The 115,343-nt window shown below is 73.6% G+C and carries 99 protein-coding genes, 1 tRNA gene and 1 pseudogene (2 of these 101 cut by a window edge); 69 read left to right on the top strand and 32 right to left on the bottom strand.

The window, feature by feature from the left end:
* Positions 1-120: the 3' portion of an ABC transporter ATP-binding protein gene (locus tag QBL21_RS23805; protein WP_407564251.1), read on the top strand. The gene continues 597 nt to the left of window position 1, outside the view; 120 of the gene's 717 nt are visible here — the last part of the coding sequence; its start codon lies beyond the left edge, outside the window; its stop codon occupies positions 118-120.
* 111 nt (positions 121-231) lie between these two features.
* On the opposite strand, the gene QBL21_RS23800 is transcribed toward QBL21_RS23805, so the two are convergent.
* The gene (locus QBL21_RS23800; protein WP_407564250.1) at positions 232-906 is read right to left on the bottom strand and encodes an ANTAR domain-containing response regulator; all 675 of its coding nucleotides are present in this window, start codon (positions 904-906) and stop codon (positions 232-234) included.
* 90 nt (positions 907-996) lie between these two features.
* Between QBL21_RS23800 and QBL21_RS23795 the strand changes: the two genes are divergently transcribed.
* The 3 genes from QBL21_RS23795 to QBL21_RS23785 all read left to right on the top strand — a co-directional run bounded on the left by QBL21_RS23795 (position 997) and on the right by QBL21_RS23785 (position 3,708).
* Positions 997-1,069 (top strand) — tRNA-Leu (locus QBL21_RS23795).
* A gap of 75 nt (positions 1,070-1,144) precedes the next feature.
* Positions 1,145-1,927, top strand: coding sequence for a transcriptional regulator (locus QBL21_RS23790; protein ID WP_407564249.1), 783 nt, complete (start codon positions 1,145-1,147; stop codon positions 1,925-1,927).
* Between the two features lie 383 nt (positions 1,928-2,310).
* On the top strand, positions 2,311-3,708 hold the full coding sequence (locus QBL21_RS23785) for a lytic transglycosylase domain-containing protein (RefSeq protein WP_407566534.1): 1,398 nt from the start codon (positions 2,311-2,313) through the stop codon (positions 3,706-3,708).
* 82 nt (positions 3,709-3,790) lie between these two features.
* Here the strand turns inward: QBL21_RS23785 and QBL21_RS23780 are convergent, their stop codons facing one another.
* On the bottom strand, positions 3,791-6,505 hold the full coding sequence (locus tag QBL21_RS23780; RefSeq protein ID WP_407564248.1) for an ATP-dependent RNA helicase: 2,715 nt from the start codon (positions 6,503-6,505) through the stop codon (positions 3,791-3,793).
* A 64-nt stretch (positions 6,506-6,569) separates the two neighbouring features.
* Positions 6,570-7,511, bottom strand: coding sequence for a class I SAM-dependent methyltransferase (locus tag QBL21_RS23775; RefSeq protein WP_407564247.1), 942 nt, complete (start codon positions 7,509-7,511; stop codon positions 6,570-6,572).
* A 339-nt stretch (positions 7,512-7,850) separates the two neighbouring features.
* On the opposite strand from QBL21_RS23775, the gene rpsA reads away from it, so the two are divergent.
* From rpsA to QBL21_RS23755, 4 genes are all read left to right on the top strand, one after another.
* Positions 7,851-9,344: a 30S ribosomal protein S1 gene (gene rpsA / locus QBL21_RS23770; protein WP_407564246.1), complete on the top strand. Its 1,494-nt coding sequence runs from the start codon at positions 7,851-7,853 to the stop codon at positions 9,342-9,344.
* A 174-nt stretch (positions 9,345-9,518) separates the two neighbouring features.
* Entirely contained in the window at positions 9,519-10,727 is a 1,209-nt protein-coding gene (locus QBL21_RS23765; protein WP_407564245.1) for a sensor histidine kinase, read from the top strand.
* On the top strand, positions 10,724-11,392 hold the full coding sequence (locus tag QBL21_RS23760) for a response regulator (RefSeq protein WP_407564244.1): 669 nt from the start codon (positions 10,724-10,726) through the stop codon (positions 11,390-11,392). The genes QBL21_RS23765 and QBL21_RS23760 overlap by 4 nt, the downstream gene beginning before the upstream one ends.
* Positions 11,393-11,710: 318 nt before the next feature.
* The gene (locus QBL21_RS23755) at positions 11,711-13,948 is read left to right on the top strand and encodes an MMPL family transporter (RefSeq protein ID WP_407564243.1); all 2,238 of its coding nucleotides are present in this window, start codon (positions 11,711-11,713) and stop codon (positions 13,946-13,948) included.
* A 76-nt stretch (positions 13,949-14,024) separates the two neighbouring features.
* Here QBL21_RS23755 and QBL21_RS23750 read toward each other — a convergent pair whose 3' ends face one another.
* A complete protein-coding gene (locus tag QBL21_RS23750) occupies positions 14,025-15,263 on the bottom strand; it encodes an ABC transporter substrate-binding protein (protein ID WP_407564242.1) in 1,239 nt (412 codons plus the stop codon).
* Positions 15,264-15,560: 297 nt separating this feature from the next.
* On the opposite strand from QBL21_RS23750, the gene QBL21_RS23745 reads away from it, so the two are divergent.
* The 5 genes from QBL21_RS23745 to QBL21_RS23725 all read left to right on the top strand — a co-directional run bounded on the left by QBL21_RS23745 (position 15,561) and on the right by QBL21_RS23725 (position 19,663).
* Positions 15,561-16,487 (top strand): PAC2 family protein, encoded by a 927-nt coding sequence (locus tag QBL21_RS23745; protein ID WP_407564241.1) that lies wholly within the window; start codon positions 15,561-15,563, stop codon positions 16,485-16,487.
* A 40-nt stretch (positions 16,488-16,527) separates the two neighbouring features.
* Complete coding sequence (coaE, locus tag QBL21_RS23740) at positions 16,528-17,148, top strand: dephospho-CoA kinase (RefSeq protein ID WP_407564240.1); 621 nt, start codon at positions 16,528-16,530, stop codon at positions 17,146-17,148.
* A gap of 129 nt (positions 17,149-17,277) precedes the next feature.
* Positions 17,278-17,643 (top strand): tetratricopeptide repeat protein, encoded by a 366-nt coding sequence (locus tag QBL21_RS23735; RefSeq protein WP_027771297.1) that lies wholly within the window; start codon positions 17,278-17,280, stop codon positions 17,641-17,643.
* 195 nt (positions 17,644-17,838) lie between these two features.
* Positions 17,839-18,513, top strand: coding sequence for a nitroreductase family protein (locus tag QBL21_RS23730; protein WP_407564239.1), 675 nt, complete (start codon positions 17,839-17,841; stop codon positions 18,511-18,513).
* A gap of 265 nt (positions 18,514-18,778) precedes the next feature.
* A complete protein-coding gene (locus QBL21_RS23725) occupies positions 18,779-19,663 on the top strand; it encodes a sugar phosphate isomerase/epimerase family protein (protein WP_407566533.1) in 885 nt (294 codons plus the stop codon).
* A gap of 275 nt (positions 19,664-19,938) precedes the next feature.
* Here the strand turns inward: QBL21_RS23725 and QBL21_RS23720 are convergent, their stop codons facing one another.
* Positions 19,939-21,708, bottom strand: a complete 1,770-nt coding sequence (locus tag QBL21_RS23720; protein ID WP_407564238.1) for a hypothetical protein — start codon at positions 21,706-21,708, stop codon at positions 19,939-19,941.
* Between the two features lie 463 nt (positions 21,709-22,171).
* Here QBL21_RS23720 and QBL21_RS23715 point away from each other — a divergent pair, with 463 nt between their 5' ends.
* On the top strand, positions 22,172-22,813 hold the full coding sequence (locus tag QBL21_RS23715; protein ID WP_407564237.1) for a uridine kinase: 642 nt from the start codon (positions 22,172-22,174) through the stop codon (positions 22,811-22,813).
* A gap of 103 nt (positions 22,814-22,916) precedes the next feature.
* Here the strand turns inward: QBL21_RS23715 and QBL21_RS23710 are convergent, their stop codons facing one another.
* A complete protein-coding gene (locus QBL21_RS23710) occupies positions 22,917-23,216 on the bottom strand; it encodes a DUF6343 family protein (RefSeq protein ID WP_407564236.1) in 300 nt (99 codons plus the stop codon).
* A 76-nt stretch (positions 23,217-23,292) separates the two neighbouring features.
* Positions 23,293-23,595, bottom strand: a complete 303-nt coding sequence (locus QBL21_RS23705) for a hypothetical protein (RefSeq protein WP_407564235.1) — start codon at positions 23,593-23,595, stop codon at positions 23,293-23,295.
* Positions 23,596-23,790: 195 nt separating this feature from the next.
* Here QBL21_RS23705 and QBL21_RS23700 point away from each other — a divergent pair, with 195 nt between their 5' ends.
* Positions 23,791-24,249, top strand: coding sequence for a type II toxin-antitoxin system PemK/MazF family toxin (locus QBL21_RS23700; RefSeq protein WP_407564234.1), 459 nt, complete (start codon positions 23,791-23,793; stop codon positions 24,247-24,249).
* A gap of 145 nt (positions 24,250-24,394) precedes the next feature.
* On the opposite strand, the gene map is transcribed toward QBL21_RS23700, so the two are convergent.
* The gene (map, locus tag QBL21_RS23695; protein WP_407564233.1) at positions 24,395-25,162 is read right to left on the bottom strand and encodes a type I methionyl aminopeptidase; all 768 of its coding nucleotides are present in this window, start codon (positions 25,160-25,162) and stop codon (positions 24,395-24,397) included.
* A 54-nt stretch (positions 25,163-25,216) separates the two neighbouring features.
* Between map and QBL21_RS23690 the strand changes: the two genes are divergently transcribed.
* The 3 genes from QBL21_RS23690 to QBL21_RS23680 all read left to right on the top strand — a co-directional run bounded on the left by QBL21_RS23690 (position 25,217) and on the right by QBL21_RS23680 (position 26,648).
* A complete protein-coding gene (locus tag QBL21_RS23690) occupies positions 25,217-25,501 on the top strand; it encodes a helix-turn-helix domain-containing protein (protein ID WP_407564232.1) in 285 nt (94 codons plus the stop codon).
* A 99-nt stretch (positions 25,502-25,600) separates the two neighbouring features.
* Positions 25,601-26,434, top strand: a complete 834-nt coding sequence (locus tag QBL21_RS23685) for a hypothetical protein (RefSeq protein WP_407564231.1) — start codon at positions 25,601-25,603, stop codon at positions 26,432-26,434.
* Positions 26,435-26,438: 4 nt separating this feature from the next.
* Positions 26,439-26,648 carry a DivIVA domain-containing protein gene (locus QBL21_RS23680; protein WP_407564230.1) on the top strand — a complete coding sequence of 70 codons (210 nt, stop codon included), beginning with the start codon at positions 26,439-26,441 and terminating at the stop codon, positions 26,646-26,648.
* 165 nt (positions 26,649-26,813) lie between these two features.
* Here QBL21_RS23680 and QBL21_RS23675 read toward each other — a convergent pair whose 3' ends face one another.
* From QBL21_RS23675 to QBL21_RS23665, 3 genes are all read right to left on the bottom strand, one after another.
* On the bottom strand, positions 26,814-27,701 hold the full coding sequence (locus QBL21_RS23675; protein WP_407564229.1) for a carbohydrate kinase family protein: 888 nt from the start codon (positions 27,699-27,701) through the stop codon (positions 26,814-26,816).
* 193 nt (positions 27,702-27,894) lie between these two features.
* Positions 27,895-28,797: a pseudouridine-5'-phosphate glycosidase gene (locus QBL21_RS23670; RefSeq protein WP_407564228.1), complete on the bottom strand. Its 903-nt coding sequence runs from the start codon at positions 28,795-28,797 to the stop codon at positions 27,895-27,897.
* 41 nt (positions 28,798-28,838) lie between these two features.
* A complete protein-coding gene (locus QBL21_RS23665) occupies positions 28,839-29,321 on the bottom strand; it encodes a hypothetical protein (protein ID WP_407564227.1) in 483 nt (160 codons plus the stop codon).
* Positions 29,322-29,432: 111 nt separating this feature from the next.
* Between QBL21_RS23665 and QBL21_RS23660 the strand changes: the two genes are divergently transcribed.
* Positions 29,433-30,011 carry a hypothetical protein gene (locus tag QBL21_RS23660; RefSeq protein ID WP_407564226.1) on the top strand — a complete coding sequence of 193 codons (579 nt, stop codon included), beginning with the start codon at positions 29,433-29,435 and terminating at the stop codon, positions 30,009-30,011.
* A 73-nt stretch (positions 30,012-30,084) separates the two neighbouring features.
* Here QBL21_RS23660 and QBL21_RS23655 read toward each other — a convergent pair whose 3' ends face one another.
* Both QBL21_RS23655 and QBL21_RS23650 read right to left on the bottom strand, forming a co-directional pair.
* On the bottom strand, positions 30,085-30,627 hold the full coding sequence (locus tag QBL21_RS23655; protein ID WP_407564225.1) for a DUF1697 domain-containing protein: 543 nt from the start codon (positions 30,625-30,627) through the stop codon (positions 30,085-30,087).
* 60 nt (positions 30,628-30,687) lie between these two features.
* Positions 30,688-31,245 (bottom strand): methylated-DNA--[protein]-cysteine S-methyltransferase, encoded by a 558-nt coding sequence (locus tag QBL21_RS23650; RefSeq protein WP_407564224.1) that lies wholly within the window; start codon positions 31,243-31,245, stop codon positions 30,688-30,690.
* Between the two features lie 239 nt (positions 31,246-31,484).
* Between QBL21_RS23650 and QBL21_RS23645 the strand changes: the two genes are divergently transcribed.
* Entirely contained in the window at positions 31,485-32,324 is an 840-nt protein-coding gene (locus QBL21_RS23645) for an MHYT domain-containing protein (protein ID WP_407566532.1), read from the top strand.
* Between the two features lie 51 nt (positions 32,325-32,375).
* Here the strand turns inward: QBL21_RS23645 and QBL21_RS23640 are convergent, their stop codons facing one another.
* The gene (locus QBL21_RS23640; RefSeq protein ID WP_407564223.1) at positions 32,376-33,296 is read right to left on the bottom strand and encodes a glycerophosphodiester phosphodiesterase; all 921 of its coding nucleotides are present in this window, start codon (positions 33,294-33,296) and stop codon (positions 32,376-32,378) included.
* A gap of 299 nt (positions 33,297-33,595) precedes the next feature.
* On the opposite strand from QBL21_RS23640, the gene uvrB reads away from it, so the two are divergent.
* The 4 genes from uvrB to QBL21_RS23620 all read left to right on the top strand — a co-directional run bounded on the left by uvrB (position 33,596) and on the right by QBL21_RS23620 (position 39,888).
* On the top strand, positions 33,596-35,731 hold the full coding sequence (gene uvrB, locus QBL21_RS23635) for an excinuclease ABC subunit UvrB (protein ID WP_407564222.1): 2,136 nt from the start codon (positions 33,596-33,598) through the stop codon (positions 35,729-35,731).
* A 163-nt stretch (positions 35,732-35,894) separates the two neighbouring features.
* Positions 35,895-36,506 (top strand): TerD family protein, encoded by a 612-nt coding sequence (locus QBL21_RS23630; protein ID WP_407564221.1) that lies wholly within the window; start codon positions 35,895-35,897, stop codon positions 36,504-36,506.
* A gap of 82 nt (positions 36,507-36,588) precedes the next feature.
* Complete coding sequence (locus tag QBL21_RS23625; protein WP_407564220.1) at positions 36,589-38,652, top strand: TerD family protein; 2,064 nt, start codon at positions 36,589-36,591, stop codon at positions 38,650-38,652.
* A 219-nt stretch (positions 38,653-38,871) separates the two neighbouring features.
* Complete coding sequence (locus QBL21_RS23620; protein WP_407564219.1) at positions 38,872-39,888, top strand: TerC family protein; 1,017 nt, start codon at positions 38,872-38,874, stop codon at positions 39,886-39,888.
* A 164-nt stretch (positions 39,889-40,052) separates the two neighbouring features.
* On the opposite strand, the pseudogene QBL21_RS23615 reads toward QBL21_RS23620, so the two are convergent.
* The 5 genes and pseudogenes from QBL21_RS23615 to QBL21_RS23595 form a co-directional block, all read right to left on the bottom strand.
* A pseudogene (locus QBL21_RS23615) lies at positions 40,053-40,175 on the bottom strand (hypothetical protein); the annotation flags it as partial.
* Between the two features lie 131 nt (positions 40,176-40,306).
* Positions 40,307-41,245 (bottom strand): alpha/beta hydrolase family esterase, encoded by a 939-nt coding sequence (locus tag QBL21_RS23610; RefSeq protein WP_407564218.1) that lies wholly within the window; start codon positions 41,243-41,245, stop codon positions 40,307-40,309.
* Positions 41,246-41,311: 66 nt separating this feature from the next.
* Positions 41,312-42,157 (bottom strand): PaaX family transcriptional regulator C-terminal domain-containing protein, encoded by an 846-nt coding sequence (locus QBL21_RS23605; protein ID WP_407564217.1) that lies wholly within the window; start codon positions 42,155-42,157, stop codon positions 41,312-41,314.
* A gap of 85 nt (positions 42,158-42,242) precedes the next feature.
* The gene (locus tag QBL21_RS23600; RefSeq protein WP_407564216.1) at positions 42,243-42,899 is read right to left on the bottom strand and encodes an MBL fold metallo-hydrolase; all 657 of its coding nucleotides are present in this window, start codon (positions 42,897-42,899) and stop codon (positions 42,243-42,245) included.
* Between the two features lie 12 nt (positions 42,900-42,911).
* A complete protein-coding gene (locus QBL21_RS23595) occupies positions 42,912-43,601 on the bottom strand; it encodes a maleylpyruvate isomerase family mycothiol-dependent enzyme (RefSeq protein WP_407566531.1) in 690 nt (229 codons plus the stop codon).
* Between the two features lie 224 nt (positions 43,602-43,825).
* Here QBL21_RS23595 and uvrA point away from each other — a divergent pair, with 224 nt between their 5' ends.
* Complete coding sequence (gene uvrA / locus QBL21_RS23590) at positions 43,826-46,813, top strand: excinuclease ABC subunit UvrA (RefSeq protein ID WP_407564215.1); 2,988 nt, start codon at positions 43,826-43,828, stop codon at positions 46,811-46,813.
* A 583-nt stretch (positions 46,814-47,396) separates the two neighbouring features.
* A complete protein-coding gene (locus tag QBL21_RS23585; RefSeq protein ID WP_407566530.1) occupies positions 47,397-50,663 on the top strand; it encodes a phosphodiester glycosidase family protein in 3,267 nt (1,088 codons plus the stop codon).
* A gap of 159 nt (positions 50,664-50,822) precedes the next feature.
* Here the strand turns inward: QBL21_RS23585 and QBL21_RS23580 are convergent, their stop codons facing one another.
* Positions 50,823-51,785: a carbohydrate kinase family protein gene (locus tag QBL21_RS23580; protein WP_407564214.1), complete on the bottom strand. Its 963-nt coding sequence runs from the start codon at positions 51,783-51,785 to the stop codon at positions 50,823-50,825.
* A gap of 153 nt (positions 51,786-51,938) precedes the next feature.
* Between QBL21_RS23580 and uvrC the strand changes: the two genes are divergently transcribed.
* The 13 genes from uvrC to QBL21_RS23515 all read left to right on the top strand — a co-directional run bounded on the left by uvrC (position 51,939) and on the right by QBL21_RS23515 (position 68,668).
* Entirely contained in the window at positions 51,939-53,993 is a 2,055-nt protein-coding gene (uvrC, locus tag QBL21_RS23575; protein WP_407564213.1) for an excinuclease ABC subunit UvrC, read from the top strand.
* 18 nt (positions 53,994-54,011) lie between these two features.
* Entirely contained in the window at positions 54,012-54,968 is a 957-nt protein-coding gene (rapZ, locus tag QBL21_RS23570; RefSeq protein ID WP_407564212.1) for an RNase adapter RapZ, read from the top strand.
* Positions 54,965-55,999: a uridine diphosphate-N-acetylglucosamine-binding protein YvcK gene (gene yvcK / locus QBL21_RS23565; RefSeq protein WP_407564211.1), complete on the top strand. Its 1,035-nt coding sequence runs from the start codon at positions 54,965-54,967 to the stop codon at positions 55,997-55,999. The genes rapZ and yvcK overlap by 4 nt, the downstream gene beginning before the upstream one ends.
* Entirely contained in the window at positions 55,990-56,967 is a 978-nt protein-coding gene (gene whiA / locus QBL21_RS23560; protein WP_407564210.1) for a DNA-binding protein WhiA, read from the top strand. Before yvcK ends, whiA begins: the two co-directional genes overlap by 10 nt.
* A 160-nt stretch (positions 56,968-57,127) precedes the next feature.
* Positions 57,128-60,112, top strand: a complete 2,985-nt coding sequence (locus tag QBL21_RS23555; protein WP_407564209.1) for a M14 family zinc carboxypeptidase — start codon at positions 57,128-57,130, stop codon at positions 60,110-60,112.
* A gap of 201 nt (positions 60,113-60,313) precedes the next feature.
* On the top strand, positions 60,314-61,318 hold the full coding sequence (gene gap / locus QBL21_RS23550; protein ID WP_407564208.1) for a type I glyceraldehyde-3-phosphate dehydrogenase: 1,005 nt from the start codon (positions 60,314-60,316) through the stop codon (positions 61,316-61,318).
* Between the two features lie 189 nt (positions 61,319-61,507).
* On the top strand, positions 61,508-62,728 hold the full coding sequence (locus QBL21_RS23545) for a phosphoglycerate kinase (RefSeq protein WP_407564207.1): 1,221 nt from the start codon (positions 61,508-61,510) through the stop codon (positions 62,726-62,728).
* Positions 62,729-62,737: 9 nt separating this feature from the next.
* Positions 62,738-63,523 (top strand): triose-phosphate isomerase, encoded by a 786-nt coding sequence (tpiA, locus tag QBL21_RS23540; RefSeq protein ID WP_407564206.1) that lies wholly within the window; start codon positions 62,738-62,740, stop codon positions 63,521-63,523.
* Positions 63,524-63,669: 146 nt separating this feature from the next.
* Positions 63,670-63,906, top strand: coding sequence for a preprotein translocase subunit SecG (gene secG, locus QBL21_RS23535; RefSeq protein ID WP_407564205.1), 237 nt, complete (start codon positions 63,670-63,672; stop codon positions 63,904-63,906).
* 92 nt (positions 63,907-63,998) lie between these two features.
* Positions 63,999-64,334 carry an RNA polymerase-binding protein RbpA gene (locus QBL21_RS23530; protein WP_078560063.1) on the top strand — a complete coding sequence of 112 codons (336 nt, stop codon included), beginning with the start codon at positions 63,999-64,001 and terminating at the stop codon, positions 64,332-64,334.
* A 295-nt stretch (positions 64,335-64,629) separates the two neighbouring features.
* Complete coding sequence (locus tag QBL21_RS23525) at positions 64,630-65,886, top strand: MFS transporter (protein ID WP_407564204.1); 1,257 nt, start codon at positions 64,630-64,632, stop codon at positions 65,884-65,886.
* Between the two features lie 10 nt (positions 65,887-65,896).
* Entirely contained in the window at positions 65,897-67,549 is a 1,653-nt protein-coding gene (gene pgi, locus QBL21_RS23520) for a glucose-6-phosphate isomerase (protein WP_407564203.1), read from the top strand.
* Between the two features lie 60 nt (positions 67,550-67,609).
* The gene (locus QBL21_RS23515) at positions 67,610-68,668 is read left to right on the top strand and encodes a PP2C family protein-serine/threonine phosphatase (RefSeq protein ID WP_407564202.1); all 1,059 of its coding nucleotides are present in this window, start codon (positions 67,610-67,612) and stop codon (positions 68,666-68,668) included.
* Here the strand turns inward: QBL21_RS23515 and QBL21_RS23510 are convergent.
* The gene (locus QBL21_RS23510) at positions 68,638-69,399 is read right to left on the bottom strand and encodes a sugar isomerase domain-containing protein (RefSeq protein ID WP_407564201.1); all 762 of its coding nucleotides are present in this window, start codon (positions 69,397-69,399) and stop codon (positions 68,638-68,640) included. The genes QBL21_RS23515 and QBL21_RS23510 overlap by 31 nt on opposite strands.
* Positions 69,400-69,515: 116 nt before the next feature.
* On the opposite strand from QBL21_RS23510, the gene QBL21_RS23505 reads away from it, so the two are divergent.
* Positions 69,516-70,637, top strand: coding sequence for an N-acetylglucosamine kinase (locus QBL21_RS23505; RefSeq protein ID WP_407564200.1), 1,122 nt, complete (start codon positions 69,516-69,518; stop codon positions 70,635-70,637).
* Positions 70,638-70,696: 59 nt separating this feature from the next.
* On the opposite strand, the gene pgl is transcribed toward QBL21_RS23505, so the two are convergent.
* From pgl to tkt, 5 genes are read right to left on the bottom strand one after another with little or no spacing between them, the layout of a single operon-like run.
* On the bottom strand, positions 70,697-71,479 hold the full coding sequence (gene pgl / locus QBL21_RS23500; protein ID WP_407564199.1) for a 6-phosphogluconolactonase: 783 nt from the start codon (positions 71,477-71,479) through the stop codon (positions 70,697-70,699).
* Positions 71,476-72,531 carry a glucose-6-phosphate dehydrogenase assembly protein OpcA gene (gene opcA / locus QBL21_RS23495; RefSeq protein ID WP_407564198.1) on the bottom strand — a complete coding sequence of 352 codons (1,056 nt, stop codon included), beginning with the start codon at positions 72,529-72,531 and terminating at the stop codon, positions 71,476-71,478. The genes pgl and opcA overlap by 4 nt, the downstream gene beginning before the upstream one ends.
* Positions 72,528-74,057: a glucose-6-phosphate dehydrogenase gene (gene zwf / locus QBL21_RS23490; RefSeq protein WP_407564197.1), complete on the bottom strand. Its 1,530-nt coding sequence runs from the start codon at positions 74,055-74,057 to the stop codon at positions 72,528-72,530. Before zwf ends, opcA begins: the two co-directional genes overlap by 4 nt.
* A 6-nt stretch (positions 74,058-74,063) precedes the next feature.
* A complete protein-coding gene (tal, locus tag QBL21_RS23485) occupies positions 74,064-75,182 on the bottom strand; it encodes a transaldolase (RefSeq protein ID WP_407564196.1) in 1,119 nt (372 codons plus the stop codon).
* A 47-nt stretch (positions 75,183-75,229) separates the two neighbouring features.
* Complete coding sequence (gene tkt, locus QBL21_RS23480; protein WP_407564195.1) at positions 75,230-77,320, bottom strand: transketolase; 2,091 nt, start codon at positions 77,318-77,320, stop codon at positions 75,230-75,232.
* A gap of 251 nt (positions 77,321-77,571) precedes the next feature.
* Between tkt and QBL21_RS23475 the strand changes: the two genes are divergently transcribed.
* On the top strand, positions 77,572-78,513 hold the full coding sequence (locus QBL21_RS23475) for a heme o synthase (protein WP_407564194.1): 942 nt from the start codon (positions 77,572-77,574) through the stop codon (positions 78,511-78,513).
* 25 nt (positions 78,514-78,538) lie between these two features.
* Positions 78,539-79,036 carry a hypothetical protein gene (locus QBL21_RS23470; RefSeq protein WP_407564193.1) on the top strand — a complete coding sequence of 166 codons (498 nt, stop codon included), beginning with the start codon at positions 78,539-78,541 and terminating at the stop codon, positions 79,034-79,036.
* Positions 79,037-79,081: 45 nt separating this feature from the next.
* Here the strand turns inward: QBL21_RS23470 and QBL21_RS23465 are convergent, their stop codons facing one another.
* The 3 genes from QBL21_RS23465 to QBL21_RS23455 all read right to left on the bottom strand — a co-directional run bounded on the left by QBL21_RS23465 (position 79,082) and on the right by QBL21_RS23455 (position 81,879).
* Entirely contained in the window at positions 79,082-80,065 is a 984-nt protein-coding gene (locus QBL21_RS23465; protein ID WP_407564192.1) for a COX15/CtaA family protein, read from the bottom strand.
* 90 nt (positions 80,066-80,155) lie between these two features.
* On the bottom strand, positions 80,156-80,947 hold the full coding sequence (locus tag QBL21_RS23460; RefSeq protein ID WP_407564191.1) for an ABC transporter permease: 792 nt from the start codon (positions 80,945-80,947) through the stop codon (positions 80,156-80,158).
* Positions 80,944-81,879 carry an ABC transporter ATP-binding protein gene (locus QBL21_RS23455; RefSeq protein WP_407564190.1) on the bottom strand — a complete coding sequence of 312 codons (936 nt, stop codon included), beginning with the start codon at positions 81,877-81,879 and terminating at the stop codon, positions 80,944-80,946. The genes QBL21_RS23460 and QBL21_RS23455 overlap by 4 nt, the downstream gene beginning before the upstream one ends.
* Positions 81,880-82,120: 241 nt before the next feature.
* Between QBL21_RS23455 and QBL21_RS23450 the strand changes: the two genes are divergently transcribed.
* The 14 genes from QBL21_RS23450 to QBL21_RS23385 all read left to right on the top strand — a co-directional run bounded on the left by QBL21_RS23450 (position 82,121) and on the right by QBL21_RS23385 (position 94,585).
* Positions 82,121-82,822: a helix-turn-helix transcriptional regulator gene (locus QBL21_RS23450; RefSeq protein ID WP_407566529.1), complete on the top strand. Its 702-nt coding sequence runs from the start codon at positions 82,121-82,123 to the stop codon at positions 82,820-82,822.
* The gene (gene sufB, locus QBL21_RS23445) at positions 82,819-84,249 is read left to right on the top strand and encodes a Fe-S cluster assembly protein SufB (protein ID WP_407564189.1); all 1,431 of its coding nucleotides are present in this window, start codon (positions 82,819-82,821) and stop codon (positions 84,247-84,249) included. The genes QBL21_RS23450 and sufB overlap by 4 nt, the downstream gene beginning before the upstream one ends.
* A gap of 63 nt (positions 84,250-84,312) precedes the next feature.
* Positions 84,313-85,494, top strand: coding sequence for a Fe-S cluster assembly protein SufD (gene sufD / locus QBL21_RS23440; RefSeq protein WP_407564188.1), 1,182 nt, complete (start codon positions 84,313-84,315; stop codon positions 85,492-85,494).
* 34 nt (positions 85,495-85,528) lie between these two features.
* Complete coding sequence (locus QBL21_RS23435) at positions 85,529-85,864, top strand: non-heme iron oxygenase ferredoxin subunit (protein ID WP_407564187.1); 336 nt, start codon at positions 85,529-85,531, stop codon at positions 85,862-85,864.
* A gap of 7 nt (positions 85,865-85,871) precedes the next feature.
* Positions 85,872-86,663 (top strand): Fe-S cluster assembly ATPase SufC, encoded by a 792-nt coding sequence (gene sufC, locus QBL21_RS23430; protein WP_407564186.1) that lies wholly within the window; start codon positions 85,872-85,874, stop codon positions 86,661-86,663.
* Positions 86,660-87,916, top strand: coding sequence for a cysteine desulfurase (locus tag QBL21_RS23425; RefSeq protein WP_407564185.1), 1,257 nt, complete (start codon positions 86,660-86,662; stop codon positions 87,914-87,916). Before sufC ends, QBL21_RS23425 begins: the two co-directional genes overlap by 4 nt.
* A 16-nt stretch (positions 87,917-87,932) precedes the next feature.
* Positions 87,933-88,385 (top strand): Fe-S cluster assembly sulfur transfer protein SufU, encoded by a 453-nt coding sequence (sufU, locus tag QBL21_RS23420; protein ID WP_407564184.1) that lies wholly within the window; start codon positions 87,933-87,935, stop codon positions 88,383-88,385.
* Positions 88,382-88,726: a metal-sulfur cluster assembly factor gene (locus tag QBL21_RS23415; protein WP_407564183.1), complete on the top strand. Its 345-nt coding sequence runs from the start codon at positions 88,382-88,384 to the stop codon at positions 88,724-88,726. The genes sufU and QBL21_RS23415 overlap by 4 nt, the downstream gene beginning before the upstream one ends.
* Before the next feature lie 219 nt (positions 88,727-88,945).
* Entirely contained in the window at positions 88,946-89,557 is a 612-nt protein-coding gene (locus QBL21_RS23410; RefSeq protein ID WP_407564182.1) for an RNA polymerase sigma factor, read from the top strand.
* A complete protein-coding gene (locus QBL21_RS23405) occupies positions 89,550-90,557 on the top strand; it encodes a CU044_5270 family protein (RefSeq protein WP_407564181.1) in 1,008 nt (335 codons plus the stop codon). The genes QBL21_RS23410 and QBL21_RS23405 overlap by 8 nt, the downstream gene beginning before the upstream one ends.
* A 176-nt stretch (positions 90,558-90,733) precedes the next feature.
* Positions 90,734-91,729, top strand: coding sequence for a 2,3,4,5-tetrahydropyridine-2,6-dicarboxylate N-succinyltransferase (gene dapD, locus QBL21_RS23400; RefSeq protein WP_407564180.1), 996 nt, complete (start codon positions 90,734-90,736; stop codon positions 91,727-91,729).
* 185 nt (positions 91,730-91,914) lie between these two features.
* On the top strand, positions 91,915-92,484 hold the full coding sequence (locus tag QBL21_RS23395) for a SigE family RNA polymerase sigma factor (protein ID WP_407564179.1): 570 nt from the start codon (positions 91,915-91,917) through the stop codon (positions 92,482-92,484).
* Positions 92,481-93,704, top strand: a complete 1,224-nt coding sequence (locus tag QBL21_RS23390; protein ID WP_407564178.1) for a hypothetical protein — start codon at positions 92,481-92,483, stop codon at positions 93,702-93,704. The genes QBL21_RS23395 and QBL21_RS23390 overlap by 4 nt, the downstream gene beginning before the upstream one ends.
* Before the next feature lie 89 nt (positions 93,705-93,793).
* A complete protein-coding gene (locus QBL21_RS23385) occupies positions 93,794-94,585 on the top strand; it encodes an EI24 domain-containing protein (RefSeq protein WP_407564177.1) in 792 nt (263 codons plus the stop codon).
* Here the strand turns inward: QBL21_RS23385 and QBL21_RS23380 are convergent.
* Positions 94,575-96,410, bottom strand: coding sequence for an endonuclease/exonuclease/phosphatase family protein (locus tag QBL21_RS23380; protein ID WP_407564176.1), 1,836 nt, complete (start codon positions 96,408-96,410; stop codon positions 94,575-94,577). The two genes, QBL21_RS23385 and QBL21_RS23380, sit on opposite strands and share 11 nt — an antisense overlap.
* Before the next feature lie 268 nt (positions 96,411-96,678).
* Here QBL21_RS23380 and QBL21_RS23375 point away from each other — a divergent pair, with 268 nt between their 5' ends.
* From QBL21_RS23375 to QBL21_RS23365, 3 genes are all read left to right on the top strand, one after another.
* On the top strand, positions 96,679-98,175 hold the full coding sequence (locus QBL21_RS23375; RefSeq protein WP_407564175.1) for a hypothetical protein: 1,497 nt from the start codon (positions 96,679-96,681) through the stop codon (positions 98,173-98,175).
* Positions 98,176-98,554: 379 nt separating this feature from the next.
* A complete protein-coding gene (locus QBL21_RS23370) occupies positions 98,555-100,924 on the top strand; it encodes a PQQ-dependent sugar dehydrogenase (RefSeq protein ID WP_407566528.1) in 2,370 nt (789 codons plus the stop codon).
* Between the two features lie 275 nt (positions 100,925-101,199).
* Complete coding sequence (locus tag QBL21_RS23365) at positions 101,200-102,243, top strand: DUF1080 domain-containing protein (protein ID WP_407564174.1); 1,044 nt, start codon at positions 101,200-101,202, stop codon at positions 102,241-102,243.
* A 68-nt stretch (positions 102,244-102,311) separates the two neighbouring features.
* Here the strand turns inward: QBL21_RS23365 and QBL21_RS23360 are convergent, their stop codons facing one another.
* Positions 102,312-103,712 (bottom strand): TerD family protein, encoded by a 1,401-nt coding sequence (locus QBL21_RS23360; RefSeq protein ID WP_407564173.1) that lies wholly within the window; start codon positions 103,710-103,712, stop codon positions 102,312-102,314.
* A gap of 16 nt (positions 103,713-103,728) precedes the next feature.
* Complete coding sequence (locus QBL21_RS23355; RefSeq protein ID WP_407564172.1) at positions 103,729-104,685, bottom strand: DMT family transporter; 957 nt, start codon at positions 104,683-104,685, stop codon at positions 103,729-103,731.
* An 88-nt stretch (positions 104,686-104,773) separates the two neighbouring features.
* Here QBL21_RS23355 and QBL21_RS23350 point away from each other — a divergent pair, with 88 nt between their 5' ends.
* The 10 genes from QBL21_RS23350 to QBL21_RS23305 form a co-directional block, all read left to right on the top strand.
* Complete coding sequence (locus QBL21_RS23350) at positions 104,774-105,376, top strand: TetR/AcrR family transcriptional regulator (RefSeq protein WP_407564171.1); 603 nt, start codon at positions 104,774-104,776, stop codon at positions 105,374-105,376.
* A 185-nt stretch (positions 105,377-105,561) separates the two neighbouring features.
* Positions 105,562-106,194, top strand: coding sequence for a GntR family transcriptional regulator (locus QBL21_RS23345; RefSeq protein WP_407564170.1), 633 nt, complete (start codon positions 105,562-105,564; stop codon positions 106,192-106,194).
* A gap of 131 nt (positions 106,195-106,325) precedes the next feature.
* Complete coding sequence (locus QBL21_RS23340) at positions 106,326-107,222, top strand: dihydrodipicolinate synthase family protein (RefSeq protein ID WP_407566527.1); 897 nt, start codon at positions 106,326-106,328, stop codon at positions 107,220-107,222.
* Positions 107,219-108,970, top strand: a complete 1,752-nt coding sequence (araD, locus tag QBL21_RS23335; RefSeq protein ID WP_407564169.1) for an L-arabinonate dehydratase — start codon at positions 107,219-107,221, stop codon at positions 108,968-108,970. Before QBL21_RS23340 ends, araD begins: the two co-directional genes overlap by 4 nt.
* Positions 108,971-109,071: 101 nt before the next feature.
* On the top strand, positions 109,072-110,022 hold the full coding sequence (locus QBL21_RS23330) for a carbohydrate ABC transporter permease (protein ID WP_407564168.1): 951 nt from the start codon (positions 109,072-109,074) through the stop codon (positions 110,020-110,022).
* The gene (locus QBL21_RS23325) at positions 110,019-110,927 is read left to right on the top strand and encodes a carbohydrate ABC transporter permease (protein ID WP_407564167.1); all 909 of its coding nucleotides are present in this window, start codon (positions 110,019-110,021) and stop codon (positions 110,925-110,927) included. The genes QBL21_RS23330 and QBL21_RS23325 overlap by 4 nt, the downstream gene beginning before the upstream one ends.
* Entirely contained in the window at positions 110,924-112,168 is a 1,245-nt protein-coding gene (locus QBL21_RS23320; protein WP_407564166.1) for a Gfo/Idh/MocA family protein, read from the top strand. Before QBL21_RS23325 ends, QBL21_RS23320 begins: the two co-directional genes overlap by 4 nt.
* Entirely contained in the window at positions 112,165-113,031 is an 867-nt protein-coding gene (locus QBL21_RS23315) for a PmoA family protein (RefSeq protein WP_407564165.1), read from the top strand. Before QBL21_RS23320 ends, QBL21_RS23315 begins: the two co-directional genes overlap by 4 nt.
* Positions 113,032-113,149: 118 nt before the next feature.
* Positions 113,150-114,475, top strand: coding sequence for an ABC transporter substrate-binding protein (locus QBL21_RS23310; protein ID WP_407564164.1), 1,326 nt, complete (start codon positions 113,150-113,152; stop codon positions 114,473-114,475).
* A 110-nt stretch (positions 114,476-114,585) separates the two neighbouring features.
* Positions 114,586-115,343, top strand: the 5' portion of a protein-coding gene (locus QBL21_RS23305) for a polysaccharide lyase family 1 protein (protein WP_407564163.1). The gene runs 556 nt beyond the window's last position; only the first 758 of its 1,314 coding nucleotides appear in the window; the start codon lies at positions 114,586-114,588; its stop codon lies off the right edge, out of view.

The raw sequence follows: 115,343 nt of genomic DNA, 5'->3' as shown, positions 1-115,343 counted from the left end.
GCGCTCTCCATCGCCGACCACGGGCACGTGATGGAGGTTGGCAAGATCGTCCTGTCGGGCACCGGAGAGGAACTGCTGCACGACGAGTCCGTGCGCAAGGCGTACCTCGGCGAGGACTGAGAGCGCACCCGCAGCACGCGCAAGACAAGCGGCCCGCGCCCCGGGGAGGGGGGCGCGGGCCGCTTCTGCCGTTCGCGGGTGCCGTACGCCATCACCGTACGGGCACCGCGGCTATCCCTGCTTCTTCTTGGCCTTCTTCTCCGCATCGTCCTCGATGACCGCCTCGGCCACCTGCTGCATCGACAGCCGGCGGTCCATCGACGTCTTCTGGATCCACCGGAACGCCGCCGGCTCCGACAGCCCGTACTCGGTCTGGAGGATGCTCTTCGCCCGGTCCACCAGCTTCCGCGTCTCCAGCCGCTGCGTGAGGTCGACGACCTCCTTCTCCAGCGTCTTCAGCTCCGTGTAGCGCGAGACGGCCATCTCGATGGCCGGCACCACGTCGCCCTTGCTGAACGGCTTCACCAGATACGCCATGGCCCCGGCGTCCCGCGCCCGCTCGACCAGCTCGCGCTGGGAGAACGCGGTGAGCATCAGCACCGGCGCGATGGAGTCGGCGGCGATCCGCTCGGCGGCGGAGATCCCGTCGAGCACCGGCATCTTCACGTCCAGGATCACCAGATCCGGCCGGTGCTCCCGCGCCAGCGCCACCGCGGTCTCCCCGTCCCCCGCCTCCCCGACGACGGTGTACCCCTCCTCCTCCAGCATCTCCTTCAGATCGAGCCGGATGAGGGCCTCGTCCTCGGCGATGACGACCCGCGTGGTCTGCGGCGGCACGTGCTCGTCGCCTTCGGCGCTGGCGGCGACGACGTCCTCCGGGGTTTCGGGGGTCTCGGGGGCGCTCACGGTGCTCCTCGGTGTATTGCCTGGCTGCGGTAGGGGCACCCACGAGGGTACCCACCTCTTGTAAGCTGAGCGTCGCCGCCTCAGGCGGAGGCCCCGGTAGTCCAGCGGCAGAGACACGGTGCTCAAACCACCGACAGCGTGGGTTCGAATCCCACCCGGGGCACTTGATCTTCATGCGATCCGGTGATCAGGTCACGATTTCCCCCGCCGCGCCCGCCTCTGAGGCAGGCTCGCTCGTGTGTACGACCTTGAGACGCGCAAACGCGCGCGAGCCCTGGTTGCCGAGGGGCGAAGCCTGAACTCGGTCAGCAAACAGCTGGGAGTGTCCCGGGCGGCGATCCGCAACTGGCTCGTGCGGCTCGAACCACTCCCTTACGCGCCGAGACGTGGGCAGTGCGTGCGCTGTCGGCCGCAGCCGGGTCAGCCGGCGGCACCTGAGTCGTACGCCTACTTGTTCGGCCTGTACCTCGGCGACGGGTGCGTCAGCCGCCAGCACCGTGACAATTACTCCCTGCGCATCATCTGTGCGGATGCGTGGCCTGGGCTCATCGAGGACTGCGCCGACGCCGTCCGGGCAGTCCTGCCCGAGGGCAGGGTCGGCCGCGTGCAGCGGCAGGGGTGTGTGGCGGTGACCTGTTGGAGCGCCCACTGGCCGTGCTTACTCCCGCAGCACGGCCCAGGTCCGAAACACGAGCGGCCGATGGCACTCGAGCCGTGGCAGCAGTCCGTTGTAGACGCGCACCCCTGGCCGTTTATCCGAGGGCTGATCCACTCCGACGGATGCCGGATCACCAACTGGACCGTTCGCACCATTGCAGGGGTGGCCAAGCGCTACGAGTACCCCCGCTACTTCTTCACCAACGCCTCCAGCGACATCATCCGGCTGTTCTGCGACACCCTCGACCGGGTCGGGGTCGAGTGGAAGCCGGGTGGTCAGCGGACTCGCCTGGCCAAGAACATCTCCATCGCCAGGCGCGCTTCCGTCGCGCTCATGGACGTACACGTCGGGCCGAAGTACTGACTTCCCGCGGCCGGTGTCCGGAGGGGGTGTGGACGCTGTCACCGTTCATCCACAGGTGGTAGTACGCGGCATCAACTTGACGTATGGTCGCGAGCATTGCCGTGCGGGGGAGCCTGCAACCTACGGGAGGGGACGGGTAGCCGATGTCTGCGCCGACGCGACGACGGATGCGCAAGGGTGCGATGACCGCGGCGGTGGCCGCCGCCGCGATGGCGGCGCTCACGGCCTCGCAGGCGCCGGGCCTCTCGGCGGGGCCGGACGCCCCCGGGAAGAGCGCCCCCGACCAGGCGCCGGGGGGCGGGGAGGACTCGATCACGGGTGGCTCCCCCTACTACACGGACCTGCCGCCGCTGGAGAGTGCCAACCCCTCGCCCGGTGACGAGTTGGAGGACGAAGCCGCGGAGTCCGGTATTCCGGCGACGGTCCTCGACGCCTACAAGCAGGCCGAGAGCCGGCTCGCCCGCAGCAACCCCGGGTGCAACCTGGAGTGGGAGCTGCTGGCGGCCATCGGCCGGGTGGAGTCCGGGCACGCCCGCGGCGGTGACGTGAAGGCGAACGGCACGACCAACAGCCCCATCCTCGGCCCCGTGCTGAACGGCAACGGCTTCGCCAACATCACGGACACCGACGGCGGCGAGTACGACGGGGACACCACCCACGACCGCGCCGTCGGTCCCATGCAGTTCATACCCTCGACGTGGGCCACCTGGGGCAGCGACGGCAACGACGACGGGGCGCGGGATCCGGACAACGTCTACGACGCGGCGCTGTCCGCCGGGCGGTATCTGTGCGCGGGCGGGCGCGACCTGTCCTCGCAGGCTGATCTGGAAGCCGCCATCCTCGGGTACAACCAGTCGCAGTCGTATCTTCGCACCGTCCTGACCTGGTACGACTTCTACAAGGAGGGCGGCGCCGACGCGGTGCCCGACGGCACCGGTGCCGACCCGGGCGACCGCAGCGACGGCATCAACACGCCCACCCCGTCGCCGGACCCGTCGGAGAGCGACAAGCCGGGCAAGGGCGGCGACGACGGCAAGGGCCCCGGCAGCGGCGACAACAGCCCCGACCCGGGCCCCTCCCCCAGCGACCCGCCCGGCGGCGACGACGACCCCGAGGAGCCGGCTCCGACCGTCGCGGATCTGCGCGTGGCGAGCCCGCAGTCCTCGACCGCGTACACCGGCGCGGACTTCGCCGAGCGCTCCAAGGTGCGGGCCGTGACCTCGCGCGGTGCCGGCGTCTCCGGCAAGACGGTCACGTTCAGCATCCGCGGCCAGACGGGCGCCGTCTTCGCCGGCGGCGGGAAGACCGCGTCGGTCACCACCAACGGCTCCGGCTATGCGACGGCGCCGGTGGTCAGGGCGGGCCAGCTCGCCGGGGACTTCACGATCCGCGCCAGCTCGGGCAGCGGTGTGAGTCCGGTGGACTTCGCCGCCGAGGTGGAGGCGTCGTACGGTCTGGCCCGTGTCGGTGACGCGGCGCTGACGGCGGCGGCGGGCGGCGAGTTCGGTGCCGTCGAGGCCAAGGTGACGTACCGGGGCGGTCCGGGCGCGGAGGCGCCGGTGACGGCGACGATGGTCACGGAGGCGGGCGAGCAGAACGACAAGGGCCCGTACTTCGCGGATGCGGAGGGCAACCCCGTCCGCAAGCTGAACCTGACGGCGGACGGCGACGGCATCGTGAAGCTGCCGACGATCCACGCGGGCGACGAGGCGGGGAAGTACCTGCTGCTGCTGACCACGAGCGAGGGTGTGACGCTGACGCTGGAGCTGACCGTCGAGTAGGGGTCTGTACCCGCCGCGGTCAGAGGCCAGAGGTCAGGGGCCAGGGGTCGGCGGTCGGCCGTCGGCGGCCGTCCGCCGGTCGTCAGCGGCCCGTGTTCGTGCGGCGCGTGGTGTGCCGGGTGGGCCTGGCGGCGGCCGGGTCCTCGGGCCAGGGGTGCTTCGGGTAGCGCCCGCGCAGTTCGGCGCGGACCGCGGGGTAGCCCTGCCGCCAGAAGGACTCCAGGTCCGCGGTGACGGCGGCGGGGCGGCCGGCGGGCGACAGCAGGTGCACCAGGAGCGGTACGCGGCCGTCGGCGATCCGTGGCGTGCGGTCGAGTCCGAAGAGTTCCTGGAGCTTGACGGCGAGCACGGGCTGCTGCGGGTCGTCGTAGTCGACGCGGATACGGGAGCCGCTGGGCACCTCGATGCGTTCCGGGGCGAGTTCGTCGAGCCGGGCGGCCTCGCCGCGGGCCCAGGGGAGGAGCCCCTGGAGTACGCGGCCGGCGTCGATGCGGCGCGGGTCGCCGTCCAGCCAGTCGTCGGCGCGGGCGAGGAGGGCGTCGTCGGAGACGTCGGGCCAGGGTTCGCCGAGTGCGCGGTGCAGGAACGCCAGCCGGCGCCGTAGCGCGCGGGCGTTGTCGGACCAGCGCAGCAGGGAGGTGCCCTCGCGGCGCAGCCCGTCGAGGCGGGCGGCGCGGAGCCGGGCGGGGTCGGGGCGGGGGAGCGGGCGCGCGCGGAGTTCGACGGCGCCGAGGCGGGTGACGCGGCGGGCGACGACCTCGCGGCGCTCGGCGGACCAGGTGACCTCGTCCTCGGTGCCGAGCAGCGTCTCGGCGGCGCGTAGCGCGGTGTCCTCGCCGATGGGGGCGCCGAGCCGCAGCCGGGCGCCGGCGGCGCCCACGGGGCGGTCGGCGACGGCGACGGCCAGCCAGGGCTGGCCGCGCAGCGCGGATTCCGCGCCGGTTTCGACGCGGGTTCCGGATGCCATGAGGTACGACCCTTCGCCACGTCCCCGCGCGACGCGCTCCGGGAAGGCGAGTGCGGCGACGAGCCCGGCGACGGCGTCGTCCCCGAGCGCGCCGCGTCCCGCCGCGCCGCTGCCCACCGCGCTGCCCTCCGCGCCGCCGACCTCCCGGGCCGGGGAGCGGGGCGCGCCGTCGCCTCCGGCCCCGCCGCCTCCTCCGCGCCCGGCCCCGTCGCGTCCCGCCGCGGTGCCGCCGGCCGCCTCGCCGCCCGGCGCCTCGCCGTCGCGCTGCCCGCCCCGCGGTTCCGGCCGCTCCGGTGCCGTACCGAGGGCGCGCCGCAGGCGCTGCGCCTCGCGGCGCCAGCGGGAGGCGTAGGCGTCGCCGCCGCGGCGGGCGCGGCGCCAGGCGGCGGCGAGGTCGTCGCCGTAGGCGCGCGGCGGCTCCTCGCTGAGCAGCGCCACCGCCTCCGCCGCCGCCCGCGGGCCCGCTTCGGCGGCGGCGTCGAGCAGGGCGCGGCCGAGGCGGGGGTGCAGGCCGAGGCCGGCGAGGCGGGTGCCGCGGGGTGTCGGCCGGCCGGCGGTGCCGACGGCACCGACCGCCCGCAGCACGTCGCGGGCCGCGGCCATCGCGCCCGGCGGCGGGGCGTCGAGCAGGGCGAGGCCGGTGGCGTCGGGGTCGCCCCAGCAGGCGGCCTGGAGGGCGAAGCCGGCCAGGTCGGCGACCGCGATCTCCGGTGAGGGGTAGCGCGGCAGCCGCCCGTCCTCGGCCTCCGGCCAGCAGCGCAGCGCCAGCCCGGGGCCTTCGCGCCCGGCGCGGCCCAGCCGCTGCGTGGCGGTGGCGGCGGAGACCCGTACGGTCGTGAGCGCCCCGAGGCCGCGGGCGTGGTCCATGCGCGGCTCGCGCGCGAGACCGCCGTCGACGACGATCCGTACGCCCGGCACCGTGAGGCTGGACTCCGCCACCGCGGTCGAGAGGATCACGCGCCGCTCGCCGGGGGCGCCGCCGCGCAGCACGGCGTTCTGCACCTCGGCCGGCGCCTGCCCGTGCAGTTGCAGCACCTCGGCGTCCACGCCGGCCAGCAGCCCGGCGACCCGGGCGATCTCGCCGACGCCCGGCAGGAAGCACAGCACGTCGCCGTCGGGCCTGCGCAGCCCTTCGCGTACGACGTCGGCGATGTGGGCCAGCAGCGCGGGGTCGACGCGGGTGCCGTGTGCGGGGCGTACGCCGGCGGGCGGGGGGCGGTAGCCGATGGCCACGGCGTGCATCGTGCCCTCGCCGCGTACGACGGGGGCGGGGGCGGTGTCGTCGGGCGCGGTGAGGAGGCGCGCCCAGGCGTCGGTGTCGGAGGTGGCGGAGGCGGCGACGAGCCGCAGGTCGGGGCGGAGGGTGGCGCGTACGTCGACGAGGAAGGCGAGTGCGGTGTCGGCGTCGAGGTGCCGTTCGTGGCACTCGTCGAGCAGTACGGCGTCCACACCGGTCAACTCGGGGTCGCGCTGGAGGCGTTGGAGGAGGACGCCGGTGGTGACGACCTCGACCCGGGTGCGCGGCCCGGCGCGGCGCTCGCCGCGGACGGTGAACCCGACCCGCTCGCCGGTCTCTTCGCCGAGCAGCCACGCCATGCGGCGTGCGGCGGCCCGCGCCGCCATGCGGCGGGGCTCGGCGACGAGCACCCGGCGGGCCGGGGCGCCGGTGCCGGGGACGAGCCCGGCGAGGGCCAGCGGCACGAGGGTGGTCTTGCCGGTGCCGGGCGGCGCCCCGAGCACGGCGGCGCCGGGGCCGTCGAGGGCCGCGCGCAGGGCGGGCAGCGCGTGGCGTACGGGCAGGGCGTCGAGTGCGTCGGAGCGGAGGGCCACGGACGCCAGTGTGCTACGGCCCGTACCCCCGCCGGCCGCAGGGCCCTCGGGCCGCCGCGCGGACTCAGGCCGCTTCGCAGACGAAGATCGCCGTGCCGGGGATCAGGTGCCCCCGCAGCGGCGACCAGCCGCCCCACTCCTGGTCGTGCCACTCCGGCCACTCCGGCTCGACCAGGTCCAGCAGCCGGAAGCCGCCCGCGACCACGTCGCGGACCCGGTCGCCCAGCGTCCGGTGGTGCTCGACGTACACCGCGCGCCCTTCGTCGTCCTGCTCGACGTAGGGCGTGCGGTCGAAGTACGACGCGGCGACCGACAGCCCCTCCGGCCCGGGTTCGTCCGGGAAGGCCCAGCGCACGGGGTGGGTGACGGAGAAGACCCAGCGCCCGCCGGGCCGCAGCACCCGCCTGACCTCGCGCATCACCGCGACCGGGCTCGCGACGAAGGGCACGGCGCCGTACGCGGAGCAGGCCAGGTCGAACGCCTCGTCGCGGAACGGCAGCGCGGCGGCGTCGGCCTGGAGCAGCGGAAACGGCGCGTCCCCCTCGGCTCCTTCGCTGCCCTCGCTCCCCTCGGCCCCCGAGTTCCCTTCGGCCCCCGAGTTCCCCTCGGTCGTCTCGGCCGCTTCGAGTGCCAGGCGGCGCGCGTGCTGCAACTGGCGGTGCGAGAGGTCCAGCGCTACGGGCCGCGCCCCCTGCTCCGCGAGCCAGCGCGAGCACTGCGCCGCGCCGGCGCCCACCTCCAGCACCGCGCGCCCCGTCAGCGAACCGGCCGGACCGAGCAGCCGCGCCTCGGCCTCGTCCAGCCCTTCCGGGCCCCAGACGAAGCGGGCGCCGTCGGCGCCGCCGAGGAAGCCGCCGTGCTCGCGCTGGTAGTCGTCGGCGTTGCGGTCCCACCAGCCGCGGCTTGCTTGCCGGGTTTCCCGCGCGGGGACCGGCCGTCGGGTAGCCTCTGCCGGAACATCCGCGTCAGCGGCACCGCCGGGCTCGTCTTCGTACGCGTGGACCATCGGCGGGACCGTCGCCGTCTCTTCCTGCCGTGCGCGAGAGTGACGGGGCGCCACTACTGCCGGGTATGGGGCGGCATGCCCCACGTGCACTCTTCGCGCATTGACCATGCCCGGCTGCCCCCGTATGCTACAAGTTGCGCTGCGGGCCTGCGTGCCTCGGACGGAGCAGGCCGCGCTCGCATCTGTTGTATGTCCCCTCGGTTCACGAGGCGCTGCCGGACTTCCAGCGTGGAGTCGGGAAAGCGCCTCTTAGGCTGTCCGGCTTCGGCGGTGCGATCACAGGGCTCTCGGCGTGGAGTGACGACGACTCAACTTGCCCGTACCGGAGCCCAATCCCACATGACGAGCAGCACCGAGAACACTGCGACCGCCACTGTGCAGGTCGCGGTCAACGACATCGGTTCCGAGGAAGCCTTCCTCGCCGCGATCGACGAGACGATCAAGTACTTCAACGACGGCGACATCGTCGACGGCGTCATCGTGAAGGTCGACCGGGACGAGGTCCTGCTCGACATCGGCTATAAGACCGAGGGTGTCATCCCATCGCGGGAACTCTCGATCAAGCACGACGTCGACCCGAACGAGGTCGTCGCCGTCGGCGACGAGATCGAGGCCCTTGTCCTTCAGAAGGAGGACAAGGAAGGCCGGCTGATCCTCTCGAAGAAGCGTGCGCAGTACGAGCGCGCGTGGGGCACCATCGAGAAGATCAAGGAAGAGGACGGCATCGTCACCGGTACCGTCATCGAGGTGGTCAAGGGCGGTCTCATCCTCGACATCGGCCTGCGGGGCTTCCTTCCCGCATCGCTGGTCGAGATGCGCCGCGTGCGTGACCTCCAGCCCTACGTCGGCAAGGAGCTCGAAGCCAAGATCATCGAGCTGGACAAGAACCGGAACAACGTGGTTCTGTCCCGCCGTGCCTGGCTCGAGCAGACCCAGTCGGAGGTCCGCCAGACCTTCCTCACCACCCTTCAGAAGGGCCAGGTGCGATCGGGTGTGGTCTCCTCGATCGTCAACTTCGGCGCCTTCGTGGACCTGGGCGGTGTGGACGGCCTGGTGCACGTGTCCGAGCTGTCCTGGAAGCACATCGACCACCCCTCCGAGGTGGTCGAGGTCGGCCAGGAGGTCACGGTCGAGGTCCTGGACGTCGACATGGACCGCGAGCGCGTCTCGCTGTCCCTGAAGGCGACCCAGGAAGACCCGTGGCAGCAGTTCGCGCGCACGCACCAGATCGGTCAGGTCGTGCCCGGCAAGGTCACGAAGCTGGTGCCGTTCGGTGCGTTCGTCCGGGTGGACGAGGGCATCGAGGGTCTGGTCCACATCTCCGAGCTGGCCGAGCGCCACGTGGAGATCCCGGAGCAGGTCGTCCAGGTCGGCGACGAGATCTTCGTCAAGGTCATCGACATCGACCTGGAGCGTCGTCGCATCAGCCTCTCGCTGAAGCAGGCGAACGAGACCTTCGGTCCGGACCCGATGGCCGTCGACTTCGACCCGACGCTCTACGGCATGGCCGCGTCGTACGACGACCAGGGCAACTACATCTACCCCGAGGGCTTCGACCCGGAGACCAACGAGTGGCTCGACGGGTACGAGAAGCAGCGCGAGGAGTGGGAGGGCCAGTACGCCGAGGCCCACACCCGCTTCGAGCAGCACCAGGCGCAGGTCGTCAAGTCCCGCGAGGCCGACGCCCAGGCGGCGGCCGAGTCGGGCGACTCGGCGCCGGCGCCGTCCGGCGGCGGTTCGTACTCCTCCGAGGGTGCCGACGACTCCGGCGCGCTGGCCTCGGACGAGGCGCTGGCGGCGCTGCGCGAGAAGCTGGCCGGTGGCCAGAGCTGACCGTGTAGCGGGCAGCAAGCAGTACGTCTGACGGAAGCCCGTCGTCCCCTCCGGGGGGCGGCGGGTTTCCGCTTTCCGCTTCCCGTACGGCCGCTGTGCTGCCGTACCGGCGGGGCTTGCGGGCCGCGGGCCGGCCGCTCCTGGGCGGGGCCTCCGGGCACGTACGCTGGGGCCATGCCCCTGCCCGTACGTCAGCTCCGTCTGCCCCAGGGCCGTGCGGCGGACACCGCCCTCGCGGCCGGGACGGGCGCGCTGGTGGCGCTGGGCACGTTGCAGGCGTTCGTCGGGCACCGCAGGGAGTCGTGGGCGACGACGGCGCTGGGCTGGGCGCTGATCGCGCTCGCGTGCGGGGCGCTGTACTTCGCCCGCCGCCATCCCGTCGCCGTGGGCGCGTTCATCATTCCGGTCGTCGGCGTCTACTACGTGAGCAGCGCGTACGACGGGCCGCTGTTCCTCGTACTGGTCATCGCGCTGTACGGGGTGGCCGCCGCGGGGCGGCTGCGTGCGGCGGCGGCGCTGGGCGCGCTCGTCGTCGTCGGCACCACCGCCGGGACGATGTCGGGCAACGACGACGTCAACGGCGTCGCGCTGTTCATGCTGACCGGCTGGATCGTCGGCGTGGTGGCGCTGGGCGCGATGTGGCACGGGCGGCGGGCGCACGTCGAGGGCGAGGCGCGGCGGCGGGCGACCGAGGAACGGCTGCGTATCGCACGCGAGTTGCACGACGTCATCGGGCACAACATCTCGCTCATCAACGTCCAGTCCGGCGCGGCCCTGCACCGGCTGAAGAAGAGCGGTGCCACCGACCCGGCCGCCGCCGACGCCCTGGCCACCATCAAGGAGACCAGCCGCGAGACGCTGCGCGAGCTGCGCACCACCCTGGGTGTGCTGCGGCAGGTCGACGAGGAGGTGCCCACGGCGCCCGCCCCCGGGCTGGCGCGCCTGGGCGAGCTGACCGAGCGGGCGGCGGACACGGCGGGGCTGCGGGTGGAGACGGTGGTGGCGGGCGCGGAGCGGGCGCTGCCGGCGGAGCTGGACCTGACCGCGTACCGCGTCGTACAGGAGTCGCTGACGAACGTCGCGCGGCATGCGCGGGGGGCCACGTCCGTGACCGTACGGCTGGACTACGGTGAGCGTGAGCTGCGGCTGGAGGTCGAGGACGACGGGACCGGCGCAGACGCCCGCGCGGTATCCGGGTCCGGGTCCGGGACCGGAACCGGGGCCGGGATCGGTGCGGTCGGCGGCAGCGGCAGCGGCATCGGCGGCATGCGGGAGCGGGCGCGGGCGGTCGGCGGGGAGCTGGCCGCGGGGCCGCGGCCGGGCGGCGCCGGTTTCGTCGTCACGGTCCGGCTGCCCTACGGAACGGAGCACGCCCAGGCATGATCAGGATTCTGCTCGCGGACGACCAGAAGCTGGTGCGGGCCGGCTTCCGTTCGATGCTGGAGGCCGAGGACGACCTCGACGTGGTCGGGGAGGCGAGCGACGGTGACGAGGCGGTGGCCGCGTGCCGCGAACTGCGCCCCGACGTCGTACTGATGGACATTCGGATGCCGGGCACCGACGGTCTGGAGGCTGCCCGGCGGATCGCCGCGGACGAGCGGCTGGCGGACGTCCGGGTCGTCATCCTGACGACCTTCGACCTCGACGACTACGTGTACGGGGCGCTGCGCGCCGGGGCCGCCGGCTTCCTGGTCAAGGACACCGAGCCGGAGGAGCTGATCCATGCGGTGCGGGTGGCGGCGCGCGGCGACGCGCTGATCAGCCCGTCGGTGACGCGGCGGCTGATCGCCGAGTTCGCCGGCCGGGTGAAGGCGCCGGAGCCGAGCCCGCGGCTGAACGCGCTGACGGAGCGGGAGGCCGAGGTGATGCAACTGGTGGCGGCGGGGCTGACGAACGACGAGATCGCGGCGCGGCTGGTGCTGAGCCCGGCGACGGCGAAGACGCACGTGAGCCGGATCATGACGAAGCTGGCGGTGCGGGACCGGGCGCAGTTGGTGGTGCTGGCGTACGAGTCGGGGATGGTCCGGCCGGGGTGGCTGGCGCCCTGACGGGGGGCGGGCGCGGGCCGGCGGTGTGCGGGCGCGCCCCGATGTCGGTGGGGCGACCTACCCTTGGGCGGGAGTGCGGGGGAGTGCGGGGGAGTGCCGGTGGATGGTGCGGTGTGGGCTTGGCGACGGGATCGAAGGGGTGGGGACGAGGGGGTTCCGTAGGGGATTGCCCGTGGGCCCCTAGGGGATCGGGCCCGGTTCCGGGTGCGGTCGCAACCCGGGTAGTACGGGGCGGGCCGAGGGCGCAACCAGCGGGGTACGGGCGGTGTCCGCGTCCGGCCGACGTGCCCGCCGCAGGCGGCCCGGCACGCTGGCGTCATGTCCGCACATCCGACGGCTCCGCCGCCCACCGCCCCCGACGTACGCCCCGGGCTCTTCGCCCGGCTCGCCGACTGGTCCCGCCGGCGTCGCAGAGTCGCGATCCTGCTCTGGATCGTCGTACTCCTCGGCGTCACCGCCGCCTCCCAGGCCGCCGGCGGCAACTGGCGCAACGACTTCTCCCTCCCCGGCACCGACTCCCAGGCCGCCACCGACCTGCTGGAGCGGCACGGCTCCGCACAGGCGGGCGACAGCGTGGAGATCGTCTTCAAGGACGAGCGGGGGATGCGCGCCGCGGGCACCGAGCAGGACGTCGAGCGCATGCTGGAGCAGGTGCGGGGGCTGCCGAGCGTCGTGGACGTGCGCAGCCCGTACGCCGACGGCGGGGCGGCGGTCTCCGAGAAGGGCGACGTCGCGTACGCCACCGTCACCCTGGACGACAAGGCGGAGCTGGTAGAGAAGGCGGACGTCGAGAAGATCATCGACACCGCGCAGGAGGCCGGGAGCGACGCGCTCCAGGTCGAGCTGGGCGGCGAGGCCGTGCGCGGCGCCGAGGAGGCGGGCGGCGGGGCCGCCGAGGGTGCGGGCATGCTCGCCGCGCTGGTGATCCTCGTGCTGCTCTTCGGCTCGCTGGTCGCCGCCGCCGTCCCGCTGGTCACCGCCCTGTTCGCGGTCGGCACCGCCGTCGGCCTGATCACCCTGGCCGGGCACGTCTTCACCGTCGCCGACTTCACCCCGCCGATCATGATGCTCGTCGGCCTGGGCGTGGGTGTCGACTACGCGCTGCTGATCTTCTACCGGTACCGCCACGAGCTGATCCGCGGCGCCGACCGGGACAGCGCCGCGCGTATCGCGCTCGACGCCGCCGGGCGCACGGTCTTCTTCGCCGGCTGCACCGTCATCATCGCCCTCCTCGGCCTGGTCGCCCTCGGCCTCGGCTCGCTCCAGGGCGTGGCGCTCGCGGTGGCGCTGACCGTCCTGGTCACCATGGCCGCCTCGCTGGTGCTGCTGCCCGCGCTGCTCGCCGTCCTCGGCCGGCGCATCCAGCGGCACGTACTCAAGCACGCCGAGAAGGCGGCGGCCAAGGGCAGGACCGAGGGCGGCCGCTGGCGCGCCCTCGCCACCGCCGTGCAGCGCCGCCCGCTGCCCGCGCTGGTCGCCGCCCTGGTCGCGCTGCTGGCCCTGTCGGCGCCCGCGCTCGGCATGCGCCTCGGCTTCGCCGACGCCGGGAACGACGCCCCCTCCACCACCAGCAGGCAGGCGTACGACCTGCTCGCGGAGGGCTTCGGGCCCGGCTTCAACGGCCCGCTCGTCGTCGTCGCGCAGGGCGGCGGCGCGGCCGGTGCCGCCGAGGCGGGGGAGCAGGCCCAGGCCCGGATCGCGCAGGCCGACGGCGTCGCCGCGACGACCCCGCCGATGCCGTCCGAGGACGGCGAGGTCGCCACCGTCATCGTCTTCCCCGAGTCGGCGCCGCAGGACGCCGCGACCGCGGACCTCGTGCACGACCTGCGCGACGACGTGCTGCCGCCGCTGACGGCGGAGACCGGCGCGGAGTACCTGGTCGGCGGCGCCACCGCGGGCACCCAGGACTTCTCCGACACCGTCGCGGACCGGATGCCGCTGTTCGTCGCCCTCGTCGTCGGCCTGTCGACCCTGCTGCTGATGGTGGTCTTCCGCTCGCTGTGGATCCCCCTGAAGGCGGCCGTGCTGAACCTGCTGTCCATCGGGGCCGCGCTCGGCGTCATCACGCTGGTGTTCCAGGAGGGCTGGTTCGGCGTGCAGCCCGGCCCCATCGAGGCGTTCATCCCCGTGATGATCTTCGCGATCGTCTTCGGGCTCTCCATGGACTACGAGGTCTTCCTCGTCTCCCGGATGCACGAGGAGTGGGAGCGTACGAAGAACGCCGCGCACGCGGTGCGCGAGGGCCTGGCCGTCACCGGGCAGGTGATCACGGCGGCGGCGCTGATCATGATCGTGGTGTTCGCGGCCTTCATCCTGAGCCCGAGCCGCATGCTCCAGCAGTTCGGCCTGGGCCTTGCGGTGGCGATCCTGCTGGACGCCCTGGTGATCCGCTGCCTGATCGTGCCCGCGGTGATGCAGTTGCTCGGCCGGCACGCCTGGTGGCTGCCCGGGCCGCTGGCCAGGAGGCTGCCGAAGGTGGCGCTGGAGCGCCCCGAAGGGGCCGAGGGGTACGAGGCCGGGGAGCGGTCCGAACAGCGGGGGGCCGGGGTCCGGTAGGAACCGGGGAGCGCCGCGTGTGCGGAGGGTCCGCCCGTACGGCCATGGCCACGGTCGCGGCGGTACGGGCGGGCCCTCAGCGGTGCTTCTCCGCCTCCTGCCGCCACCGGCCGCCCTCCCGGCGGTCGAGCCACACCACCGGGTGCGCCTCGGCCTCCGACAACTGCGTCCACCAGCCGCCCAGCGTCCCGCGCACCGGCACCGTCGGCAGCGCCTCGGCGAGCGCGGCGCGGGCCAGGTCCGGCTCGTTGCTGTTGCGGTCCTCCGCCGAGACGGTGTCCCAGGCGGAGAGCATGGCGCGGGCGGCGTCGTAGGTCTCGACGGCGTACGGGCGGGTGGCCAGGTCGTCGCCGAGGGCCCGGCGGACGGCGGCGCGGCGGTCGGCTTCGGGGTCGAGGCGGACGTCGTAGTGGCCGCGGACGGTCAGCCAGCCGTCCGGCACGGAGAGGTCCGCGTCGTCCGCGGCGTTGCGGCCGGTGCACGTCGGCGCGGTCGGGTCCCACATCGCCTTCACGCCGGCGAACCCGCTGTCCTCCACCTCCTCCAGCCACTCCGCCATGTTCCGCGCGCCGCCCTCCAGGAACACCGCGTCCGGCCGGAACCGGCCGATGCCGTCGGCGAGCGGCCCCCCGTCGTCGGCGCGCACCTCGACGCCGTCCGCGCGCAGCCGGTCGACCAGCGCCCGGGTGGGCTCGGCGGCGGTGTCGCCGCGGACGTAGACCTTGCGGACCCCGGGGGCGGCGGCGAGGTGGCGGGCCATGACGACGCCCATGTCGGCGGTGGAGGCGGAGGGACGCAGCTCGTTGGTGTCGGCGTAGCGCGGCTCGGGGCCGAGGCCGGCGCCGTCGTGGCGGCAGGCGCGTACGACCGGGAGGCGGAAGGACGTGAGGCCGCTCTCCGGCAGCCTGAGTGCGGGGTCGCCGCCGACGACGCCCGTCAGGCCCGGCTCCATCTCCAGCCAGCGCGCTATCAGCCGGCCGTTCGCGGGCTCGGTGGACTCCTTGTGGGCGGTGAGGTCCGAGACGCCCAGCGGCGGCGTCGCCACCCCGCCGTTGCCCCCGCCGGCGCCGCTGCCGTGGTCGGTGAGCGCCCGGGACACGCTGCGGGTCAGGACGGTGTCCCGCCCGCCGCCCGGATCGGCGTCCCCGAGCGCGCCGATGCGGTACACGCCGGTGAAGGCGGCGGCCGTGGTGGCGTCGGGCGACGGCGACCCGGGCGGTCTCAGCCCGGTGCCGCCGGGCCATGCGGAAACGACGATGCTCGCGATCACAATGATGCTGGCACCGATGGCGGCGAGCGTGAGAGAGCGCGACACACGTCGCCGCCCCTCTCGGCGGGGCCGTAGCGGCTCCCGCAACTCGCCGCGCCCGCCCGGGACTTCTGCTCCCGGCCCCTCCTCAGGCACGACGACCCCCTCCTTCCGCGGAGAAGGACGCAATCCTATGCGGCGAGGTTCCGTCGCCGCGCGGGATGATCCAGCCGGTGCCGCGGGGGCCGGGCAGCGGCCCTGACCTGCCGTACGGGCGGGGCGCGGCGGGCGCTCGGGCACCGGGCGCGTAATTCCGTCCGCGTGACCGGGAATCACCGCGGGCACGCGGGGTGTTACACACCCATGAGCATGTACGAATGGGACCCCAGCGGGCTCGCGGCCGTCGCCGCGGTGCTGGAGCACGACTCGGCGGGGCTGACCCTGCTCTACCACCTCGAGGGCTTCATCGACGCCGGCGAGACCGGCGCCCAGATCACCGAGCGGCTGCTCGACGACCTTCCGCACGAGATCGTCGCCCGCTTCGACCACGACCGGCTCGTGGACTACCGGGCGCGCCGGCCCCTCATGACGTTCCGCCGCGACCACTGGGCGGCGTACGAGGTCCCCAAGCTCGAACTCCACCTCGTGCGCGACGCGACCGCCAGCCCGTTCCTGCTGCTGTCGGGACCGGAGCCCGACGTGGAGTGGGAGCGCTTCGCGGATGCCGTCCGCGAGATCGTCGAGCGGCTGAACGTGCGCCTGGCCGTCAACTTCCACGGCGTCCCCATGGGCGTCCCGCACACCCGCCCGGTGGGCCTCACCCCGCACGGCAACCGCATCGACCTGGTGCCGGGCCACCGCAGCGTCTTCGACGAGGCCCAGGTTCCCGGCAGCGCCGACGCGCTGCTGGAGTACCGGCTCGGCGAGGCCGGGCACGACGTCCTCGGCGTCGCCGCCCACGTGCCGCACTACCTGGCCCGCACCCCGTACCCCGACGCGGCGCTGACCGTGCTGGAGTCGATCACCTCGGCGACGGGCCTGGTCCTGCCCGGCGTGGCCCACGCGCTGCGCTCCGAGGCGCTGAAGGTGCAGAACGAGATCGAGCGCCAGGTCGACGAGGGCGACGAGGAGCTGGTGGGCATGGTCCGCGGGCTTGAGCACCAGTACGACGCGCTGGCCGGCGGCGAGGACCGGGAGAACCTGATGGCCGAGCCCGCCGAGCTGCCCTCGGCGGACGAGCTGGGCAACGCCTTCGAGCAGTTCCTCGCGGAGCGCGAGGAGGGCGACTGACGCGGGCCCCGCGGCGCCGGCCGCGGCCTAGGCTGGGCTCATGCTGACGGTGGGACTGACCGGCGGGATCGGCGCCGGCAAGAGTGCGGTGTCGCGGCTGCTGGCCTCGTACGGAGCGGTGATCGTCGACTCCGACAAGATCGCCCGCGAGGAGGTGGAGCCCGGCACGCCGGGGCTGGCCGCCGTCGTCGCGGAGTTCGGCGCGGAGGTGCTGGCCGAGGACGGCAGCCTGGACCGGGCGAAGCTCGGCGGCATCGTCTTCGCCGACGCCGACCGGCGCCAGGCCCTGAACGCCATCGTCCACCCGCTGGTCCGCGACCGCTCCGCCGCGCTTCAGGAGGCGGCGGGCCCGGACGCGATCGTCGTGAACGACGTGCCGCTGCTGGCCGAGAACGGCCTCGCCGGGCTGTACGACGTGGTCGTGGTCGTCGACGCCGCGCCCGCCACCCAGCTCGACCGGCTGGTGCGGCTGCGCGGCATGGCGGAGGACGAGGCGCGTGCCCGGATGGCGGCGCAGGCCACGCGCGAGCAGCGGCTCGCGATCGCGGACATCGTCGTCGACAACGACGGGACGCAGGCGGAACTGGCGGAGCGGGTACGGAAGGTCTGGGAGGAACTGGTGGCACGCAAGGGGGTCACGGGGCGGGACAGCGGGGCATGATCCCCTCGTGGAACAGCGTTTGCTGATCCGGTGCCGGGAGGCGGTCGCCTCCTGACGGGGGAGCGCGGGAAGAACGAAAGACGGAAGAACGGAAAGCGAAAGACGCAGAAGACGAGGAAGGAGTCCCCCGTGGCCGAGCGCAGCCCGGAGACCGACGTCGTCGACTACCGGGCGGCCGAGCAGTTGCTCGCCGCCCGCGATCCGCGCGGCGCGGTCCAACTGCTCGACCCGCTGGTCGAGGCCCATCCCGAGAAGGTCTCGCCGCGGCTGCTGCGCGCCCGCGCCTACTTCATGAGCGCCCGCCTCCGCGCGGCCGAGGCCGACTTCCGCACGGTCATCGACCGGGAGCCCGACAACGCCTACGCGCATTTCGCGCTGGCCCGCACGCTGGAGCGGGCGGGGGGCGACCCGGACGAGGTGCGGCGGCACTTCCGGCTGGCTGCGGCGCTGGATCCGCGGCCGGACTTCGTGGACGCGGCGGGCTTCGAGGAGTAGTCGGCCACGCCGGGTGCCGGGTGCCGGGTGCCGGGTGCCGGGTGCCGGGCGGCCTGCGGCGGCTCTTGCGGGGCGCTGTCGCCGGGGTGGTGTGGCGCCGAGGACCGGGTGCGGCGCGGTGGGCGGCCGTCTGCGCGGGCGCTATCGCCGTGCAGGATCTGGGCCGGGCGCCCCGCACCGTGTTCTGCTGGCCCGATGACCACCTCGCAGCCGTATCCGGCCCCGTATCCCACCGTCCCGTACGAGCCGCTCGGCGTGCCGGCGGCGGACGCGGCGGAGCGCAGCCGCGCCTTCCACGACGCCATGACGCGCCGCCGTACCGTACGCGACTTCTCCCCGCGGCCGATCCCGGACGACGTCCTGGAGTGGGCGGTCCGCACCGCCGCCACCGCCCCCAGCGGCGCCAACGTGCAGCCCTGGCGCTTCGTCGTCGTCACGGACCCGGACCGCAAGCGGCTGCTGCGGGAGGCGGCGGAGCGGTCGGAGCGGGAGTTCTACGCGCACCGGGCCTCGCCGGAGTGGCTGGCGGCGCTGGCGCCGCTGGGCACGGACTGGCAGAAGCCGTTCCTGGAGGCGGCGCCCGCGGTGATCGTCGTCTTCGAGGTGCACAAGGGGCCGCGCAGCCCGCGCCCGTACTACACGAAGGAGTCGGTCGGCATCGCCGTCGGCTTCCTCCTCGCGTCCCTGCACCAGGCGGGGCTGGCGACGCTCACCCACACGCCGAGCCCGATGCGGTTCCTGGGCGAGGTGTGCGAGCGGCCGCCGGAGGAGCGGGCGGCGTACGTGATCCCGGTCGGCTACCCGGCGGACGGGGCGCGGGTTCCGGACATCCGGCGCAAGGACCTGGGCGACGTGCTCGTCCGGCTCTGACGCGCGGGCGCGCTGGTGCGCGGCGTGCGCCGGGCCGCGTACCGGTGCGCCCGGTTGGGGCGTGTGGGCCGCAGGGCTGCCGCGGCGCGCTGACCCGTTGACCGCGTGACGCGGGCCGCTTACTCTGATGCGCGCATGCCAGTAAGCGCTTTCTAAACGGGATTCGTCAGACGCGGGAGAGGCGGTTGTGCGCATGAACGGCAGGCACGAGACGGACCAGGGAGCCGACGGGACGGGCAGGTTCCGGCGGACGCCGAACGGCGGGCTGGGGCGGCGCGCGCTGCTCACCGCGGCGCTCGGCGCCGGTACCGCCGCCGCACTCGGCGGCGGGGCCGGACCCGCGGCGGCGGCCGACGCGGCGGCCCGCCGCCGGTGCGGCCCGAAGCCCGGCAAGCGGCGCATCCCGCCGGGCGGCATCGGCATGCACCTCTACACGATGCGCGGCCCCCTGGCCACGGACTTCGCCGGCACGCTCCAGCAGTTGTCCGACATCGGCTACGCCACCGTCGGCGTCAGCGGCCGGCACGGCCACAACGCGCAGCAGATCCGCGGCATGATCGACGACGCCGGGCTCAAGGCCGTGCTGGAGCACGTCGGGTACGACATCGTCTCCGGCAGCGGACTGCCGAAGGCGATCGAGGACGTGCACACCCTGGGCGGCCAGTGGGTCGTCGTCCCCAGCCTGCCCGGCTCCCTGCACTCGCCGGCCGGCTTCCGGGAGGCCGCGCGCGCCCTCAACGAGGCGGGTCAGGCATGCCGCGACGCCGGCCTTGAGCAGGTGCTCTTCCACAACCACGGCAGCGACCACGAAACGGTCGACGGCGAGGTGCTCTTCGACATCCTCGTCAACGAGACCGACCCCGAGCTGGTCGCCCTCGAGTTCGACGTGTACTGGGGGGTGCGCGGCGGCGCCGACCCGCTCACGTACTTCCGCCGGTACCCGGGCCGCTTCCCCGCCCTGCACGTCAAGGACATGGCGGAGAACGGCGACTTCGCCGACGTCGGCTCCGGCGTCCTGGACTTCGTGGAGATGTTCCAGGGGGCGGAGAGCGGCGGGGTCAGGCAGTGGCTCGTCGAGCACGACAACCCGTCCGACCCGTTCGCGACGGCGCGCAACAGCTACGAGTACCTCGCGGCGCTGCGCTACTGACACGCTGCCGGTGCTCCCGGTGCGTTCCCGGGCGGGGGACGCACCGGGGCGGACCCGCACCCGGGCGGGTGTCCGCGGGTCCGGGCGCGGCGGCAGCGGCCCTCGGCGGGCTCTCCTGGCTCCCGCCGGCGGCCGCTGCCGCCCGGGCCGTACGCGGTGCGCACCGCGGCCCGGCGCGACCGACTCGACCCGCCGGGGGTCGACGTACCGGGGTTCGACGTGCCGGGGTTCAGCCTGCTCGCGTTCGACCTGCCCCGGCGGCAAGGACCGCCCCGCTACGGCCGGTTCAGCGCCCGGGCGGCACCGGCGGCCACGGCGGTGGCGAGGATCCAGCCGGCCATGGCGAGCAGATACGCCACCCACTGGGAGCCGCCGCCGGGCGCGAACGCGTTGCCCTGGCCGAAGTCGACGACCGGCAGCAGCGTGTCGAGGGTGTAGACGAAGGGGTTGAACCCGATGTCCTTGTCGGGCTCCAACGGCCGCGGCTGGTCGGTCCAAAAGAGCAGGGAGCCCAGCGCCAGCAGCCCCGCCAGCCAGGCGACGGCGCGCTCGGGCCGGTAGCCGTAGCCGACGACGGCGTCCTGGACGCCGCCCCAGGCGCGGGCGTACCAGGGCAGTTGGCCGCGGCGGGCGCGCTGCTTCGCCAGCAGGACGCGGCGGGCGTCGTCCTCGTGGCCGAGGCGGCGGTACACGGCGGCAAGCTGCTCGTACGGCTGCGGGACGTACGCGCCGTCGCTCCGGCTCAGCCAGGGCAGCCGCTCGGCGGCCGGGAGCGGGCTGTCCAACTGCTCGTAGAGGGCGCCGTCGAGGTGGACGCGCGGGGGCCAGGAGCCGGCGTCGTCGTACAGCACGCCGAGGGTGGCGTAGCGCAGGTCGAGGGCGCCGCCGAGGCGGGTGCCGCGCAGGTCGGCCTCGCGGACGCCGGTGCGGCGCAGGGAGAGCGCGGTGGCGTCGGGGGCGTGCCGCGTGGCGCTGCTGCCGGCGAGGTCGAGGCGGCCGGTGATCTGCGCACCGGACAGGACGAGCCGGCCGGTGGCCGTCACCCGGTCCAGCTCGACGTCCCCGCCGACCTGGATCCCGTACGCGTTGAGGGCGGTGCCCTCCGCGTCCCCGTGCAGTTCGGAGCGGCTCATCACCAGTCGGCTGCCGATGGTCGCGCCGGCCACCCGTAGCTCGCCGTGGGAGCGGAAGCCGTTGTCGAGTACGGCGTCGGAGCCGAGGTGTGCGCCGGGGGCGTCCAGGGTGCGGCCGGCGGGGTTGTCGAGCGTGGCGGCCCGCAGGAAGGTCGCGCCGGCGACGGTGGCGTTCCGCATGCCGAGCCGGCCGGTGGCCGACAGCCGGTACGCGGAGAAGTCGCCCTCTATTTGCACCCGCGCGGCGTCGAGCGCTTGGTCGCCGGCGGCGGCGTCGAGCCGGGCGGTGCGGAGGTCGATGCTGCCGCCGATGCGGGCGCTGCGCAGCACGATCGTGCCGCTGGCGGTGAAGCCGTCGCCCATCAGGATGTCGTTGTCGACCTGGAGGCGCGTGGCGTTGAGCGCTTCGCCGTCGGGGCCGTGCAGCCGGGCACCGGCGAGGATGAGGGTGCCGGCGATGCGGGTGGCGACGAGCCGGATCTTGCCGGTCGTCGTGCAGCCGGTCATGCGGAGCGGGCCTTCGACCCAGAGGTGGGAGGCGAGCAGGCCCGGCAGGTGGGAGCCGTTGAAGGTGAGCTGGCGGGTGCGGGCGCCGTAGAGGTCGACGGAGTTTTCGAACGAGCAGTCCGTGATCCGCAGATGCTGGTGTATCTCGGCGTGGTCGAGCGACAGGTTGCCGACGATCCGGGCGCCGGTGAGCTGCACCCCGGCGGTGTACCCGGACTCGGCCTCGCGCGCGCCGAGCAGCAGCGCCGCGACCACCTCGGCGCGCACGACGCGCTCCGGGCCCCAGCCGGCGCCCCCGGCCGGGTCGTCGGCGGCGGGGTCGCCGACGCGGAGGTCGACGCGCTCGGCGGTGGGGAAGGCGTCCCACAGCCGCCGCTCGGGCGGGCTCAGATCGTCCGGTCCCACGTGTGCCGTCCCCCTCGCTCCCTGCACCGCACGCGGTACGCGCGCTCACATCCGCTGCCCGTACTCAACCACTCCCGCCGGCCACCCCGTTGGGCAGCCCACCGGTCCGCCGGACCGGTCCGGCGGTCGACACCCCGGAGCGTGCCCCGCGCCGGCTGCCGCCGCCGACGACGAGCAGCGGGGTCCGGGCGGCATCGGCCGCGCGCACGGCGTCGACGCTGACCGCGGGAGTCGCCCGCGGGCGCGACCCGTCCGCGCCACCGGGGCGCCCCCGCGCGCACCGAGGCGTACGGCCGCCGAGGCGTACGGGCAGCGGGCGCGTACGGGCGCCTGGCGGAGCAAGGGGCCCGGAGGCGCGCCGACGCCCCGGAGACGTACGAGCGCCGCCACGTCGCCCCGGGTCTTCGCGCGATCCCCCGCCCCGTGTCCGGCGCCCCTTCCGGCCGCGCGGCATCATGGAACCGTGCGGCTGGAAGCGATCTCCTGGGAGCGGCTCACCGAGGCGCTGGCCGAGCGCATCGGCGGGTCCAAGGCGGCCGACGGCAGCCCGTGGCTGCGCGTCGCGGTGGACGGCGCCCCCGCGGCGGAGCCCGGGGTGCTCGCCGCCCGGGTCGGCGACGCCCTGCGCCTGCGCGGGCGGGAGGCCCTTGTCCTCGACGCGGGCGGGTTTCTGCGACCGGCCTCCCTCCGCTACGAGTTCGGGCGCGAGGACCCCGACGCCTACTACGACACCTGGCTCGACACGGGCGCACTCTGGCGTGAGGTCTTCGGCCCGCTGGAGCCCGGCGGCGACGGGCGCGTCCTGCCCGACCTCTGGGACCCCGTCACGGACCGCGCCACGCGCAGCCCGTACACCCGACTCCCGCACGGCGCCGTCGTGCTGCTGCACGGGCCGCTGCTGCTCGGCCGCTGGTTCCCCTTCGACCTGGCCGTCCACCTCCGGCTCTCCGCCCCGGCCCGCGCCCGGCGCACACCGGAGCGGGACCGCTGGACACTGCCCGCCTTCGCCCGCTACGAGGAAGAAGCCGACCCCGCCGAGACCGCCGACGTGCTCGTCCGCGTCGATGACCCGCGCCGCCCGGCCTGGCGCCCGGAGCGGCCGTAAGCGGTCCGACCGGCCGGTCCCGGCAAGGTCCGCGGTCCGCGCACCGGCCCGCCGAGCCGGCGTCATGCCGCCGGTGTCCGCCCGCGCGTCAGGGCAGCGCGCGTCAGGGCAGCCGCTTCGGCTTGGGTGGTTCCGCGTCCTCACGTATCGGCTCGTACGGCGGGACGTCGCGGCCCGGCTGGAAATGCGGGCCCTGTCGGATGTGCCGGACCACCACCACCATGTCCACGGTGGTGATCGCGGCGAGCGCCGCGGTGACCGCGGCCCAGACCGGTTCGTCGACGATCACGAAGAACACCGTGCCCGCGATCATCCAGAGCGTTCCCCACAGCGCCAGCCAGAAGCGCATGCGGAGCGGTGAGCGGGCGTGCACGGGCTCGTCGCCGGCGCGGTTCAGCCTCATGCGTAGCACCTCCTACCTCCAGCATCCGACTGTCCGGGGGTCGAGGTCCAACGGGGCACGCTGCGCGTACGACCGCCTACGGCACGCAGCGTGCCAGGGATATGCCTCGGCTCTGCGGCCACACCGCTTCGGGCAGGCCCTCGGCCCGCTCGGCGTCCGCGAGCCCGTCGGCCCTGCGGGCTGCCCAGGCCGCCGCGTCCGCCCCGTCCCGCCCGTCCGCCGGTCTGCCCGTCCCCGTCGGTTCCGTACGTTCCGCCCACTGGGCGGCCAGCCCCGCCAGGTCCAGCCCGGCCCCCTCGGTCTCGTCCACGTCGCACGCGGCCAGACCGAGCTGTTGCTCCGCCGACTCGAGCTCGTCGACAACGTCGTGGTAGTCCATGCCCTGGAAGCTACAACCTCCCACTGACAACGCCCGCCCCGCCCGGCCTCTGCGCCCCTTTTCCCCCGGCATATGACGCCCTGCCGCAGACGCCCCGCTGCGCCACCCTCGCGCCCGTCCCCGCCGCACCCCCGCCGTACCCCGGGCGGCCACCGGGCCGGGGCCCGCGCGCCCCCGGTTGCTACGGTGCCTGGTGTGACCACGCCGACCGACCAGAACGGCCCCGCGAGCCAGCCCGGCCAGCACGGCCCCTCCGCCACCACCGAGATAGACCCGCGCGCCGCCGGCGTCGTACGCACCTCCTACGCGCCCGACCCCGACGGCGACCCGGACCCCGGCGAGATCGTCTGGACGTGGGTCCCGTACGAGGAGAACGACGGCCGCGGCAAGGACCGCCCCGTGCTCGTCGTCGCCCGCGAGCCCGCCGGCACGGTCCTCGCCGTCCAACTGTCGAGCAAGCGCCGCGACGACGACCACGACTGGGTACGCATCGGCGCCGGCCCCTGGGACCGCGAGGGCCGCGAGTCGTGGGTCGACCTGGACCGCGTGCTGCGCGTCCATGACGACGGCATGCGCCGCGAGGCGTGCTCGCTCGACCGCCAGCGGTTCCACCGCGTCGAGCACCGCCTGCGCCTGCGCTACGGCTGGCGCTGACCCCCGACCGCCGCTCGCGGCCCGGGACTTGCGGCACGGAGCCACGGCACTCCCGTCACCGCCGTGTCCGAACCGAAGCCCGAACCGAAGCCCGAACCGAAGCCCGCACCGGAGCCCGCGCCGATCCGGCCCCGCCGCACCGCCCTCACAGCGCCGTCAGCACCCGCGGCCCGTCCTCCGTCACCGCGATCGTGTGCTCGATGTGCGCCGCCCTGCTGCCGTCCGTCGTACGCAGCGTCCACCCGTCGCCGTCGACCCCGTAGTCGTCCGAGCCGCCCGCCAGCAGCATCGGCTCGATCGCCAGCGTCAGTCCGTGCCGCAGCGGGTGACCCCGTCCCGCGCGCCCGCGGTTGGGCACGTGCGGGTCCTCGTGCATCCGCCGCCCGATGCCGTGCCCGCCGAAGTCCGCGGGCATCCCGCAGCCCGCCTCCGCGGCCACGCGCCCCACGGCGGACGAGATGTCGCCCAGCCGCCCGCCCGCGAGCGCCGCCGCGATCCCGGCGTCGATCGCGCGCTGCGTGGCGGCGATCAGGGCGGTGTCCTCGGGCCGCGGCGTGCCCACGGTGAAGCTGACCGCCGCGTCGCCCGTCCAGCCGTCCAGCTCCGCGCCGCAGTCGAGGGACACCAGGTCGCCGTCGCGCAGCCGGTAGCCGGTGGGGATGCCGTGCACGATCGCGTCGTTGACGGAGGTGCAGAGGACCGCGGGGAAGGGCGTGGAGGCGAATGACGGCCGGTAGCCGAGGAACGGCGACCCCGCCCCCGCCTTGTCCAGCACCTCCCGCGCGACCTCGTCCAGCTCCAGCAGGCTGACGCCGATGCCGGCCGCGTCCCGCGCGGCGGCGAGGGCCTGGGCGACGACGCGGCCGGCCTCCCGCATGGCGTCCAGCGCGGCGTCGTTCTTGATCTCGACCATGACGTGGCTCTCCCTCGGCCTCCCAATTACTATACCGGTATTAGTATCACGGTCATGGTTCGTACTCCACTGACCCCCGAGGAGCGCCGCCGCGGCGAGCGCTTCGGCGCCCTGCTGCGCGCCGCGCGGGGCGAGCGCAGCATGACCGACGTCGCCGCGGCAGCCGGCATCTCCGCCGAGACCCTCCGCAAGATCGAGACCGGCCGCGCCCCCACCCCGGCCTTCTTCACGATCGCCGCCCTGGCCGGCACCCTGGGCGTCTCCCTCGACGCCCTGGCCGGCACCTGCACGGCACCCGAGCCGGAAGCCCCCGCGGACCGCGCCGCACACGCCGCGTAGCGCCTACGGGTCAACTCCCGTACCCAGGGTCGCCACCCGACCCGGTGAGTCCGCCGCCGGAACGCCGTAGCGGCACGCGGCGGTGGGCATGGCGCAGCCATGACGTACGCCGACGGCACCCGCGACACCCCGCACGGCGGCTGGGAGGCGCGCTACCGCGCCGCGCTCCAACGGGCCGGCGGGCGCGGCGGGGCGCTGCTGACGGGGGTCGCCGCGCTGGCGCTGTACGGGTTCCGCAGCGTGCCCGCCGCCGCGGACGTGCGCGTGGTCGACGTGCTCGTACCGACCGCCCGCCGCCTCACCGCCCCGCCCGGGGTACGCGTCCACCACGCGCTACGCCGCCTGCCCCCGCCCGTCCGCCTGCCGCCCGGGCTCCCCGCCGCCCCGCCGGTCCGCGCCGCCGCCGACGCCCTGCGCGACGTACCCGACCACGGCCGGACCGCCGCCCTGCTCCGCGAACTGCTCGACGCCCACGACACCCCGCCCGCCGCCGCGGCCGGCGAACTCCGCGCCGCCGGCCTGCACACCCGCCCCGACGTCGCCGCCGCACTCGGCGCCCTCGGCCCCGGCACCCGCCCGCCCGCCGAGACCCGCGCCCGCGCCCTGCTCCACACCGCCGGCCTGCCGCCCCCGCTCTGGCACACCCCCCTGCACCTCGACGGCTACTGGCTCACCACCCCGCACGCCCACTGGCCCCGCACCGGCGTCCTCCTCCACCTCACCGAGCCGCCCTACCGCACCGACGACGGCACCGTGGAGCACCACAACGCCCTCGAAGCCCTGGGCCTGCACCTCGTCCACACCACACCCCGCCAGCTCTTCCGCGAGCCCGACGCCTTCACCGCCGCGGTCCGCGAAGCCCTCGCCGCGGCCCCGCACGGCCCTGGCCGGGGCCGGCTGCGCGCACGGCCGCGGCGCCGGCGCGTACCTTGACCAAGTGGACGCAGAACAAGGGGAGTTGAGGCCCGGAAGCTTCCGTGTCGCGCGGACGGGCTACGACCGCGGGCAGGTGGACGCGTACCTGGGGCGGCTGGAGAGCGGGGACGAGTCGGCGGGGGAGCCGGTGTTCGCGCTGGTCCGGGACGGGTTTCATACCCGGGATGTCGATGCGTACATCGAGTGGGTCCGGCGGGGGACCGAGGGCTGATACGCGCGCGGGTACGCGCGGTGTCGGACGCCCGTAAGCGACACCAGCGCGCGCTGATACGCGACGGAAGCCGCCCGCACGCCCCCACCGCGCCCTCCGGACCGCCACCGCGCCCCCGACTTGCCGCCGCGCCCCCCGGGGGCCACCACACCTCCCGACTTGCGGCTACGCCCCCCGCCCCGGCCGTCCGCCCGGCGTGCGGACCGCCGTTGCGGCTGTCGCGCAGGCGGCAGCCGCGGCGTCGCGCGGGGTGCCGCCCGACTGTACGGCCGCCAGATAGGCGCCCGTGAAGGCGTCGCCCGCGCCCGTGGTGTCGAGCGGTGTGACCGGGGTCGCGGGGATGTGCACCGCGGGAGCGCCGGGGGCGGCGAGGTGGGCGCCGTCGGCGGCGGCGGTGACCACGGCGGTGGCGTCGAGGGTCGCGGCCAGTGCCTCGGCCGCGGCGGCGGGAGCGGGGCGGCCGGTGAGCAGCGCGGCCTCCGCGGAGTTGGGGAAGACGGCGTCGGCGCTCGCGATCGCCGCGAGGAAGGCGCGTACGCCCGACGAGGCGATGAAACCGGCCGAGGCCGGGTCCACGCTGACCGTCGCCTCGTCCGCGTGCGCCTCGGCGGCGGCGAGTGCGGCGAGGGCCCGGCCGGAGGCGGTGAAGAACAGGTAGCCGGAGAGGTGCACGTGCGTGACGCCCGCCAGCAGCCCCGGCTCCCAGTCGTCCGGGCCCAGCCGGAACGACGCCCCGCTGTCCGTCAGGAACGACCGCTCCCCGGCGCCGTCGACCAGGGCGACGACCTTGCCCGTGGGCGCCTCGGGGTCGACGCGGACGTGGGCGTCGACGCCGGCGCGCACCAGTTCGGCGCGATGCCAGTCCGCGGAGTCCCGGCCCGCGCGCGCCAGCAGGCGCACCCGCGCGCCACAACGCGCCGCCCACGCGGCGACGTTCGCGCCGGCGCCGCCGGGCAGGATCGCGATCTCGGCCGGGGTGTCGGTGCCGGGGGCGAGCGGCGCGGCATGGCGGGCGACGACGTCGGTGACGACGTCACCGACCACGAGCAGCACGGCCCCGTGAGCGCCGCCCCCGCCCGCCCCCGTACGAACCTCTCCACGCGGCCCCGTACGATCCTCCGCCCCGGGCCCCGTGCCACCGTCCCCACCCGGCCCCGTACGGCCGTCCGCGCTCGCACGGCCGTCCGCCCCCGGCCCCGTACCGTCGCCGCCCCGCGGTCCCGTACCCCCGCTCACACCCGACGCCTCACGCCCCGCCGCCCTGCACCGCGATCTCCGCCGCCAGCCGCACGTTCCCCCGCACCGCCGCGAGGTTCGCCTCCAGCGACGCCCCCTGCGTCTGTTCCGTGAGATACCCGAGCAAAAACGGCGTGATCGCCTGCCCGCTCACGCCCCGCCGTCCCGCCTCACGCAGGGCGTCCGACAGCACCGCGTCGTGCACCGCCGGGTCCAACTGCTCGGCGGCCGGCACCGGGTTGGCCACGATCACCGCCGACGGCGGCACGTCCAGCTCCCGCTGGGCGCGCAGCACCGCCGCGACCTCCGCGGGCGTACGCACCGTCCACTCCACCGGCTCCCCGGACGTGCGCAGGTAGAACCCCGGGAACTCCGCCGTGCCGTAGCCGAGCACCGTCACGCCCAGCGTCTCCAGGCGCTGGAGCGTCGCCGGCACGTCCAGGATCGACTTCACCCCCGCGCACACCACCGCGATCCGCGTCTCCGCCAGGACCCGCAGGTCCGCCGACTCGTCCTGCGACTGCGTCCACTCCCGGTGCACCCCGCCCAGACCTCCGGTGGCGAAGACGCCGATGCCCGCACGGGCCGCGAGGAACGCCGTGGCCGCGACGGTCGTCGCGCCGCTCGCGCCGAGCGCGGCGGCCGGCGCGAGGTCGCGTACGGTCAGCTTGCGCACCGTGTCGTCGGACGCGATCCGCTCCAACTGCCCCCCGCCGAGCCCGACATGCGGGGTGCCGTCGAGGACGGCGACGGTGGCGGGGACGGCGCCGGCGGCGCGGACGATGTCCTCCAGCTCCCCGGCCACCCGGAGGTTGCGGGGGCGGGGCAGGCCGTGGGCGATGATCGTCGACTCCAGGGCGACGACCGGCCGCCCGTCCGCGAGCGCGTCGCGGACCTCGTCAGTCAGGTGCATGCGCCCACGGTACGTGCTGTCCGTACCCCGGTGATCAGCCCTTACGTGTCGTACAGGCCGTCCCACGGCTCGTGGAACCCGAGCCGGTCGGGGTACAACTCCGCCCAGTCCGGCTCGCCTTCGCCGCCGTCCGAGCCGCCCTGCTCCGGCGCCGCGTGCCGCTCCGCGACGAGCCCGAAGCGGATCCCGTCCACCGAGACCTCGAACGGCCGGATCGCGATGTCGCCGAACTTCAGCCCCGGCAACTCGTCGAGCCAGCCCTCCATCTTCGCGTCCATCCGCCCGTCCGCGGGCAGGCCCGGGCCCGGGGTCCAGATGTCGGATCCGGTGTGGTGGCCCTCGGCGTCGAAGCGGTGCAGCACGGCGTACCAGCGGCGGTGCTCCAGCCAGTCGGGGCCCATGCGGTAGTCGGGCGGGTACGCGGCGGTGATCGAGGCGAGGAACTGCCCGTCGTCGTAACGGCCGATGTTCTCGGTGCGGTAGCCGGGCTCGTGACGTATCGGGATGACCTCAGGGATCGCCATGGCCCAGACCTTAAGGGGTGATCGTCGCGACCGGAATTCGGGCCCCACCCCGGGGGAGCCCGCGGACGCGCGGGGGGATACGCGGACGGCGTCAGCGCTTACCTTCGGAAGATGGACGACGTTGACCGCGCCCCCGACCCTGACGCCGCCCCACCCGCTGCGCCCGACGCCCCCGACGTCCCCGCCCGCCCGCTCCTCCTGCTCGACGTGGACGGCCCCCTCAACCCGTACGCCGCGCCCGCCCAGCCGCCCGGCTACGGCGAGTACGTGGTCACCGGCATGCCCGCGGGGCCCCTCCGGCTGTGGCTGCGGCCGCCGCACGGTCAGCGGCTGCTGTCCCTGCCGTACGAACTGGTGTGGGCCACGACGTGGATGCACGAGGCCAACACCGTCATCGGCGACCGGGTGCTGGGGCTGCCGCCGCTGCCGGTCATCGAGTGGCCTTCGATGTTCACCACCGACGACCCGGACGGGCTGTACTGGAAGACGCGGCACATCGCCGCCTGGGCCGCAGGCCGGACGTTCGCCTGGGTGGACGACGAGATCTCGGCGGCCGACACGGCGTGGATCGCCGAGCACCACGCGGGGGAGGCGCTGCTGCGGCGGATCGATCCCGCGCGGGGGCTGGTGGAGGAGGACTTCGAGGCGCTGGAGGCGTGGGCGGCCGAACGGGACCGGAGCCGGCCCTGACGCACCCGCCGGCCCGCGGCGCCGACCTCCTCGCCCCGTCGCGTACGGGCCCGGGGCCGCCCGGGGCCCGGCGTCAACCGTCCGCGAGCTCCAGCAGCTTGAGGACCGTGTTCCAGTTGCGCGCGGTCGCCGTCACCGCCAGCTTGCGGCCGGAGAAGTCGGCCGCCAGCTTCGACCGACCGAGGCCGCCGGGGCACCAGACGTAGACCACGCGGTCCCCGACCTCGTACCGGTCGGGCGCGTACGAGGCGGGGTCGACGGTACGGAACCAGGCGTCGGCCGGCGCCGGTTCGGACAGGAACACGGCCAGGAAGCGGGCCGGCTCCGCGGCGCCCTCCGGCAGCGGGTTGCCGGCGATGACGTCGGCGATCTCGTCCCGGGTGCGTACGACGATCGCTATGCGCAGGCCGAACTCCTCCTCCACGACCGCCCCGACGGCCGCGGCGGTCTCCTCCGGCGGCGTGCCGGGGTCGTCGAAGACGACGTTCCCGCTGGCCACGTACGTGACGACGCCGCCGAAGCCGCGGTCGGTCAGCGCGGCGCGCAGCGCGGCCATCGGGACCTTGTTCTTGCCGCCGACGTTGATGCCGCGCAGCAGGGCGATCTGCTTGCTCACGCCCGGCGCCTCCCTCGTACGTACGCCCTGGGCCATTGCCTCCGCACCATCGGAAACCCCCTAGAACAGCGGCTCCGGCAGCACGCCCTCCAGCGCCAGCAGGCTCCGCTTCGTGTCGAGACCGCCGCCGAAGCCGCCCAGGCCGCCGTCGCTCTCGACCACGCGGTGACAGGGCACCACGATCGGCAGCGGGTTCGACGCCATGGCCCGGCCGACCGCCTGCGCGGCGCCGGGCTCCCCGACGCGGTCGGCGAGGAACTGATAGCTGACCACCGAGCCGAACGGGACCTGCGCCGCCAGTTCCTCCAGCACCCGCCGGTTGAAGCCGGCGGACAGCGACCAGTCCAGCTCCAGCCGGAACTCCTTCAGCTCGCCCGCGAAATACGCCCGCAACTGCCGCTCGGCCACCGCTATGTGCGCCGCGGGACCCGTCGGCTCCTCCCGGTCCGCGGCACCCGTGCCGGCGGCGTCCGCAGCGTCCGCGCCCGCGGCGTCCGGCTTGGCGTGGAACCCGACCTTGACCAGCCCCCGGTCCGTGGCGGCGAGCAGCAGCGGGCCGATCGGCGAGTCGACGACCCGGCGGCCGGTCCGGGGTGCGAGGGCATCGGTGGCGTCCATGCCGCGAGCGTAGGACACGGCACCGACAACCGCCGCCTCCGCCGGCGCCGGGCCCGGTTCCGGCCCAACGTGACAAATCGTCCGCGTACCGATTGCGTATCGGCTGCGCCGGGGGCGGTGGAAACATTTCGGTCCCGACTCGCACAGACCTACGATTCCCCCTGGTTGCTCTGTACCTCTGTCGACACATCTGTAGACACATCAGTAGACCCGGGAGTCACTCCGTGCTTGCTGCCTCCGTGCCCGTCGACGGGTTCACGTACGGCCTGCTCACCCCCCTCACCGCCTTCATCATGGCCGCGGTCGGCAGTGCCCTGGGGCTGCGCTGCACCATGCGCGCGCTGACCGTCGAGCCCGCGCGGCGGGCTGGCTGGCTGGCGCTCGGCGCGGTCGCCATCGGCACGGGCATCTTCACCATGCACTTCATCGCGATGATGGGCTTCACCGCCGACTCCGTCCACATCAACTACAACGTACCGATCACGCTGGCGAGCCTCGGCGTCGCCGTCGTCGTCGTCGGCATCGGCGTCTTCATCGTCGGCTACCTCGGCCGCACCGCGTTCGCCCTCACCGCCGGCGGCATCGTCACGGGGCTTGGCGTCGCGGCCATGCACTACCTGGGCATGGCGGGCATGAAGATGGACCGGGGCCGGCTGGTCTACGACGGCGCGGTCGTGGCGCTGTCCGTGCTCATCGCCGTGGTCGCCGCCACCGCCGCGCTGTGGCTGTCGATGACCGTGAAGCGGTTCGGCGTCGCCGTGGGCGCCGCCCTGATCATGGGCGTGGCCGTCTCCGGCATGCACTACACGGGGATGGCGGCGCTGGAGGTGCAGGCGCACGCCGCCAACGCGGCGGCGGAGGGCAGGAGCCCGGCGGAGATCCTGGCGCCGATCCTGATCGGGCCCGTGCTGCTCCTGGTGTTCGTCGGGCTCTTCGTCGGCATGGACCCGCTGGAGAACGAGTGGCGGGTGTCCACGCCCGACGAGGGCGTCTCCGGCGGGGACGCCGCCGCCCCCGAGCCCGCGGGCTCGGGAGCGACGTCGTACTTCGAGCGGGGCGGCCGGCCCGGCGGTAGCTGACGCCGCGGCACCGCGGCCGGGCGGCGACTACTCCGCTGCTCCGCTGCTCCGCTACTCCGCGGCGACCCCGAACCCGGCGTCCTCCAGCGCCTCGGCGATCAGGTCCGGCTTGTTGGTGATGATCCCGTCCGCGCCCCACCCGGCCAGCTCGACGGCCCGCGCCGGGTCGTCGACGGTCCAGGTGTACGCCTCAAGCTGCTTGCCGTGCGGCCCCTTGAGGGCGTGCACGGCCGCGTAGTAGTCGGCGGACATGGTGCCGTGGTTGGAGTTGATCTGGTCGGAGAAGGCGGCGTACGCGGGCAGGTCCGCCACCGCGGGGGCGCCGAGGAAGCCGGTCTTCACGTCCGGCCGCAGCCCGTGCACGGTCTTGATGGAGTCCGCGCTGAAGCTCTGCACGACCAGCTTGTGCTTGACGGCCGGGCGGCTCAGCCAGCCCCGCTTGCGCAGCTCGGTGAGGATCTCCTTCTCGATCCCCGGGTACAGCTCCGGCTTCTTGATCTCCAGCACCAGCTTCTGGTGGTTGTGCGTGACCCGCTTCATGTACTGCTCCAGGGTCGGCACCCGCGCGCCGGCCCACTCCTCGCCCTTCCAGCTCCCGGCGTCGAGCGTGCGGATCTCCTTCCAGGTGAAGTCGGAGACCTTCCAGGGAGCGCGGTCGGGGTACAGCTCCTCCACGTTGGTGGTCCGGGCGAGCGTGTCGTCGTGCATGATGACCAGCTCGCCGTCCTTGCTGCGCTGCACGTCGTTCTCGACCCAGTCGATCCCCATCTCACGGGCGGTGTCGATGGCGGCGAGGGTGTTCTCCGGGGCGTCGGCGGAGGCGCCGCGGTGCGCGACGGTCACGATCGGGGCGGCGGAGTCGGCTGCGGGCTCGGCAGCGGTCGCGGTGGCGGTCGTGGCGGCCGTGGTGAGCACGATGCCGGCCAGGGCCGTCAGAGCGCCGGACGCGCGCGTAAGCGTGCGGGAGGGCATGCAGTCTCCTCGACTAGAGGTGATCACTTGTCGCCGCAGGGTCCCAGTGGCAGGCGACAGAGTACGAGGCCGGGGATGGCCAGAGATTGAACGCCGATATCGGCGCGGTGAACGCGGACCGGTTCCGGTCGGCGCAGGTGGAAGGCTTGGGGAAGCGCTTGCTACGCCGTTTGAGGCCTCTTCCATCTGGCTGGAAATGATCTGGCCGACTGCCCGGGGTCTTCGGTATTGGGCCAGGTCAGCGAGGGTGCCGAAGCGGCCCGGTCGGCGTTGTCGGTGGCGGGTCGTACGGTGGGGACATGCGGCCCGTCACAGACATCGAACGCACCATGGCGCCCTTCGAGGTAGTCAGCGAATACCAGCCGAACGGCGACCAGCCCGCCGCCATCGACGAGCTCGAACGGCGGATCAGGGCCGGCGAGCGGGACGTCGTGCTGCTCGGCGCGACCGGCACGGGCAAGTCGGCGACGACGGCCTGGATGGTCGAGCGCCTCCAGCGGCCCACGCTGGTCCTCGCGCCCAACAAGACGCTGGCCGCGCAACTGGCGAACGAGTTCCGCGAGCTGCTGCCGAACAACGCGGTGGAGTATTTCGTCTCGTACTACGACTACTACCAGCCCGAGGCGTACGTCCCCCAGACGGACACGTACATCGAGAAGGACTCCTCGATCAACGAGGAGGTGGAGCGCCTGCGCCACTCCGCGACGAACTCGCTGCTCACCCGGCGCGACGTCATCGTGGTCGCCTCCGTCTCCTGCATCTACGGCCTGGGCACGCCGCAGGAGTACGTCGACCGCATGGTGCCGCTGAAGGTCGGCGAGGAGATCGACCGGGACCAGTTGCTGCGCCGCTTCGTCGACATCCAGTACACCCGTAACGACCAGGCGTTCACGCGCGGCACGTTCCGGGTCCGCGGCGACACCGTCGAGATCTTCCCGGTGTACGAGGAGCTGGCCGTCCGCATCGAGATGTTCGGGGACGAGATCGAGGCCCTCTCCACGCTCCACCCGCTGACCGGCGAGGTGATGAGCGAGGACGACGGGCTGTACGTCTTCCCCGCCTCGCACTACATCGCCGGCCCCGAGCGCATGGCCAAGGCCGTCGCCGGCATCGAGACCGAGCTGGGCGGGCAGCTCGGCGCGCTGGAGAAGCAGGGCAAGCTGCTGGAGGCGCAGCGGCTGCGCATGCGCACGACGTACGACCTGGAGATGCTCCAGCAGATCGGCACCTGCTCCGGCGTGGAGAACTACTCGCTGCACATGGACGGCCGCGAGACCGGCTCCCCGCCGCACACCCTGCTCGACTACTTCCCGGAGGACTTCCTCCTCGTCATCGACGAGTCGCACGTCACCGTCCCGCAGGTCGGCGCGATGTACGAGGGCGACGCCTCCCGCAAGCGCACCCTGGTCGACCACGGCTTCCGGCTGCCGTCCGCGCTGGACAACCGCCCGCTGAAGTGGGAGGAGTTCCTGGAGCGCATCGACCAGACGGTCTACCTCTCCGCCACCCCCGGGCCGTACGAGCTGTCCCGCGGCGACGGCGTCGTGGAGCAGATCATCCGCCCCACCGGGCTCGTCGACCCCGAGGTCGTCGTCAAGCCGACCGAGGGCCAGATCGACGACCTGGTGCACGAGATCCGCACGCGCGCGGAGAAGGACGAGCGCGTCCTCGTCACCACGCTGACGAAGAAGATGGCCGAAGACCTCACGGACTACTTCCTGGAGCTGGGCATCCAGGTGCGCTACCTGCACAGCGACGTCGACACGCTGCGCCGCGTCGAGCTGCTGCGCGAACTGCGCGCCGGGGAGTACGACGTGCTGGTGGGCATCAACCTGCTGCGGGAGGGCCTGGACCTGCCCGAGGTCTCCCTCGTCGCCATCCTCGACGCCGACAAGGAGGGCTTCCTCCGGTCGGGCACGTCGCTCATCCAGACCATCGGCCGCGCCGCGCGCAACGTCTCCGGCCAGGTGCACATGTACGCGGACAAGATCACGCCGGGCATGGCGAAGGCGATCGACGAGACGAACCGGCGCCGCGCCAAGCAGATCGCGTACAACGAGGAACACGGCATCGACCCGCAGCCGCTGCGCAAGAAGATCAACGACATCGTCGCGCAGATCGCGCGCGAGGAGATCGACACCGAGGCGCTGCTCGGCTCGGGCTACCGGGCCACGAAGCCCGACTCCCCGGCGAAGGCGCCGGTGCCGGAGCTGCGGCAGAAGACGAAGCCCGCCGGCCGCGGCGGCCGGGCCGAGGCGCCGGCCGCGCCCACCGAGACGCCGGCTGCCGATCTCGCCGTGCAGATCGAGGACATGACCACCCGGATGCGGTCCGCCGCCGCGGAGCTCCAGTTCGAGGTGGCGGCCCGGCTGCGGGACGAGGTGGCGGAGATGAAGAAGGAGCTGCGGCAGATGAAGGAGGCAGGGCTGTCGTAGCGCCGGGGTGGTGCGGGGGCGCTGGAGTGCCCGCCGGGCGTGCGCTGAGCGTGGCCGTCCGGGAGCGCACAACCGGTGCTGTGTAGCAGGAGCGCCACAAATCCTCCTCCGGGGGGAGCACAGTGCCGCTGTCCTGCGTAATGTGCGTGGCAGCGCGCCGGTCATGGCGCGTTCGGAGCAGGAGGGGAACGTAAGCGTGTCGATCAACTTGTCCAAGGGTCAGGCCATCAGCCTCCAGAAGTCGGATGGCGGCACCCTCAGCTCGGTCCGGATGGGCCTGGGCTGGCAGGCCGCCGAGCGACGCGGTCTCTTCGGTAAGCGCACGCGCGAGATCGACCTCGACGCCTCCGCCGTGCTCTTCGCCGACAAGGAGCCCGTCGACGTGGTGTTCTTCCGCCACCTCGTCAGCGACGACGGCTCGGTGCGGCACACCGGCGACAATCTTGTCGGCGGTGCCGGCCAGGGCGGGGACGACGAGTCGATCCTCGTCGACCTCCAGCGCGTGCCGGTGCACATCGACCAGATCATCTTCACCGTGAACTCCTTCACCGGCCAGACCTTCGAAGAGGTGCAGAACGCCTTCTGCCGGCTCGTGGACGAGAGCAACGGCCAGGAGCTGGCGCGCTACACCCTCACCGGCGGCGGCACGTACACCGCCCAGATCATGGCGAAGGTGCACCGCACGGGGTCCGGCTGGGGCATGACCGCCCTCGGTTCGCCGGCGAACGGCCGTACCTTCCAGGACCTCATGCCGTCGATCCAGCCGCTCCTCTAGGGGCGGAAGGAACGACCGGTTTCCGAGGTTTCCGAGGCATGACGCGACGTCGACGGCCGCAGCGAGTGCAGGGGAGGGCCGCATGACGGCCGAGTTGGTCCGCGGGCAGAACCATCTGCTGCCGCAGACCCGGGTGGAGATCAGGATTTCGGCGGGGAGCCCGGTGACGCCGGGCGTCACGCTGGGGGGAGAGGACGGCAGGGTCAGCGACCCGGGCCGGATCGCGCACCCCGGTTCGCCGCAACTGCCGGGCCTTGAGGTGCCCGGCCAGGCGGCGGCGGAACACCGGCTGGCGGTGGACCTGGACGCGGTGCCCCCGGACGTGGAGCGCGTGCACGTGCTGCTGGCGCTGCCCGCGGGCGTGCCGGGACCGCGGAGCTTCGGCGCCATCGCGCCGCCGTCGGTGGCCGTCACCGGCCTCGACGGCACGCCGATCGCTCGCTTCGTCATCACCGGCCTGACCAGCGAGTCGGCGGTCACCGCCGTGGAGCTGTACCGGCGGGCCGACGCCTGGAAGATCCGGGCCGTCGGCCAGGGGTACGCGGGCGGGCTCGCCGCCATGCTCGCGGACCAGGGCCTCCCGGAGGCGCAGCAGCTCGCCGCGGACATCGAACGGGCCGTGGCCGAAGGGCTCGCGCGCGCCGTCGCCCCGGCGCCGCCGACCTCCGGCCAGCCGACGGGAGCGGGCGCCCGGCGCCCGCAGCCGGCGGCCGAGGAGCGTCAGACCCAGGCCGGGCCCGTCGACTACCGCCACCCGCGCCGCGCCGCGGCGGCGGGTGCCGCGGGCGCGTCGGGCGCCTCGGGCGGTGGACCGGCCGCGTCCGGTACGCCGCGCGCCCCCGCGTCCGCCGCGGCGCCCCCGCCCCCCGGGGTCGGGGCCGGCAGCGGCACCGGAACGGGAGCACGGCCGGGCGCCCCGGCGGGCGCGGGCAGCGCCCCCGCGGGCGGCGGCGTACCGCCGCAGTCCGACCGCTCGGCGTCGGGCCCTCCGGCACCGGTCGCCGGCGACGCCGCGGGCTGGAGCATGGAGGAGCGGCTGTACAACCAGGTCTGGGGCATGTTCGAGGACCTGGCCCGCACGGTCGCCGCGTACCGCAGCGCCGTCGACTTCGCCGACTCCCGCATGGACCGCGAACTCGACCAGCTCCTGGCCGACCCGCGCGCCCGCATGGGCTCCATCGCCGACTCGGCGCGCGCCGAGGTGCTCGCCCGCCACTCCACCCTGGTCGACCGGGCGCGCGAGGTGCTCGACCGCGATCTCGGCCAGCTCGTCGCCGAGGCCGGCGTCGTCGAGCCGGCGCTGCCGCCCGCGTACGCCTCCTGGGCCAGCCCGGTGTGGCACGAGTACGAGGTGCCCGAGGACGCCCCGATGGCCCTGCGCCTCGGCGACCTCCACCTCCCCGAGCACACGGAGCTGCGCATCCCGCTGCTCGTACGGCTGCCGCTGGAGCGCGGCCTGTGGGTCGACAGCGGCACGTCCTCGCTCGGTCCCGGCGCGCTCGAAGGCGACCCGGAGCGGGGCTTCCCGGACGCCGCGGAGCGGCGCGCGCTGGCGCTCGACACCGCCGTGGCGCACGCCTCGCGGCTGCTGTCGGTGCACCCGGCGGGCGAGTTCAACGTCCACTTCATCGACCCGGGCGGCACCGCCACCGCGGCGCTCACCCCGCTGCTCCACTCCGGCGTCCTCGCCGAGCCGCCGCCGAAGGGCGCGGCGGCCGTCACGGACACCCTCACCCGGTTGACCCAGCGCATCGACCTCGTGCAGATGGCGCTGCGCAGCGGCGCGGCCGACGCGCTGCCGCCGGACCTCGACCCGGCGCAGCAGCTCCTGGTGGTCAACGACTTCCCGCACGGCTTCGACGACCGCGCCATCAACCAACTGCGGTATCTCGCGGACGAGGGCCCGTCGGTCGGCGTGCACCTGCTGGTCGTCGCCGACCGCGAGGACGCGAAGGGCTACGGTCCGCTGCTCGACCCGTTCTGGCGCGGCATGCTGCGGCTCACCCCCACCCCGGACGACCACCTGGCCGACCCCTGGATCGGCCACGCCTGGACGTACGAACCCGCCCGCGCCCCGCTGGGCAGCCGGGTGCTGGAACAGGTACTGGCCCAGGTCGCGGCGGCCCGCCGGGCGCTACGCCGCTGACCGGTTGATCCCGCTTCACGTACGGCCCGCAGGCATCGCGCCTGCGGGCCGTTCGCGTGGTGCCGACAACTGCTCTGACCTCGGTATTTGATCGGAACTTTGCCTTGACTTGGCTCGTTCTATACAGTCGAGCGTTGGGGGTGAGCTTCCAGTTCTTCGAGTGGAAGGCACGCCCGGCAACCATGACGCTGAACATGCCGGACTTGCCGCGGAGGACGAGTGGACGTATCGCTGACCCTGTGGGTGCTCACGATCGTGGGCCTGTGTGCCCTGATCGGCACCGACTTCTTCGTCGGCCGGAAGCCCCACGAGGTGACGCTCAAGGAGGCCGGCACCTGGACGATCATCTGGATCGTCCTCGCCGGACTCTTCGGCGTCGGGCTGCTGATCTGGGGCGACGGCCAGGCGTCCGGTGAGTTCTTCGCCGGCTACGTCACCGAGAAGTCGCTGAGCGTCGACAACCTCTTCATCTTCGTCATCATCATGAGCAAGTTCGCGGTCCCCCCGCAGTACCAGGCCCGGGTGCTCATGGTCGGCGTCCTCATCGCGCTGGTGATGCGCGCGGCCTTCATCGCCGCGGGCGCCGCGCTGATCGCGTCCTTCTCCTGGGTCTTCTACATCTTCGGTGCGTTCCTCATCTACACCGCCTGGAAGCTCGTCCAGGAGGCCAGGGCCGAGGAAGAGGAAGGCGAGTGGGAGGAGAACCGCTTCCTCAAGATGGTCGAGCGCCGCTTCGCCGCCACGGACAAGTACCACGGCACGAAGCTGTTCATCACCGAGAACGGCAAGCGGCTGATGACGCCGATGCTGATCGTCATGCTGGCGATCGGCACGACGGACCTGCTCTTCGCGCTGGACTCCATCCCCGCGATCTTCGGCCTCACCCAGGACCCGTACATCGTCTTCACGGCCAACGCCTTCGCGCTGATGGGCCTGCGGCAGCTCTACTTCCTGATCGGCGGCCTGCTCAAGAAGCTGGTCCACCTCTCGTACGGGCTGTCGGTGATCCTCGGCTTCATCGGCGTGAAGCTGGTCCTCCACGCCCTGCACGAGTCCGGGGTCCACGTCCCCGAGATCAGCACGGCGGTGTCCCTGGGCGTCATCGGCGGCGTCCTGGTCGTCACGACGATCACGAGCCTGCGCGCCTCCCGCCGCATCGACGCCCGGAAGGACGCCGAGGAGAAGGAAGAGCAGCCCGCGGAAGAGGTCCACCACCCGGGCCCGGGCAAGGACTGAGGGCCCCTTGACTGTGCCCTGCCCCGGAGGGCGTCCGGGGCAGGGCACGTACGTCTCCCGGCGCCGGCGGGGCTCCGGGGTCGCAGCGAAGGCGACGAAGGAGACCCATGCACGGCAGAGACCGTGAGGACGGAGCCGGAGGGGTCCTTGGAGTCGCGCACGTGGCCGCGTTCGGCCGTGGCGGCCCCCTCTACGCAGTCACCGCCCCCCGACCCGCTGTAGCTGCCTTCGTCCGAGCGACGGCCACCTCTACGCAGTTCCCGCCGTCCGACTCGAGCGGCGATCATCTCGTGGGAGTACCCCACCGCTTCGGCGAGTTGTGGCTGTCTCATGCCGTGCTTTTGCCGGATGGCCGGGAGAGGTCGGCAGTGCGGGCCTGCGCTGCGGCTCCCCGCCCGTCAAGCCCTCCCGCAGGCGGTCAGGTGCCGTCGATGCCGAAGAACGACACGGCCGCGCCGGCCATGCCGCTCATGGGCAGGCTGTGGCCGGCGCCCTGGATGCTGACGGCCTCGACCTGCACGGTTCCGCTTGTGTCGGCGAAGCGGTCCCGCGTCCAGCCGGGCTGCGGCTGGTCCGTCGATGTCGGGGTCCGACTCAGCCCGGAGACGTTGGTCCACTGATCGACCGCTTCCCGCTGGAGCTGGTACGGCACGAGGGGGTCTGCGGTGCCGTGCCAGAGCTGTACCCGCGGGCGGTCACCGCTGTAGCCCGGGTACGCCGCCCGGACCGCGTCTCCCCACTGCTGCGGGGTCCTGTCCATGCTGCCGTTCACGCACTGGCTCGTCCAGGGCGGGAAGTCGGCCTCGTTCGTGAAGCAGGTGAAGGGAACACCCATGAACGACGCCCCGGCCTTGAACACGTCCGGGTAGACGGCGAGCAGGGCCTGCGTCTCCATGCCGCCCGACGAGCTGCCGGTGGCGAAGACCCGTTCCGGGTCGCCGCCGTACTGCTGCTCGGCATAGCCGACCATCGAGACGATCGACGCGGGATCGCTGCCGCCGCCGTGGGTCTTGGACTCAGGTGACCACACGTCGAAGCAGTTGCCCATCGCCGTCTGCTTCGTGGCGGTCGGGTAGATGACGACGAACCCGTGCTGATCGGCCAGCGAGACGAACTCGCTGGACCCGGCGAAGCCCGGCCCCGAGCCACCGCAGCCGTGCATGGCGACAACGATCGCCGGGCTGGCGGGAGCGGAATCCGGAACGTAGATGTGCATACGCAGATTGCCGGGATTGCCGCCGAAGTCGGTGACCTCGACGAGTTGGGCCGCGGTTGCCGACGTTGGTGCGGCGATGCCGGCAAGGGCGATCAGTAAGCCGCTGGCGATGGCGGCCAGGGCGGCTCTGGTGCGAGTCATGCTGCCTCCAGTTCTGGCCCCGCTCGCATCAAGTTAGGCAGCTATGAAACGACCGTCAATGACGTGTCAAATATTGGCCGAACGGTGCTGTGCCCCTGCGTCGGCGATGGTCGCGAGCCATGCCGCGGCGAGTTCGGCCGCGGGGCCGATCAGCTCGGCCTGAAGGGTCCGGAACATCTCCTGTGCCCGCACACCCGGCCACTCCGGCGGCAGCAGCGCCGGCGGCAGCCGCGGGTCCTGGCGGATCAGCAGCAACCACTCCGCCGTCATCCGCGTCCGCTGCGACAGTGCGTCCAGCTCCCCGAGGACACCGCCCGACCAGCGGTCGAGGAAACCCCGGTAGCTCGTGGCGAGCGCCCGCAGGTCCCACGCCTCCCGGGCGATCTTCGCCGGGTCGCTCCACATCGCCACCTCGCCCCGGAAGACCGCCGCATGGTCGAGCAGGTCCAGCTCGGACAGCACCTGCGAGACATCCGTCGTCCCCGGCGAGACCCACAGCCCACTGCGCAGAGGAGCGAACCCGGCCCACCCCAGCCGGGTGCGCAGCGCGTGACGGTCGGCGCGCCGCGTCTCCGGCACGGAGAACGCCAGCAGTGTCCAGCGGCCGTCCCATTCCCGGTCCACGATCTCGGCCTCCAGCTTGCGCTGGCCGTCGCGCAGCACCGCGACCCCGCGCGGCGCCAGCCCGTAGTAGACCTGACGGCCACGGCGTACCGGCCGCAGGAGGTCGCGGCGTGCCATCCGGGCCACGGTGGCGCGCGTGGCGTGCTCGCCGACCCCCAGTCGGTTCAGTACCGCGATGATGCTGCCCGCGGCGACGGCCACGTCGCGGCCGAGTACCTGGTCGCCGAACAGGGCAAGCAGAAGCGTTTGGGGGCGCACGACCCGCCCGGCGTCGTCCGAGGCGTCCACCGGCTCCCTCCACGGTCCCTCCCGTCGGTGCGGGGCTGCGACAGGTTACCTCCGCCGAGGGTGTCGGCCGCTCGGGTCCTCGCCCTCACCAGCCGCGTTCGCGCCACTCCGGTAGGTGCGGGCGTTCGGCGCCCAGGGTGGTGTCGTCGCCGTGGCCGGGGTAGACCCAGGTCTCGTCCGGGAGGGCGGCGAAGATCTTGGTCTCCACGTCGTGCAGGAGGGACGCGAAGCGTTCCGCATCGTCCCAGGTGTTGCCGACACCGCCGGGGAAGAGGCAGTCGCCGGTGAAGATGTGCGGGTGGCCGTGGGGGTCGTCGTAGACCAGCGCGATGGAGCCCGGGGTGTGGCCGACGAGGTGGCGGGCGGTGAGGGAGATGCGGCCCACCGTGATCGTGTCGCCGTCGTCCACGAGGACGTCCGTGGGGACGTCGATGTCGGCGGCGTCCGCGCGGCCCGCGTAGGTGCGGGCGCCGGTGGCCGCGACGACCGGGTTCAGGGCCTGCCAGTGGTCGCCGTGGCCGTGGGTGGTGACGGCGGAGGTGATGCCGTCGGGGCCGATGAGGGTGAGCAGCGTGTGGGGCTCGTTCGCGGCGTCGATGAGCAACTGCTCGTCCGTGGCGCGGCAGCGCAGCAGGTAGGCGTTGTTGTTCATCGGCCCGACGGCGACCTTGGAGATCATCAGGTCCGTCAGCTCGTGCACGTCGGCGGCGCCGCCGACGGTGACCTTGCCCGTGTACGACATGGGGCCAGCCTCTCAGAGCGGGGGCAGGGTCGGCAGTACGGCGCCGCCCTCGGCGCGGACGCCGGTGCCGGTGGTGCGGCCGGCGAGCCAGCCCATCAGGGCGTACGGGGCGCCGGTGACCAGGACCCGATCACCGTCGGACGGCGGGGCGCCCGTGGTCCAGGTGGTGCCGTCGGGGGCGGAGAGTGACAGGGGCGGCACCTGCTCGTTGCCCGCGAAGCGGGCCGTGAGGAAGTCGATCTCCCTGTTCACGAAGTCGGCCGGGAGCTGGTCCAGCGTGTAGCCCGCGTCCAGGTCCACGTGGTGCAGCTCCACCTCCACCAGCCGCCGGAACGGGATCCGCGCCATGACATCCGTCACGCCGCCGCGCAGCTCGCAGCGGGCCGACCAGCCGTCCGCCGGGATGGCCCCGGCGGTCTGAGCCAGCCGGGCGGCGCTCGCGCGTACGTCGTCGAGCTGCTCGGCGAGCGGGCGGGGGGCGCCGGCGGCGATGTCGGCGTCGCGGGCCTCGGCGCTCGCGTACATGGGGCGGCCGGAGAGCACGTTGACCAGGGCGTCCGCGTTGCGGGCGAGGTGGGCGAGCACGTGGCCGCGGGTCCAGCCGGGCAGCGCGCTCGGCGCCCGTACCGCGTCGTCCCCGAGGGAGCCGAGGCGGGCGGCGCGGTCGAGGAGGCTGTCGGTGGCGGCTCGTAGGGTTGCCATGTCGCGTACGGGGTCGTACGTGCGACCTGCGCTTTCTGTCATCGGATCCCCTGGAGGCGAGCGGGTGGGAATGCTGGGCCGGGCTTCGTTGTCAGACCCAGACGTTAGCGTGTGGCTCGATGGGAGAAAGCTGCGGACAGCTTCGCGGCCACCCCCATACGCTTGACAAGGGGTGCCGCCCGTTCCGGACGGTCCCCGCCGCTCCTCAGAAAGGTCCGACCGGCGTGGCCGACCGTCTCCTCGTCCGTGGCGCTCGCGAGCACAATCTGAAGAACGTCTCGCTCGACCTGCCCCGCGACTCCCTCATCGTCTTCACGGGACTCTCGGGGTCCGGCAAGTCGTCCCTGGCGTTCGACACGATCTTCGCCGAGGGCCAGCGCCGTTACGTCGAGTCGCTGTCCAGCTACGCCCGGCAGTTCCTCGGCCAGATGGACAAGCCGGACGTCGACTTCATCGAGGGCCTGTCGCCGGCCGTCTCGATCGACCAGAAGTCCACCTCGCGCAACCCGCGGTCCACGGTCGGCACGATCACCGAGGTCTACGACTACCTGCGGCTGCTCTTCGCCCGTATCGGCAAGCCGCACTGCCCGGAGTGCGGCCGGCCGATCACCCGGCAGTCGCCGCAGGCCATCGTGGACAAGGTCCTCGCGCTGCCCGAGGGCAGCCGCTTCCAGGTGCTGTCGCCGCTGGTGCGCGAGCGCAAGGGCGAGTTCGTGGACCTCTTCTCCGACCTCCAGTCGAAGGGGTACAGCCGGGCGCGGGTCGACGGGCAGACGTCGTCGCTGACCGACCCGCCCAAGCTGAAGAAGCAGGAGAAGCACACGATCGAGGTGGTCGTCGACCGCCTCACGGTCAAGGAGAGCGCCAAGCGGCGGCTGACCGACTCCGTCGAGACCGCCCTCGGGCTCTCCGGCGGCATGGTCATCCTCGACTTCGTCGACCTGGACGAGGACGACCCGGAGCGCGAGCGGATGTACTCCGAGCATCTCTACTGCCCGTACGACGACCTGTCGTTCGAGGAGATGGAGCCGCGTTCCTTCTCGTTCAACTCGCCGTTCGGCGCCTGCCCCGACTGCACGGGCATCGGCAGCCGGATGGAGGTCGACCCGGAGCTGATCGTCCCCGACCCGGACAAGTCGCTGGACGAGGGCGCCATCCACCCGTGGTCGCACGGCCACACCAAGGACTACTTCGCCCGGCTCGTCGGCGCGCTCGCCGACGACCTCGGCTTCCGCACCGACATCCCGTGGGCGGGGCTACCGCAGCGGGCGCAGAAGGCGCTGCTCCAGGGGCACCGGACCAAGATCGAGGTGCGCTACCGCAACCGGTACGGGCGCGAGAGGTCGTACACCACGTCCTTCGAGGGCGCCGTGCCGTTCGTCAAGCGGCGGCACGCGGAGGCGGAGAGCGACGCCAGCCGCGAGCGCTTCGAGGGGTACATGCGGGAGGTCCCCTGCCCGACCTGCAACGGGACGCGGCTGAAGCCGGTCGTCCTCGCGGTCACGGTGCAGGGCCGGTCGATCGCCGACATCTCGGCGATGTCGATCAGCGACTGCGCCGACTTCCTCGGCGCCATGGAGCTGACCGACCGGGAGAAGACGATCGCCGAGCGGGTGCTGAAGGAGGTCAACGAGCGGCTGCGCTTCCTGGTCGACGTGGGCCTGGACTACCTGTCGCTCAACCGCGCCGCCGGCACCCTCTCCGGCGGCGAGGCCCAGCGCATCCGGCTCGCCACGCAGATCGGCTCCGGCCTCGTCGGCGTGCTGTACGTGCTGGACGAGCCGTCCATCGGCCTGCACCAGCGGGACAACCACCGGCTGATCGAGACCCTGGTCCGGCTGCGGGACCTGGGGAACACGCTGATCGTCGTCGAGCACGACGAGGACACCATCAAGACCGCCGACTGGGTCGTCGACATCGGCCCGGGCGCCGGCGAGCACGGCGGCAAGGTGGTGCACAGCGGCTCGCTGAAGGAGCTGCTGGACAACGAGGCGTCGGTCACCGGGCAGTACCTGTCGGGGAAACGGGAGATCCCGACGCCGGACATCCGGCGGCCCGTCGACGGCAAGCGGCAGCTCGTCGTCCGCGGGGCGCGGGAGAACAATCTCCAGGACATCGACGTGGCGTTCCCGCTCGGGGTGCTCACGGCGGTCACGGGCGTCTCGGGGTCGGGCAAGTCGACGCTGGTCAACGACATCCTGTACACGCACCTCGCGCGCGAGCTGAACGGCGCGCGGAGCGTGCCCGGCCGGCACACCCGGGTCGACGGGGACGACCTGGTGGACAAGGTGGTGCACGTCGACCAGTCGCCCATCGGCCGTACGCCCCGCTCCAACCCCGCGACGTACACCGGCGTCTTCGACCACGTCCGCAAGCTGTTCGCGGAGACGACGGAGGCGAAGGTCCGCGGCTACCAGCCGGGCCGCTTCTCCTTCAACGTCAAGGGCGGCCGCTGCGAGAACTGCTCGGGCGACGGCACGATCAAGATCGAGATGAACTTCCTCCCGGACGTGTACGTGCCGTGCGAGGTCTGCCACGGGGCGCGGTACAACCGCGAGACCCTGGACGTGCACTACAAGGGCAAGTCCATCGCCGAGGTGCTGGACATGCCGATCGAGGAGGCGCTCGCGTTCTTCGAGGCGGTGCCGGCCATCGCGCGCCACCTGAGGACGCTCAACGAGGTGGGCCTCGGGTACGTGCGGCTGGGCCAGCCGGCGCCGACGCTGTCCGGCGGCGAGGCGCAGCGGGTGAAGCTGTCGAGCGAGTTGCAGAAGCGCTCGACGGGCCGCACGGTGTACGTGCTGGACGAGCCCACGACGGGGCTGCACTTCGAGGACATCAAGAAGCTGATCGGGGTGCTCACCGGGCTGGTCGAGAAGGGCAACACGGTGATCGTCATCGAGCACAACCTGGACGTCATCAAGACCGCCGACTGGGTCGTCGACCTCGGTCCGGAGGGCGGCAGCGGTGGCGGCCTGGTGGTGGCGGAGGGCTCGCCTGAGGAGGTGGCGGCGGTGCCGGCCAGCCACACCGGGAAGTTCCTGCGGGACATCCTGGGCGACCGGGTGAGCGACTCGCCGCCCGCGCGGAAGCGGGTGACCGCCAAGAAGGCGGCGGCGGGCGCGAAGGCGACGGCGGCCAAGGCTCCCGCCAAGAAGGCGACGGCGAAGAAAGCGGCGGCGAAGAAGACGGCGGCCAAGCGAGGCGGCTGAGAGCCCGGCCCGGCGAGCGGCCCGCCGCGTCCTCGGCGCGGGCCGCCTCGTCCGGGCGGTGTCATCCGCGTGCCGCCTCGCACGCGTTGTCACTCCGACACGCCCCACGCGGGCCAAGTAGTGCGGCCGACGCGCCGGTCCGGCGTATGACCGGCAGCCGTCGTGCCGCCGCGCCCCGCGCCGCCCTGCCCGCCTCGCCTCGGCGGCGCCCGCGCACGGCGCTGTCACGCCGACACGCCCACCGCCTCCCACCTGGTACGGACCTGTCTGACGCGATCTCAAATGGCGGACCCGCGGCGGCAATTGTTCGGTCGGAGTTTGCGCGCGCCCTCTGGTGTAGACCACTTTCCACTGCCAGGCTGTGGCCCGCCGTGCGCAAGAAGCGTGCGTTCCCGTGTCGTTCCAAGGAGAAAACGTGCTCAGAGCGGGAGTACGCAGTAAACCCTTCCGACCCAGGGCCGTCGCGGCAGCGGCGGCTTCCTTGTTGCTCCTCGGGGCGGCGCCCGCGGTCGCCGCAGGCCAGGAGCGGACCGCCGGGGCGGCCGGTGCCGCCGGTCCCGTCTCCGTGCCCGCCGGCGAGGGCATGGACATCGCCTCCACCTCCCGGCCCGTCGCCCCCGGCATGGAACTGACCTCCTTCGAGCGGCTGGAGACCGACAAGTGGCTCAAGGCCGACGCGCTCAGCGTCGACCTGGGCGCCGGCACCCGCGTCGACTACCTCGGCGGCAAGGTCGCCGAGCGTGCGCCCGTCTCCGAACTGGCCGCCGAGCACGACCCCGGCCCGGGCCGCACCACCGTCGCCGCGATCAACGCCGACTTCTTCGACATCAACGAGACCGGCGCGCCGCTGGGCCCCGGCGTCGAGGAGGGCCGCGCCACCCACTCGCCCGCACCCGGCGTCTCCGAGGCGGTCGGCGTGGGCCCCGACCAGGCGGGCCGCGTGCTCGACCTCTACTTCGACGGCACCGTCACCCTCCCCGACGGCGAGCACCCCCTCGGCGGGTACAACGCCGCCAACGTCCCCGCCGACGGCATCGGCGCGTACAACGCCCAGTGGGGCGAGGCCGACCGCGCCCTGACGGTCGACGGCGCCACCGAGGTCACCGAGGTCGCCGTGCGGGAGGGCAAGGTCGCCGAGGTGACCGGCGGTCCCGGCAAGGGCGCGATACCGGAAGGCACCACGGTGCTGGTCGGCCGCGACACCGGTGCCAAGGTCCTCGCCCAGCTCCGGCCCGGCGACGCCGTGCAGGTGGAGTACGACGTACGCACCGACGACGGCAGCCCCGTGCCCCGTACCGCGGTCGGCGGACGCGGCGTCCTCGTGGAGGACGGCGTACCGCAGGACTGGGAGGGCCGGCCGAACAACACCGCCGCCCCCCGCACCGCGGTCGGCTTCTCGCGGGACGGCGGCACCATGCACGTGCTGACCGTCGACGGCCGCCAGGCGGACGCCGGCGGCGTCACGCTCACGCAGTTGGCGAAGATGATGGACGCCCTCGGCGCGTACGACGCGCTGAACCTCGACGGCGGCGGTTCCTCCACCCTCGTCGCCCGCGCGCCCGGCTCCGACGAGCGGTTCGTGGAGAACTCGCCGTCCGACGGCGAGGAGCGGGAGGTCCCCAACGGCCTGGCGTTCACCGCCCCCGGCGGCAGCGGCAAGCTCAAGGACTTCCGCGTCGCCACCGCCGCCGACCCGGCGCTCGCGCCCGGCGCCGACCCGGTGCCCGGCGGCCACCCCGACCGGGTCTTCCCGGGCCTGACCCGCGATCTCGACGCCGCCGGCTACGACGAGACGTACGGCCCGGCCGACGGCCGCCCGTCCTGGTACAGCACCCGCCCCGACGTCGGCACCGTCGACCGCGACGGCACCTTCACCGCCCGCCGAGGCGGCACCGCGAAGGTCACCGCCCGCCGCGGCGGCGCGGACGGGAGCGTCGAACTGACCGTCCTGGACCGGCTGGAGCGGATCACGCCCACCGGCGAGCGTGTCGGCCTCGCCGACCCGCAGGACGAGGCGGCGTTCGGCTTCGTCGGCCGCGACGCCCACGGCGCCAGTGCACCGATCGACCCCGCCGACGTACGCCTCGACTACGACCGCGCGCTCTTCGACATCGCCCCGGACACGCGCGGCGGCGGCTTCACCGTCCGCGCCCGCACCGCCGAGCCGACGGCGTCCGGCGTGCTCAAGGCGACCGTGCAGGGGAAGGTCACGCATGTCGCGCTGACCGTCGGCCTCACCGAGGCGGAGCTGGCGGACTTCGAGGACGCGGCCGACTGGAAGTTCTCCACCGCCCGCGCCACCGGCTCGCTCGCCCCGGAGCCCGAGGGCCACACGGGCGCCGGGATGAAGATCACGTACGACTTCTCCCAGTCCACCGCCACCCGCGCCGCCTACGTCACGCCCCCGCAGCGCATCGACATCCCCGGCCAGCCGCTGAGCTTCGGGCTGTGGATCAAGGGCGACGGCAAGGGCGCCTGGCCGTCGCTCCAGCTCAAGGACGGTGCGGGCGCCGACCTGGTGCTCCGCGGCGACTACGTCACCTGGCAGGGCTGGCGGCAGGTGGTCTTCCAGGTCCCGGAGGGCACGCAGTACCCGCTGTCCGTCTTCCGCTTCTATCTCGCGGAGGCCAAGCCCGCCAGCCAGTACAGCAGCGAGGTGGCCATAGACGAGCTGACCGCGCAGAGCCCGCCCGAGGTCGACCTGCCGCGCACGCCGGCCCACCGCGACCCGCTGATCGACCCCGGTGCCGAGACGGCGGACCGGGACTGGCGGTACGCGGTGATGTCCGACGCGCAGTTCGTCGCCCGCGAGCCGGACAGCGCCCTCGTCCGGCAGACCCGGCGCACGCTTCAGGAGATCAGGGCGGCCCGGCCGGACTTCCTGGTCATCAACGGCGACCTGGTCGACGAGGGTTCGCCCGAGGACCTGAAGTTCGCCCGCACGATACTGGAGGAGGAGCTGGGCGACGCCGTGCCCTGGTACTACGTGCCTGGCAACCACGAGGTGATGGGCGGCTCGGTCGCCAACTTCGTCGCCGAGTTCGGCCCCGCGCAGCGGACGTTCGACCACAAGGGCACCCGTTTCCTGACCCTCGACACCTCCTCGCTGACCCTCCGCGGCGGCGGCTACGCGCAGATCGCGGAGCTGAAGCGGCAGTTGGAGGCGGCGGCCGAGGACCCGTCGGTGCGTTCGGTGACGGTCGTCCAGCACGTACCGCCGCGCGATCCGACGCCGCAGCGCGCCAGCCAGCTCGGCGACCGCAAGGAGGCGCGGGTGCTGGAGGACTGGCTCGCGGACTTCCGGGCCCGTACGGGCAAGGGCGCGGCGTTCGTCGGCGGGCACGTCGGCACCTTCCACGCCGAGCACGTCGACGGCGTGCCGTACCTGATCAACGGCAACTCCGGGAAGTCCCCCTCCACTCCGCCCGGCGAGGGCGGGTTCTCCGGCTGGTCGCTGATCGGCGTCGACGAGGTCTCGCGCGGCGAGCAGCTCAAGGCGCGGAGCGCGCCGCACCGCGGGCTGCCCGACTGGGTCTCGGTGCAGACCCGGCCGCACGTGGACGGCCTGGCGGTGACCGCGCCCGAGGAGGTCCGCGTCGGCCGCTCGGCGGCGGCGACGGCGTCGGTCGCGCAGGGCGCGCGGCAGGTGCCGGTGGCCTGGCCGGTCAGCGCGGACTGGTCGGGTACGGACCGGCTGCACATCGGGCCGCCGCGGGAGGCGGACCGGCGTGACATCGCGGCGTACGACCCGGCCACCGGCGAGGTGACGGGGCTGCGGCCGGGGACGGTCACGCTGACGGTGACGGTCAACGAGGTCACGCAGGGGGACCGGGTGACGGTCATCCGCTAGCGGGACGCGCGGTCGCGGGGCCCGGCAGGTCCCCGCGACCGCGGCACCGGCGGGCGGCACCGGCTGGAACCAGCCGGAACCAGCCGGGAGAGCGGAAGCGACCCCAAGCAGCCGGGGCAGCGGATGGAGCCGGGGGAGCGGGAGGAGCCGGAGAGAGTGTCAGCCCTCCGCCGGCTTCGCCGGCCCCGCCGCGTCGGCCAGCTCCGCCGCGTACGGCGGCTCGGCGCCCGCGCGCGAGCAGGTGACCGCCGCCGCCCGGGCGGCGTGGCCGAGCGCGGCGTGCCAGCCGGCGGCGTCCAGCCCGGCCAGGGCGTCGGGCGTCAGGGCGCCGTGGGCGTCGAACCAGTGCAGCAGCGCCGCGTTGACGGTGTCGCCGGCGCCGATCGTGTCGACCACGTCGACCGGCGGCGCGGGCACGTCGTACCGCTCCGGGCCGGACGCGGTCACCGCCGTCAGCCCCTCGCCGCCGCGGGTCAGCACCGCCGCCCGCGGGCCCGCCGCCAGCCACTCCGGCAGCGCCTCGGCCCACGGCCGCCCGCCGGCGAGCCACTGGGCGTCCTCCACCGACAGCTTCAGCAGCGCCACGTGCGGCAGCCAGGAGCGGAAGCGGGTGCGGTAGGCGTCGGCGTCCGGGATCAGCCCGGCCCTGATGTTCGGGTCGAGGAGGGTGAACAGCCCGTCCGCGGCGGCCCGTTGAAGCAGCGTCTCGTACGCGCTCGCCCCCGGCTCCAGCACCAGCGAGCACGTCCCCACGGCCAGCGCCCGCGCTTTCGCGGGCAGCGCGTCCGGCGCCCGGAACAGCCGGTCGGCGGTGCCCTCGGCGTAGAAGCCGAAGCCCGCGGAGCCGTCGGGGCTGATGTCGGCGACGGCCAGCGTGGTGGGCTCCGCCCCACGCTGTACGAGGCCGGTGTCCACCCCCGCCGCGCCGAGCCCGGCCATCAGCGCCGCCCCGAAGGCGTCCGTGGACACCCGCGAGGCGAAGGCCACGTCCGCCCCGAGCCGCCCCAGCGCCACCGCCGTGTTGTACGGCCCGCCGCCGCGCACCGGCCGCAGCGCGGGAAGCACGTCTCCGCCCCCGGCCGGCACGAGATCGATCAGGGCCTCTCCACCAACCACGATCATGCGCCCAGCGTACGGTCCGACCGCGGCCCGCAGGCCCGCCGGAGGCAACACGGGCACGCACCGGCGACCATACGGTCACCGGACTGTCGCGGGCTCGGTACACGGGCGCGGACGGACGGCCCGGCGTCAGTGGCCGACAGTAGGGTGGGGACCATGGCAGATCCGTCCAGCTACCGTCCCAAGCCCGGGCAGATTCCCGACTCTCCGGGGGTCTACAGGTTCCGGGACGAGCACGGCCGGGTCATCTACGTCGGCAAGGCGAAGAGCCTGCGCCAGCGGCTCTCGTCGTACTTCCAGGACCTCGCCGGACTGCACCAGCGCACGCGCACGATGGTCACCACCGCTTCCTCGGTGGAGTGGACCGTGGTGGCCACGGAGGTCGAGGCGCTCCAACTGGAGTACACCTGGATCAAGCACTACGACCCGCGGTTCAACGTCAAGTACCGCGACGACAAGAGCTATCCCTCCCTCGCCGTCACGCTCAACGAGGAGTTCCCGCGGGTGCAGGTCATGCGCGGGCCCAAGCGCAAGGGCGTGCGCTACTTCGGGCCGTACGCGCACGCGTGGGCGATCCGCGAGACCGTCGACCTGATGCTGCGCGCCTTTCCCGTGCGCACGTGTTCCGCCGGGGTGTTCAAGCGCAGCGCGCAGATCGGCCGGCCCTGCCTGCTGGGGTACATCGGCAAGTGCTCCGCGCCCTGCGTCGGCCGGGTCTCGCCCGCGGAGCACCGGGAGCTGGCCGAGGAGTTCTGCGACTTCATGGCCGGCCGCACGGGCGCGTACCTCAAGCGTCTCGAACGGCAGATGCACGAGGCCGCCGAGGAGATGGAGTACGAGAAGGCCGCGCGGCTGCGTGACGACATAGGGGCGCTGAAGAGCGCCATGGAGAAGAACGCGGTCGTCCTCGCCGACGCCACCGACGCCGACCTGGTCGCCCTGGCCGAGGACGAGCTGGAGGCGGCGGTGCAGATCTTCCACGTCCGCGGCGGCCGGGTCCGCGGCCAGCGCGGCTGGGTCACCGACCGGGTGGAGGCCGTCGGCAGCGCGGGCCTCGTCGAGCACGCGCTCCAGCAGCTCTACGGCGACGAGCAGGGCGAGGTCATCCCGCGCGAGGTGCTGGTCCCGGCGCTGCCGGAGCCCGCCGGGCCCGTACGGGAGTGGCTGGCCGAGCGCCGCGGGTCCCGCGTGGACCTGCGGGTGCCGCAGCGCGGCGACAAGAAGGACCTGCTCGCCACGGTCGCGCGGAACGCGCAGCAGGCCCTCGTCCTGCACAAGACCAAGCGCGCCTCGGACCTGACCACCCGCTCCCGGGCGCTGGAGGAGATCGCCGAGGCGCTGGAGCTGGACTCCGCGCCGCTGCGCATCGAGTGCTACGACATCTCGCATCTCCAGGGCGACGACGTCGTCGGTTCCATGGTCGTCTTCGAGGACGGTCTGGCCCGCAAGAGCGAGTACCGCCGCTTCGAGATCAAGGGCTTCACCGGCCAGGACGACGTGCGCGCGATGCACGAGGTGATCACCCGCAGGTTCCGGCGGTACGTGCAGGAGAAGCAGAAGACGGGGGAGTGGGGCGACCCGGAGGCCGAGGCGGCGGCCGAGCGCGGGCGGGAGGACGCTCCCACGGACGCCCTCGCGGACGCCCTCGCGGACGCCCCCGCGGACGGGCCCGCCGACGGTCCCGCCGGCCGGGATCCCGACACCGGGCGGCCGAAGAAGTTCGCGTACCCGCCGCAGCTCGTGGTCGTCGACGGCGGCCAGCCGCAGGTCGCCGCCGCCAAGAAGGCCCTCGGCGAGCTGGGCGTGGACGACGTGGCCGTCGTCGGCCTGGCCAAGCGCCTCGAAGAGGTGTGGCTGCCGGACAGCGACGACCCCGTCATCCTGCCGCGCAGCAGCGAGGGCCTGTACATGCTCCAGCGCGTACGGGACGAGGCCCACCGCTTCGCCATCGCCTACCAGCGCAAGAAGCGGGCCAGGAGCATGCGGGCCGGGCCGCTGGACGACGTGCCCGGTCTGGGGGAGAGCCGCCGCCGGGCGGTGCTGAAGCACTTCGGTTCGGTGAAACGGCTCAGAGCTGCGACTATTGAGCAGATCTGTGAGGTTCCCGGCATCGGCCGCAAGACGGCCGAAACCATCGCCGCGACCCTTGCACAGGCGGCACCGGCCGCGCCGGCGGTCAACACCGCCACCGGAGAGATCATGGACGAGTGAGGACCGGGGGACAGAGCGATGAACGACAACGGGACAGAGCAAACCGACGAGACCGCCGTGACCACGGGCGACCTGGTCGCCGGGCCGGGCGAGACGGGTGACTCCGGGCAGGCGGGCATCCCCGAGCTGGTGATCATCTCCGGGATGTCGGGCGCCGGCCGGAGCACGGCCGCGAAGTGCCTGGAGGACCTCGGCTGGTTCGTCGTGGACAACCTGCCGCCGGCCCTCATCCCCACCATGGTGGAGCTGGGCGCCCGCTCGCAGGGGAACGTGGCGCGGATCGCGGTCGTCGTGGACGTCCGCGGCCGGCGCTTCTTCGACAACCTCAAGGAGTCCCTGGCCGACCTGAAGGCGAAGCAGGTCCCCCGGCGCATCGTCTTCCTGGAGGCGTCGGACAACTCGCTGGTGGCCCGCTTCGAGTCCGTACGCCGTCCGCACCCCCTCCAGGGCGACGGCACGATCCTCGACGGCATCGCCGCCGAACGCGACCTGCTGCGCGAGCTGCGCGGCGACGCCGACCTGGTGATCGACACCTCCAGCCTGAACGTGCACGAGCTGCGCGCCAAGATGGACGCCCAGTTCGCCGGCGGCGAGGAGCCCGAGCTGCGCGCCACGGTGATGTCCTTCGGCTACAAGTACGGCCTGCCGGTGGACGCCGACCTGGTGGTGGACTGCCGCTTCCTGCCGAACCCGCACTGGGTCCCCGAGCTGCGCCAGTTCACGGGGCTGAACGAGGACGTCGCGCAGTACGTCTTCAACCAGCCCGGCGCCAAGGAGTTCCTCAACGGGTACGCGGAGCTGATGCACCTGGTCACCGAGGGCTACCGGCGCGAGGGCAAGCGGTACGTGACCATCGCCGTCGGCTGTACCGGCGGCAAGCACCGCTCCGTCGCGATGTCCGAGCGGCTGGCCCGCCGGCTCGCCTCGGACGGCATCGAGACCGTCGTCGTCCACCGGGACATGGGGCGCGAGTGAGCCGGATCGCCGGCGGCCGGAACCTCCGGCTGCGCCGCCGGGTCGCCCGCAGGCCCGGTTCGCAGCCGAAGGTGGTCGCGCTCGGCGGGGGGATGGGCCTGTCGGCCTCCCTCGCCGCGCTGCGCCGGATCACCGGCGATCTCACCGCCGTCGTCACGGTCGCCGACGACGGCGGCTCGTCCGGCCGGCTCCGCGCCGAGCTGGGGGTGCTGCCGCCGGGCGACCTGCGCAAGGCGCTGGCGGCGCTCTGCGGCGACGACGACTGGGGCCAGACCTGGTCCCGCGTCATCCAGCACCGCTTCACCAGCCAGGGCGAGCTGCACGACCACGCAGTCGGAAATCTGCTGATCGTCGCGCTCTGGGAGCAGCTCGGCGACCACGTCCAGGCCCTCGACCTGGTCGGTACGCTCCTGGGCGCGCACGGCCGGGTGCTGCCGATGTCGGCGGTGGCGCTGGAGCTGCGCGCCGACGTGCGCGGCCACACCCCGGAGCGGCCCGACGAGGTCACCACCGTGGCCGGCCAGGCCAGCGTGGCCCTCACGCCCGGCGAGGTGCAGCAGGTCCACCTGGTGCCCGCCGACCCGCCGGCCGTCCCGGCCGCCGTCGAGGCCGTCCGCGAGGCGGACTGGGTGGTGCTCGGCCCGGGCTCCTGGTTCTCCTCCGTCATCCCGCACCTGCTGGTGCCCGACCTGCGCCGCGCCCTGGTGGAGACCAAGGCCCGCAAGGTCCTCTCCCTGAACCTCGCCCCGCAGCCGGGGGAAACGGACGGATTTTCCCCGCGGCGTCATTTGGAGGTTTTGCGACGACACGCCCCTAAACTCGCCCTCGACGTGGTGCTGGCCGACAAGGATGCAGTGCCCGGTGCGGCAGAGCGCGACGGGTTGCGCGAGGCTGCGAAAGAGCTTGAGGGCTCGGTCGAGCTGGCGCCGGTGGCACGGACCGACGGGACTCCCCGGCACGATCCGGAGCTGCTGGCCGCCGCGTACGACCGTATTTTTCGGATGCATGGAAGGATCGGGCCATGGCGATGACGGCAGCGGTGAAGGACGAGATCTCGCGGCTCCCCGTGACCCGGACGTGCTGCCGCAAGGCGGAGGTCTCGGCCACGCTGCGGTTCGCCGGCGGGCTGCACCTCGTCAGCGGCCGGATCGTGATCGAGGCCGAGCTGGACACCGGGGTCGCCGCGCGCCGGCTGAAGAAGGACATCCTGGAGATCTTCGGGCACGGCTCGGAGATGATCGTCATGGCTCCGGGCGGACTGCGCCGCAGCAGCCGGTACGTGGTCCGCGTGGTCGCCGGCGGTGAGCAACTGGCCCGGCAGACGGGCCTGGTCGACGGCCGCGGCCGGCCCATCCGCGGGCTGCCCCCGCAGGTCGTCTCCGGCGCCACCTGCGACGCGGAGGCCGCCTGGCGCGGCGCCTTCCTCGCCCACGGCTCGCTGACCGAGCCCGGCCGCTCCTCCTCGCTGGAGGTCACCTGCCCCGGCCCGGAGGCGGCCCTCGCCCTGGTCGGCGCCGCCCGCCGGCTCAGCATCCCCGCCAAGGCCCGCGAGGTGCGCGGCGTGGACCGCGTGGTCGTACGGGACGGGGACGCCATCGGCGCCCTGCTCACCCGGCTCGGCGCGCACGAATCGGTGCTGGCCTGGGAGGAGCGCCGGATGCGCCGCGAGGTGCGCGCCACGGCCAACCGGCTGGCCAACTTCGACGACGCCAACCTGCGCCGCTCCGCGCGCGCGGCGGTCGCGGCCGGCGCGCGGGTGCAGCGCGCGCTGGAGATCCTGGCCGACGAGGTGCCGGAGCACCTGGCGGCGGCCGGCCGGCTGCGCATGGAGCACAAGCAGGCGTCGCTGGAGGAGCTGGGTGCCCTCGCCGACCCGCCGCTGACGAAGGACGCGGTCGCGGGACGTATCCGCAGGCTGCTCGCGATGGCCGACAAGCGGGCCGGTGACCTGGGCATCCCCGGCACGGAGGCGAGCCTCACCGAGGAGATGGTGGGCTGACGCGCCCACCCGCCCCACCCCGTCCACGCCCCTTTCTGACGATCCCTCACCCGCGGCGGCACCGCGGTTTCTTCACCCCTCCGGCACCTTGACGTGGACATGGGTAACCCCCAGCCTTGCTGCTGTTCGTCCACGAGACAGACAACCCAAAGAGGGGCACATGAGACGAAGAGCGAGCGCGATCCTCGCATCAGCCGCCTTGCTGCTCGGCGGCCTCGCCGCCGCGCCCACCGCCGGTGCCGCCGCCGGCGCCGAGGGGCCGGCGACGGCCGCCGCGGGCGGCGACGAGGTCAAGGTCTTCACCGCGGACGTCACCCGCGCCCAGGTCCCGCTGCTGCTGGCCGCCGGGCAGGACGCCCACGAACTCGGCGAGCAGGCCCCGGCCCGCGGCACCGCCGAGGTCGAGCTGTTCCTCACCGACGCGCAGGCCGCGAAGCTGGAGCGGCAGGGCGTCGACCTCAACGAACGCACCGTCCCGGCCCGCGCCGAGGCGCGCACCGAGGCCGCGGCCGACGGTGTCTTCCGCCCGTACACCGGCGCGGGCGGGCTCCAGGAGGAGCTGGTCGGGATCGCCCGGCAGTACCCGAAGCTCACCAAGCTCGTCTCCCTCGGCAAGACCCTCCAGGGCCGCGACATCCTCGCCCTGAAGCTCACCAAGGGCGCCAAGTCCGTCCGGGACGGCGCCAGGCCCGCCGTGCTCTACATGTCCAACCAGCACGCCCGCGAGTGGATCACCCCGGAGATGACGCGCCGGCTGCTGCACCACTTCCTCGACGGCTACGGCGAGGACCGCAAGCTCACCGGGATCGTCGACTCCACCGAGCTGTGGTTCGTCCTGTCCGCCAACCCCGACGGCTACGACTGGACGCACGACCCCGACGGCGCCCGCCTCTGGCGCAAGAACATGCGCGACGTCAACGGCGACGGCCAGTACACCACCGGCGACGGCATCGACCTGAACCGCAACTTCGCCTACAAGTGGGGCTACGACAACGAGGGGTCCTCGCCCAGCCCGCGCAGCGAGACCTACCGCGGCGCCGGACCCGGCTCCGAGCCCGAGACCCGCGCCATCGACGCCTTCCAGAAGCGCATCGGCTTCGAGTACGGGATCAACTACCACTCCGCCGCCGAGCTGATCCTCTACGGCGTCGGCTGGCAGGTCGCCACCGACACCCCCGACGACGTGCTCTACCGCTCGCTCGCCGGCACCCCGGAGAACTCCGCCGTCCCCGGCTACCGCCCCCAGGTCTCCTCCGAGCTGTACACCACCAACGGCGAAGCCGACGGCCACGCCGCCAACGTCAACGGGATGATGATGTTCACCCCGGAGATGACGACCTGCCAGACGGCGTCCGCGCTCGACCCCGACGACCCCTGGAACCCCCGCGACTGCCAGTCCGGCTTCAACTTCCCCGACGACGAGAAGCTGATCCAGGACGAGTTCGCCAAGAACATCCCCTTCGCCCTCTCCGTCGCCGAGACCGCCGCCCACCCCGACCGGCCGTCGTCCTCCGTAGGCATCGAGGCCCCCGACTTCACCGTGGACGACTTCGCCGTCTCCTACGCCCGCGGCCGGCACGGCGCCGGCACCTCGGCGGACCAGGAAGTCTCCGTCGTCGCCCGCAAGTCCGTACGGGACAAGGAGCTGAACTACCGCGTCAACGGCGGCCGCACCCGCGACGAGGACGTCAGGCCCTGGAAGGGCGGCGGGACCTACGGCGGCGAGGACAACATCCACTTCGACGAGTACCGCGCCGAGGTCGAGGACGTCCGGCCCGGCGACGAGGTCGAGGTCTGGTTCACCGGCCGCACCCGCGCGGGCAAGCGCACGGCCGGCGAGCACTTCACGTTCACCGTCGCCGAGCGCCCCCGCGCCGACACCCTCGTCGTCGCCGAGGAGGGCGCCGAGGCCCGCCACGCCCGTACCTACGTCGACGCCCTGCGCGCGTCCGGCCGCTCCGCCGCCGTCTGGGACGTCACCACCCAGGGGCCGCCGCACGCCCTCGGCGTGCTCGGCCACTTCCGCAGCGTCGTCCACTACACCGCCGCCGGCGCCCCCGGCGGAGACACCCAGCTCGCCCTGCGCGCCTACCTCAACGAGGGCGGCAAGCTGGTCGAGGCCGGCGAGCGGGCCGGCGGTGACGCGCTCGTCGGCCGGGCCGAGACCGACGACTTCAGCCAGTACTACCTGGGCGCCTACTCCCGCTCCGCCACCGTCGGCCCCGACGCCTTCACCGGCGCAGGCGCCCTGCGCGGCGCCGCCGGGAGCCTCGGCGACGCCGCGGGCAACCCGCTCGACGGCGCGGGGGCGTACACCGTCACCTCCGACGTGCTTCCGCCCGCCGACTTCCCGCAGTTCGGCTCCGCGCAGGCGGGGGCGTACCAGGGCGGCGTCAACCCGTACGCGCCGTACGAGGGCGAGTGGATGACCGTCGCCGGGCACGAGAACAACGACTGGCAGCGGCTCACCCGCACCGTCGACCTCACCGGCGTCACCGCCGCCGAGGCGCCCGCCCTGCGCACCGCGATCAACTGGGACACCGAGGGCGGCTACGACTTCGTGCTGCTGGAGGCCCGCACCGCCGGCGGCGCGGACTGGACGACGCTGCCGGAGGCCGGCGGCGCCACCACCGACCAGGTGCCCGAGGAGTGCGGCCAGGGCTTCTTCATCCAGGCCCACCCGTTCCTGCGCCAGTACCTCACCCAGGGTGCGGACGGCTGCACCGCGAGCGGTACCAGCGGCGCGTGGCACGGCCTGACCGACTCCTCCGGCGGCTGGCAGGAGGTCTCGTACGACCTCTCCGCCTACGCCGGCAAGCAGGTCGAGCTGTCCCTGTCGTACGTCACCGACCCGGGCACCGGCGGCAGCGGCGTCTTCGCCGACGACACCGCCGTCGTGGTCGGCGGCGCCGAGCGCGACACCGAGGGCTTCGAGAGCGGACTCGGCGCCTGGTCGACGCCCGGACCGCCGCCCGGCAGCCCCGCGGCCGACGCCGACTGGGCCCGTTCCGGCAAGCTCTTCGAGAGTTACGCGGCCGTCTCCACCCGCGACACCGTGCTCGTCGGCTTCGGCGTCGAGCACCTCCGCGACAAGGCCGCACGCGCCGCTCTTCTGAGCCGTGCACTGTCCCATCTGAGGCGCTGACACAGGCGCGCTGACCGGCGACGACGCCGGATCGCGGCGGCGGCCCGCACCCCTACCGAGGGGTACGGGCCGCCGTCCGCGTCACCGGCGGGGTCCGGGCCGCCGCACGGGGGCGGAAGCGGTAGGGTCGGCAGTGGTCGGGGATTCCCAGTCAGAGCACCGGTCGACCAAGGACCGGCGTACCAACGAGGAGATCGGTTCGTGACGATCCGCGTAGGCATCAACGGCTTCGGCCGCATCGGCCGCAACTACTTCCGCGCCATCCTGGAGCAGGGTGCGGACATCGAGGTCGTGGCGTTCAACGACCTGGGTGACGCCGCGACCATCGCACACCTGCTGAAGTACGACACCCTGCTCGGCAAGCTCAAGGCCGAGGTGAGCCACACCGACGACGCCATCACCGTCGACGGCCGCCCCATCAAGATGCTCGCCGAGCGCGACCCGGCGAACCTGCCCTGGGGCGACCTGAGCGTGGACGTCGTCATCGAGTCCACCGGCATCTTCACCAAGGCCGCGGACGCGAAGAAGCACCTGGACGCCGGGGCCAAGAAGGTCATCATCTCCGCGCCCGCCAAGGGCGAGGACATCACCATCGTGATGGGGGTCAACGAGGACTCCTACGACCCGGCCGAGCACCACATCATCTCCAACGCCTCGTGTACGACGAACTGCGTCGCGCCGATGGCCAAGGTGCTCGACGAGAACTTCGGCATCGTGCAGGGCATGATGACCACCGTCCACGCCTACACCAACGACCAGCGCATCCTCGACTTCCCGCACAAGGACCTGCGCCGCGCCCGCGCCGCCGCCGAGAACATCATCCCGACCACCACCGGCGCCGCGAAGGCCACCGCGCTCGTCCTGCCGCAGCTCAAGGGCAAGCTGGACGGCATCGCCATGCGCGTGCCGGTGCCCACCGGCTCCGTCACCGACCTGGTCGTCGAGCTGAGCCGTGAGGTCACCCGGGACGAGGTCAACGCCGCGTACCAGAAGGCAGCCCAGGGCCAGCTCAAGGGCGTCCTGGAGTACACCGAGGACCCGATCGTCTCCTCGGACATCGTCAACACCGCGCCGTCCTGCACCTTCGACTCCCTGCTGACGATGGCGCAGGGCAAGCAGGTCAAGATCGTCGGCTGGTACGACAACGAGTGGGGCTACTCCAACCGCCTGGTCGACATCACCTCCTTCGTCGGCGAGCGCCTCTAGCGCGCCGTACCCGCCGTGCCGGCCACGCCGGGCGGCAGACGGGGCGCCGCGGCGCCCCGCGCACCTCACGTGGGCCGGGGTCCGGCCGCCTCGCGGCGGCGGGACCCCGCTCGTTCCGACGACCAGGCCGCCGCGCGCGCCGCTCCGCGGCGGTGCGCGTGCGGTGTCAGCAGTGACGCAGGAGCCTCCATGAAGACGCTCGACGACCTCCTCGGCGAAGGCATCGCCGGCAAGCGGGTCTTCGTCCGCGCCGACCTCAACGTGCCGCTCGACGGCACCACCATCACGGACGACGGCCGCATCCGCGCCGTCGCCCCGACGATCGCCAAGCTGGCCGAGGCCGGCGCGCGGGTGGTCGTCGCCTCCCACCTCGGCCGCCCCAAGGGCGCCCCGGAGCCGGCGTTCTCGCTCGCGCCGGTGGCGCGCCGGCTGGGCGAACTGCTCGGGGACTCCGCGAAGAAGACGGAGTTCGCCACGGACACCGTGGGCGAGAGCGCGAAGGCCACCGTCGCCGGGCTCGGCGACGGCGAGGTCACGCTCCTCGAAAACCTGCGGTTCAACCCCGGCGAGACCGCGAAGGACGACGCCGAGCGCGGCGCGTTCGCGGACGAGCTGGCCCGACTGGCCGACGTCTACGTCGGGGACGGCTTCGGCGCCGTCCACCGCAAGCACGCCTCGGTGTACGACCTGCCGGCCCGGCTGCCGCACTACGTCGGCCACCTCATCGCCACCGAGGTGGGCGTGCTGCACAAGCTCACCGAGGACGTCGCCCGGCCGTACGCGGTCGTGCTCGGCGGCGCCAAGGTCTCCGACAAGCTGGGGGTCATCGACCACCTGCTGGAGAAGGCCGACCGCATCCTCATCGGCGGCGGCATGGCGTACACCTTCCTCAAGGCCAAGGGCTACGAGGTCGGCTCCAGCCTGCTCCAGGAGGAGCAGGTGCCCGCGGTCCGCGAGTACCTGGCGCGGGCCGACAAGCTCGGCGTGGAGTTCGTGCTCCCCGTCGACGTGGTCGCCGCCCGGGAGTTCCCGGACGTCAAGGCGCAGGCGCCGACCGCGCCCGCGACCGTACCGGCCGACGCCATCCCCGCCGACGTGATGGGGCTGGACATCGGCCCGGAGTCCGGCCGGCTCTTCGCCTCGAAGATCGCCGACGCCGGCACGGTCTTCTGGAACGGGCCGATGGGCGTGTTCGAGCACCCCGACTACGCCGAGGGCACCCGCGCGGTCGCGCAGGCCCTGGTGGACAGCTCCGCGTTCACCGTCGTCGGCGGCGGCGACAGCGCCGCCGCGGTCCGCACGCTGGGCTTCGACGAGGACGCGTTCAGCCACATCTCGACCGGCGGCGGCGCCAGCCTCGAATACCTCGAAGGCAAGACGCTCCCCGGCCTCGCCGCACTGGAGGACTGACCCGTAACGATGAACGACAAGCCGACCCGTATCCCGTTCATGGCGGGCAACTGGAAGATGAACCTCAACCACCTTGAGGGCATCGCGCACGTCCAGAAGCTCGCCTTCGCGCTCCACGACAAGGACTACGAGGCCGTCGAGGTCGCCGTCCTGCCGCCGTACACCGATCTGCGCTCGGTGCAGACGCTCGTGGACGGCGACAAGCTGAAAATCAAGTACGGCGCCCAGGACATCTCGCCGCACGACTCCGGCGCGTACACGGGCGACGTCTCCGGGCCGATGCTGGCCAAGCTCCACTGCACGTACGTCGTCGTCGGCCACTCCGAGCGGCGGCAGTACCACGACGAGGACGACGCGCTCGTCAACGCCAAGGTCAAGGCCGCGTTCAAGTTCGGCATCACGCCGATCCTGTGCATCGGCGAGGGCCTGGAGGTGCGCAAGGCCGGCGACCAGGTCGCGCACACCCTCGCGCAGCTCGACGGGGCGCTGAAGGGCGTCGCCGCGGCGGACGCGGAGAACATCGTCGTCGCGTACGAGCCGGTGTGGGCCATCGGTACCGGCGAGGTCGCCACCCCGGACGACGCGCAGGAGGTCTGCGGCGCGATCCGGGCGCGGCTGGCCGAGCTGTACGGCGACGAGGTGGCGGCGGCGGTACGCATCCAGTACGGCGGCTCCGTCAAGAGCGGCAACGTCGCCGCGATCATGGCGCAGCCCGACGTGGACGGCGCGCTGATCGGCGGCGCCTCGCTGGACGCCGACGAGTTCGTCAAGATCGTCCGCTTCCGCGACCAGTGAGGACCGCGGCCCCGGGCCCCTTCCCCCGAGCCGGGGAGTAGGCCCGGGCCGCCTGTTCGTCGTAGGCTGTCGGGGGCCGGTCACGCAGGATGACTGCACCGGCCCCCTCACGTATCCGTCCGTCACCGAGAGAGTTGGAAAAAGCCGTGACCGTGGCCTTCTCCATCGCCCTGATCATCTTCAGCGGGCTGCTGATGATGCTCGTCCTCATGCACAAGGGGAAGGGCGGCGGCCTGTCCGACATGTTCGGCGGCGGCATGCAGTCCTCCGTCGGCGGCTCCTCCGTCGCCGAGCGAAACCTCGACCGGATCACCGTGGTCGTCGCCGTGATCTGGTTCGCCATCATCGTCGTGCTCGGCCTGATTATGAAGTTCGACGGCTGAGCCACCACGGCGACCGACGGTACGTAGACTAGGGCGCCCGCGGCGGGGTCGCCGACGATGCCTCGCCGCATTTCACGCAGGGAGTTACGACCGTGGCAAGTGGCAACGCGATCCGTGGAAGCCGGGTCGGCGCGGGGCCGATGGGGGAGGCGGAGCGGGGCGAGTCAGCGCCACGCCTGCGCGTCTCCTTCTGGTGCTCCAACGGGCACGAGACCCGACCCAGCTTCGCCACCGACGCGCAGATCCCGGACAGTTGGGACTGCCCGCGCTGTGGTTTTCCGGCGGGCCAGGACCGGGACAACCCGCCGGACCCGCCGCGCACCGAGCCGTACAAGACGCACCTCGCGTACGTGCGCGAGCGGCGCAGTGACGCCGACGGCGAGGCCATCCTCGCCGAGGCGCTCGCCAAGCTCCGCGGCGAGATCTGACCCCCCGGGCCGTGCTCGCGGGCGGCCCCCGGCAGCGCGCCGAGCCGCCCGAGCCGCGGTGCCGCCGCGACCGCCGGCAGCGATACCGGCAGCGACTCCGGCAGTGACACCGGCGGGGACGCCGCGCGTGGCACCGGCAGGGACACCGGCACCGACGTCCCACCTTCACCGGCACCGGCAGCGCGCCCCCGGGCGCGCCGAGCCGCCCCGCCGAAGGACCGGCCGCCCGATCTGAGGCGGCGGATAGGGCAACCGCCCGAGGTGCTCCGAGCACCCGCGTACCTACGGTCCCGGCATGCGATCCGAGACCGCTCACCGGCGGCACACCGCCGCACCGCCCTGGCGCGGCGGGTTCGGGCGGCTGTGGTCCGCCGCCGTCGTCTCCCGCTTCGGCGACGCCCTGCGGGGCGCCGCGCTGCCGCTGCTCGCCGCCGAGCTGACCGACTCCGCGCTGCTCGTCGCGCTCGTCACCGCCTGCGGATTCCTGCCCTGGCTGCTCTTCGGGCTGCTCGGCGGCGCGATCGCCGACCGGGTCGACCAGCGGCGCGCGATGTGGACCGTCGACGTACTGCGCGGGCTGCTCATGGCCGCGTTCGCGCTCGCGGTGTGGCTGGACCGGGCCGGCATCGGCCTCCTCCTCGTCCTCGCCTTCGCGCTCACCGCGCTCCAGACGGTCTTCGACAACGCCGCCACCGCCCTGCTGCCCGCCGTCGTGCCCACCTCGGCGCTCGGTACCGCGAACGGGCGCCTCCTGGCCGGCCAGGAGGCCGTGCACCGCTTCGCCGGCACCCCGCTGGTGCCCGTGCTCGTCGGCGCCGGGGCGGCCGTGCCGTACGCCGTGGACGCCGCCTCGTACCTGCTGGCCGCCGTCCTCGTCGCCGGCCTGCCGCGCCGCCCGCGACCGGCCGCCGAGCGGCCCCGGACCCTCCCCCTACGCCCTGCGGGCGTGGGGATGCCCCCGCGCCGCGACGTCGCCGACGGCCTCGGCACCCTGTGGCGCGACCCGGTGCTCCGCGGCGTCTGCGCGGCCACCGCCGTCGCCAACACCGGCTTCGGCGCCCTCATCGCCACCCTCGTCCTGCACCTCACCGGCTGGCTCGGCGCCGGCACCGCCGGCTACGCCCTCGCGCTCACCGCGTACGGCGTCGGGAGCGTCACCGGCGGCGTGTGCGCGGGCCGCGTCGCCGCCGCGCTCGGCACCCCGCGCACCCTGGTCGGCGCGGGCCTGGCCCAGGCGGCGTGCCTGACGGCCTTCGGCACCGTACGCAGCCTCCCCGCGGCCGGCGCCGCGCTCGCCGTGCTCGGCTTCGCCGGGATGCTGTGGACCGCCACCGAGGTCACCGTCCTCCAGCGGCGCAGCCCCGCCGGCGCCATCGGCCGGGTGAGCGCCGCGTTCCGCACCCTGTCGGTCTCCGTGGTGCCGCTGGGGGCCGTGCTCGGCGGGGTGCTCGCCGGCTCGCTCGGCCGGAACACCCCGGCCCTGGCCGCCGCCGTCCTCGTCGGCCTCGGGGTGCTCGCGCTCGGACCGGCGGCGCGCTCCGGGATCAATTAGGTTGGGTGGCATGGCCGACACCACGTCACGCACCAGGCTCGACCAGACCCCCGAGTGGCACGCACTCGCCAAGCACCGCGAGGAGTTCGGCGCCACACATCTGCGCGAGCTGTTCGACGCCGACCCCGAGCGCGGCCGCCGGTACACGCTCCGCGTCGGCGATCTCTACCTGGACTACTCCAAGCAGCTCGTCACCGAGGAGACGCTGCGCCTGCTGCGCGAACTGGCCGCCGCGACCGGTGTCGCCGAGCTGCGCGACGCCATGTTCCGCGGCGAGAAGATCAACATCACCGAGGACCGCGCCGTGCTGCACACCGCGCTGCGCGCACCGAGCGCCGAGTCGGTCGAGGTGGACGGCACCGACGTGGTCCCCGGCGTGCACCACGTGCTGACCCGGATGTCGATCTTCGCCGACCGGGTCCGCTCCGGCGACTGGCGCGGCCACACCGGCAAGCCGGTCCGTACCGTCGTCAACGTCGGCATCGGCGGCTCCGACCTCGGCCCGGCCATGGCGTACGAGGCGCTGCGCGCGTACACCCGGCGGGACCTCGACGTCCGCTTCGTCTCCAACGTCGACGGCGCCGACCTGCACGAGGCCGTGCGCGACCTCGACCCCGAGACGACGCTGTTCGTCATCGCCTCCAAGACCTTCACCACCATCGAGACCATCACCAACGCCACCGCCGCCAAGCGCTGGCTGCTGGGGGGCCTCGGCGCCGGCGACGAGGCCGTCGCCAAGCACTTCGTCGCCCTGTCGACCAACGCGGCGAAGGTCGCCGAGTTCGGCATCGACACGGACAACATGTTCGAGTTCTGGGACTGGGTCGGCGGGCGCTACTCGTACGACTCCGCCATCGGCCTGTCCCTGATGGTGGCCATCGGCCCGGTCGCCTTCCGCGAGATGCTGGCCGGCTTCCGGCTGGTCGACGAGCACTTCCGCACCGCGCCGCCGGAGGAGAACGCGCCGCTGCTGCTGGGGCTCCTCGGCATCTGGTACGGCAACTTCTTCGACGCGCAGTCGCACGCCGTACTCCCGTACAGCCACTACCTGTCGAAGTTCACCGCCTACCTCCAGCAGCTCGACATGGAGTCCAACGGCAAGTCCACCGACCGCGGCGGCGAGCCGGTCGGCTGGCAGACCGGACCCGTGGTCTGGGGCACGCCCGGCACCAACGGCCAGCACGCGTACTACCAACTGCTGCACCAGGGCACCAGGATGATCCCCGCCGACCTGATCGGCTTCGCCCGCCCGGTGCCCGGGCTGGGCGAGCAGGCCGGGCAGCACGACCTGCTGATGGCCAACCTCTTCGCCCAGGGCCAGGCGCTCGCCTTCGGCAGGACGGCGGCGGAGGTGGCGGCCGAGGGCGTGCCCGCCGCGCAGGTCCCGCACCGCACGTTCCCGGGCAACCACCCGACGACGACGATCCTGGCCGACGGCCTCACGCCCTCCGTGCTGGGGCAGCTCGTCGCGCTCTACGAGCACAAGGTGTTCGTGCAGGGCGCGGTGTGGAACATCGACTCCTTCGACCAGTGGGGCGTCGAGCTGGGCAAGGTGCTGGCCAAGCGGCTGGAGCCGGCCCTCGCGGACGGCACCCAGGTGGCCGGGCTGGACGGCTCGACCCTCGCGCTCGTCGACGCCTACCGGGCGCTGCGGGGTCGCTGACCTGCGGCGTTCGGCGGCGCTTGGCTAGCGGGGCGGGGTCCCGCGCGGCAGCCTGGTGGTATGCGGGTGCCGCGCGGAACCTCCTACTGGGCCGCGGGGCTGCTCTTCGCCGGTGCCATCGCGATGGACCTCGACTCACGGGGGCACACCATGGCGGCCCTGTTCGCCGTCGTGCCGGTGTTCGTCGCCGTCAACGGCACGAGGCGGGCGATCCTCGCCTTCGGCGCGGTCGCGCTGGTGCTGGGCGCCTGGCTGACCTGGTGGAACTTCCACACCGTGGACCTCGACTTCTGGGCGCGCGTCCTCGCCATCGCCTGCACCACCGCGATCGGGCTCGTCGTGCACCGCGAACGCCTCGCGCGCGAGCGGCGCCTGACGAGCGTCATCCGCGTCGCCGAGGTCGCCCAGCAGGCCCTGCTGCCCGCGCCGCCCGCCCGCGCGGGGCCGCTGGACGTGGCGCACTCGTACCGCTCCGCCGCGGACGAGGCGATGGTCGGCGGCGACTTCTACAAGGTGCTCAGCACCCGCTGGGGCGTGCGCGTCGTCATCGGCGACGTACGCGGCCACGGCCTCGGCGCCGTCGCCACCACCGCCATGGCCATCGGCGTCTTCCGCGAGGCCGCGCACGAGGAGCCGGAGCTGGACCGGATCGCCGCCCGCCTGGACCGCAGCCTGGCCCGCGACGGCAGCCCCGAGAGCTTCGCCACCGTCCTGCTGCTGACGGTCTCCGCGGAGGGCCTGTGCCGGGCCCTCAACCACGGCCACCCCCGGCCGCTGCTGCGCAGCGCCGCGGGGCGCGTACGCGAGGCAGACCTGCGCGGCGGGCCGCCGCTGGGCCTCGGGCTGCCGAAGCCCGCCGAGGCCGCGGAGGAGGTCACCATGGCGCTCGCCGAGGGCGACGAGCTGCTCCTGACCACCGACGGGGTGCTGGAGGCGCGCAGCACGGCCGGCGAGTTCTTCCCGCTCGCGCAGCACTACGCCCGCGCGCCGCGGGGGCGCCCGCCCGCCGAGGTGCTGGCGGCGCTGCGGCGCGACCTGGCGGAGTGGGCGCCCGAGCCGCACGACGACTCGGCGCTGGTGCTGCTGCGCTACGCGCCGCGGCGGATACGGCCCGCGTAGCGGGCCTCCAGCGCGGCGTTGTGCGCGTCGCCCTCGGGGATGTTCGCCGACAGGTACACCGGCGGCGTCGCGCCCCGCTCCAGCAGCAGCCGGACCGCCTCGGCGACGACCTGCTGCACCAGCAGCGCGCCGGTGATCGACGACACCGCGCAGGCCGTACCGCCGCCGGGCAGCGTGAGCACGGAGTCGCCGAAGGGAGCGCCGTTGTCGAGCACCACGTCGGCGTGGTCGGTCAGCCGCTTGCCGGAGGGGTGCCGGGACTCGGCCCGGGCACCGTGGGACAGCGAGGTGATCGCGATCAGCGGGTGCCCGTGCTCCTTGACGACGGCGGCCATCTCCACGACGCAGCCGTTGATGCCGGAGTTCGAGGCGATGACGAAGGCGTCCTCGGGGTGTGGCGCGGCCAGCTCGTACAGCCGCCGGGCGGTGGCGGGGTCGCGCTCCAGCTTGGCGTCGGCGAGCAGCGCGGGGGGCTCGCCGCCGTGGATCACGAGATCGCGCAGGGCGATCTTGTTCGTCGGTACGAAGCCGCCGGCGCGGCCCGCGATCTCGGTCGCCAGCGACTCGGAGTGCCCGGTGCCGAACGCCTGGATCACGCCGTCGCCGCCCAGCGCGTCCGCGAACACCCGGGCGGCGGCGCCGACCTCGGCGCGCTGCCCCTCCGCCACCCGCCGGAGTGACGCCAGGGCCGCGGCGGTGAAGGCGGCTGCGCTGATCGGCTTGAGGGTCATCGGTGCTCCCGGGAGTGGTCTGGACAACGTGCCGTACGCGGGGTCAATCTCAGGCAGTCGCGCTGGGCTCGTCAAGGGTGCGGGTGCGGCGGGACGCCGACCACCGGGAGCGGGCAATGGAGAAGCGGGTCATCGGCATCGACGTGGGCGGGACGCGGGTCCGCGCGGCCCTGGCGGAGGCGGCCGGGGGCGCGGTGCTGCGCACCGTGTCGGCGGGCGCGGGCAATCCGCGGTCGGTGCCGGCGGAGGTGCTGACGGCCCGGCTGGCGTCGTGCGTGGCGCCGCTGGCGGAGGCGGCGGGCACGGGGCCGGTCGCGGCGGTGGTCGCGGGCGTCGCCGGCGCGGAGCCCCGCGACCCGGACGACGCCGGCACGCGCGTGGCGTACGCCGCCCTGCGCACCGCTCTGCGCCGCGGCGGGATCGGGCCGGTGCCGGTGCAGGTGTGCGGCGACACGGAGATCGCCTTCGCGGCGGGCCCGGGCGCACCGTCGTCGGGCGTGGTCGTGATCGCGGGCACGGGCGCGTCGGCGGCCCGGATCGCCGCCCGGCGGCAGACGGGGACCATCGACGGCCACGGCTGGCTCCTCGGCGACGAGGGCAGCGGCTTCTGGGTCGCCCGCCAGGCGCTGCGCGCGGCGCTGCGGGCTCTCGACGGCCGGGGCCCGTGGACGGCGCTGGTACCGCTGCTGACGGCGGCGGCGGGGGTCGGGGGAGCCCCGGGGGAGCGGGGAGAAGGCGCGGAGGGGGCTGCGCGGCAGGGGGCACCGGGCGAGCGGGGAGGGAGTGCGGAGAGGGCTGCGGTGGCGGGCGGTGCCGGGCGGGGCGCGGGAGAGTTCGGGGAGCGGCGGCGGGGCGGGGGAGCGGGGCGCGTACCGGACAGGGCAGGGCCGGGGCCGGCGGTGGGGAACGCGGCGGTACGGGTGGGGCTGGTGGATGCCGGGTTCGCGGGGGCGCCGGTGGAGATCGCACGGTGGTGTCCGGTGGTCGTACGGGCCGCTGAGGGGGGCGACGCGGTGGCCGGGGCGATCCTGGACGAGGCCGCCGACCACCTCGCCGAGGCGGTCGCCGTGCTCGCCCCCGCGCCCGGGGAGCCCCTGGTCACCACCGGCGGCCTCCTCGCCCCCGCGGGCCCCCTCCTGCCCCGCTTCACCGCCCGCATGCGCCCCTACGGGCTGACCCCGGCCCCCGTCCCGGACGGCCTGGCCGGCGCGGTGGCGCTGGCGCGCGCGATGCTCTGAGACGGAAACCCCGGGAAACCGGCGCCCCCGCCCGCGCCCCGCCCCCTCCGGGCCTGCCGCTACGGCGACGCCGGCGGGTACAGCGACGGAGGCAGCAGGGCCGCCGCCGGGCGGTCCAGGAGCCACAGGGTGCGGGTGCGGCCGGTGGCGCCCGCGGCCGGGGTCTGGATCTCGCCCGCCCCCGACAGCGCCATCGCCGCCGCGCGGGCCTTGTCGCCGCCCGCCGCCAGCAGCCACACCTCCCGCGCCGCCCGGATCGCCGGCAGCGTCAGCGAGAGCCTCGTCGGCGGCGGCTTCGGCGCCCCGTGGACGCCGACGACCGTGCGCTCCGTCTCCCGTACCGCCGGCAGCTCCGGGAAGAGCGACGCGACGTGCGTGTCCGGCCCGACGCCCAGCAGCAGCACGTCGAACGCCGGAACCGGCCCGTGGTCCTCCGGCCGCGCGGCGGCGGACAGTTCACGCGCGTACGCCGAGGCGGCCGCGTCCGCGTCGCCGCCGAACTCCGCCTGCGCCGCCGGCATCTCGTGCACCCGCGCCGGGTCGAGCGGCACCGCGTCCAGCAGCGCCTCGCGCGCCTGGGTCGCGTTGCGGTCGGGGTGGCCGGCCGGCAGGAAGCGCTCGTCGCCCCACCACAGGTCCAGCCGCGACCAGTCGACCGCGTCCCGGGCCGGGGCCGCGGCGAGCGCGGCCAGCAGGCCGTTGCCGTTGCGGCCGCCGGTGAGCACGACCGAGGCGGCGCCCCGCGCCGACTGCGCGTCCACGACCTTGGTGATCAGCCGGGCGGCGGCCGCCTCGGCCATCAGCTCCTTGTCGCGGTGGACGACGATCTGCGGCGTGCTCACGAGGACGGCGACTTCGTGCCCGAAGCCGCCTTCTTCGCCGCGCGCTTCCCGGGCGCCGCCTTCTTCGCGCTCCCGGGCTGCGCGGCCTTGGCCGCCGCTTCCTCCACGTCCGCCTCCACCGCCCCCGCCGGCGCCAGCCGCTCCACGCCGTACGCCACCGCGTGCGCGTACGCCTCGTCCGGGTCCAGCCGCCGCAGCTCCTCGGCGATCAGCTCCGCCGTCGTCCGCCGCTTGAGCGCCACGTGCCGCTCCGGCTGCCCCGGCACCGCCAGCTCCGCCAGCGCGCCGTTCGGCCGGTCGAGGCAGATCACGCCGTCCGCCGTCAGCAGCCGCACCGCGGTCAGCCCCGGGCCCGGCGAGGCCGTGCGCTCCACCGGCACCCCCAGCCGGCTCGCCAGCCACAGCGCCAGCAGCTCCGTGGAGGGGTTGTACTCCTCGCCCTCCACCACCGCCGACTCGATGGCCGCGTGCCGCTGGTCCAGCGCCGCCGCCAGCATGCTGCGCCACGGCGTGATCCGCGTCCACGCCAGGTCGGTGTCCCCGGGCGCGTACGCCGTGGCCCGCTGCCGCAGCGCGTCGACCGGGTCCTCGCAGGCCGCCGCGTCGGTGATCCGGCGGGTGGCGAGCTTGCCGAGCAGGTCCTCCGCCGGGTTCTCCGGCGCGTCCTCCGGCCACCACACCACCACGGGCGCGTCCGGCAGCAGCAGCGGCAGCACGACGCTGGCCGCGTGCCCCGCCAGCTCGCCGTGCAGCCGCAGCAGCACCGTCTCGCCGGTGTCCGTCTCGCTGCCGACGCGCACCTCCGCGTCCAGCCGCGCCGACGCGCGCTCGCGCGGGGATCGGCCGGGGCGCTTGATGACGACGAGTATCCGCGACGGGTGCTCCTTGGACGCCTGGCTGGCGGCCTTGAGCGCGTCGTAGTGGTTGCCCTCGTCGGTGACTATCACCAGCGTGAGCACCATCCCGACCGCCGGCGTGCCGGTGGCCCGCCGGGCGCCCACGAGCGCGGAGTTGATCTGCGCCGAGGTGGTCTCGGTGAGGTCGATGTTCATGGCCGCCGCCAGCTCCGTCCGTCTCGTGCCAGCATCTCGTCCGCCGCCTTCGGCCCCCAGGTGCCCGCGGTGTACGACTCGGGCCTGCCGTGCCTGGCCCAGTGCTCCTCGATCGGGTCGAGGATCCGCCAGGACAGCTCGACCTCCTGGTGGCGCGGGAAGAGGTTGGCGTCGCCGAGGAGTACGTCCAGCAGCAGCCGCTCGTACGCCTCGGGGCTGGACTCGGTGAAGGACTCGCCGTAGGCGAAGTCCATCGTCACGTCCCGCACCTCCATCGACGTGCCCGGCACCTTGGAGCCGAACCGCACGGTGATGCCCTCGTCCGGCTGGACGCGGATCACCAGCGCGTTCTGGCCCAGCTCCATCGTGTCGGTGGTGTCGAACGGCAGGTGCGGCGCCCGCTGGAAGACGACGGCGATCTCCGTGACCCGGCGGCCGAGCCGCTTGCCGGCGCGCAGGTAGAACGGCACGCCCGCCCAGCGGCGGTTGTCGATCTCCAGCTTGACCGCGGCGTAGGTGTCGGTCCCGGAGTGCGGGTCGATGCCCTCCTCCTCCAGGTAGCCGCGGACCTTCTCGCCGCCCTGCCAGCCGGCCGTGTACTGGCCGCGCACCGTGTGCCGGCCCAGGTCGGCGGGCAGGTGCACCGACTCCAGCACCTTTATCTTCTCCGCCACCAGCGCCTGCGCGTCGAAGGCCGTGGGCTCCTCCATCGCGGTCAGCGCCAGCAGTTGGAGCAGGTGGTTCTGGATGACGTCGCGGGCGGCGCCGATGCCGTCGTAGTAGCCGGCGCGCCCGCCGATGCCGATGTCCTCGGCCATGGTGATCTGCACGTGGTCCACGTACGACCGGTTCCACAGCGGCTCGAACATCGTGTTGGCGAAGCGCAGCGCCAGGATGTTCTGGACGGTCTCCTTGCCGAGGTAGTGGTCGATGCGGAAGACCTGGTCGGGCTCGAAGACCTCGTGCACGATCCGGTTCAGCTCTTCCGCGCTCTTCAGGTCGTGCCCGAAGGGCTTCTCGATGACCGCGCGCCGCCAGGAGTCCCCGGCCGGGTCGGCCAGCCGGTGCGCCTTGAGCTGCTGGACGACCAGCGGGAAGAACTTCGGCGGCACGGAGAGGTAGAACGCGAAGTTCCCGCCCGTGCCGCGCGCCTTGTCCAGGTCGTCGACGGTGCTGCGCAGCCGCTCGAACGCCTCGTCGTCGTCGAAGTCGCCCTGGACGAACCGGAAGCCCTCGGAGAGCTGCTGCCACACCTCCTCGCGGAACGGCGTGCGGGCGTGCTCCTTGACCGAGTCGTGCACGACCTGGGCGAAGTCCTCGTCCGCCCAGTCGCGGCGGGCGAAGCCGACGAGGGAGAAGCCCGGGGGCAGCAGCCCCCGGTTCGCCAGGTCGTACACGGCGGGCATCAGTTTCTTGCGCGACAGGTCGCCGGTGACGCCGAAGATCACCAGGCCCGAGGGGCCCGCGATCCGCGGCAGTCGCCGGTCCTGCGGGTCACGCAGCGGGTTGGTGCCGGAGGCGGTCACCGTCGACTACGCCCCCTTCGGTGCGCGGCGCTCAAGTTCGATCCGGGTGGAGTCGAGCAGGTCGTTCCAGGACTTCGCGAACTTCTCCACGCCCTCGTCCTCCAGCAGGCCCACCACCTCGTCGTACGAGATGCCCAGCTTCTCCAGGGCGTCGAGGTCGGCGCGCGCCTCGGCGTACGTGCCGCGCACCGCGTCGCCGGCGATCCCGCCGTGGTCGGCGACGGCGTGCAGCGTGGACTCCGGCATGGTGTTGACCGTCCCCGGGGCGACCAGGTCGTCCACGTAGAGCGTGTCCTTGTACGCCTTGTCCTTCACGCCCGTCGACGCCCACAGGGGGCGCTGCTTGTGGCCGCCGACCTTCTCCAGCGCCGTCCAGCGGTCCGAGGAGAAGACCTCCTCGTACGCCTCGTACGCCAGCCGGGCGTTCGCGAGGGCGGCCCGGCCGCGCAGCTCCTTCGCCTCGGCGGTGCCCAGGGCGTCGAGCCGCTTGTCGACCTCGGTGTCCACGCGCGAGACGAAGAACGAGGCGACCGAGCGGATCTCCGCCAGGTCCAGACCCGCGGCTCTGGCCTGCTCCAGGCCGGTGAGGAAGGCGTCCATCACGTCGCGGTAGCGCTCCAGGGAGAAGATCAGCGTCACGTTGACGCTGATGCCCTTGGAGAGCACCTCGGTGATGGCGGGCAGCCCCGCCCGGGTGGCGGGGATCTTCACGAACAGGTTGGGCCGGTCGACCAGCCAGGCGAGCTGCTTGGCCTCGGCGACGGTGGCCGCCGTGTCGTTCGCCAGCCGCGGGTCGACCTCGATGGAGACCCGGCCGTCCAGGCCCTCGGTGGCCTCGTGCACCGGGCGGAGCACGTCGGCGGCGTCGCGTACGTCGGCCGTCGTGATCATGCGGACGGCCTCCTCGACGGTGACGCCGCGGACCGCGAGGTCCGTGAGCTGGCCGTCGTAGCCGTCGCCCGCCGAGATGGCCTTCTGGAAGATCGTGGGATTGGTGGTCACGCCCACGACGTGGCTCTCGTCGATCAGCTCGGCGAGGTTGCCGGACGTGATGCGCTTGCGGGACAGGTCGTCGAGCCAGATCGCGACGCCTTCACCGGAGAGGCGCTCTAGTGCGTCGGTCATCGGTATTGCATCTCCTGACATCGTTTCGTCTGTAAGCGTCAGCGACTTCAGGCCCGCAGTGATTCCCGGGCCGCTTCGGCGACGGCGTCGGCGGTGAGCCCGTACTCGTGGAACAGGACCTTGTAGTCGGCGGAGGCGCCGAAGTGCTCCAGGGAGACGACCCGTCCGGTGTCGCCGGCGAACCGCTGCCAGGTCAGCCCGACGCCCGCCTCGACCGCCACCCGGGCCTTGACCGCAGGCGGCAGCACGGCGTCGCGGTACTCCTGCGGCTGCTCGTCGAACCACTCCACGGACGGCATCGAGACCACCCGCGTCGGGACGCCCTCGGCCTGCAACTGCTCGCGGGCGGCGACCGCGAGCTGCACCTCGGAGCCGGTGCCGATGAGGATCACCTGCGGCTCGGCCTGCGCGCCGCCGGGGCCCTCGGCCTCGAACATCACGTAGCCGCCGCGGGCGGTGTCCTCGTTCGGCTCGTACGTCGGCACGCCCTGCCGGGTCAGCGCCAGGCCGTGCGGGGCACCGACGCCGTACTCCTTGGTGTAGCGGCGCAGGATCTCGCGCCAGGCGAGGACCGTCTCGTTGGCGTCGGCCGGGCGGACCACGTTCAGCCCGGGGATCGCGCGCAGGCTCGCCAGGTGCTCGACGGGCTGGTGGGTCGGGCCGTCCTCGCCGAGGCCGATGGAGTCGTGCGTCCACACGTACGTCACCGGCAGGTGCATCAGCGCCGACAGCCGTACCGCGTTGCGCATGTAGTCGGAGAAGACCAGGAACGTGCCGCCGTACACACGGGTGTTGCCGTGCAGCGTGATGCCGTTCATGGCGGCGGCCATGGCGTGCTCGCGGATGCCGTTGTGGACGGTCCGGCCGTACGGGTCGGCGCCGGCCAGCGGGTTGTCGGCGGGCAGGAACGAGGCCGCGCCGGGGATCGTGGTGTTGTTGGACCCGGCGAGGTCGGCGGAGCCGCCCCACAGCTCGGGCACCACCGGGCCGAGCGCCTTCAGCACCTCGCCGGACGCCTTGCGGGTCGCGACGGCCTTCCCGGCCGGGAACGACGGCAGCTTGTCCGCCCAGCCGGCGGGGAGTTCACCGGCGCGGATCCGGTCGAACTCGGCGGCGCGCGCCGGGTTGTCCTGCCGCCAGACGGCGAACTGCTTGTCCCACGCGGCGTGCACCTCCGCGCCGCGCTCGCCGAGCGCGCGGGCGTGCGCGAGCACGCCGCCGTCGACCTCGAAGTGCCGCTCGGGGTCGAAGCCGAGGACCCGCTTGGTCGCGGCGACCTCCTCCTCGCCCAGCGCCGAGCCGTGCGCGGCCTCGGTGTTCTGCGCGTTCGGGGCCGGCCAGGCGATGATCGAGCGGGCCGCGATGAACGACGGCCGGTCGGTGACGGCCTTGGCCTCCTGGAACGCCCGGTACAGCGCCTCGGGGTCGAGGTCGCCGTTCGGCTTCTGCTCGACCCGCTGGACGTGCCAGCCGTACGCCTCGTAGCGCGCGACGGTGTCCTCGGAGACGGCGGCGGCGGTGTCGCCCTCGATGGAGATGTGGTTGTCGTCCCAGAGCAGGATCAGGTTGCCCAGCTTCTGGTGCCCGGCCAGCGAGGACGCCTCGTGCGAGATGCCCTCCTGGAGGCAGCCGTCGCCCGCGACCACCCAGATGTGGTGGTCGAACGGGGAGGTGCCGGCGGGCGCGTCGGGGTCGAACAGGCCGCGCTCGTAGCGCGCGGACATCGCCATGCCGACGGCGTTCGCCAGGCCCTGGCCCAGCGGTCCCGTCGTCGTCTCGACGCCCGTGGTGTGCCCGTACTCCGGGTGCCCCGGGGTCTTGGAGCCCCAGGTGCGGAACGCCTCCAGGTCGGCCAGCTCCAGGCCGAACCCGCCCAGGTAGAGCTGGATGTAGAGCGTCAGGCTGGAGTGGCCGGCGGAGAGGACGAAGCGGTCCCGGCCGGTCCACTGCGGGTCGGCGGGGTCGTGCCGCATCACCTTCTGGAAGAGGGTGTACGCGGCGGGGGCCAGGCTCATCGCCGTGCCGGGGTGGCCGTTACCGACCTTCTGTACGGCGTCCATGGCCAGAACGCGGACTGTGTCCACCGCCCGGTCGTCCAGTTCGTGCCACTCAAGGTCGGTGGTCGGCTGCGTGCTCACCCTTGTTCAGGGCTCCTCTCTCCACGGTCGGGAACTCCGGCGACCGGAAAGCACCGGGCGCCTTCGAGCCTATCCCGCTGATACCAGACTGCCGGTGCCGGGCCGGTTGCGCCCGCCGGACGGCATCCGGGCGCCGGCGCGGGGGCCGGTCGGGTGCGTCCCAACACGGGGCACCCCCCGCGCCGGGGGCCGATACGCAGCGTCTACAGTGACGACGTACAGAAATCCCTTGACCGCGAGCAGAGGTGTCCGTGACGGCCGTCGAATCCCGACCCGCGGGGGTACTCGGGCAGGGCACTGCGCACCGGCCGACCGGTGCCCGGGTCATGGCGTTCGTGGCGCTGACCAAGCCGCGCATCATCGAGTTGCTGCTCATCACCACCGTTCCGGTGATGTTCCTGGCCGCGGAGGGCGTGCCCGACCTGTGGCTGGTGCTCGTCACCTGCATCGGCGGCTACCTCTCGGCCGGCGGCGCCAACGCGCTGAACATGTACCTGGACCGGGACATCGACGCGCTGATGCACCGCACGGAACAGCGCCCGCTGGTGACCGGCATGGTGCGGCCCGGCGAGGGGCTGGCCTTCGGCCTCGCGCTGACGGTGGTGTCCACGGTGTGGTTCGCCACGCTCGTCAACCCGCTGTCCGCGGCGCTCGCGCTGGGCGCGAACCTCTTCTACGTCGTGGTCTACACGATGCTGCTGAAGCGGCGCACCTCGCAGAACATCGTCTGGGGCGGCATCGCCGGCTGCATGCCGGTGGCCATCGGCTGGTCCGCGGTGACCAACTCCGTCTCCTGGGCCTCGCTGATCCTCTTCCTGGTGATGTTCTTCTGGACGCCGCCGCACTACTGGCCGCTGTCGATGAAGGTCAAGGACGACTACGCGCGGGTCAAGGTGCCGATGCTGCCGGTGGTGGCGTCGAACAGGGTCGTCGCGCGGCAGATCGTCGCCTATAGCTGGGTGATGGTCGCCGTCTCGATGCTGCTGTGGCCGCTGGGCTACACCGGCTGGTTCTACCCGGCGGTGGCCGCGGTGCTCGGCGCGGTGTGGCTGCGCGAGGCGCACGGGCTGCTGCGGCGGGCGAAGACCGGTGCCGTGGGTGCGAAGCTCAAGGAGATGCGCCTCTTCCACTGGTCCATCACCTATGTGTCGCTGCTGTTCATCGCGGTGGCCGTGGATCCCTTCCTGCGCTGATTTACCGGCGGGTAGCATCTGCTCCATGAGCGACGACGACCGCAGGACCCGCAAGCTCACCCGGCAGATCGAGTCCTTCGCCGGCCGCCACGGCGGCGCGCGGGGGCAGGTCGCGTACCTCGGTGAACCGGGCGCCCGGCTGGTGCTGGTCGGAGCGGACGGGACGTGGGGCGACCTGGTGGCGCCGAGCACGCAGACCGCGGCGGCGGCGGCGGAGGCCGCGGGGGTCACGCTCCGGGAGAGCTTCGACGGCGAGCTGGCCGCGGGGGTACGGACCGGGGCGTACGAGTGGACGCGGATGGCCGGAATCCAGCTCGGCGGCCCGGCGAACCCGGGCGCCGCACGGCAGGAGCCCGAACCGGAGCCGGAGCCCGAGAGGGCTGCCGGGGAGCCGGCGGCCGAGGAGGACGACCGCGCGGAGTCCGGTGCGGACACGGCCGCCGGGAGCCCCGAGGGCGGCGGCGAAGAGTCCGCGGACGGCGGAACCGACGCGAACGACGTGAAGGACGCCAAGAGCGGCTGAGCCCGGTGCGCCGGCCGCGACGGCGGGCGCACCGGGCGCGGTGCGCTACGGAGCCCGGGACCCCACCGGCTGCGCCTCCGCGCTGACCGCCGGAGGCGGCACCTCCACGGGGGCGGTCCCCGGCCGGTGCCGCAGCGAGACCACGACCCGCAGCACCGCGATCCACACCAGCGTCGAACCGAGCAGGTGGATGATGACCAGGTATTCGGGCACGTCCGTGAGGTACTGCGCGTAGCCGAGGCCGGCCTGCGACATCAGCACCAGGAACAGGTCCCGGGTGCGGGAGAGCGGCCCCGGCGGGCCGTCGACGAGCTTCAGCGTCACCCAGATCGCGATCGTCAGGGCGACCACCGCCCACGCCGTGAACGAGTGCACCTTCGCCGCGTGCTCCCAACTGATCCACCCCATCCGGGGCACGTCGCTGGAGTCGCCCGCGTGCGGCCCGGTGCCGGTCACGACGGTGCCGGCGGCCAGCAGCACGACGGACACCGCCACCAGCGCCCGGGTCAGCCGGCGCACCACGGCCCCGACGAGCAGGTCGGGCCCGCCGTCGCCCTCGCGGGCGCGGTGCCAGGTGAGGTACGTGATCGTGATCAGCCCGGTGGCGAGCAGGAAGTGGGCGGCGACCGTGTACGGGTTCAGCTCGGTGAGCACCGCGGCGCCGCCGAGGATGGCGTTGCCCACGACCACCCAGAACTGCACCCAGCCCAGCCGGGTCAGCTCGCGGCGCCACGGCTTGGTGGCGCGGGCGGCGACGATGGCCCAGCCGACGGCCGCGCACAGCACGTACGCGAGCAGCCGGTTGCCGAACTCGATGGCGCCGTGCACGCCCATCTCGGACGTGGCCAGGAGGCTGTCGTCGGAGCACTTGGGCCACGTGTCGCAGCCGAGCCCGGAGCCGGTCAGCCGGACGGCGCCCCCGGTGACGACGATGAGGATGCTCATCAGCAGTGCGGAGAACGTCGCGCGCTGGACCGTCTTCTGCGTCGGGGTCCAGCGCTCGGCGACGAGAGCGAGGGGGTTCAGCACGGCGCCTATCGTATGACGCCCCTTGTGCCCGGTTTCACGAGGGGGGAGGGGAACGTTCCCGTGCGCCCGTAAGCCCTGCTCGGCGGCGGGTCACTCCCAGCGGAAGAACCGCGCCGCGGCGGCGAGCCCCAGCACCGCCCAGCCGGCCAGCAGCCCCAGGTCGCCCCACGGCATGCCGCCGCCGTGCTGGAGGACGTCCCGCAGCCCGTCCGACAGCGCAGCCACCGGCAGCACTTCGAGCACGGCACGCGCGCCGTCGGGGAACCTCTCCAGCGGCACGATCACGCCGCCCGCCACCAGCAGCAGCACGAAGACCAGGTTCGCCGCCGCCAGCGTCGCCTCCGCCCGCAGGGTGCCCGCCATCAGCAGCCCGAGGCCGGAGAACGCGGCCGTGCCCGCCGCGACGAGCAGCACCACGGCCAGCGCACCGACCGCCCCGCCGCGAGGCGACCAGCCGAGCGCCAGTGCGATCGCGGTCAGCAGCACCAGTTGCAGCGCGATCGTGGCCAGCACCGCGGCGGCCTTCGCCGCCATCAGCCCGGCACGCGGCAGCGGCGAGGCGCCGAGCCGCTTCAGTACGCCGTAGCGGCGGTCGAAGCCGGTGCCGATGGCCTGGCCGGTGAAGGCGGTGGCCAGGACGGCGAGCGCCATGGCGCCGGGGGCGAGGAAGTCGACGCGCCGGCCGGGGCCGGTGTCGACGACGTCTACCGTGCTGAAGAGGAGCAGCAGCACCGCCGGGATGACGATGGTCAGGAGCAACTGCTCGCCGTTGCGCAGGAGTAGCCGGGTTTCGAGGCCGGCCTGCGCGGCGACCATGCGGCGCAGCGGCGCCGCCCCCGGACGCGGCGCGTAGACGCCCGTCCCCGCCTGCCGAGCGCTCATCCGCGCAGGTCCTTTCCCGTCAGCTCCAAGAAGACGTCCTCCAGCGTGCGCCGCTCCACCGTCATCTGCTCCGGCAGCACCCCGTTCTGCGCGCACCAGGTGGTGACCGTGGCCAGCAGCTCCGGGTTGATCTCGCCGCTTATCCGGTACGAGCCGGGGGCCAGCTCCAGCGCCGCGGTCTCCGGCGGCAGCGCCTTGAGAAGCGAGCCGAGGTCGAGTCCGGGGCGGCCGGTGAAGCGCATGGTGTTCTCCGCGCCGCCGCGGCACAGCTCCTCCGGGGTGCCGTCGACCAGCAGCCGGCCGCCGTCGATGATCGCGACCCGGTCGGAGAGCTGCTCGGCCTCGTCCATGTGGTGTGTGGTGAGCATCACGGAGACCCCGTCGGCGCGCAGCTCGCGGATCAGCTCCCAGGTGGCGCGGCGGGCCTGCGGGTCGAGGCCGGCGGTCGGCTCGTCGAGGAAGACCAGCTCGGGGCGGCCGACGACGGCCATGGCCAGCGCGAGCCGCTGCTGCTGGCCGCCGGAGAGCCGGCGGTAGGGCGTGCGGCCGCAGGAGCCGAGGCCGAGCCGCTCGATCAGGGCGACGACATCGAGGGGGTGGGCGTGCAGCCGGGCGACGTGCCGCAGCATCTCCTCGGCCCGGGCGGCGGGGTAGACGCCGCCGGACTGGAGCATCACGCCGACCCGGGGCCGCAGCTCGGCGCCGTCGGCGACGGGGTCGCGGCCGAGGACGCGCACGGTGCCGGCGTCCGGCCGGCGGTAGCCCTCGCAGATCTCGACGGTGGTCGTCTTGCCCGCGCCGTTGGGGCCGAGGACGGCGGTGACGTCGCCGCGGGCGGCGGTGAGGCCGAGCCCGGCCACGGCGGTCTTCTCGCCGTACCGCTTGACGAGGCCGGTCACCTCGACGGCCGCGTCGCTGGAGGGCTGTTGCATGAGTGCGAGTCTAAAGAGCCCGCGGGCCCGGCCCGCGCCGCCCCGGGAGGGTTCACGCCAGGGGGTGGCCGGCGCCCGTACGGAACTTAGGTAACCCTAAGTGATGCATTCCACCACACGGTGATCGCGGCCCGGCTTGTCGCGCCCCGCCGAATTAAGCAACAATGGCGTTGTGAAAAACGTGGACCCGGATGGGAGCACGGCGAAGGACCAGGCGGCCGGGCCGGCCGCCGGTGTCGCCATGCCCGGTGACGGGACGCGCAACCGCGTGGCCCGCTCCATCCTCGACCACGGCCCGTCGACCGCCGCCGACCTGGCCCACCGGCTCGAACTCACCCCCGCCGCCGTCCGGCGGCACCTCGACGCGCTCGTCGCCGAGGGCATCGTGGAACCCCGCGACCAGCGGGTCTACGGGGCCCGTGGCCGCGGGCGCCCGGCCAAGGTCTTCGCCCTGACCGACTGCGGCCGGGACGCCTTCGACCAGGCGTACGACCAGCTCGCCGCCGACGCACTGCGCTGGATCGCCCAGAGCGCGGGCGGCGGCGTGCGGGGCGAGGCGGCCGTCGCCGCCTTCGCCCGTGACCGGGTCGCCGAGCAGGCCGAGCGGTACGCCGCGGAGCTGGCCGGCGTGCCTCCCGAGAGCCGGGTCGAGGCTCTCGCCCGGCTGCTCTCCGAGGACGGGTACGCTGCCACCGCGCGCAGCGCGCCCGGCGCCCCCGGCGAGCAGCTCTGCCAGCACCACTGCCCGGTGGCGCACACCGCCGAGCAATACCCGCAGCTCTGCGAGGCGGAGACCGAGGTCTTCTCCCGCTTGCTCGGCACCCATGTGCAGCGTCTGGCCACCATCGCCCACGGCGACGGGGTGTGTACGACGTTCGTCCCCGAAAACCGCGAGCACCACGCTCGCAGGCAGCCACCGACATCCGGGAGGAACCCCGCATGACTGCGCCCATCGAGACCGCACCCTCGGAGCATCCCGAGCTCGAAGGACTGGGACGCTACGAGTACGGCTGGGCCGACTCCGACGCGGCCGGCTCGGCCGCGAAGCGCGGCCTGTCCGAGGCCGTCGTCCGGGACATCTCCGGCAAGAAGTCCGAGCCCGACTGGATGCTGAAGACCCGGCTGAAGGGTCTGCGGCTGTTCGGCAAGAAGCCCATGCCCACCTGGGGCTCCGACCTCTCCGGCATCGACTTCGACAACATCAAGTACTTCGTCCGGTCCACCGAGAAGCAGGCCCAGTCCTGGGAGGACCTGCCGGAGGACATCAAGAACACCTACGACAAGCTCGGCATCCCCGAGGCGGAGAAGCAGCGCCTGGTCGCCGGCGTCGCCGCGCAGTACGAGTCCGAGGTCGTCTACCACCAGATCCGCGAGGACCTGGAGGAGCAGGGCGTCATCTTCCTGGACACCGACACCGCGCTCAAGGAGCACCCGGAGCTGTTCAAGGAGTACTACGGCACGGTCATCCCGCCCGGTGACAACAAGTTCGCCTCCCTCAACACCGCGGTGTGGTCCGGCGGCTCGTTCATCTACGTCCCCAAGGGCGTGCACGTCGAGATCCCGCTCCAGGCGTACTTCCGCATCAACACCGAGAACATGGGCCAGTTCGAGCGAACGCTGATCATCGTCGACGAGGGTGCGTACGTGCACTACGTCGAGGGCTGCACCGCGCCGATCTACCAGTCGGACTCGCTGCACTCCGCGGTCGTCGAGATCATCGTGAAGAAGAACGCCCGCTGCCGGTACACCACGATCCAGAACTGGTCGAACAACGTGTACAACCTGGTCACCAAGCGCGCGGTGGCCTACGAGGGCGCGACCATGGAGTGGGTCGACGGCAACATCGGCTCCAAGGTCACCATGAAGTACCCGGCGATCTACCTGATGGGCGAGCACGCCAAGGGCGAGACGCTGTCCGTCGCCTTCGCCGGCGAGGGCCAGCACCAGGACGCCGGCGCCAAGATGGTGCACATGGCGCCCAACACCTCCTCCAACATCGTCTCCAAGTCGGTGGCGCGGGGCGGCGGGCGGACCTCGTACCGCGGGCTGATCGAGATCGGCGAGGGCGCGGAGAACTCGAAGTCCAACGTGCTCTGCGACGCCCTGCTGGTCGACACGATCTCCCGCTCGGACACCTACCCGTACGTCGACGTCCGCGAGGACGACGTGACGATGGGCCACGAGGCGACCGTCTCCAAGGTCAGCGACGACCAGCTCTTCTACCTGATGCAGCGCGGCCTGTCCGAGGACGAGGCGATGGCGATGATCGTCCGCGGCTTCGTCGAGCCGATCGCCAAGGAACTGCCGATGGAGTACGCGCTGGAGCTCAACCGGCTGATCGAGCTCCAGATGGAAGGCGCGGTCGGCTAGCCGCCCGCGGTTCGCCGGACAGCCCGCGAGACGATTCCCGAGAAAGCGAGTACGAGAACAGTCATGGCCGACGCCCAGAAGATCCCGGCCGGCTCCACCGCCGCCGGAAGCATCGCGGTGGCCGCCGAGTCCACCGTCGCCACCAGGATGAGCGCGCCGCCGTCCTTCGACGTGGCCGACTTCCCGGTCCCGCACGGCCGGGAGGAGGAGTGGCGCTTCACCCCGCTGGAGCGGACCCGTGGCCTGCACGACGGCAGCGCCGCCGCCACCGGTGAGCCCAAGGTGGCCATCACCGCGCCCGACGGCGTCACCGTCGAGACCGTCGGCCGTGACGACGCGCGGCTGGGCCGGGCCGGCACGCCGGTGGACCGGATCGCCGCCCAGGCGTACTCCTCGTTCGAGAAGGCCACGGTCGTGACCGTGCCGAAGGACACGCAGCTCGCCGAGCCCGTCCGGATCTCGGTGCACGGCGAGGGCGGCGTCTCGTACGGGCACCAGCTCATCGAGCTGGGCGCCTTCGCCGAGGCCGTCGTCGTCATCGACCACACCGGCGACGCGGTGCTCGCCGAGAACACCGAGTACGTGCTCGGCGACGGTGCCAAGCTCACCGTCGTCTCCGTGCAGGACTGGGCCGACGGGGCAGTCCACGTCGCCCAGCAGTCCGCGCTCATCGGCCGGGACGCCAGCTTCAAGTCCGTGATCGTCACCTTCGGCGGCGACCTGGTACGGCTGCACCCGCGGGCGCACTACGCGGGCCCGGGCGCCGAGGCCGAGCTGTACGGGCTGTACTTCACCGACGCCGGCCAGCACCAGGAGCACCGCCTGTTCGTCGACCACGACGCGCCGCACTGCCGCAGCAACGTGGCGTACAAGGGCGCGCTCCAGGGCACCGACGCGCACGCCGTGTGGATCGGCGACGTGCTGATCCGCAAGCGGGCCGAGGGCACCGACACCTACGAGCTGAACCGCAACCTGGTGCTCACCGACGGCGCCCGCGTCGACTCGGTGCCCAACCTGGAGATCGAGACCGGCGAGATCGTCGGCGCGGGCCACGCGTCGGCCACCGGCCGCTTCGAGGACGAGCAGCTCTTCTACCTGATGGCCCGCGGCATCCCTGCCGACGAGGCCCGCAGGCTGGTCGTCCGCGGCTTCTTCGCCGAGCTGGTGCAGCAGATCGGCATCGAGGACGTCGAGCGGCGGCTGATCGAGAAGATCGAAGCCGAGCTGGAGGCGTCCGTGGCATGAGCGAGCGCACGACCACGTCCACGAGTGAGAGAGCATGACCGACACGACCAACGCGACATACGTCCGCGCCTGCGCGCTGAGCGAGCTTGAGGAAGACCTCCCCAAGCGGGTGGAGCTCGGCGGCACGCCGGTGTCGGTCGTGCTGACCGGCGACGAGGTGTTCGCGATCTACGACATCTGCTCGCACGCGAACGTCTCGCTCTCCGAAGGCGAGGTGGAGGACTGCCAGATCGAGTGCTGGCTGCACGGCTCCACCTTCGACCTGCGTACCGGCAAGCCCTCCGGGCTGCCAGCGACGCGCCCCGTCCCCGTGTACCCCGTCAAGATCGAAGGAGACGACGTGCTCGTCTCCCTCACCCAGGAGTCCTGAAGGCACCATGGCAACGCTTGAAATCCGCGACCTGCACGTCTCCGTCGAGGCCGACAACGCCACGAAGGAGATCCTCAAGGGCGTCGACCTGACCGTGAAGCAGGGCGAGACTCACGCCATCATGGGCCCCAACGGCTCCGGCAAGTCCACCCTCGCGTACTCCGTAGCCGGCCACCCCAAGTACCAGATCACGTCCGGGACCGTCACCATCGACGGCGAGGACGTACTGGAGATGAGCGTCGACGAGCGCGCCCGCGCCGGCCTCTTCCTCGCCATGCAGTACCCGGTCGAGGTCCCCGGCGTCACCGTCTCCAACTTCCTGCGCACCGCCGCCACCGCGATCCGCGGCGAGGCCCCCAAGCTCCGCACCTGGGTCAAGGAGGTCAAGGAGGCGATGCAGCGGCTGAACATCGACCCCGCCTTCGCCGAGCGCAACGTCAACGAGGGCTTCTCCGGCGGTGAGAAGAAGCGCCACGAGATCCTCCAGCTCGAACTGCTCAGGCCGAAGATCGCGATCCTCGACGAGACCGACTCGGGCCTGGACGTCGACGCGCTGCGCATCGTCTCCGAGGGCGTCAACCGGGTCCACGAGAGCGGCGGGGTCGGCACCCTGCTGATCACCCACTACACCCGCATCCTGCGCTACATCAAGCCCGACCACGTGCACGTCTTCGCGGGCGGCCGGATCGCCGAGTCCGGCGGCCCGGAGCTGGCGGACAAGCTGGAGGAAGAGGGCTACGCCGCGTATGTCAAGGGCGGCCCCGTGGGCGGAGCGAACCAGCGGGAGGAGGTCGCGTGACCCGACTGCCGGGCCTCCTCGACACCGAGGCGATCCGCAAGGACTTCCCGATCCTGGACCGCACGGTCCACGACGGGAAGAAGGTCGTGTACCTGGACAACGCGGCGACCTCGCAGAAGCCGCGCCAGGTGCTCGACGCGCTGAACGCGTACTACGAGCGGCACAACGCCAACGTGCACCGCGGCGTTCACGTCCTCGCCGAGGAGGCCACGGCGCTCTACGAGGGCGCCCGCGACAAGGTCGCCGCCTTCGTCAACGCGCCCAGCCGGGACGAGGTCGTCTTCACCAAGAACGCCTCCGAGTCGCTGAACCTCGTGGCCAACATGCTCGGCTTCGCCGACGAGCCGTACCGCGTGGACCGCGACACCGAGATCGTCATCACGGAGATGGAGCACCACTCCAACATCGTCCCGTGGCAGCTCCTCGCAGAGCGCACCGGCGCGAAGCTGAAGTGGTTCGGCCTCACCGACGACGGCCGCCTCGACCTGAGCGACCTGGAGGAGGTCATCACGGAGAAGACGAAGGTCGTCTCCTTCGTGCTGGTCTCCAACATCCTCGGTACGCACAACCCCGTCGAGGCCATCGTCCGCCGCGCCCAGGAGGTCGGCGCGCTCGTCGTCGTCGACGCCTCCCAGGCCGCCCCGCACATGCCGCTGGACGTGCAGGCGCTCCAGGCCGACTTCGTCGCCTTCACCGGGCACAAGATGGTCGGTCCCACCGGCATCGGGGTGCTCTGGGGCCGCAAGGGGCTGCTGGACGACCTGCCGCCGTTCCTCGGCGGCGGGGAGATGATCGAGACCGTCTCCATGCACTCCTCGACGTACGCCCCGGCGCCGCACAAGTTCGAGGCCGGTACGCCGCCGATCGCCCAGGCCGTCGGCCTCGGCGCCGCGGTGGACTACCTCGCGGGTATCGGCATGGAGCACATCGAGGCGCACGAGCGGGCCATCACCGAGTACGCGCTCGGGCGGCTCCAGGAAGTGCCGGACCTGCGGATCATCGGTCCGACGTCGGCGGAGGAGCGCGGCGCCGCGATCTCCTTCACGCTCGGCGACATCCACCCGCACGACGTCGGCCAGGTGCTCGACGAGCAGGGCATCGCGGTCCGGGTCGGCCACCACTGCGCGCGGCCGGTCTGCCTGCGGTACGGAATTCCTGCGACCACGCGGGCGTCGTTCTATCTGTACTCCACCCCGGGCGAGGTCGACGCGCTGATCGACGGCCTGGAGTACGTCCGGAACTTCTTCGGCTGAAGGGCGTGGGAACAGCGTGAAGCTCGATTCGATGTACCAGGACGTCATCCTGGACCACTACAAGCACCCGCACGGGCGGGGCTTGCGGGAGGGTGACGCCGAGGTACACCACGTCAACCCGACCTGCGGCGACGAGATCACGCTGCGGGTGAAGCTCGACGGGCGGACCGTCGAGGACGTCTCGTACGAGGGCCAGGGCTGCTCCATCAGCCAGGCCAGCGCCTCCGTGCTCAACGAGCTGCTGGTCGGCAAGGAGCTGTCCGAGGCGCAGCGGATCCAGGAGCGGTTCCTGGAGCTGATGCAGTCGCGTGGGAGGATCGAGCCGGACGACGCCATGGAGGAGATGCTGGAGGACGCGGTCGCGTTCGCCGGCGTCTCGAAGTACCCGGCGCGCGTGAAGTGCGCCCTGCTGTCCTGGATGGCGTGGAAAGACGCCACGGCCCAGGCGCTCAAGGAGGCCGCAGCATGACCGACACCGGCACGACCGACGCCGGCACCAAGCCGGCCGAAGAGGACGAGATCCGCGAGGCGCTGTACGACGTGGTCGACCCCGAGCTGGGCATCGACGTCGTCAACCTCGGCCTCATCTACGGCATCCACGTCGACGAGGGCAACATCGCCACCCTGGACATGACGCTGACCTCGGCGGCCTGTCCGCTGACCGACGTGATCGAGGACCAGGCGAAGGCGGCGACAGAGGGCCTCGTCAACGACCTGAAGATCAACTGGGTCTGGATGCCCCCGTGGGGCCCCGACAAGATCACCGACGAGGGGCGCGAGCAACTGCGCGCGCTGGGCTTCAACGTCTGACGGGTCCGAAACCCTCGCAAGGCCCGCCCCGGTCCGCCCGGGGCGGGCCTTGTCGCGTCTGCGGCCCCGGGGCCACCGCCGGGCAGACCGGCCGGAAAAACCGGTGAGAACGCGTTCGGGGCTATCGGGCAACAAGAGGTGACAGCACCGCGCTCGCACCTTTTTCCGATCGGGGACCGCCCAGTGACCGACCCGCCGCATGACATCACGGAGAGATTTGTGGAACCACCGCAGGACGTCTCGCCGCTCGTCGACGGAGACGCCGCCGTGATCGAGGAGTCGCTGGACCGGCCCGAGGCGTTCGCGGAGTTGTACGACCGGTACGCCCCCGCCATACACCGCTACGTGACCCGCCGGCTCGGCACCGGCGCGGCGGACGACATCACCGCCGACACCTTCCTGGCCGCCTTCCGCGCCCGGGCGCGGTTCGACTCCGGCCGCACCAGCGCCCGGCCCTGGCTCTACGGGATCGCCGCCAACCTCATCGGCCGGCACCGCCGCTCCGAGGTGCGCGCGCTGCGGGCCCTGGCCCGTACCGGCGTCGACCCGGTGGCCCACTCCTGGGTGGACGAGGCCGACGACCGGCTCGCCGCCGAGGCCGCGCATGCCCCGCTCGCGGGCGCGCTCGCCAAGCTGCCGGCCGGCGACCGGCATGTGCTGCTGCTCGTCGCCTGGGCCGACCTCAGCTACGCGGAGGTCGCCGAGGCCATGGACATTCCCATCGGCACCGTGCGCTCCCGGCTCAGCCGGGCCCGGCGCAAGGTGCGCGCGGCCGTCGGGCCCGATCCCCACTCCATCTACGACGCAACGGAGGCGGCAACCCATGGATGAGATGTCGAAGCTGCGCGAGTGGCGCCAGGACGCGCCGGCCCCCGACCGCGCCCGGCTCGCCCCCGGCCGCCGCCGGCTGCTCGACGCCGCGGGCCGCAAGCGCCGGCGGCTGCCGGTGCTGGGCGACTGGCGCGTGGTGTCGGGCGCGGTGGCGGTCGGCGTCACGGCGGTGGCACTGCTGGCGACGAACCTGGGCGGCGCCCCGCTCGGCGGCGGGGGTTCGCCGGCGGCGGGGGGCGACGGGCAGGCGACGATGGCGTTGCCGGGGACGCCGGTGGAGCAGAGCGCGCCGGAGCTGCTGCGGCAGGCCGCCGTCTCGATGGCGGAGGAGCCGGTGCCGGAGCCGCGGGAGGGGAGCTGGGTGTACGTGCGGGATCTCGACCTGGAGGCCGGCAACGCGGCCGACGAGAACCGGGACCCGATGGAGGAGTGGTACCAATACGCCGACTCGGAGTTCGAGAACTGGCACGAGGGCGACGACCACTCGCCGCGGGAGCGCTTCGAGTACCTGGCCGACCTGCCCGAGGACACCGACGCGGTGCTCCAGAAGGCCCGCTGGTTCTACCCCGAGAGCGGCGAGCGCCCCACCTCCGAGAATCCCGGCGCCGGGCGCAGCGACGAGGCGCTGGCCTCCTGGAACTTCGCGGCGCTCGGCCAACTGGCCAAGTCGGCGCCGGCGCACCCCGTCGGGCAGTCCCGCGTCTACGCGGCGATGGCCACGATCCCGGGGGTGTCCGTGGTGGACACCACCGTGGAGGACGCGGCGGGCCGCTCGGCGCTGGCGTTCTACCTCCACGCCGACGTGCCCAACGACACCGGCCCGTTCCGTGACGAGTTCCTGATCGACCCCGAGACGTACGACTACCTGGGCAACCGGTACGTCGCCATCGAGGACACGGAGTCGTCGAGGTACGGGCCGAAGGCAGAGGCGGGCGACGTCGTGATCAGCACGGCGGTCATCGACACCGCGCTGGTGGAAGAGGACGGCGAACGGCCCTGAGGGCCCGGAGGCGTACGGAGCGGGAAAAGGGGGCCGTACGGGGCAGGGGGCGGCGGCCCGGGGCGACCGGGCCGCCGCCCCCCCCGGTCCCCGCGGCCCGCGCCGGACGGGCGCTGGCGTGTGTCGCCATGCGGACCGGTTCGCCTCCCGTGCCGGGCGGCGGTTAGCGTTCGGGTATGACCGACGCAGCGACCTCCACCACCCTCCCCACCGGCGCCGCCGCCACCGGCCTGGCGACCGTCACCCCCGACGGCACCGTCCTCGACACCTGGTTCCCCGCCCCCGCGCTCGCCGACGACCCCGGTCCCGCGGGCACCGAGCGGCTGACCGCCGAGCGTGCGGCCGGGCTGCTCGGGGAGCACGTGCGGGCGGCGCTGGGCCCCGACCCGCGGCGCGGGGTGGAGGTCGTCGCGGTGCGCACGGTGATCTCCTCGCTCCAGGAGAAGCCGGCCGACGCCCACGACGTGTACCTGCGGCTGCACCTGCTCAGCCACCGGCTGGTCCGCCCGCACGGCCAGAACCTCGACGGCGTCTTCGGCCTGCTGGCGAACGTCGCCTGGACCTCCCACGGCCCCGTGCCCGCCGACCGGATCGAGGAGGTGCGGCTCGCCGTACGCGCCGCGGGACAGCACCTCCAGGTCACCCACCTCGACAAGTTCCCGCGCATGGTCGACTACGTGCTGCCCTCCGGCGTCCGCATCGGCGACGCCGACCGCGTCCGCCTGGGCGCGCACCTCGCCTCCGGCACCACGGTCATGCACGAGGGCTTCGTCAACTTCAACGCCGGCACCCTCGGCACGTCGATGGTCGAGGGCCGGATCTCCGCGGGCGTCGTCGTCGGCGACGGCTCGGACGTCGGCGGCGGCGCGTCGATCATGGGCACGCTCTCCGGCGGCGGCAAGGACGTCATCTCCCTCGGCGAGCGCTGCCTGCTGGGCGCCCAGGCCGGCATCGGCATCTCGCTCGGCGACGACTGCATCGTCGAGGCCGGCCTGTACGTGACCGCCGGCACCAAGGTCGCGCTGCCGGACGGCGCCGTGGTCAAGGCCCGCGAGCTGTCCGGCGCGAGCAACCTGCTGTTCCTGCGCAACTCCACCACCGGCGCGGTCGAGGCCCGCCAGCGCTCCGGCTCGTGGGGCGGGCTGAACGCCGCGCTGCACGCCAACGACTGACGCGGGGGGCCCGGTTCGTACCTCCGGAGCCGCGCCCGCCGCACCCCGCGCACGCCCGCCGCGCACGGCAAGCCGCCGTGCGCGGCGGGCTTTTCGTGTCCGACGCAAAGCGGAGGCATAGCGGCGGTGGGCGGGAGGCGTCTAGAGGGGCAGGGTGACCCGGGACGAGGGAGGGGCAAGGGGAGATGGACGCGGCGAGCGAGGCCGGTTTCCACGAGTTCGTGGAGTCCAGGTCCGGTGTGCTGTTCAGGACCGCGCTGCTGCTGAGCGGGGGTGACCGCGGCGCCGCGGAGGACCTCCTCCAGAACGCGCTGATCAAGGCGGCGGGGCGGTGGCACCGGATCGACGAGCCGGAGGCGTACGTCCGCCAGGTGCTGTACCGCCAGCAGATCAGCCGCTGGCGGCTGCGCTGGCGGTCCCGTGAGCAGGTCGTCGCCGAGCCGCCGGAACCTGGCAGGCCGGCGGCCGGCGGCGACCCCGTGCACGACGCGGAGCTGCGGATCGTGATGGCGCGGGCGCTGCGCCGGCTGACCACCAGGCAGCGCACGATGCTCGTGCTGCGCTACTACGAGGACCTGCCGGAGGCCGAGGTCGCCGCGCTCCTCGGCTGCACCGTCGGCACCGTGCGCAGCACCACCCGGCGGTCGCTGGACAAGCTGCGCGCCATGTCCCCGGAGCTGGCCTCCCTGGCCCTCGACCCGCTCGACACCCCGGAACCCGTACGCGAAGAGCAGTTGACGGAGGTACAGCCGTGAAGGTCGAGGAGTTGGTGCGCCGGTCGCTGCACCAGATGGCGGAGTCGGACGCGTATCCCGACCCCGGGCTGGCGGGGCGGGCGCTGCGGACCCGGCGCCGGCGCCGGGCGAGGGGGATCACCGGCGCCGTGGCGGCCGTGGCCGCGGTCGTCGCGGTGGCCGTCGCCGTGCCGCTGGCCGTCCCCGGTTCGGGCGAGGGCGGGCCGGCCACGGGCCCGCGGCAGGACGTGGTCGGGCGGCCGGGGGAGTCGCCGCCGCAGGGGCTGATCGCCGCCGGCGACATGGCCCTGTCCACGTGGCACACCCGCGAGACCGAGAAGCTGCCCGGCGGCGACGCCATCGAGGGCCGCAAGTGGCGCCTGTACGACCCGGACACCGGGCGGTACGAGGAGACCGACTGGTCCTGGGTCGACGTCGCCCCCGGCATGCGTACCGCGGCCGTCCTCGAAAAGGATCTGCCCGCCGACCGCATCGGCCTGCTGGACCTGGCCACCGGCGAGGTGGAGCGGTGGATTCCGGTCGACGGCGAGGGCGTGGGCTCGGTGGAGTTCTCGCCGGACGGCGAACGGCTCGTGGCCACCGCCTACTCGCACAACCCCGACCGCCGCTTCAAGGACGCCTCGTACTGGCTGAACGAGGACAAGCTGCCCGGCGCCAAGCGCAGCCGCACCGGCTTCTACGTCGTCGACGTGGACTCCGGCGACGCCGCCTACACCGAGCTGCCGTACAGCGACGACCCCGACAACCGGGTGACGGGCATGAACGGCCGCGAGGACCTGAACTGGAACAGCGACGGCGAACTCCTGTGGGAGCACTGGCCGTACGAGCCCGGGCGCAAGTACTACGACCTCGACGGCGGGCAGAGCGACCCGCCGGCGCAGGAGAAGCACGTCTCGTACGCGGAGGCCGGGCTGTCGCCCGACGGGCGGCTGGTCGGCGGCGAGTTCGCCGGCGAGGGCGACGAGATCTCCTCCGAGGTGCTGGACGCCCGGACCGGCAAGCGCGTCACCACGGTGCCGGGGCAGCAGCTCCTCGCCTGGGCCGACGACGAGCGGCTGATCGCCTGGGGCTGCGACCCCGGGGTCTGCCAGAAGAACGAGTACAGGAACCGGCTCGTGCTCATCGACCTCGACGGCGACAAGGTGATCCCGCTGTCCGGCAACCGCGGCGGCAACGGTGCCGACGCCGGCCGCTGGGAGCCCGAGTTCACCGAGCGCTGACCCGGGCGCCGAGCCCGGCGCCGGACCCGCGCCGAGCCCGTCCGCGGCCGAGCCGCCACGCATGCCCGCGACCCCATAGGGTGGCGGGCATGCGTGACTTCACCACCGGATTCGGCTACGTCGGCAAGGGGCTGCGCTGGGCCGCGGGGCACGGGCGGTCCTGGGCCCTCGGCCTCGTGCCCGCGCTCATCGCGCTCGTGCTCTACGCCGCCGCCCTCGTCGCCCTCGCCTACTGGGCCGACGACATCGCCGTGTGGGCCACCCCCTTCGCCGACGACTGGGACTCGCCCTGGCAGGGGCTGCTGCGCGGGCTGTTCATGGCGCTGCTGCTGCTCGGCGGCATCGGGTTCGCGCTGCTCACGTTCACGGCCGTCGCGCTGCTGATCGGGGACCCGTTCTACGAGGCGCTCTCCGGGCGCGTCGAGGAGTCCGCGGGCTACTGCCCGCCCGGCCCGGACGAGCCGCTGCTGCCCGGCCTGTGGCGGTCGCTGAAGGAGAGCGTCCATGTGCTGTCGCGGGCGCTGCTGTTCACCGTGCCGCTGTTCTTCCTGGGCTTCGTCCCGTTCCTCGGCCAGACGGTCGTGCCCGCGCTCGGCTTCGCCGTCGCCGGCTTCTTCCTCACCGTCGAGCTGACGTCCTTCGCCCTCCAGCGCCGGGGGATCGACGTGCGCGGGCGGCTGGCGCTGCTGCGCCGGCGCAAGATGCTCGCGCTCGGCTTCGGCGTGCCGATCGCGCTGCTGTTCCTGGTGCCGCTGGCCGCGGTGGTGGTGATGCCGGGCGCGGTGGCGGGCGCGACGCTCCTCGCCCGCCACCTCGTCGGCGACGACGAGCCGGTGCCCGGCCGGGCGCCGGCGCCCGGCCCGCCGCCGGTCAGGGCCTGAGCCTGGCCACCGAGGGGTCGTGGTCGCTGGCCTGGTCGGCGTACTCGGCGTTGAGGTGCACGATGTCGTAGCCCGCCCGGTCGGCGAGCGCCGGGCTGGTCAGGATGTGGTCCAGCACCTGTGAGTTGCCGTTGAAGACGTAGCCGTAGCGCTCGTCTCGCGGCAGCCCGTTCACCAGGTCGACGAGCGCGCGCCCCGAGGTCAGCCGCGCCACGGCGGGGGAGAAGGGGAAGTCGTTGATGTCGCCGGCGACGACGACGCCCGCCCTGCGGTCCACGGCGAGCACGTCCCGTACGAACTCGTTGACCGCCGCGGCCTGTTCGGTCCGCTGCGCCTCCGAGCCGCGGGCCGGCGGCTGGTAGCGGCTGTCGAGCCCCTGGTCGCCGCCCTTGGAGCTGAAGTGGTTGGCGACGACGAAGACCGTGCGCCCGCGGAAGGTGAACTCGCCGGCGAGCGGCTTGCGGCTGTCGTTCCAGGCCGCGTCGCCGGGGGCGATACGGCCCGGGGAGGCGGACAGCGCCGGGGTGCCGCCGTCGGCGGTGACCTCGACGGGGGTCGTGGCATCCCCGCCGGGGCGGTCGGTGAAGGACACCCGCGCGGGGTTGTAGAGGAACGCGACCCGGATGTTGCCGCCCGGCTGGCCGCCGTCGGCGTCGTCCACCGGGTCGATCTGGCGCCACTCGTACGCGGGCCCGCCGGCGGCGGCGATGGCGTCGGTCAGCTTGCGCAGGGTGGCGTCCGCGCTCGTCACGGCGTCGTCGGTGGCGCCGTTGTCGTCCTGGACCTCCTGGAGGGCGACGATGTCGGGGGAGGCCAGGCCGTCCACGAGGGCGGCGGCCAGCCGGTCGAACTTCGCGGCGCCGTCGCGGGCGGAGAGGTTCTCCACGTTGTACGTGGCCACCGCCAGCTCCGCGGCGCGCTGCGGGCGGGTCGACTCGCGGCCGGGCCCGGTCTGCCGCTCGGTGCCGAGGGCGGTGGCCTGAAGCTCGTAGCCGCCGAACTGGTCGTAGTCCAGGGGGCCTTCGGTGGTGCCGCCGAGGCGGTCGCCGACGTCCAGGACGGGGAAGGGGCGCTCGGCGAACGGGAGCAGGGAGGCGACCTTGAGCCGGCCGCCGTTGGGGTCGCGGTAGCCGGCGTACAGCGCGCCGCCGCGGGCGGTGCGGTTGCGGGCGGGCTCGGCGGTCACCCACAGCTCGTTGAACGAGGTGGTGGGCCCGACGACCCGGGCGTCGCGCACCGCGACCCGCATGCCCTCCAGCGACTCGTAGCGGTCGAGCGCGTACGAGCCGGGCCGCAGCCGCAGGTCCTCGATGCTGCCGCCGCCCGCGTCGGGGGCGAACCGGCCGGGGACGGTGGCGTCGCGCAGCACGTAGGCGGCGGGCAGCGGGTTGCCGGAGGAGACGGCGGTCCAGGTGGCGCCGGTCAGCTCGGTGACGGACTGGAGGCCGGCGTCCTTGCCGCCCGGGTAGTACTCGGTGACGGCGCCGGAGACCGTCACCGCGTCGCCGGGCTCGACATCGGGGGTCGTGGAGCCGGTGAAGACGAAGACGCCCTCGCCGGTGGCGGCGTCCGCGTCGGGCCGGGGGTCCTGGATCCAGAAGCCGCGGGCGGAGCCGAAGGCGCGGACGGCGGTGACGGTGCCGGGCACGTCGGTCACCCGCTGTCCGGCGAGCGGGGATATCCGGGTGTCGCCCTGGATGTCGCGGATGCGTATCCGCCCGTCGCCCGCCCCGGCGTCCGCGGCCCCGGCGGCGGGGGCGGCGAGCAGTGCGGCGGCGAGCGCGGCGGCGACGGCGTACGGGACGGGGTGGGCACGACGTTGCATGGTGTCCTCCGGGATAGGGACAGGGACAGAGGCCAGGGCCAGGGGCAGAGCCGGGACGGGACAGGGCCGTGACGGGGAGGGACCGGCCGGGGCGGGGAGAAGGCGTACGTCTACGCGCGTCAATCTCGTGCGCGCGTACGGGCGTTGTCAAGGAACGCGAAGTGAACACGGGACGCGCGGCCCGCCGGAACGGCGTCTTCAGTTCCGCGGCCCCGCGGGGGCTACCCTTGGGCAGCGTCCGATTGATCCCCAGTCTTCGGAGTTGTCGATGACCGCAGACCGCACCGTCCTGCCGCCCGTCCGGCTGCCCGCCGAGGCGGAGCTGGCCCGGGACGCACTGGCCGCGCCGCTCTTCGCGCGGGCCGTCCGGCTGGCCCGCTGGGCCCGGCCGGGGCTGCGGGTGGGCGCCGGCGGCGAGCTGCCCGACGCCGAGGTGCGCGAGGCCGCTGCGGAGCTGGGCCTGGAGGAGAGCGCCGACGAGGAGGGCGAGGCGCGGGCGGTCGCCGGCGAGGCGTGGCGGATCGCCGTGGACGTCGGCCTGGTCGACGTCACCGCGCCGGAGGAGGGCGACGAGGCGCTGGGCACCGCCGAACCCAGCGCCGACCTGCGGCTGGTCACCGCCGGCGCGCCCGCCGACGTGCTGGAGCTGTGGGCCGCCGCCTGCGAGTGCGTGCTGTCGGACGCCGCGCTGCCGGACATGAGCGCGCTGGTGGAGCAGATCACCGCGGGCGAGGAGCTGGACCTCGACCGGCTGGACTGGGACCCCGAGGCCGACGCGGACTTCCTCGACGGCGCGCTCGGCAACCTCTACCTGCTCACCGCCATGGAGGGCCCCGGCGCCGACGGCGCCGTCCCGCTGCCCGCGCTGGCGGCCTCCCTGGTCGTACCGGACGACATGGACGAGCCGACCGAGGAGGTGCTCGCGGAGGTCTCCGAGGCGGTGCTGCGGCTCGACGAGCAGTTCCGGATGCTGGAGCCGGTCGGCGTCGTGGCGTACCACCCGGTGGCCGAGGAGATCCTGCTCGAAGCCGCCGGCACGGCCCCGGCGGCGGACGAGCACGACGGCGCCGATGCCGCCGACGGCGCCGACGACGCGGACGTCTCCCGCTACGGCGTCGTCCGCCTCACCCCCCTCGGCCTGTACGCGCTGCGCCGGCGGATGCTCGCCGAGGGCCTGGTGGCCCCGCTCGTCGGCGAGCTGGCGGGCGAGGACGCCTTCGTCCTGCTCGACGCCCTGCCCCGGCTGCCCGACCCGGTCGCCCAGACGGAGGCGGAAGCGTGGCTGGAGGACCGCAAGCCCGCCGAGGCCGCCACCGCCCTGCTCGACGCCGCCCGCGGCACCGACGACCGCGCCCCGGCCCGCCGGCTGGCCTGCCAGCAGGCCCTGGCCGTCACGGGCGCCGAGGCGGAGCCGGCGGTACGGGACGTCCTGCACGACCGTGAACTGGGCGGTCTGGCGCGCGTCTGGCTCACCGAGCGCGGCGTTCCCGGCGTGCCGCAGCCGACCGAGGACATGGTCTTCTGGCTGGCGGTCGACACCGTCGCCGCCCAGTTGGGCGGGCTGCGGGACGACACCCCGGAGCTGCGCGAGCTGGTGGAGCACCTGGTGGGCATGCACCGCGGCTTCTTCGCCGCCGCCTGGCGCGTGGACCACCCGGCGACCCCGGAGGTGCTGGAGGCGATGGGCCGCCTCCACCCGGACCGCCAGGTCGCCAAGGACGCCCGCAAGGCGGCCTTCAAGGCCCGCTCCCGGATCGCCGGGTAGCACCGCCTCACACCCGCGGCGCGCCCCCAAGCAGTCCGGACGGCGAGCGCCCGGCCCGTACGGTACGAGGCCGGGCGCTCGCCGCGTGCGCTCCCAACTGGGCTTTGTCCCCGACCGGGCGGAAGTTGACTCCGCCTGCTGCCAAAGCCCTTTTCGGCAGGGACGAAAGCGGTTACGGTCCTGACGGCGGCGCGCGCCCGCCTGCACACCCGTCACACGTCCGCACACCAGCCACACATGTCAGGTACGTCGCGAAACGATGCCCCGCACCCGTCACCCCACGGGAGGACGCAACGTGAACAGGACACGACCGAGACTCCGTACCGCGCTGGCGGCTTTCGCGGGAGCCCTGCTCCTCGGCAGCGGCCTCGCCCCCGGCATGGCCGCCACCGGCGCCGCGCACGAGCCGCCGCCGGCGGCCCAGGACGGCCCCGTCGCCCCCGACCTCCAGCAGGTCGCCCTCGCCAAGGGCGTCGACCAGGTCGGTGAGCCGATGGCGCTCGCCGTACTGCCCGACGGCGCCGTGCTGCACACCTCGCGCGACGGCACCCTCTGGCACACCGGCGCCGCGGGCGGCACCCGCGTCGCGGCCCAACTGCCCGTCTACCCGCACGACGAGGACGGCCTCCAGGGCGTCGGCGTGGACCCGGACTTCGAGACCAACCGCGCCGTCTACCTCTACTACGCACCCGTCACGGACACCCCCCACGGCATCGCACCCAGCGACGGCGAGCCCGCCGACTTCGAGGCGTACGAGGGCGTCAACCGCCTCTCGCGCTTCACCCTGAACGAGGACGGCACCCTCGACACCGGCAGCGAGCAGACCGTGCTCGAAGTCGGCACCGACCGCGGCCGGTGCTGCCACAACGGCGGCGACATCGCCTTCGACAGCGAGGGCAACCTGCTGCTGTCCACCGGCGACGACACCGACCCCTTCTCCTCCGACGGCTACACGCCCATCGACGAGCGCGAGACCCGCAACCCGTCCTTCGACGGGCAGCGCTCCGCGGGCAACACCGACGACCTGCGCGGCAAGATCCTGCGTATCAAGGTCGACCCCGCCGACGGCTCGTACACCGTCCCCGACGGCAACCTCTTCGCGCCCGGCACCGAGAAGACCAGGCCCGAGATCTACGCCATGGGCTTCCGCAACCCGTTCCGGATGAGCGTCGACAAAGCGACCGACACCGTCTACGTCGGCGACTACGGCCCCGACTCCGGCGCGGCCGACCCGGCGCGCGGGCCCGGCGGCCAGGTCGAGTTCAACCGGATCACCGAGGCCGGCAACTTCGGCTGGCCCTACTGCCACGGCGCCAACGACGCCTACATCGACTACGACTTCGCCACCGGCGCCTCCGGCGAGGCGTTCGACTGCGCCGCGCCCCGCAACGAGTCGCCCCGCAACACGGGCCTGACGGAACTGCCCCCGGCCCAGTCCGCCTGGATCGCCTACGACGGCGACTCCCTGCCCGAGTTCGGCAGCGGCTCGGAGTCCCCGATGGCCGGCCCGGTCTTCCGCCACGACCCCGGCCTCGACTCCCGGCTCCAGCTCCCCGAGCGCTACGACGGACTGTTCTTCGCCGGCGAGCACGGCCGCGAGTGGATCAAGACCATCGCCGTGGGCGAGGACGGCGGCGTCGCGGGCATCGAGGACTTCTCGTCCGGCAGCAAGATCATGGACATGGAGTTCGGGCCCGACGGGGCGCTGTACTTCCTCGACTACGGCACCGGCTTCTTCAACGGCGACCAGAACTCCGCCCTGTACCGCATCCAGAACGCCGGACAGGGCTTCGCGCCCGAGCCCGTCGCGTCCTCCGACGCGACCACCGGGCACGCCCCGCTGAAGGTCGCGTTCTCCTCCGGGGGCACCGCCGACCAGGACAGCGAACGGCTGAGGTACCGCTGGGACTTCGGCGACGGCAAGACCTCCAAGAAGCCGAACCCGAAGCACAGGTACCCCGAGGACGGCCAGTACTCCGCCGTGCTCACCGTCACCGACCCGGACGGCAACACCGGCACCTCCGCCGTCCGCGTCGTCGTCGGCAACACCCCGCCGGAGGTGGAGCTGAAGCTGCCGGCGGACGGCACGGTCTTCGAGTACGGCGACGCCATCCCCTTCGAGGTGGCGGTCACCGACGCCGAGGACGGCGAGATCGACTGCTCCCGGGTGCGCGTCGACTACGCGCTCGGCCACGACACCCACGGCCACCCGATGACCTTCGAGGAGGGCTGCACCGGCACCATCGAGACCTTCGAGGAGGACCGGCACGACGACCACGCCAACCTCTTCGGCCTCATCCGCGCCCGGTACACCGACGGCGGCGGCGCCACGGCCGGCGTGCCCGCGCTGAACGGCAGCGCCGAGCACAAGCTCCAGCCCGCGCACCGCCAGGCCGAGCACTTCGACACCGCCGAGGGCGCCACGGCCGGCGCCGCCGACGGAGCCGAGGGCGGCCGGGCCGTCACCGGCGGAGGCGGCGACTGGATCGCCTTCGAGCCGTACGCGCTGGGCGACCGCACGCACCTGTCCGCCCGGGTCGACGCCGCCGGCAGCGCCGACGGCGCCCTGGAACTGCGCGCGGGCGCGCCCGACGGCCCGCTGCTCGCCACCGCCCCCGTGACGGGCGCGGCCGGCTGGACCGAGGTGAGCGCCCACGTCACGGACGCGCCCGCCGGGACGACGTCGCTGTATCTCGTCCTCACCGGAGGGGAGTTCACGCTGGACAGCTTCCACCTCGGCGGCGGCTGACCCCGCCCCGCGACACCGCACCGCCGCCGGCGCCCCGAGGGGAGCGCCGGCGGGACGCGGCGCAGAAGGCCGCACGCACGCGCCCGGCGGCGCGCGGGTCACCCCGCGCGCCGGCAGGCGGCGACCGGCGGTCCCGCGCGGGCGCAGACAGCGCGCGGGGCGCCCGGAGCCGGGTCCGCACCGGTCGGCTCCGGGCACCTTCCGTGCCGTAGCACCGCATCCCCCCACGGCCCCTTGACCCGCATGCCCGACGACACCACCCGAGGAGCCACACCATGCGTCGTACGAGCCTTCCGCTCGCCGGCACCGCCCTGGCCGCCGCCACCCTCGCCGGCGGACTGCTCGCCCCGACCGCGACCGCGGCCGGGCAGCCCGTGACCGGCGCGGCCGGCGACACCACCTGCGCGGCCCCCGACGCCCGCCCGACGGTCCGCTTCCTGGACGACGACAGCCGCGTGCCCAACCGCGCCGCCCCGGGCGGCTGTACCGTCAACGACCTCATCGACGACGAGCGCGCCTGGAAGAGCCGGGGCGCGTTCGTGGCGCACACCGAGAAGGTGTCGCGCTCCCTGCTGCGCGCCGACGTGATCGGCCCCGTGGAGTACGCGCGGCTGATCGTGACCGCGGCGAAGTCCGGCATCGGCGGGAAGCACGGGCCCGCGCCGTACGACGTGATCTTCGACGGCAGCCGGGGGTCGTTCGACGACTGGGGCTACGTCGGCGGGCGCGGCTTCGAGCTGAACGACGACGGCTCGATGGCCACCGGCCCCGAGCCGGCCACCGGCGGGCTCGGCATGCTCTGGTACGAGAAGGAGCAGTTCGCCGACTTCTCGCTGCGGCTCCAGTTCCGCGACGAGCGGGCGGACACCGGCCGCTCCAACAGCGGCGTCCTGGTCCGGTTCCCGGGCGTGGACCCGGCGGCCAACCCCGAGTGCCGGACCGACGATCCGTCGTGGGTGGCGGTCAACTGCGGGCACGAGATCCAGATCAACGACTCGCCGGAGACCTCCGGCAACGACCCGCGCAAGACCGGCTCGGTCTACGGCTTCGCCGACCTCGACCTGGCCGCGGCGCAGCCGGCCGACAAGGGTGTCTGGAACGACCTGGAGATCCGGGTGGTCGGGCAGCAGTACACGGTGATCCGCAACGGCGAGGTCATCAACGAGTTCGAGAACAAGCCGGGCCTGCCCTTCCCGGGCCGCCCGGACGACCCGGGCACCAGCGGCCGGCAGTTCGCCGAGGGCTACGTCGGCCTCCAGAACCACGACGCGCAGTCGATCGTGGAGTTCCGCAACATCCGGGTACGCGACCTGTCGTAGCCGGGGCCGCACACGAAACGGCGGGGCCCGGTCACCTACCGGGCCCCGCCGCCTGCGTGCCGTACGGGCTAGAGGGCCGCCGCGGCGGGCTTGACCATGCCCTTCACGGTGCGCGAGTCGACGTACTCGCCGAGGGCGGTCATCTCCCACTCGCCGCTGAACTGCTTGACGAACTTCGCCATCAGCACGCCCGTGCGGGGCTCGGAGCCGGTGAGGTCGAAGCGGACCATCTCCTCGCCGGTCTGGCCGTCGAGGAGGCGGCAGTACGCCTTGGCGACGTCGGTGAACTTCTGGCCGGAGAAGGAGTTGACCGTGAAGACCAGGCCGGTGACCTCCGGCGGCAGGCCGCCGAGGTGGACGGTGATGACCTCGTCGTCGCCTGCGCCCTCGCCGGTCAGGTTGTCGCCGGAGTGCTGGATGGCGCCGTTGAGGATCTGAAGCTTGCCGAAGAAGCAGTTGTCGATCTTGTTGCGCTGGGGGCCGTACGCGATGACGGAGGCGTCCAGGTCGATGGACTTGGCGCGGCGGCGGCCACCGCCGAAGGCGGGCTCCCAGCCCAGGCCCATCCGCACCGTGGTGAGCAGCGGCTGACCGCCCTTGACCAGGGAGACCGTCTGGTTCTTCTGGAGGCTGACGCGGCCCTTGTCGAGGTTGATCTTCCCGGGCTGCGCGGCGGCGGCCGGCGGCTGTCCCGGCTGCTGCGGGGCGGCGGGCGGCGGCGGGCCGAAGCCGCCGGGCGCGGGCGCGGCGGGCGCCGGGGGAGCGGGGGGCGGGGTGCCGGGGGCGCCCCCCCACTGGCCCGGGGGCGGCGGGGGCATGGAGCCCGGCACCGGCGCGGCCGGCGGCATCGGCGCGGCGGGCGGCACGGGCGCGGCGGGCGCCTGCGGTGCCTGGGGCGCGGCCGGGGCCTGCGGGGCCGCCGGTGCCTGCGGCGGGGCCGGGGCGGCCGGCGGCGGCGCCGCGGCGGCGGGCGCGGCCTGGGCCGGCGCCGGCTCGTCGACGCTGACGCCGAAGTCGGTGGCGATGCCGGCGAGCCCGTTCGCGTACCCCTGGCCCACGGCGCGCACCTTCCACGCGCCGCCGCGGCGGTAGACCTCCACGACGACCAGCGCCGTCTCGCTCGACAACTGCGGCGGCGTGAACGTGGCGATGACCGCGCCGCTGGCCGCGTCCCGTACCGTCGCGGTCGGCTCGGTGCCCGAGAACGTCCCGCTGTCCAGGCTGGCCGTGACGACGACCTTGTCGATGTCCGCGGGCACGCCCGCGGTGTCCACGGTGATGGAGTCGGCGGCACCGGACTGGTGCGTCACCCCGGGGCCCGCGGGCTGGTTGTAGAAGACGAAGTCGTCGTCGGAGCGCACCTTGCCGGCGGCGGTGAGCAGGAGGCCCGAGACGTCGAGCCGCACCGGCGCGGTGACGTCCACGGCCACCCGGGCGGCGCTGAGCGGTAGGTTCGAGCCAGGGGTCATCGCAGTCATGCACCGGCTAACGAACGGCCCCGGTCCGCGGTTCCTCCCGTGTCCGCCGGAAGAGGATTGTCCGTGAGCTGGTACGGCCCCGGTCCCCGGCCGGCCGCGCCGCGGCCCCCGTGCCCAGGGTCGCCGCCGCCACCCCGGCCGCCGCGACGGCCATTCCGGCCACCGCCACCGGGCCGGGCGCCTCGCCGAACATCGCGTACGCCCACAGTGCCGTGACCGGCGGCGTCAGGTACATCAGCGCGCTGGTCACCGTGACCCCGCTGCGGCGCAGGCTCAGCCAGTAGAACCCGTACCCGCCGGCCGTGGACAGCACCACCACCCACGCCACCGCCAGCCAGAACCCGGCGCCCGCGGGCGGCGTGCCCCGGCCGCCGGCCAGCGCGACGGCGCCGAAGAGCACGGCGCTCACCAGCACGTGCACCGGCACCGCGTCGGCCGGCGGCAGCGGCGAGCGGGCCCGGCGCTCCAGGAAGCTGGCGCCGAGCAGGGCGGCCATGCCGGCGAAGGGCAGCGCGTACGCCCACGGCGGGGCCGCGCCGGCGCCGCCGAGGTCGTCCCGTACGACGAGGGCCACCCCCGCGAGCCCGACGCCCAGCCCCGCCCACTGCCGCCGGGTCACCGTCTCGCCGAGCAGCGGCCCGGCGAGGGCCCCGGCGGCGAGCGGCTGGAGCGCGGCGATCAGCGCCGCGCTGCCGGCGGGGACGCCGAGGCCAACGGCCCAGACGACGGCGCCCAGATAGCCGCCCTGCGACAGGGCGCCGATCGCGGCCTGCTCGCCCAGCGCCCGGCGCGGGATCCGGCGGCGGCGCAGCAGCAGCCAGCCGCCGCCGAAGAGCGCCGCCGCGGCGAGGAAGCGCCACATCAGCAGGGTGTCGGCGGCGGCCTCGCGGGTGCCCAGCTCGGCGCCGATGAAGCCGGAGCTCCAGAACGCGACGAGCCCGGCTGAGACGGCCGTGGCACCCATCCTGACCTCCTTGGTTAAACCGATCGGTCTACTCGATCTGGCCAGTGTACTAAACAGGTCGGTATACTCGCGGTGGAGGTGGTCGCAGATGGCGACGCAGACGCCGGTGCAGCCGCGGCTCACGCCCGCGGCGCGGAAGGTCCTGGACGCCGCGGAGGCGCTGTTCTACAGCCGCGGCATCACCGCCGTGGGCGTGGACCTGATCGCCCGCCGGGCGGGCGTGACGAAGAAGACGATCTACGACCGCTACGGCTCCAAGGAGGCGCTCGTCGCCGCCTACCTGCGCCGGCGCGACGAGCGCTGGCGCACCTGGCTGCCCGCCGAGGTCGAGCGCACCGCCGCAGGCGGCACCGCCTGCGACCGGATCCTGGCCACCTTCGACGCGCTCGGCACCTGGATGGACGGGCAGTCCCCGCGCGGGTGCAGCTTCGTCAACGCCGCCGCCGAGCTGCCCGACCCGGGGCACGCCGGGCGCCGGGTCATCGCCGACCAGAAGCACTGGCTGCGCGGCTACCTGCGCGAGCTGTGCGAGCGCGCCGGGGCCGGGGACCCCGGGCTGCTCGCCGACGAGCTGCTGCTGATCCACGAGGGCGCGACCGTGCTCTACGGGCTGTCCGCCGTGCCCGAACCCGTCACCGTCTCCCGGCGGCTCGCCGAGGCCGCGCTGCTGCGCGCCGGCTGCGCCGCCTGAGTCCTCCGAGGTCAACACCCCTACGGAGCAAGCGCTTTCCCGTGCGCGCCGCCCAACGCCCCGCGGCGGCACGGAAGTCGTGCTGCCGCACCCATTGACGAACCCTCAGCGCCGCCCTACTTTCAGCGCGTCGTACTTCGTACGTCATATATGAGACGCGATACCTGAGATATCTAAGGGCGGCCATGACCTTCGCTCCCGGCCCGATCCCCTCCCGCACGCAGTACGTGCAGGAAGCGATCAAACACGCCATCCTCACCGGCAAGCTCACCCCAGGGCAGCCGCTCGTCGAGGCCGACCTCGCCGCGCAGTTCGGGGTCTCCAAGACGCCGGTGCGCGAGGCGCTCAAGACGCTGGCCGGCTCCGGACTGGTGGTGATGAGCCAGTACAAGGGCGTCACCGTGCGCACCGTGGACGCCACCATGGCCCGCGAGGTCTACGACGTACGGCTGCTGCTCGAACCCGAGGCGCTGCGCCGCACCGTCGCGCTCGACGCGTCACTCCAGCGGGCGGAGGAGGCCCTGGAACGCGCCGAGTCCGCGCCCGACGCCGCCGACCGCAGCCTCGCCAACCGCGACTTCCACCGCGCCCTGTACCTGCCCTGCGGCAACCCGCTGCTCAGCCGCATGCTCGACGACCTGCGCGACCAGGCCGCGCTGGTCTCCACCGTCGCCTGGTCCGCCAACCCCTCCTGGGAGCGCGAGGCCGGCGAGCACCGGGAGATCCTCCGGCTCGCCGCCGCCGGCGACGCGGAGGCGGCGGGCGCCGCGTTGCACGACCACATCGCCTCGTTCCTCGCCCGGGCGTTCCCCGCATGACCGCCGCCGCCGGCCGCGCCGACGGCCGCTCTGCCGCCGACCACCGTGCCGCCGACCACCGTGCCGCCGACCACCGTGCCGTCGGCCCCCGCGGCGGCACCCCCGCCGCCCCCGACAGGAAGGCCGGCCCCATGGACCACCTCAGGCCCGCACTCGCCGAGGCCGTCGCCATCCCCGTCACGCCCTTCGACGCGGCCGGCGGCATCGACGAGGACACGTACCGCGCGCTGCTGCGCCGCCTCCTCGACGGCGGCGTACGGACCGTCACCCCCAACGGCAACACCGGCGAGTTCTACTCCCTCGGCCCCGCCGAGCGCCGCCGCGTGACCGAGCTGACCGTCGCCGAGGTCCGCGGCGAGGCCACCGTCGTCGTCGGCGTCGGCCACGACCTGCCCACCGCCGTCGACGCCGCCCGGCACGCCGGGGAGGCGGGCGCCGAGATGGTGATGGTGCACCAGCCCGTGCACCCGTACGTCTCGCAGAGCGGCTGGGTCGACTACCACCGCGCCATCGCCGAGGCCGTGCCCGCGCTCGGCGTCGTGCCGTACATCCGCAGCGACCGGCTCGACGGCGCCCGGCTGGCCCGGCTCGGCGAGCTGTGCCCCAACGTCGTCGGCGTCAAGTACTCCGTCCCCGACGCCGCCCGCTTCGCCGCGTTCGCGCGCGACGCGGGCCGGGAGCGGTTCTGCTGGGTCGCCGGGCTCGCCGAGCTGTACGCGCCCGCCTACTGGGCCTGCGGCGCCACCGGCTTCACCTCGGGCCTGGTCAACGTCGCGCCCAAGGTCTCGCTCGCGATGCTGGAGGCGCTGCGCGCCGCCGACTACCCCGCGGCGATGCGGGTCTGGGAGCAGATCCGCCCCTTCGAGGAGCTGCGCGCCGCCGACGCCTCCGCCGACAACGTCTCCGTCGTCAAGGAGGCCCTGGCCGCCCTCGGCCTGGCCCGCCGCGACGTGCGCCCGCCGGGCCGGCTGCTGCCCGGGCCGGTGCGGGAGCGGGTCGCGGCGCTCGTCCGGGGGTGGGGGATATGAGCGGCGCCGCCGGCCGTGAACCGCGCAAGGAGGCGCGAGAGTTGCGCAGCCACCGCTGGTACGGGGACGGGGTCGCCGCCGGACTGCGCTCCTTCAGCCACCGCGCCCGCACCCGGCAGCTCGGCTACCTGCCCGAGGAGCACCTCGGCAAGCCCGTCGTCGCCGTCCTGAACACCTGGTCCGACATCAACCCCTGCCACTCCCACCTGCGCGAGCGCGCCCAGGCCGTCAAGCGCGGCGTGTGGCAGGCCGGCGGCTTCCCGCTGGAGTTCCCCGTCGCCACGCTGTCGGAGACCTTCCAGAAGCCGACGCCCATGCTCTACCGCAACCTCCTGGCCATGGAGACCGAGGAGCTGCTGCGCTCGTACCCCGTCGACGGGGCGGTGCTCATGGGCGGCTGCGACAAGACCACCCCCGCGCTGCTCATGGGCGCCGCCAGCGCCGGCCTGCCCGCCCTCTTCGTCCCCTCCGGGCCGATGCTGCCCGGCCGCTGGCGCCGCGAGGTCCTCGGTTCCGGCACGGACATGTGGAAGTACTGGGACGAGCACCGGGCCGGGCTCATCGGCGACTGCGAGCTGGCCGAGCTGGAGTGCGGGCTCGCCCGCTCGCCCGGCCACTGCATGACCATGGGCACCGCCTCCACCATGACCGCCGCCGCCGAAGCGCTCGGCATGACCCTGCCCGGCGCCTCCTCGATCCCCGCCGTCGACTCCGGGCACGAGCGGATGGCCGCGGCGGCGGGCGCGCGGATCGTCGACATGGTCCGGGAGGACCTGACCCCCGCGCGGATCCTCACGCGCGAGGCGTACGAGGACGCCGCCGCCACCGTCCTCGCCCTCGGCGGCTCCACCAACGCCGTCATCCACCTCATCGCCATGGCCGGCCGCTCCCGCGTCGCCCTGACCCCAGCCGACTTCGACCGGATCGCGCGCACCGTGCCGGTGCTCGCCGACGTGCGCCCCGGCGGCCGGTTCCTGATGGAGGACTTCCACTTCGCCGGCGGGCTGCCCGCGCTGCTCTCCCGCCTCACCGACGTGCTGCACCTGGACCGCCCCACCGCCACCGGCACGCTGCGCGACCGGCTCGCCGGCGCCCGGGTGCACGACTCGGAGGTGATCCGCCCCCGCGACAACCCCGTCGCCGCCGAGGGCGGCGTGGCCGTCCTGCGCGGCAACCTCTGCCCGGACGGCGCCGTCATCAAGCACCTCACCGCCGAGCCCCGGCTGCTCGCGCACACCGGCCCCGCCGCCGTCTTCGACGACTACCGCGAACTCCAGCGCACCATCGACGACCCCGCGCTCGCGCTGACCGCCGACCACGTGCTGGTGCTGCGCAACGCGGGCCCGCTGGGCGGCCCCGGCATGCCGGAGTACGGGATGCTGCCCATCCCCGAGTACCTCCTCAAGCAGGGCGTACGCGACATGGTGCGGATCTCCGACGCCCGGATGAGCGGCACGAGTTACGGCGCCTGCGTGCTGCACGTCGCCCCCGAGTCGTACGTCGGCGGGCCGCTGGCGCTGGTCGAGAACGGCGACCTCGTCACCCTCGACGTCGCCGCGCGCACCCTGCGGCTGGAGGTCGGCGACGCCGAGCTGGCCCGCCGCCGCGCCGCCTGGACGCCGCCGCCCCCGCGCTACGAGCGCGGCTACGGCGCCCTGTACGCCGACCAGATCACGCAGGCCGACACCGGCTGCGACTTCGCCTTCCTGGCCCGTACGGGCCGGGTGCCCGAGCCCTACGCGGGCTGACCGCCCGGGCCCGCACCCCCGCCCCACTCCCTGCACCACCCCCTGTCCGATCCACCGAACGACGTTCGCGAAGCGCTTCGACGGCACCGATAGGAGCAGACATGGCCCAAGCCGTGGCGCGGCCGCCCGGAACGGCCCGGCGGCGCGCGGAGAGCCGCCGCGGGGGAAGCCGCCGCGGCGGGCCCCGGCGCCTTCCGTATCTGCTGATCGCCCCCGCCGGGCTGCTGATGCTGGGCTTCATCGCGTACCCGATGCTCAGCGTCTTCTACTACAGCCTGCGGCACTACAACGTGACCAAGCCCTGGCGGAACGGCTTCGCGGGCCTGGAGAACTTCACCACGCTGCTCACCGACGACCCGCTGTTCTGGGACTCCCTGGCCTTCAGCGCCAAATGGGTCGTCGTCGAGGTCGGGCTCCAGCTCGCGTTCGGCCTCGCCCTCGCGCTGATCGTCAACCAGACGTTCCTGGGCCGCGCGTTCGCCCGGGCGCTGGTCTTCTCGCCCTGGGCCGTCTCCGGCGTCCTCACCACGACGATCTGGATGCTGCTCTACAACCCCTCCACCGGCGTCAGCCGCTACCTCGCCGACGCCGGCATCGGCGAGTACGGCACCTCGGTCCTCTCCGACACCGGCACCGTCTTCTGGGCCGCCGTGCTGGCCGAACTCTGGCGCGGGGTGCCCTTCTTCGCCATCCTCATCCTCGCCGACCTCCAGTCCGTACCGAAGGACCTGTACGAGGCCGCGGCGGTCGACGGCGCCGGGCGGCTGCGGCAGTTCGTGCACATCACGCTGCCGCACCTGCGGGACGCGATCATCCTGTCGACGCTGCTGCGCGCGGTCTGGGAGTTCAACAACGTCGACCTGCTCTACACCCTCACCGGCGGCGGCCCCGCGGGCCAGACGACCACCCTCCCGCTGTACGTCGCCAACACCGGCATCCACGGCCACGACTTCGGCTACGCCTCGGCCCTGACCACCGTCGCGTTCGCGATCCTCCTCTTCTTCTCGATCCTCTACCTGCGCCTGAGCAAGTTCGGAGGCGACAACCGATGAGCACCGCTCCGACCGCGCTCGCCGCGCCCCCGCCCGCCCGGGACGCCGCGCCCGCCCCGCCCGCCCGCCGCGGGCGGCGCCGCCGGCAGCGGGCGTACGACGAGGTGCCGCGCTGGCAGATCTGGCTCCCGCTCGGCCTCTACCTGCTCTTCACGCTGATCCCCTTCTACTGGATGCTGCTCTTCGCGGTGCGCCCCGCCGGCTCCACCTCGCTGGTGCCGTGGCCGATGACGTTCGAGCACTTCGACAAGGTGTGGACCGAGCGCAGCTTCGCGACCTTCTTCCAGAACAGCATGCTCGTCGGCGCCGCCACCCTGGTGATGACCACCGGCGTCGCGCTCGCCGGCGGCTACGCGCTGGCCCGCTTCGACTTCCGGATCAAGAAGGTCTTCCTGCTCGGGCTGCTGTGCTCGCAGTTCATCCCGGGCGCGCTGATGCTCGTCCCGCTCTTCGAGATCTTCCGCAGCCTCCAGATGATCAACTCGCTGGGCAGCGTCGTCATCGCCGAGACGGTCTTCCAGCTCCCGCTGTCGCTCATCCTCATCAGCACCTTCATCAAGAACGTGCCGTACGCGCTGGAGGAGGCCGCCTGGGTCGACGGCTGCGGGCGCTTCCGGGCCTTCTGCGCCGTGGTGCTGCCGCTGCTGCGGCCCGGTCTCATCGCCGTCGGCTCCTTCGCGTTCGTCCACAGTTGGAACCACTTCCTCTTCGCGCTGATGTTCCTGAGCGAACAGGACAAGCAGACGATCCCCGTCGGCCTCAACACGCTCATCGGCGCCGACAGCGTCGACCTGGGCGCGCTGGCGGCGGGCGGGGTGATCGCGGCGGTGCCGGTGGTGATCGTCTTCGCGTTCATCCAGCGGTGGCTGATCACCGGCTTCAGCGCCGGGGCGGTGAAGGGATGACCGCCGCGACCCGCCACGGCGCGCCCGGCCCCGTGCCCGGTCCCGTGCCCGTCGTACTGGCCGGGGCCCGCGGGCACGGGCGCCGGCACCTGGAGAACATCCGCAGGCTCCAGCGGGCGGGCCGGGCCGAGCTGGTCGGCGTCTGCGAGACGCACCCGCTGACCGCGGAGGAGTTCGCCGGCGAACCCGTCGCGCAGGGCGCCGACTTCGCCGCGCTGCTGGAGCGTACGGGCGCCCGGCTGGCCGTCGTCTCCACGCCGATCCCCACCCACACCGACTTCGCCGTGGTCGCCGCCGGGCACGGGGTGCACCTGCTGCTGGAGAAGCCGCCCGCGCCGTCGTTCGCGCTGTACGAGCGCATCGAGGCCGCCTGCCGCTCCGCCGGCGTCGCCTGCCAGATCGGCTTCCAGTCCCTCGGCTCGCTTGCCCTGCCCGCCATCCGCGCGCTCGTCGCCGAGGGTGCCGTCGGCGCGTTACGGGGCATCGGCGCCGCCGGCGCGTGGGTGCGCGACGAGGCGTACTTCCGCCGCGCGCCCTGGACCGGACGCCGCCGGCTCGACGGCGTCGACGTGGTCGACGGCGTGCTCACCAACCCGCTCGCGCACGCCGTCGCCACCGCGCTCGCCGTGGACGGCACGGTGCGCGCGGGCGATGTCACGGGCATCGAGCTGGAGTTGTACCGCGCCCACGACATCGAGGCCGACGACACCTCCGGTCTCCGGCTGACCACCGCCCGCGGCACCGAGATCGTCGCCGCCGTCACGCTGTGCGCCGAGCGCGCGGCCGAGCCGTACGTGATGGTGCACGGCGCCAGCGGCCGGATCACGTTCTGGTACAAGGAGGACCGCGTCCTGCTCCAGCGCGCCGGGCACGGGCCGGAGGAGATCACGTACCGCAGGACCGACCTCCTCGGCAACCTCCTCGATCACCTCCGCGACGGCACGCCGCTGCTCGCGCCCGTCGCGGACGGCGGCGCGTTCATGCGGGTCGTCGAGGCCGTACGCACCGCCCCCGACCCCGTGCCGCTGCCCGCCGCCGCCTGGCGCACCGCCCCGGCGGACGCTGCCGCCCCGGCCGGCTCCGCACCGGCCGGCACCCCTCCGGCCGGCTCCGCCCCGCCGCCCGTGCGGCGCGTGGTGCCCGGCGTGGACGCGCTCGTCGCCGAAGGCGCCGAGCGGCTGGCCCTCTACTCCGAACTCGGCGCCCCCTGGGCCGCCCGCTGCGAGGTGAGCCGCGCATGACGATCCCCTCCCGCAACCGCACCGGCACCGACGCCGCCACCCTGCTGTGCTGCGCAGGGCGTCGCGTCGGCCGCTACGTCCACCGCCCCCGCCTGGACCGCCGGCTGTCCCCGCGCCCGTACCTCCACCCGCTCACCACGCTGGCCGGGGTGCCGGTCACCGAGCTGATGCCCGGGGACCACCCGCACCACCTCGGCGTCAGCATCGCCGTCCCGGACGTGGGCGGCGGCAACTTCTGGGGCGGGCGCACCTTCGTCCGCGGCCGGGGCCCGGTCGAGCTGGACAACCACGGCGAGCAGCGGCACGCCGGCTGGCTGCTGCGCGACCCGGACGGCTTCGTCGAGGAGCTGAGCTGGTACGCGGACGGCGCCGAGGTGCTGCGCGAGCGCCGGGCCGTCGCGGTCGCCCCGGCGGGCGACGCGGCGTGGGCGCTGGGCGTGTCGTTCGCGCTGACCAACGTCTCCGGCGCGCCGGTCTCGTTCGGCAGCCCCGCCACCAACGGCCGCCCCGGCGCGGGCTACGGCGGCTACTTCTGGCGGGCGCCGCGCACCGAGCACCCGCCGCGCGTGTTCACCGCCGAGGACGAGGGCGAGGAGGCGGTGCACGGGCGGCCCGCGCGCTGGCTGGCGCTGGCGTCGGACGACTGGACGCTGGTCTTCGCCGGCGCCACCGAGGTCACGCGCCGCGACCCCTGGTTCGTACGCACCCGGGACTACCCCGGCATCGGCTCGGCCCTGGCCTGGTCCGAGCGGGTGCCGCTGGCGCCGGGCGCGAGCCTGACGCGGCGGGTGGTCACGGCGGTGGCCGACGGCCGGCTGGACCGCGCCGCCGCGGCGGCCCTGGCGCGCAGGGCGGTGGCCTGAGCATCCCGAGGGGAGCGCCGCCCGCCCCGCGCAGCCCGTACGCCGCCGTCCCCGCGGCCCGCAGCGACCCGTACCACCCCACCTGCTGATCCTCCCTCCAACCGGAAAGAGCCGACACATGACCATGACGACACCACTGAGAGCAGCCGCCGCCGTCTGCCTGGCGACCGCGCTCACCCTCACCGCGTCCGCGTGCGGCGACGACGGCAGCACCGGCGGCGGCAGCGAGGGGGAGGGCGCCGGCTCGATCACCTTCTGGGACAACAACGGCGGGGTGCGCACGCCGGTGTGGAAGGAGATCATCGCGGACTTCGAGAAGGCGCACCCGGACATCGACGTCGAATACGTGCCGATCCCGATCAACGACGTGCAGTCCAAGTACGACACCGCGATCGCCGGCGGCGGCCTGCCGGACGTCGGCGGCGTCACCACCGCGTACCTCGCCAACATGGTCGCGCAGGACGCGCTGGAGCCCGTCGGCGGCCGGATCGAGGACGGCCCGCTGGGCGGCGTGCTCGCCGAGAGCATGACCGAGAGCGTCCGGGCCGCGGGCGGGCGCGGCGAGGAGATGTACTCCGTGCCGACCTCCGCCAACAACGGCACGCTGTGGTACCGCACGGACCTCTTCGAGGCCGCCGGGCTCGACGCCCCGACCACCTGGGACGCCTTCTACGACGCCGCGGAGAAGCTGACCGACAAGGAGAACAACGCCTTCGGCTACACCATCCGCGGCGGCGAGGGCGCCATCGCCCAGGCGCTGGACGTGATGTACGGCCAGTCCGGCATCACCGAGTTCTGGGAGGGCGAGGAGACGACGGTCAACGCGCCGGAGAACGTCGCGGCGCTGGAGAAGTACGTCGGGCTGTACAAGAACGTCACGCCCGAGGCGGACGTGAACAACGACTTCGTGAAGATGGTCGCGCAGTTCGACAACGGCGACATCGGGATGCTGAGTCACAACCTCGGCTCGTACCAGGACCATCTGAAGGCGCTGGGCGAGGGCGACTTCGCGGGGCTGCCGCAGCCGACCGGCCCCGGCGGGAAGCGGGTGCAGGTCTCCAACCCGGTCGACGGCCTCGGGCTCTTCAAGTCCAGCGACAACAAGGGCGCGGCCTGGAAGTTCATCGAGTTCGCCGCCGCGCACGAGGCCAACAGCACGTGGAACGAGTCGGCCGCGCAGATCCCCGCCAACACCGAGGCGGCCCAGGACGCCTGGGTCAAGGAGTCGGCGCAGGACAACGGCGCCTTCGCGTCGCTGACCGACGGCAGCACCGAGATCGTGCAACTGCCGTACTACCTGCCGGACTGGAACAACATCAGCAAGACCGACAACGAGCCCGCGTTCCAGAAGGTGCTCCTCGGCGAGACGAGCGCGCAGGAGTTCCTGGACCGGATGGCGGAGCAGTTGAACGAGGCCCGGGCGGAGTGGCAGGAGCAGCAGTAGCGCACCGCCGGATCCCCGAAGGCCGGGCCGGCGGCGGCCGCGTACGTCGCGTCGCGCACCGCCGCCGGTCCTCCCCCCTGCCCGTACCAGCTCTGTGAAGGAGCCGCACCATGCGTCAACGGACACGTCGCGCGGCGGCATCGCTCGCCTGCTGCGCCGCGCTGCTGGGCACGTCGGCGGCCACGACCGCCCCCACCGCCGCCGTTCCCGCCGCCCCCGCGCACGGGCACGACCCCGCCCGCGGCACCCTCCCCGCCGGCGACGGCTGGGCCTCGGCGGCCGGCGGCACCACCGGCGGCGCCGCGGCCGGCCGGGAGAACGTCCGCACCGTCCGCACCTGGGACCAGTTCCGCGCCGCGCTCGCCGCGGGCGGCGGCGAGCCGCAGATCATCCGCGTCGTCGGCACGATCGACGCACAGGCCGCCGGCTGCGCGGCGTACGAGGCCCCCGGCTACGACTTCGACACCTACCTCGCCGACTACGACCCCGCCGTCTGGGGCTACGACACCCCCGTCAGCGGCCCCCAGGAGGACGCCCGCGCCGCCTCCGCCGCCCGCCAGGCCGCGGCCGTCCAGGCGTACGTGCCCTCCGACACCACCGTCGTCGGCGTCGGCAGGAACGCCGGCATCACCGGCGCCGGCCTCCAGATCAGGGACGCCGACAACGTCATCGTCCGCAACCTCACGCTGGAGAGCCCGCTCGACTGCTTCCCGCAGTGGGACCCCACGGACGGTGAACGGGGCGCCTGGAACTCCGAGTACGACGCGGCCGTCGTCCACAACTCCACCCACGTCTGGCTGGACCACAACACCTTCACCGACGGCCGCCACCCCGACAGCTCCCTGCCGCGCCACTACGGCGAGCTGTA

Origin of the sequence: Streptomyces sp. 184, assembly GCF_045781775.1 — a bacterium.
In the GTDB taxonomy this organism is placed as follows: domain Bacteria; phylum Actinomycetota; class Actinomycetes; order Streptomycetales; family Streptomycetaceae; genus Streptomyces.
This window is presented reverse-complemented; position numbering and strand designations above follow the sequence as displayed.

Coding starts and splice junctions, on each gene's coding strand:
- QBL21_RS23510 (WP_407564201.1), bottom strand. CDS start 69,399: ATGACCCTCAAGCCGATCAGCGCAGCCGCCTTCACCGCCGCGGCCCTG.
- QBL21_RS23610 (WP_407564218.1), bottom strand. CDS start 41,245: ATGACTCGCACCAGAGCCGCCCTGGCCGCCATCGCCAGCGGCTTACTG.
- QBL21_RS23310 (WP_407564164.1), top strand. CDS start 113,150: ATGACCATGACGACACCACTGAGAGCAGCCGCCGCCGTCTGCCTGGCG.
- QBL21_RS23325 (WP_407564167.1), top strand. CDS start 110,019: ATGAGCACCGCTCCGACCGCGCTCGCCGCGCCCCCGCCCGCCCGGGAC.
- QBL21_RS23330 (WP_407564168.1), top strand. CDS start 109,072: ATGGCCCAAGCCGTGGCGCGGCCGCCCGGAACGGCCCGGCGGCGCGCG.
- tal (WP_407564196.1), bottom strand. CDS start 75,182: ATGACCGACGCACTAGAGCGCCTCTCCGGTGAAGGCGTCGCGATCTGG.
- QBL21_RS23730 (WP_407564239.1), top strand. CDS start 17,839: ATGACCACCTCGCAGCCGTATCCGGCCCCGTATCCCACCGTCCCGTAC.
- QBL21_RS23320 (WP_407564166.1), top strand. CDS start 110,924: ATGACCGCCGCGACCCGCCACGGCGCGCCCGGCCCCGTGCCCGGTCCC.
- QBL21_RS23765 (WP_407564245.1), top strand. CDS start 9,519: ATGCCCCTGCCCGTACGTCAGCTCCGTCTGCCCCAGGGCCGTGCGGCG.
- QBL21_RS23515 (WP_407564202.1), top strand. CDS start 67,610: ATGCGGGTGCCGCGCGGAACCTCCTACTGGGCCGCGGGGCTGCTCTTC.
- pgi (WP_407564203.1), top strand. CDS start 65,897: ATGGCCGACACCACGTCACGCACCAGGCTCGACCAGACCCCCGAGTGG.
- sufD (WP_407564188.1), top strand. CDS start 84,313: ATGGCCGACGCCCAGAAGATCCCGGCCGGCTCCACCGCCGCCGGAAGC.
- QBL21_RS23380 (WP_407564176.1), bottom strand. CDS start 96,410: ATGCAACGTCGTGCCCACCCCGTCCCGTACGCCGTCGCCGCCGCGCTC.
- QBL21_RS23350 (WP_407564171.1), top strand. CDS start 104,774: ATGGCGACGCAGACGCCGGTGCAGCCGCGGCTCACGCCCGCGGCGCGG.
- QBL21_RS23435 (WP_407564187.1), top strand. CDS start 85,529: ATGACCGACACGACCAACGCGACATACGTCCGCGCCTGCGCGCTGAGC.
- QBL21_RS23685 (WP_407564231.1), top strand. CDS start 25,601: ATGACGTACGCCGACGGCACCCGCGACACCCCGCACGGCGGCTGGGAG.
- QBL21_RS23340 (WP_407566527.1), top strand. CDS start 106,326: ATGGACCACCTCAGGCCCGCACTCGCCGAGGCCGTCGCCATCCCCGTC.
- uvrC (WP_407564213.1), top strand. CDS start 51,939: ATGGCAGATCCGTCCAGCTACCGTCCCAAGCCCGGGCAGATTCCCGAC.
- QBL21_RS23690 (WP_407564232.1), top strand. CDS start 25,217: ATGGTTCGTACTCCACTGACCCCCGAGGAGCGCCGCCGCGGCGAGCGC.
- QBL21_RS23705 (WP_407564235.1), bottom strand. CDS start 23,595: ATGGACTACCACGACGTTGTCGACGAGCTCGAGTCGGCGGAGCAACAG.
- QBL21_RS23665 (WP_407564227.1), bottom strand. CDS start 29,321: ATGGCGATCCCTGAGGTCATCCCGATACGTCACGAGCCCGGCTACCGC.
- QBL21_RS23455 (WP_407564190.1), bottom strand. CDS start 81,879: ATGCAACAGCCCTCCAGCGACGCGGCCGTCGAGGTGACCGGCCTCGTC.
- QBL21_RS23395 (WP_407564179.1), top strand. CDS start 91,915: ATGGACGCGGCGAGCGAGGCCGGTTTCCACGAGTTCGTGGAGTCCAGG.
- QBL21_RS23505 (WP_407564200.1), top strand. CDS start 69,516: ATGGAGAAGCGGGTCATCGGCATCGACGTGGGCGGGACGCGGGTCCGC.
- QBL21_RS23450 (WP_407566529.1), top strand. CDS start 82,121: ATGCCCGGTGACGGGACGCGCAACCGCGTGGCCCGCTCCATCCTCGAC.
- QBL21_RS23470 (WP_407564193.1), top strand. CDS start 78,539: ATGAGCGACGACGACCGCAGGACCCGCAAGCTCACCCGGCAGATCGAG.
- sufB (WP_407564189.1), top strand. CDS start 82,819: ATGACTGCGCCCATCGAGACCGCACCCTCGGAGCATCCCGAGCTCGAA.
- map (WP_407564233.1), bottom strand. CDS start 25,162: ATGGTCGAGATCAAGAACGACGCCGCGCTGGACGCCATGCGGGAGGCC.
- rapZ (WP_407564212.1), top strand. CDS start 54,012: ATGAACGACAACGGGACAGAGCAAACCGACGAGACCGCCGTGACCACG.
- sufC (WP_407564186.1), top strand. CDS start 85,872: ATGGCAACGCTTGAAATCCGCGACCTGCACGTCTCCGTCGAGGCCGAC.
- whiA (WP_407564210.1), top strand. CDS start 55,990: ATGGCGATGACGGCAGCGGTGAAGGACGAGATCTCGCGGCTCCCCGTG.
- QBL21_RS23345 (WP_407564170.1), top strand. CDS start 105,562: ATGACCTTCGCTCCCGGCCCGATCCCCTCCCGCACGCAGTACGTGCAG.
- QBL21_RS23360 (WP_407564173.1), bottom strand. CDS start 103,712: ATGACCCCTGGCTCGAACCTACCGCTCAGCGCCGCCCGGGTGGCCGTG.
- QBL21_RS23375 (WP_407564175.1), top strand. CDS start 96,679: ATGACCGCAGACCGCACCGTCCTGCCGCCCGTCCGGCTGCCCGCCGAG.
- QBL21_RS23545 (WP_407564207.1), top strand. CDS start 61,508: ATGAAGACGCTCGACGACCTCCTCGGCGAAGGCATCGCCGGCAAGCGG.
- QBL21_RS23405 (WP_407564181.1), top strand. CDS start 89,550: ATGGATGAGATGTCGAAGCTGCGCGAGTGGCGCCAGGACGCGCCGGCC.
- QBL21_RS23415 (WP_407564183.1), top strand. CDS start 88,382: ATGACCGACACCGGCACGACCGACGCCGGCACCAAGCCGGCCGAAGAG.
- QBL21_RS23555 (WP_407564209.1), top strand. CDS start 57,128: ATGAGACGAAGAGCGAGCGCGATCCTCGCATCAGCCGCCTTGCTGCTC.
- QBL21_RS23600 (WP_407564216.1), bottom strand. CDS start 42,899: ATGTCGTACACGGGCAAGGTCACCGTCGGCGGCGCCGCCGACGTGCAC.
- QBL21_RS23640 (WP_407564223.1), bottom strand. CDS start 33,296: ATGCCCTCCCGCACGCTTACGCGCGCGTCCGGCGCTCTGACGGCCCTG.
- QBL21_RS23760 (WP_407564244.1), top strand. CDS start 10,724: ATGATCAGGATTCTGCTCGCGGACGACCAGAAGCTGGTGCGGGCCGGC.
- QBL21_RS23595 (WP_407566531.1), bottom strand. CDS start 43,601: ATGGCAACCCTACGAGCCGCCACCGACAGCCTCCTCGACCGCGCCGCC.
- QBL21_RS23370 (WP_407566528.1), top strand. CDS start 98,555: ATGGCCGCCACCGGCGCCGCGCACGAGCCGCCGCCGGCGGCCCAGGAC.
- QBL21_RS23355 (WP_407564172.1), bottom strand. CDS start 104,685: ATGGGTGCCACGGCCGTCTCAGCCGGGCTCGTCGCGTTCTGGAGCTCC.
- QBL21_RS23525 (WP_407564204.1), top strand. CDS start 64,630: ATGCGATCCGAGACCGCTCACCGGCGGCACACCGCCGCACCGCCCTGG.
- QBL21_RS23580 (WP_407564214.1), bottom strand. CDS start 51,785: ATGATCGTGGTTGGTGGAGAGGCCCTGATCGATCTCGTGCCGGCCGGG.
- QBL21_RS23385 (WP_407564177.1), top strand. CDS start 93,794: ATGCGTGACTTCACCACCGGATTCGGCTACGTCGGCAAGGGGCTGCGC.
- QBL21_RS23755 (WP_407564243.1), top strand. CDS start 11,711: ATGTCCGCACATCCGACGGCTCCGCCGCCCACCGCCCCCGACGTACGC.
- QBL21_RS23585 (WP_407566530.1), top strand. CDS start 47,397: ATGGACATCGCCTCCACCTCCCGGCCCGTCGCCCCCGGCATGGAACTG.
- QBL21_RS23670 (WP_407564228.1), bottom strand. CDS start 28,797: ATGCACCTGACTGACGAGGTCCGCGACGCGCTCGCGGACGGGCGGCCG.
- QBL21_RS23660 (WP_407564226.1), top strand. CDS start 29,433: ATGGACGACGTTGACCGCGCCCCCGACCCTGACGCCGCCCCACCCGCT.
- dapD (WP_407564180.1), top strand. CDS start 90,734: ATGACCGACGCAGCGACCTCCACCACCCTCCCCACCGGCGCCGCCGCC.
- uvrB (WP_407564222.1), top strand. CDS start 33,596: ATGCGGCCCGTCACAGACATCGAACGCACCATGGCGCCCTTCGAGGTA.
- rpsA (WP_407564246.1), top strand. CDS start 7,851: ATGACGAGCAGCACCGAGAACACTGCGACCGCCACTGTGCAGGTCGCG.
- QBL21_RS23710 (WP_407564236.1), bottom strand. CDS start 23,216: ATGAGGCTGAACCGCGCCGGCGACGAGCCCGTGCACGCCCGCTCACCG.
- QBL21_RS23315 (WP_407564165.1), top strand. CDS start 112,165: ATGACGATCCCCTCCCGCAACCGCACCGGCACCGACGCCGCCACCCTG.
- tpiA (WP_407564206.1), top strand. CDS start 62,738: ATGAACGACAAGCCGACCCGTATCCCGTTCATGGCGGGCAACTGGAAG.
- coaE (WP_407564240.1), top strand. CDS start 16,528: ATGCTGACGGTGGGACTGACCGGCGGGATCGGCGCCGGCAAGAGTGCG.
- QBL21_RS23625 (WP_407564220.1), top strand. CDS start 36,589: ATGACGGCCGAGTTGGTCCGCGGGCAGAACCATCTGCTGCCGCAGACC.
- QBL21_RS23775 (WP_407564247.1), bottom strand. CDS start 7,511: ATGGTCCACGCGTACGAAGACGAGCCCGGCGGTGCCGCTGACGCGGAT.
- araD (WP_407564169.1), top strand. CDS start 107,219: ATGAGCGGCGCCGCCGGCCGTGAACCGCGCAAGGAGGCGCGAGAGTTG.
- QBL21_RS23650 (WP_407564224.1), bottom strand. CDS start 31,245: ATGGACGCCACCGATGCCCTCGCACCCCGGACCGGCCGCCGGGTCGTC.
- QBL21_RS23630 (WP_407564221.1), top strand. CDS start 35,895: ATGGCGCGTTCGGAGCAGGAGGGGAACGTAAGCGTGTCGATCAACTTG.
- opcA (WP_407564198.1), bottom strand. CDS start 72,531: ATGAACATCGACCTCACCGAGACCACCTCGGCGCAGATCAACTCCGCG.
- QBL21_RS23745 (WP_407564241.1), top strand. CDS start 15,561: ATGAGCATGTACGAATGGGACCCCAGCGGGCTCGCGGCCGTCGCCGCG.
- QBL21_RS23365 (WP_407564174.1), top strand. CDS start 101,200: ATGCGTCGTACGAGCCTTCCGCTCGCCGGCACCGCCCTGGCCGCCGCC.
- QBL21_RS23460 (WP_407564191.1), bottom strand. CDS start 80,947: ATGAGCGCTCGGCAGGCGGGGACGGGCGTCTACGCGCCGCGTCCGGGG.